Consider the following 112,717-nt stretch of genomic DNA (forward strand, 5'->3'; position numbering starts at 1 on the left):
GTGGGGTTCCGATTCGGCCCGCGCGCTGACAGGGCGGCGGCGCCGAAAGTGGTGAAGCAAGAAGGGTGCGCGGAGCGCGGTGCTCAGTGTGCCAAATGCGTGTGAAAGCCGCTCGATCGATGCAGATCACCCCTGATGGGGCTGCAGGACTTCCACCGGCACGCGCGGCGACAGGGCGCACATCAACTCGTAGCCGATCGTGCCGCAGTGCTGCGCCACCTCGTCGATCGACAGCAGGCTGTCGTGCGGACCGCGGCCCCACAGCGTGACTTCGGTGCCCAGGTGGGCCTGGGGCACGGCGCTCAGGTCCACGGCCAGCATGTCCATCGACACGCGGCCGATCAGCGGCACGCGCACGCCATCGACCAGCACGGGTGTGCCGGTGGGGGCGTGGCGGGGGTAGCCGTCGGCGTAGCCGCAGGCCACCACGCCGACGCGCATCTCGCGCTCGGCGGTGAAGGTGCTGCCGTATCCGACTGTGTCGCCCGCCTTGAGGTGTTGAACGCCGATGAGCTTGCTGTGCAGTGTCATCGCGGGCTGGAGGTTCCAGTGATGGGCGTCGTGTTCGGGGTAGTCGGGCGAGGCGCCATAGAGCATCACGCCAGGGCGAATCCAGTCGCCGCGGATGGCCGGGTCGTGCGCATGGCGCAGCGTGGCGGCGCTGTTGCACAGGCTGCGCTCGCCGCTCAGGTCGGCCGTGTGGGTGAGGAAGACCTCGGCCTGCTGCGCGATGCCCTTGGGGCTGTCGGCATCCGAGAAGTGGGTGATGAAGGACACCTCGTCGACCTGGGGTAGGGCGCTCAGGCGCAGCCAGGCGTTGCGGAAGGCCTGCGGCGTGAAGCCCAGGCGGTTCATGCCGGTGTTCATCTTCAGGAACACGCGGTGCGGCCATTCGCTCTTGTGCTGGGCCAGCCAGTTGATCTGCTCTTCGCAGTGCACCACATGCCACAGGCCCAGGCGCGAGCACCATTCCAGGTCGCGGGCGTCGAACACGCCTTCGATCAGCAAGATGGGGCCGCGCCAGTCGAGGTCGCGCAGGCGCTGGGCCTCGGCGATGTCGAGCAGGGCAAAGCCATCGGCGCTGCGCAGTCCTTCGAACACGCGCTGCAGGCCGTGTCCATATGCATGGGCCTTGACGACTGCCCAGACGCGGGCATCGGGGGCGCATTCGCGGGCTCGCTGCAAGTTGTGGTGAAGGGCGTCGAGGTGGATCAGGGCTTGGAGCGGGCGCGGCATGGATGTGATTTTGCCACCCTGGTGGCGGCGCGCCAGCGCCTCCCTTGTTCATGCGTCAGCTTGTCGGGCTCCGGCGTGCAGAATGGGAGGCCGTGCTATAACCGGCGGCCGTAGATGTGACCGGGGCTTCGTGGTGCCAGGACATGTTCGTCGGTCTGGCATGCAACTCACGAAAAACGATCTCTCACGACGCTCGCGCATGAAAAAAGGCTTTTACACCATCATGGCGGCGCAGTTCTTCAGCTCGCTGGCCGACAACGCGCTCTTCGTCGCTGCGGTGGAACTGCTCAGAACCGACGGCTCGCCAGAATGGCAGCGAGCGGCCCTGGTGCCAATGTTTGCGCTCTTTTACGTGATTTTGGCGCCTTTTGTGGGGGCTTTTGCGGATGCGTGGCCCAAAGGCAAGGTCATGTTCATCTCCAACGCCATCAAGGTGGTGGGGTGCCTGATGATGCTTTTCGGCTCTCACCCCCTGCTGGCCTACGCGGTGGTGGGGCTGGGTGCTGCGGCTTACTCGCCGGCCAAATACGGCATCCTCACCGAGCTGCTGCCGCCATCCCAATTGGTCAAGGCCAATGGCTGGATCGAAGGTCTGACCATCACCTCCATCATCCTGGGCGTGGTGCTGGGTGGGCAGCTGATGGGTCACACCATCGCGCCGTGGTTGCTGTCCATCGATCTGCCTTGGGTCGACACCGGGATCCACACCCCCGCCGAGGCCGCCATTGCCACCCTGATCATCCTCTACGTCATCGCCTCGCTGTTCAACCTGCGCATCCCGCGCACCGACACGCCGCTGCAGCCCTACGCCGCCAACCCGCTCTTCCTGGTGCGTGACTTCGCTTCGTGCAACTCGCGGCTGTGGCGCGACAAGCTGGGCCAGATCTCGCTGGCGACGACCACGCTGTTCTGGGGGGTGTCGGGGAACCTGCGCTACATCGTGCTGGCCTGGGCCGCCGTGGCCTTGAGCTACGACACCACGAAGGCCTCGGCCCTGGTGGGGGTGGTGGCCATTGGCACGGCCGTGGGTGCCGTGTGGGCCTCGGTCAAGATGCGCCTGGACCGGGCCACGCTGGTGATCCCTCTGGGTGTGGCGATGGGTTTGCTGGTGCTGGGCATGAACTTCCTGCGTGACATCACGGTCACTGTGCCGTTCATGATCATCCTCGGCGCCCTGGGTGGCTTTTTGGTGGTGCCCATGAATGCGCTGCTGCAGCACCGGGGGCACAACCTCATGGGGGCCGGGCGCTCGATTGCAGTACAGAACTTCAACGAGCAAGCCTGCATCCTGTTGCTGGGCCTGATGTACGCTGGCCTGACCCATTCCGGCTTGTCAGCGTACGGTGCGATCACGGCGTTTGGCCTGGTCGTGGCCAGCACCATGCTGCTGATCGGCCTGTGGCATCGCCGCAATGTGCGCCAGTACCCTGATGAGGTGGCCCGCCTGCTGGAGATCGCGCGCAGCGATGGGCATCACCACCCTCATTGAGCGGCCGTGGCGGTCCGGAAACAAGCCCTTACATCGCTTTACACGCCGTGTGTCTGCGGGGCCTGAGGGCAGCGCGTTGAAGTCTCAAAGGAGAACTTTCATGCGTACCTCATCAATGAAAACATGGCTGTCGCGTCTGACGGTGATGGCGGGTCTGGGTTTGGCCGCGGTGGCCGCGCAGGCCGCAGACAAGGTTTACTGGGCGGTCAATGTCGACGCGCCGGTGCAGGGCGTGGGTCGCGTGAGCACCGCCGTCTCCAACACCCGCGGCGGTGTGTACACCCAACCGGGCGTCGTGGTGTACGCGCCGCCACCCGTGGTAGTGCATCACCCGCGTCCGCCGGTGGTGGTCATGCCGGGCCATGGATACCGCCCGCTCCCTGTGGTGTACGCGCCGCCCACCCGCATGTACCGTGAAGACCGGGCTCGCTGGGGCCACGATCACCGTCGGCACCACCACCACCACCATCACCATCACCATGACGATCGTCGCGGTGGTCGCCACAACGAGCGTGACAACGACCGCGGCGGCTGGCAGCGCCGCTGAGCGCGGCGGGAGCCGGCAGATCGACAGCCAGGGCGCGGGGAGCGCCGTGTCAGCGGCGGCGACTGCCGCCCAGCAGCGAGCCCAGCACGCCGCGGATGATCTCGCGGCCCACGGTCGAGCCGATGGTGCGCGCGGCCGATTTGGCCACCGTCTCCAGCACCGAGTCCTTGCGGCCGCTGCCTTGCAGCAGGTCACCCAGCCAGCCGCCTCCTGATTCCGCGGGCGCGCTGCGGCCGGTCCGTGAAGGGGCAGGGCGGGGTGTCCGCACGGCATCCTCAGCCTCGTCGCGCAGGCTGCGGTTCTCGGCATCCTGCGGGGCCGTCGGCGCAGCGGCACCCGCGGCGCGGCCCTTGAGCTTCTCGTGGGCCGACTCTCTGTCCACCACCTGTTCGTACACGCCCGCCACCAGCGACTGGCTGATGAGGGCCTGACGCTGCGCCGGGGTGATCGGGCCGATCTGGCTGCCGGGGGGCACCACGAACACACGCTGGGTCACGCCGGGGCGGCCCTTTTCGTCGAGCAGGCTGATCAGGGCCTCGCCCACGGCCAGCTCGGTGATGGCCGTGGCGATGTCCAGGCCTGGGTTGGCGCGCATCGTGTCGGCCGCCGATTTGACGGCCTTCTGGTCACGTGGGGTGAAGGCGCGCAGCGCATGCTGAACGCGGTTGCCCAGTTGGCCCAGCACGGTGTCAGGGATGTCCAGCGGGTTCTGGGTTACAAAGTACACGCCCACGCCCTTGGAGCGCACCAGGCGCACGACCAGCTCGATGCGCTCGACCAGGGCGGCGGGCGCATCCTTGAACAGCAGGTGAGCCTCGTCAAAGAAGAACACCAGCTTGGGCTTGTCGAGGTCGCCCACCTCGGGCAGGCTTTCGAACAGCTCCGACAGCATCCACAGCAGGAAGGTGGCGTACAGGCGGGGCGAGTGCATCAGCTTGTCGGCCGCCAGGATGTTGACCACGCCCTTGCCATCGACCGTCTGCATGAAGTCGCTGATGTTGAGCATGGGCTCGCCAAAGAAGCGGTCGCCGCCTTGCTCTTCGATTTGCAGCAGGCCGCGCTGGATGGCGCCGATGCTCGCCGGGCTGATGTTGCCGTAGCTCGTGGTGAACTGGCTGGCGTTGTCGCCCACGTGCTGCAGCATGGCGCGCAGGTCCTTGAGGTCAAGCAGCAGCAGGCCGTTGTCGTCGGCCACCTTGAACACCAGTTGCAGCACGCCGGCCTGGGTGTCGTTCAGGTTGAGCATGCGGCCCAGCAGCAGCGGGCCCATGTCCGAGATGGTGGCGCGCACGGGGTGGCCTTGCTCGCCGAACACGTCCCACAGTGTGGTGGGGCAGGACTGAGGCGCTGGCGGTTCGATGCCGCGCTCGGCCAGCACCCCGGCCAGCTTGGGCGAGACGCTGCCCACCTGCGAGATGCCGGTCAGGTCGCCCTTGATGTCGGCCAGGAAGACGGGCACGCCCAGATTGGACAGGCCTTCCGCCAGGCCCTGCAGCGTGATGGTCTTGCCCGTGCCTGTGGCGCCGGTGATCAGGCCGTGGCGGTTGGCCAGGGCAGGCAGCAGGTGGCATTCGGTCTCACCGTGCCGGGCAATCAGGATGGGGTTGGCCATGATGCGGGGGCTCCACAACAGTCAAAAAAATCGGACTTCGGTCGGTCTGACGGGGCGTGCGTGCCGCATGATCCGGGTCAAGTCCACCGACAGGTAAAATCACAGTATCGCCCAGCTTGCGCTGCGGCCCTTTTCATGCGCGCGCCGGTGTTTCGCCGGGGCGCCGTCTGTCGTTCACATCGCACATTCTCATCCGGAGCAACACGCCATGGCCGGTCATTCCAAGTGGGCCAACATCCAACACCGCAAAGGTCGCCAAGACGAGAAGCGCGGCCGGGTGTGGACCCGCATCACCCGTGAAATCATCGTGGCGGCCCGTGCCGGGGGCGCCGACATCAACATGAACCCGCGCCTGCGCCTGGCCATTGAAAAGGCCAAGGCGGCCAACATGCCGGCCGACAACATCAAGCGCAACGTGGACAAGGCCACGGGCAACCTCGACGGGGTTACCTACGAAGAAATCCGCTACGAAGGCTACGGCATTGGCGGCGCGGCCATCATCGTCGACTGCATGACCGACAACCGGGTGCGCACGGTGGCCGAGGTGCGCCACGCCTTCAGCAAATACGGTGGCAACATGGGCACCGAAGGCTCGGTGGCCTTCCAGTTCAAGCACGTGGGCCAGTTCCTGTTTGCCCCGGGTGTGAGCGAAGACAAGGTGATGGAAGTGGCCCTGGAGGCCGGCGCCGAAGACGTGCTCACCCACGAAGACGGCTCCATTGAGGTGCTGAGCACCCCGGCCGACTTCGAGGCCGTGAAGACGGCGCTGGAAGGCGCCGGTCTGAATGCCGAAATGGCCGAGGTGACGATGCGTGCCGAGAACACCATCGAGCTGACGGGCGACGATGCGGCCCGCATGCAGAAGTTGCTGGATGTGCTGGAAGACCTGGACGATGTCCAGGAGGTCTATCACAACGCCGAATTGAATTGAGTGAATTGAGAGAGCAGGTCACTGTATGAACATCCTCGTCATTGGCTCTGGTGGCCGTGAACACGCCCTGGCCTGGAAGCTGGCGCAGTCGCCCAAAGCCTCCAAGGTGTATGTGGCCCCCGGCAACGGCGGCACGGCGCGTGATGCGCGCCTGGTCAATGTGCCCATCACCGACGTGAAGGCCCTGGCCGATTTTGCCCAGGCCAACAAGATCGTGCTGACCGTGGTGGGCCCCGAGGCCCCGCTGGCGGCGGGTGTCGTGGATGAGTTCCGCGCCCGTGGCCTGCGCATCTTCGGTCCCACGCAGAAGGCCGCACAGCTGGAAAGCTCCAAGGCCTTCGCCAAGGACTTCATGAAGCGCCATGGCATCCCCACGGCCTTCTACGAGACCTTCACCGACACGGAAGCGGCCCATGCCTATGTGGACAAGCACGGCGCGCCCATCGTCATCAAGGCCGATGGCCTGGCGGCGGGCAAGGGCGTGGTCGTGGCCATGACGCTGGAAGAAGCCCACCAGGCCGTGGACTGGATGCTGCTGGACAACAAGCTGGGCGTGCAGCACAACGCGGGCGGCGCCCGTGTGGTGATCGAAGAATTCCTGGCCGGTGAAGAGGCCAGCTTCATCGTCATGTCCGACGGCAAGAACGTGTCGGTGCTGGCCACCAGCCAGGACCACAAGCGCCTGCTCGACGGCGACGAAGGCCCCAACACCGGCGGCATGGGTGCGTACTCGCCCGCTCCGGTGGTCACGCCCAATGTGTACGCCAAGGCCATGCAGGACATCATCCAGCCCACGCTGGCGGGCATGGCCAAGGACGGCATCCCCTTCACCGGCTTCCTGTATGCCGGCCTGATGATCGACGCGCAGGGCAACCCCAAGACGCTGGAGTTCAACTGCCGCATGGGCGACCCGGAAACCCAGCCCATCATGATGCGCCTCAAGAGCGATCTGATCGACGTGTTCCTGCACGCCACCGACGGCACGCTGGACCAGGTCGAGCTGGAGTGGGACCGCCGCGTGGCCCTGGGCGTGGTGCTGGCCGCCGCCGACTACCCGCTCAACCCACGCAAGGGCGATGTCATCACCGGCTTGCCGGCCGATGCCGACGACGCCATGGTGTTTCACGCCGGCACCACCATGGGCGAAGACGGCCAGATCCGCACCAGCGGTGGCCGCGTCCTGTGCGTGACCGCCTTGGGCGACTCCGCCAAACTGGCCCAGCAGCGCGCCTACGACTACATGCGTGGCATCCAGTTCGACGGCATGCAGTTCCGCACCGACATCGGCTGGCGCGCCATCAAGGCCCGCTGACCCGGTGCCGGCCCCCGTTGACCTGACGCCCACCCCGACGCCCATGAGCACGCCCATGAACACCGACGCCGTTCGCACCTACCTGCTCGGTCTGCAGGACCGCATCGTGGCGGCCTTTGAGGCCGAAGACGGCACGCCCTTCCTGCGCGATGCCTGGACGCGGGCGCCTGGTGAACGCCTGCAGGGCGACGGTTGCTCTCGCCTGGTCGAAGAGGGCCAGGTGCTCGAGCGCGGTGGCTGCAACTTCTCGCATGTGAAGGGGCCGCAACTGCCGCCCTCGGCGACGCAGCACCGGCCCGAGCTGGCCGGTTGTCCCTTCGAGGCCATGGGTGTGTCGCTGGTGTTCCACCCGCGCAACCCCTATGCGCCCACCGTGCACATGAACGTGCGCATGCTGGCGGCCCACAAGCCCGATGGCAGCGTGGTGGCCTGGTTCGGGGGCGGCATGGACCTCACGCCCAGCTACGGCTTTGCCGAAGACGCCGTGCACTTCCATCAGGTGTGCAAGGACGCGCTCGCTCCGTTTGGCGACGACAAGTACCCGCGCTTCAAGACCTGGTGTGACGAGTACTTTTTCCTCAAGCACCGCAACGAAGCCCGCGGCATCGGCGGCATCTTCTTTGACGACTTTTCCGAGCTGGGCTTCGACGGTGGCTTTGCCATGATCCGCTCGGTGGGCGATGCCTTCACCGAGGCCTATCTGCCCATCCTGCAGCGCCGTCGCGACACACCCTACGGCGAGCGCGAGCGCGATTTCCAGGCTTATCGCCGGGGCCGCTATGTCGAGTTCAACCTCGTCTGGGACCGGGGCACCCTGTTCGGCCTGCAATCGGGCGGTCGCACCGAAAGCATCCTGATGTCGATGCCGCCCATCGTGAAGTGGCGCTACGACTGGCACCCCGAGCCGGGCACGCCCGAGGCCGCGCTGTACACCGATTTCCTGCCTGCGCGGGACTGGGTCTGAGCCTTTGACGAACGCTGCGCGTGTGACCGAGCCGGATGCCCCTGCAGACGTCCGCACTGCGGTGCGTCGCGTCGGGCTGATGGGCGGGAGTTTCGACCCCGTTCACGTCGCGCACGTCGCGCTGGCCGAGACCGCCCTGGCGCACCTGCAACTCGACGAGGTGCGCTGGATCCCGGTGGGGCAGGCCTGGCAAAAGCAACGCAACTTGGCCGATGGCGCTCACCGCATCGCCATGGTGCAGGCAGCCACCGCCCACGAGCCCCGGTTCGTGGTCGACCCGATCGAGGTGCAGCGTGCCGGCCCGTCTTACACGTTGGACACGGTGCGGGCGCTGCAAGCGGCGCAGGGAGCCGAGCCAGACATCGCCTGGTTCCTCATCATGGGGCAGGACCAGTACGCCAACCTGAGCACCTGGCGCGACTGGCCCGAGCTGCTGGGCCGTGTCACCGTGGCGGTCGCCTGTCGGGGCGACGAGCCCCCTCGGCCCTCGGCAGAGCTGGCGGCCCATCCCCACCGGGTGGTGACCCTGCCTCTGCCCGCGCTGCACGTTTCATCTACCGAAATCCGGACCCGTCTGGGTCGCGGAGACGATCCTTTCTCTCTCGTGCCCGCTCTGGTGTCCCTGCCAGTGGCGCGCTATATTGCCAACCATCAACTCTATGCCTCCGGGCGCACCCCACTGAATGGACATCCGTAAACTGCAACGCGCCATCGTCGATGGCCTGGAAGATGTCAAAGCCCAAGACATCGCCGTGTTCAACACCGAACACCTGTCGCCGCTTTTCGAGCGCGTGATCATCGCGACGGGCTCTTCCAACCGTCAGACCAAGTCGCTGGCCACCAGCGTGCGCACGTCGGTCAAGGATGCCGGTTTCCCGGTGCCCCGCGTCGAAGGCGAAGAAAACGGCGAGTGGATCATCGTGGACTGCGGTGCGGCCGTGGTGCACATCATGCAGCCCGCCATCCGCCAGTACTACCAGCTCGAAGAGATCTGGGGTGAGAAGCCCGTGGCGATCAAGACCAAGGCCAAGGCCGGTCTGGTGAAGGCCTCCGAGCCGATGGACGATGAAGCGCCGGCCAAGCCCAAGAAGGCCGCCGGCAAGACCACGTCCGCCCGCAAGGCCGCCACCACGGCACCGGCCGCCAAGAAGCCTGCGGCGAAGAAGGCCGCTGTGAAGACGGCTGCCGCCAAGCCCGTGGCCGCGAAGAAGGTGGCTGCCAAGAAGGCCGCTACCAAGACCGCGAGCAAAGCGGCTGTGAGCAAGACCACGGCAGCCAAGCCGGTCGCCGCCAAGAAGGTCGCCAGCAAGACGGTTGCAGTGAAGAAGGTGGCCGCCAAGAAGGCCGCGACCAAGACGGCCGCCACGGTGAAGAAGCTGGTCATCAACGCGCCTGAGAAGAAGCCGGCCGCCAAGAAGGCCCCGGCCCGCAAGGTCGCGGTCAAGAAGGTGGCAGCCAAGAAAGTCGCCGCCAAGCCGGTGGCCGTGAAGAAGGTGGCCGCCAACAAGGCGCCTGCCAAGAAGACCACAGCCAAGAAGACGGCCCGCTGATGAAGCTGACGGTGGTCACCATTGGCCACCGCCTGCCTGACTGGGCGAACGAAGCGTGCGAGGACTACCTCAAGCGCTTCCCGCCCGACTGGAAGGTGGAGGTCAAGGCCCTCAAGGCTGAACCCCGCGAAGGCAAGCCCGTCGCTGCCATCATGCAGGCCGAAGCCGCCCGCATGGAAGCGGCGATCGACCGGGGCGTGCGCCGCGTCATCCTCGATGAACGCGGCTCGCGCCTGACCAGCGTGCAGCTGGCCGAGCGCACCGAAGCCTGGCTGCACGATGGCCGCGATGTCGCCCTCATCATCGGTGGGGCTGACGGCATCGACCCGGCGTTCAAGCAAACCGCCGATGAGGCCATTCGCCTGTCGGACATGACCTTGCCGCACGCCCTGGCGCGTGTGCTGCTGCTCGAGCAGCTCTACCGCGCCTGGTCCTTGCGCAACAACCATCCCTATCACCGTGCCTGAGATGCCCGATCACGCCGCCCCTCCCTGGCTGTATCTGGCCTCGCAAAGCCCGCGTCGCCGCCAGCTGCTCGATCAGCTGGGGGTGAGCCATCGCCTGCTGCTGCCTGATGCGCACGAAGACGCTGAGGCGCTCGAAGCCGAGTGCGCCGGCGAGTCGCCCGAAGACTATGTGCAGCGCGTGACCTTCGCCAAGTGGGAGGCCGCGCGCGAGCGCTTGGTGCGCCGCCGTGCCGAGGTGGGGTACGACTGGTTGGAGGCGCCCATCTTGTGTGCCGACACCACCGTGGCCCTGGGCGACCAGATTCTCGCCAAGCCGGTCGACGATGCCGATGCGGCCCGCATGTTGGGCTTGCTGTCCGGGCGTACCCATCGCGTGTTGACGGCGGTGGTGGTGCATGGGCAACTGCGCTTGAGCACCTCGCACGTGACCTGGCGTCCGCTGGACGCCGACGAGATCCGTCGTTATGTGGCCAGCGGTGAGCCCATGGGCAAGGCCGGGGCCTACGCCATCCAGGGCCGCTCCGGCGCCTGGACGCAGCACATCGATGGCAGCTACAGTGGCATCATGGGCCTGCCCCTGTTCGAGACGGCCGAGTTGCTCAAGCCGCTGGGCTGGGTCTTCTAGTTCCTGCCACAAGGGGCTGCGTCATCGCCATGTCCGCGTCCGCTCCGTCCTCGTCTGAACGCCGCCGCGTGCTGGTGGCTGGTGCCACCGGCCTGGTCGGGCGTGAGCTCTTGCACCAGTTGTTGGTCGACCCGACGGTGGGCGAGGTGAGGGCGCTCACCCGGCGTCCCATGTCGCGCCGTGAGCTGCTCGGCCGCGCGGGCCACCCGGCGGGTGACGAGCGTCTGCAGGTCTGCGAAGTGGACTTCGACCGGCTCGATCGCCATGTGGCGCTGTTCGAGGTCGACTGGGTGTGCTGCGCCATGGGCACCACCATCCGCAAGGCCGGCTCGCAGGCCGCGTTTCGCCAGGTCGATTTCGACTACCCCTTCAAGCTGGCCCAACTGGCGCGCGCGCAAGGGGCACGTCAGCTCTTGCTGGTCAGTGCGCTGGGGGCCGATGCCGACTCCCGCTTGTTCTACAACCGCATCAAGGGTGAGCTGGAAGACGCGTTGGCCGAGCTGGAATACCGCAGTGTGTGCGTGGCCCAGCCTTCGCTGTTGGCGGGTGAGCGCGGTGAATTCCGCCTGGCCGAGCGCCTGGGCCTGGCTCTGGGCTGGCTGATGCCCGATCGCTACAAACCCGTACAGGCCGCGCAGGTCGCGGCGGGCCTCCTGTCTGCGGCACGCGACGAGCGGCCCGGCTGGCATGTGCTGAGCAACGTTCATCTGCGTGGCATGCGGTAAATTGCCGCTCATGCCCCAATCACAAGACATCCTCATCAACTGGACGCCCCAGGAAACCCGCGTCGCCATCATCGAGAGCGGGGCCGTGCAGGAGTTGCACGTCGAGCGCACGCTGGAGCGCGGTCTGGTCGGCAACGTTTACACCGGCAAGGTGGTGCGCGTGCTGCCTGGCATGCAGTCGGCCTTCATCGACATTGGCCTGGAGCGTGCGGCCTTCCTGCACGTGGCCGACCTGCACCGCGAGGACGGCGCGGCCCGCTCGCACCCGCGCTCGGCCGAGGTGCAGGTGCCGATCGAAAAGCGCGTGCACGAGGGCCAGACCCTGATGGTGCAGGTGATCAAGGATCCGATTGGCAGCAAGGGCGCGCGCCTGTCCACCCAGATCAGCGTGGCCGGTCGCCTGCTGGTGTTCCTGCCGCAAGACGACCATCTGGGCATCTCGCAAAAGATCGGCTCGCCCGAGCTGCGTGATCAGTTGCGTGAACGCATGCTGCGCCTGTTGGGCGAGGCCGACAGCCGTGAAGGCCGCACCCGCTCGGGCGGTTTCATCCTGCGCACCAATGCCGAAGACGCCAGCGACGACGAACTGGCCGTGGACATCGCTTACTTGCGCAAGACCTGGGCGACGATCCGCGAACACGGCATGAAAGCGCCACCGGGCACCTTGCTCTACCAGGAGCTGAATCTGGCCCAGCGCGTGCTGCGTGATCTGGTCAACGAGCAGGTGCAGAGCATCCGCATCGATTCATTGATCCAGTTCGATGCGCTCAAGACCTTTGGCGAGGAGTTCACCCCCACCTCGGTCGAGAAGCTGCAGCACTACAAGGGCGAGCGCCCCATCTTCGATCTGTACAACATCGACACCGAGATCGAGCGGGCGCTGGCGCGGCGCGTGGAGCTCAAGTCGGGTGGCTACCTGATCATTGACCAGACCGAGGCCCTGACCACGGTCGACGTCAACACGGGCGGCTATGTGGGCGCCCGCAACTTTGACGAAACCATCTTCAAGACCAATCTGGAGGCGGCGCAGGCGATTGCGCGCCAACTGCGCCTGCGCAACCTGGGTGGCATCATCATCGTCGACTTCATCGACATGCTGCGCGAAGACCACCGTGAGAACGTGCTGGCCGAGTTTCGCAAGCAACTGGCCCGCGACCGCACCAAGCTGACCGTCAGCGGCTTCTCGCCGCTGGGCCTGGTGGAGATGACGCGCAAGCGCACCCGCGAGTCCCTGGCCCACATGCTGTGCGAGCCCTGCCCGACCTGCGAGGGGCGCGGTCAGGTGAAAACCGCGCGCACCGTCTGCTACAACATCCTGCGCGAGATCCTGCGCGAGGCGCGCCAGTTCAGCCCCAAGGAGTTCCGCGTGGTGGCGAGCGCGGCCGTGGTCGAGATGCTGCTTGACGAGGAAAGCCAGCACCTGGCCGGCCTGAGCGACTTCATCGGCAAGCCTGTGTCGCTGCAGACCGAGCCGTCCATGTCACCCGAACAGTACGACATTGTGTTGCTGTGAGGGAACTTGGTGCCGTCCCGCGGCACAATGTCGGTCTGTCCTCATTTTTGTCAGGTAACGGACCCATGACGCAATCCCCCTCCCGCCGCGCTGCCGCCCAGCGCATGTTGGGTGGTCTGGCGCTGCTCACAGGCGGTGCCGTGTGGCCTTGGCAGGCGGCCCAGGCCCAGTTCCGTGTCGAGATCTCCGGTGTCGGGGCCACTCAGATTCCCATCGCCATCGGCGCCTTCCGTGACGAAGGGCGGGTGCCGCAACCCCTCTCGCGCATCATCAAGGCTGACCTCGAGCGCAGCGGCCTGTTTCGCATCCTCGACGCCTCGGCCGACCGGCTCGACGACACCAGCCGCCCCCCGCTGCCCGACTGGCGTAGCAAGGGCGCCGATGCGCTGCTGACCGGTTCGGCCACACCGCTGGTTGATGGTCGTTTCGACATCCGCTACCAGCTTTGGGATGTGCTCAAGGGCCAAGGCAGCGGCATCATCAGTCTGGTCGTGACGGCCGGCGACCTGCGTCAGGCCGCTCACCGCATTGCCGATGACATCTACCAGCGCCTGACGGGCGACATGGGCGTGTTCTCGACCCGCATCGCCTACGTCAGCAAGGCCGGCGCACGCCACACCCTGGTCGTGGCTGATGCCGACGGCGAGGGCGCGCAGGCTCCCTTGACGATCTCGCAACCCATCATCTCGCCCGCTTGGTCACCCGATGGCCAGCGTCTGGCCTATGTCTCCTTTGAGGGCGGCAAGCCGGTGGTCGTGGTGCAGGAGGTGAGCACGGGGCGCCGCCGCGTGGTCGCGGGCTTCAAGGGCTCGAACAGCGCGCCGGCCTGGTCTCCCGATGGGCGTCAGCTGGCCGTCACCCTCAGTCGCGACGGGGGCTCGCAGCTGTACCTGATCGGCGCCGACGGTCAGGGCCTGCAGCGCGTCACGCAAAGCGCTTCCATCGACACCGAGGCGGCCTGGTCGCCCGATGGCCGCACGCTGTACTTCGTCAGCGATCGCGGCGGCGCCCCCCAGATTTACACGGTGCCTGCTTCGGGCGGTCAGCCGCGTCGCGTCACCTTCCAGGGCGGCTACAACATCAGCCCCGCCATCAGCCCCGATGGCCGCCACATGGCCTACATCAGCCAGGTGGACGCCGGCTACCGCCTGCACCTGATGGAGCTGGCCTCCGGCAAGGTCACGCCGCTGACCGACACCCGCGACGATGAAAGCCCGAGCTTTGCGCCCAACAGCAAGCTCATCATTTACGCCACCCGCGCCCAAGGGCGCGACGTGCTGATGACGACCTCGCTCGATGGTCGCATCAAGGCGCGTCTGGCCACCACCCAGGCCGACGTGCGTGAGCCGGTGTGGGGTCCCCATGTGCTGCCCCCACGTCGCTGAATTTGTTCGCCGTTTTCCCTGTTGTCCCGATCACTCTCACTGGAGATCCACCATGAACTTCTCTCGCACCCTGTTCGTTTCGGCCGTGAGCGCCGCTGTCCTGACCCTGGCTGGCTGCGGCTCGGCCGTCAAGCTCGATGACCAAGCCGGTTCGGGCGCTGCCCCGATCACCTCGGCCACGCCCGGCGCCGATGCCAATGCCGCTTCGTCCAGCAACGTCGCGTCGGTCGTGGTGCCGGACCAGAACGCCGGCGCCGATGCCAGCGGCCTGACCCGCGTCATCTACTTCGACTTCGACAGCTTCGTCGTCAAGTCCGAGTTCACCGGTGCCGTCGACGGCCACGCCAAGCGTCTGAACGCCAACAAGGCCAAGAAGGTCATCATCGAAGGTCACACCGACGAGCGCGGTGGTCGTGAGTACAACCTGGCCCTGGGTCAAAAGCGTGCCGAAGCCGTGCAGAAGTCGCTGACGCTGTTGGGTGTGTCGGGCGAGCAGATCGAGGCCGTGAGCTTCGGTGAAGAGCGCCCTGCAGCCCAAGGTGCGGGCGAAGCCGTCTGGGCCCAGAACCGCCGCGCCGAGATCAAGGACCGCTGATCGCCCCCGACGCTCGTTTTGCCCGTTTCTTGAGGACAGCTCATGCCTGATGTTCAGCCTTTCCTGGTGCGCCTGCGTCCCTGGGTGTTCGTGATGACCGCGGCCCTCGGGTCGGTCAGTGCCCACGCGGCCCTGTTCGGGGATGACGAAGCCCGTCGCGCCATCCTGGACCTGCGTCAACTGCGTGCGCAAGATCAGGCGGCCCACGCCGCCTTGTCAGCCCAGGTGGACCAGCTCAAGCGCAGCCTGCTGGAGATGAACGGGCAGGTGGAGCAGCTGCGTGCCGATCTGGCACGCCAGCGCGGGCAGGAGGAGTTGCTGCTGCGTGATGTGGCCGAGCTGCAGCGTCGCCTCAAGGACGCGCAGACTGCTCAGGAAGAGCGGCTGCGCCAGCTCGAGCCGCAGACCGTGGCCGTGGATGGCAAGTCCTTCAAGGTGATGCCGGATGAGAAACGGGTGTTCGAGGAGGCCCTGGCCCACCTGCGGGCGGCCGACTTCGCGGCGGGCGCCGCAGGCTTGAACAAGCTGCTGCAGACCTATCCGCAAACCGGCTACCGTGAGTCGGCCTGGTACTGGCTGGGCAACGCGCACTACGGCTTGCGGGCCTACAAGCCGGCCATCCAGTCGTTCAAGAAACTGGTTGATCAGGCGCCTGACCACGCTCGGGCTCCCGAGGCCCTGCTATCGATTGGCAATTGCCACCTGGAGCTCAAGGACAACGCCAGCGCCCGCAAGGTGCTGGAGCAGTTGGTCAAGCAGTACCCGCAGACCGAGGCGGCCCAGGCGGCCCGTGACCGTCTGCTGACCATGCCCAAGGGCAAGTGACCCAGGCGACGTGGCCGTGCTGATTCCGGATGCCGAGCTGCTGGCCAAGGCCAGCACCCCTGACCCTGAGCGCCGTTTTGGTGGCCTGCGCCGCCTGCACGGGGTGAGTGCCTACGATGCCCTGCGTGCGGCCCGGGTGGCCGTGGTGGGGGTGGGGGGCGTGGGCTCGTGGACGGCCGAGGCCTTGGCGCGCAGTGGCGTGGCCCGCCTGGTGCTGATCGACCTGGACAACATCGCCGAGTCCAACATCAACCGGCAGGTGCATGCCCTGGAGAGCACGCTGGGGCAGGCCAAGGTGGTGGCGCTCAAGGAGCGCATCGCCCAGATTCATCCTGAGTGCGTGGTCGAAGCCATCGAAGAGTTCGTCGACGAGGCCAATGTGGCCGACTTGCTGGACGCACAGAGCCTGGACGGGGTCATCGACTGCTGTGATCAGGTGCGTGCCAAGGCCGCGCTGGCCGCCTGGGGTGTGGCCCATGGCAAGCCGGTGGTGAGCGTGGGCGCGGCCGGTGGCAAGACCCGGCCCCAACTGGTGGAGGTGGCCGACCTGTCGGAGGTGACGCACGACCCGCTGCTGGCCTCCTTGCGCCAGCGCTGGCGTCAGCGCCATGGCGGCGCGCGCCGCGGCAAGATGGGCCTGCGCTGTGTGTTTTCACGCGAAGCCGTGCTGCCGCCGCAAGACAGCTGCGAGGTGGGGCAGGGCGGTGACGGCTCGCTCAACTGCGCGGGATACGGCTCCAGCGTCACGGTGACGGCGACCTTCGGCATGGTGGCTGCGGCGCAACTGATCGAACAGTTGTTGTCTCCCGCCCGCAAATGAGCTGCTGAAAACACGCTATACTTGCGGGCTCGGCGGGGGTCGGTAGCTCAGTCGGTAGAGCAGCGGACTTTTAATCCGTTGGTCGAGGGTTCGAGTCCCTCCCGACCCACCAATGAAATCAATGACTTAGCCTCGGATGCCCTCCGGGGCTTTGTTGTTTTTGCGAACGATGTAAGGGCGGATGTAAGTCAATTTCCGGAATGCATCGCCAGCACCAGCAATGAAAAAGCCCCACGGCGGGGGCTTTGGTTGGTTCGTGTGGCGTTCACTCCATGTCGGGCAGGTAGTGCAGCAGCACCACGGCAGCACGGACACGAGCCCGCAGCGGCGCATGGTTTGCGTTCATTAGTGCTAGCAGCCACACCAGCGGGTCAGCGGTCACGGGCAGGCCTCCTATCAGCGTCGGCCTGTTGCGGCTCCCTGGGGGCCTTCCTGCCCCCTTCCCGCGCCCACCCCAGCCCCGATGCTGCATAGTTGATTTGTTGATTCTTTTTCCCATGGGTGGTTTTTTCTGCGCGTGCGGGGAGGCGGGGTTTACAGGGTCGAAAGGTTGCCAAGTCTTGACCCGCCCCTCCCACTGTCAGCGCATCCAAAAAAGCAGCCAATTTCGCGGATGTGCAAAAGGACGGGGGTAAGCGGTTTCCTGTTGCGAAGCGCCAGACATTGAACTGCCCCCCCGGCTTGCTGGCGCTGTCGGTCGCTCACACTGGCAGGGCCATTTGCCCGCCTGGGTTGGGCTTGGCGTCAGGGGTGGGCACAAGGTCAGGCGCTTGCAGGTCTTCCAGGTCTTTGAGCACCTCGGACAGATTCAGGGCGATGCACTCGCTTGCTTGCGCCTCGGGCGTCACGTCGAGGTCTTGAACGTGCAGCGCATGGTCTAGCAGCCCGGCCAGCTCCTTTGCCCGCGTGCTCAATGCCTGAACCCGGCCATGTATGCGCTCAATGGCGCGTCGTGTCTTGTCGGGCATGTCGAACCCCACCATTGATGCCAGCACCTGAACTTGGGCGGGGTGCAGTTCGATGATGTGCGGGCCATCAATGCCGGTCGGGTCTTCCAGTCTGAAAAGGCCGGTCGGCAATGCTTCGATGGTCACGGCGGGGAAGGTTTGAATGGTCGTCATGGTCTGGTCTTTCTGGTCAGTAGCCATTGCTGGCGCTGTCGTACTCATTCACCCATTCGTCAGATACAGGCGTCTCGCTCAAGACCTGTATTGAACTAGGCTGTACTGAACTAAGCTGTACTAAGGACTCGCGTCTTACTCGCGGGTCACCCGTCGAGTCACCCGGCCCGTCATTCGTCAGCGGCTTGGTGTGCTTGCTGTTGGTCTTTGCCGCACCTTGTCGGCCTCCTTGTGACTGGCGCTCTCGGATGCCCTCTAGGTGGGCGCGGTATGCGTCAAGCTCGGGGCAAACGATGCAGCCACCAGCCAGGGCAAAGTAAGGCATCACGGCAGGCAATGCCGCGCTAACCTCGTTCACCTCGTACCCCAGCATTCGCGCCAGGGTGCAGGGATCGGCGGGCACCTGCTTGTTCACCCAGCACTCATGCCGGAGCGTCAGCAGCAATCCGCGTTCGGCCAGCGACATGACGCGGTATTGAATGCGCGCCATGAAGTTAGCCGGGTACTCTTGATAGGCGGGGGCGTCTCTGCTCTGTGCCATGTGTCAGGCCCCCTCAAACAATGCGCCCTGCTCGGCGTCGTGACTGCGCTTTGCTGCGGCCCGGTTCATCAGGTCGGCTTGGCGCTTGGCCTTGGCTGCATTGGCGCGCAGCTTCAGCCGGGCGGCTCTGACCTTGGCGCACCATTGGGCGGCACCTCTTGCGGCAGCGTGAGCAATCACGGTGGGCGGCAGGAAGTATTCGGCCACATAGGTGACGCGGCCATCCGTGCAGCCAGCGGCCTTCTCGGTGCGCTCGATGCGCCAGCCGTAGCCGTCTTCGAGGTAGAAGACATGCGCAGAAAGGCGTGTTGTGCTGGCCTCGCCCACGGCGTCAAGGCTTGTCAGGCGCTCACCAGATAGCAGACGGCGCAAGACCTCGGCGCAAACGGTGTCCAGCTTGGCAGGGAAGCCGAAAGGCGAGACAATCGGGGCACCTTCCACGGTGGCGCTCGATTCAGTTTTGATGCTGGGTCGGGCGTCTTTCATTAAGCGGCCTCCCGTGCATCAGCCTTGGGCATGTTCGCAATGCCCACCTCCAGCACGTTGACGATGGCAACGGCAAAGCCAGCGGCGGCGCTGTCAGCGTCTTGCAGCTTGGACAGTTCGCTCAGCTTTTCACGCACGGCGCGCAGTGCTTCGGCCTGGGGGCGGTCACGCAGCGCCAGCAGCTCATCCAGCAGAGCGGCACCCATTGCAGCCCCGGCGCGCTCGTAGAGCTGTTTGCGCTTGTCGCCAGTGGCGCACCCACGCAGGGCAGCACACATTGCGGAAACGTAATGGGCGTAGGTGGCGGCGCTCATGCTGGCACCCCCAGCACGCGGCGCAGTTCAGAAACGGGCCAGCCCAAGCGGCCATTGATGCGAATGGGGCGAAGGGGGCCGTTCTCTTTGCAGGCCCAGATGCGCAGGGTCTGCGGGCAGCGCAGTAGGTAGTGCGCTGCCTGCTCGGTCGGCACCGTGGGGCGGTTGACCTGTTCCAGCGGGGGAAAGGATTCAGAGCGGCGCAGGGTAGTGCCGTTTTGTGTTTCTGTTTGCATACATCACCTCTTTCGTGGCACCCCAAGCAATGCGCCTGGGTTGTGATGTATGCAGTTTTGTTTTTTCGCGTTTATCGGTCACGCGTTTGCACAAACTTGGCCAAATGTCTGCAAAGTCAGATTTTTGACCAGTTCATGCGCAAGGCTTTGCGGTATGGCTTCTGCTCTGCTTCCAGGTTGTTGAATAGGTCTGTTGCTTTGCGCTGCGAGACGTGCAGGCCCAGTTCATCGATGGCTCGCCGGATGCAGGCGTCTTTGCTCAGTTTCGGGTGACGCTTGTGAATCTGCCGCACACACACTAATAGTCGGATGGCTTGCTCACGGTTGCGACGATGGATGGCCCCAGCCTTCCCGCCTTTGTGGCTTTCCTCGGTGCCGAAAACCTGACCCAGCGTTGTAGGTGTGCGCTCCAGTTCGTGAATGGCTTGTAAGTAGCCTGTCGCGCACCAGTAAGGCAGCGGCAGATTTTGCCGGGCGCACTCACGGATGGCCCAGAGAATCGCGGATTTGTCCCCTGCCTCGTACTTCAGTCGGTACACGTCCAGATACTCGTGAACCTCAAGCAAAGGCTGTGTGTGCAGAGTGTCAACATCGGGCTTCAGTGAGAATCTAAGGCCGGTTCTTAGGCCGTGCGCACAGTCCCCCCATGCCTGCTCCATGCTCGCTAGTTCTCGCTCGGTTTCGTTGGGGCGCTCTGCCAAAGGCAGGCCCTCGGCAATTTGTTTGATTATGTTCATGCCGCCCCACCTGCCACCACGCGCAGCTTTCCGGGCTCGGCTTGGGCGTTGAATTGCACCCCGGCCTGCTCCAGAATCCATGCCTCGATACGCTCATGGTGAACGCGTAGCAGGTCAAGCGGGCGCACGGTGTAATGCTTCTCGGCGGTGGCGCTGGGCTTGTGTCCCATGATTTGCGCCACCACGCCAGCGGGGCACTCCAGCCACTCGGTCAGGCTTTTGAACGAACGGCGTAGCCCGTGCAAGGTCAGCCCCTCGATGCCTGCCACCTTGCAGGCTTTTTCGTGTGGCTTGTGCGGCTTGCTGATTGGCTGGGGTGCCTTTTCGAGTGTTGTCCTGATTGGCTTGGCGGCCTTGGCGGGTGTCGTGCTGGCGCTGGCAAATACCCATTCACTGCGGCGGGGCAGGGCGGCCAGCATTTGCGACACGTAAGGCGTCAGCGGAATGACGCGCTCCCCCTCTACCTTGTCGCGGATGGTCAGGCCCTTCCATTGGGTGTTCAAGTCTTCCCAGCGCATATCCAGCACTTCGCCAGGACGGGCACCCGTCAGCAGCAGCGTTTGCAGATAGGCGGCCACGGTCGGGTTGCCGATGCTGCGCACGGCGGCAAACCACACGGGCAACTGCTCACGCAGCAAGGCGTCTTGCTTAACGCCAGCTTTCCCCAGCACCTCCCGCGCTTTCTTGGTCTTTGCTGGGTTCGTGCTGGGCAGCATGGGCGCATATTCCGGTTGTTCAGCGCACCAGCCTAGAAACGCCTTCAGCAGTCGCCATGCCAGCCGGGCGGCGGTCGGTCGTGTCTGTGCCTCGCGTGCGGCCCATGCATCGATAACTGGCGCGGTCAGGTCACGCAGTGCCAGCCCCAGCAGCGGATGCAATGGCCCGGCAATGGTCACGCCACGGCCACGGGTGCCACGCTTGGCAGGTTCCCCCCCGGCTTGGGATAGCTTCACATGGTCGGCATAGTGGCGGTCGCCCCAAAACGGGCGGCGTGCCTCTAGGTATAGCTTCCAGACCTCCCCCACGGTCAGGGCTTGGGCGGCAGCGGCGGCTTGCTTCTCCGCATGTGCGGCCAGGGCTTCACGCTTGAGGTCGCGGGGGTCTTTGCCTTCGTCAATCAGGCGTTGCAGTTCGCGTGCCTTTGCTTGCGCGTCAGAGATGCTCCAGGCGGTCGGGCTTCCGATGGTCAGGCGTATGTCTTTGCCCTGGTACACGGACTGGAACACATAGGACGGCTTCCCGGCAGGCGTCGCTCTCAGTCCCAGCCCCGGCGCTGTCGCATCCCACATGAAAGCCTGCCTCTTGTCGGGCGGGCACTTGAACCCGGCAACTCGTCCAGCAGTGAATGCAACCTTTGCCATGTAGACTCCTCGCCAGTCTTACATCGGGTTGGATGTAAGGGCGGATGTAAGACCATTTACCCAAAACTGGCGAACACGAATCAACGGTTGGTATGTTCAAACATACAGTTGTTTTGCGCTAACCTGTTGATTTGTGTAGAGTCTATCAACGGTGTTCAATGTTGGCAAATCTTTGGTGGAACGGACTTTTAATCCGTTGGTCGAGGGTTCGAGTCCCTCCCGACCCACCAACGATATCTGAGGCAACTCACGCAAACTAGCCAACCCGTCCGGTTGGCTTTTTTGTTTTTGGCCGCCCAGAATGCCACCGCAAAGACCACAGGAGCACCCATCGGATGTTCGTCTTGTCGAAGCTGCTGTCGGCCATCACCCAGCCGATGTTCTGGTTGGCTCTGTGGTGGGGCATCCTGACAGCTACGCAGCCCATGGCCAGGTGCCACTGGGCGAATCGGCCGAGCGGATGACTGTGCCGGTGGGCTTGCTGCGCCAGCACCCGAAACTCCAACTCGTGTTTTCTGGTGGGGAGGGGCGCTTGCTGACCACCGGGGTCACGGAAGCGGCCTTGGCGCGTGCCTTCTACCTGGAGCAAGGTGTGGACATGAGCCGGGTTCGGCTCGAAAGCGGCTCCCGCACCACCCGAGAAAATGCCCGGCAGGTGGCCCAACTCCTGGGGGCACGCTGCCAGGCGCCCTGGCTCCTGGTGACCTCGGCCTGGCACATGCCACGCGCGATGAGCGAGTTCGAGGCCGTGGGCTGCAACGTGACGCCGTATCCCGTCGATTTCCGCACGGGAGAATCCACATCCTGGACCGAGTATTCGCTGGCCCACAGCCTGCTGCGCTGGCAGACCGCGCTGCACGAGTGGCTGGGTTGGACGATGTACAGGCTCACCCGCTGAACCCGACAGCCAGGCACATGGCGCAGCCGCTCAGAACGATGGTCATCGACCGGCGCGTGCATTCCCGTTGGACAATCCAGGCATGACGTCATCCCGGATCCGTCTCTGGTTGGGTTTTTCGCTGCTGAGCCTGAGCCTGGTCGCGGGTGTCCTGGCCTCGGGCATCTGGGCCGCGCGGCGCGAAGCCGACCTGCAAGCCCAGGCCATTCGGCGCGTTATCGAGGTGCACAAGCTGGCGCTGAGGGGCAGCGTCGACCGATACAGCTACTTGCCTTTCACGGTGGCGCAGCACCCGCAGGTCATCGACGTGCTGCGCGCATCCCGTGCGAACCTGGCGCTGGCACGTGCGAATGCCTACTTGCAGGACATCAACCGTCATGCCGGTTCGCTGTCGCTGTACGTCATGGATGCCCAGGGGCAAACATTGGCGTCAAGCAACTGGGACAGTCGAGACAGTTTCGTGGGTGAGAACTACGCGAACCGCCCCTATTTCATTGACGCGCTGGCAGGACGGCAAGGGCGTTTCTATGGGGTGGGCAAGACCACCGGAGAGCCGGGACTCTTCATCTCCGCCCCTGTCAGGGATGCCGGGCAGGTGATCGGCGTCGTGACCGTCAAGATCAGCCTGCAGCAGATTCAGGATACCTGGGCACAGTCTGCAGACCCCGTCATGCTGTCCGACGCCCGAGGCGTCTTGTTCCTGGGCTCGGAGCCGAGCTGGCGCTACCGTGCCATCCGAGCGGTGTCCGACAAGGACCGCCATTGGCTGCGTGAGCACGATGTCTACGGGCGGGTGCGGGACTTTCCAGTGCTACCGTGGCGCGTTCAGCCCGCGGAGGACCACGAAGGCTACTTGCTGACCAGCCAGATCAATGGTCGATCGCGGGTCTTTCTGGCGCTCGATGAGCCCTTGCCCGAGTTGGGCTGGACCCTGACGGTGACCAAGGACTACGCCTCGGTCATGGCGGCGCGCAACCGTACCTGGGCGCTGGCCAGTCTGGGTGCAGCCTTGGTGGTGGTCATCGGCCTGAACTGGCGGCTTCAGGCGCGTCGCTTCAGCGAGCAGCGACAGGCTCGTCGGGAGCTGGAGTTGCGTGTGCAGGAGCGCACCCATGAACTGGCCGAGGCCAATGCCTTCCGACAGGCGATGGAAGACTCGCTGCCCGTGGGCATGCGGGCGCGCGACTTGGACGGGCGCATCATCTACGTCAACCCGGCCTTGTGCGAGCTCACCGGCTACAGCGCCCAAGAGTTGATCGGGCAGCTGCCTCCCTATCCTTACTGGCACCCCGACGAGATGGAAAAGCACTGGGCCGCGACCGAGGCCACCTTGTCGGGCCGGACGATGGCCAACGAGGTGGAGTTGCGCATCCGCCACCGCGACGGTCACGACGTCTACACCATGGTCTACACCGCCCCGCTGATCGACGCGAGCGGCCGGCACAGTGGCTGGATGAGTTCGATGGTGGACATCACCGACCAGCGCCTGGCGGAGGCGCGGCAGCGAGCGTACGACGAGCAGTTGCAGCACACCCAGCGACTGGCCAGCGTGGGTGAAATGGCCTCCACCCTGGCACACGAACTGAACCAGCCTCTGATGGCCTTGAGCAGCTTCGCGAGTGCGGCCAAGGCCTTTGCCACGCAGAACGAACACGGACTTCTCATCGACAGTCTGGATGAAATCGCTACACAGGCCCGTCGGGCCGGTGACATCGTGCACCGCCTTCGCAGTTTCGTGCGTCAGCGCACCGCCGGGACCGAGCGCTGTGACCTGAACGCCTGCATCGACAACGTACTGGTGCTGCTCAAGGCCGAGGTGCGGCACCATCGTGCCCAGATCCGTCTGCATCTGGCGCCCGACCTGCCCGAGGTGCAGGGTGACCGTGTGCTGCTGGAGCAGGTGCTGCTCAACCTCATCCTCAACAGCCTGCAGGCCATGGAGGGCTTGCCTCGTGCCCGCCGCGTGATCGACATCACCACGCGTCATCAGGCCGAAGGTATTCGGGTGTCGATCCGTGATCACGGACCTGGGATGGAGGCTCAGGCGGCACAGCGGGTGTTCGAGCCCTTCTTCACCACCAAGGCCGAGGGGCTGGGCTTGGGGCTGAACATCTGCCGTACCATCATCGAAAGCCACGGCGGACGTCTGGCGTTCGAGCCGGCGCCCGACGAGGGCATCACCTTTTATTTCGACCTGCCATTGCGGCCATGACACCGTTTCAGATGAACCTGTATGTCGTCGATGACGACGAGGCTGTGCGTCGCGCCATCGCGCTGTTGCTGATCTCGCGGGGGTTCAAGGTGCAGGCCTTTGCATCGGGCGATGCCTTTCTGGAGGGGGCGGTGCTGGACGCGCCGGGCTGCGTGATCCTGGACTTGCGCATGGACGGCCTCAGTGGCCTGCAGGTTTTCGAGCACTTGCGCACCAGTGCCAGCCCGCTCATGGTGATCTTCCTGTCTGGTCACGGTGACATCACGCTGGCGACCGAGGCCATGCGCAACGGCGCCAGCATCTGGCTGCCCAAGCCTTGCAGTGACGAGCGTTTGCTCGATGAGGTGCAGCGTGCGTTGGCTGCGTCGGCCGAGGTGGCCACCCGGCAGGCGGAACGCCGTCAGGCCGTGCAGGCCTGGGAAACCTTGACGCCACGCGAAAAGGCCGTGGCTCAGTTGCTGTCGCTGGACCTGCCCAACAAGGAAATTTCGCGCCGGCTCGTGCCGCCCTGTGATCCTCGCACGGTGGAGTCACATCGGGCACGCATCTACGACAAGCTGGGCACCACCAGCGTGACCGAAATTGCGCGCATTGCGACGCATGCCACGGCGGCTGAGCGGACCTGACCGGTTCGGATCTCACTGCGCTGCGTAAAACTACGCAGGTCGCCTTGCGCGTCTTACGGACGACACCTGACAGGGCAATGCGGACACTCGGGCCATCGGTTGAAATATGTCACGGGGGTGACATGTGGCCAGTCTTCTGGAGTGCTCGCAATGCAAGCTGCCCAAACCACGCTCGACGGTGCAACGGCACCGGCTCAGCTGCCCTACACCCTGGAGGAGAAGCGCAAGCGCATCTTCGCCATCATGGCGGCGTCCTCGGGCAACCTGGTCGAGTGGTTCGACTTCTACATCTACGCTTTCTGCGCGATTTACTTCGCCCCGTCCTTCTTCCCGAAGGCCGACCCCACGGTGCAACTGCTCAACACCGCGGGCGTGTTTGCCGCCGGTTTCCTGATGCGCCCGGTCGGTGGCTGGTTGTTCGGTCGCATCGCTGACCGCAAGGGCCGCAAGACCTCCATGGTGACCTCGGTGATCATGATGTGCGCCGGCTCGCTGATGATCGCCTGTCTTCCCACCTACGAAACCATTGGTGTGGCGGCACCTGCCTTGCTCTTGCTGGCCCGTTTGCTCCAGGGCTTGTCGGTCGGGGGTGAGTACGGCACCACGGCCACCTACATGAGCGAAGTGGCCATGCGCGGTCAGCGCGGCTTCTTCTCTTCCTTCCAGTACGTCACCCTCATCGGTGGCCAACTGCTGGCGGTGCTGGTGCTCATCGTGCTGCAACAGTTCCTCACCGATGCCGAACTCAAGGCCTGGGGCTGGCGCATTCCCTTCGTGGTCGGTGCCGCCGCGGCCATCGTGGCCTTGCTCCTGCGTCGCTCGCTCAAGGAAACCTCCAGCGCGGAGACCCGTCAGCACAAGGGTGCCGGCAGCGTGGGTGAGCTGTTCCGCCACCACAAGGCCGCCTTCTTCACCGTGCTGGGCTACACCGCCGGCGGCTCGCTGATCTTCTACACCTTCACCACCTACATGCAGAAGTACCTGGTGAACTCGGCCGGCATGTCCATCAAGACCGCCAGCTCGGTGATGACCCTGTGCCTGTTCGTCTACATGTGCCTGCAGCCGGTCTTCGGCGCACTGTCCGATCGCATTGGCCGTCGTAACAACATGCTCTGGTTTGGTGCCCTCGGCGCGTTGATGACGGTGCCCATCCTCACCGCCCTGCAATCGGTCAGCAGCCCGGTCGCGGCCTTCTTTCTGATCACCCTGGCCCTGGCTGTCATCAGCTTCTACACCTCGATCAGCGGCATCGTGAAGGCCGAGATGTTCCCGCCGGAGGTGCGTGCGCTGGGCGTGGGCCTGTCCTATGCCGTGGCCAATGCCATGTTCGGGGGCTCGGCCGAGTACGTGGCGCTGGGCCTGAAGTCCCTGCAGATGGAGTCGGCCTTCTACTGGTACGTCACCGGCATGATGGCGCTGGCTTTCCTGGTCAGCCTGCGCCTGCCCCGTGAGGCGACCTACCTCCGCCACGACCACTGAGCCCGCGCTCTTTGCTCACGCTGCCCACAAAGCCACCGTCAGGTGGCTTTGTTCGTTTCTGGGGTTCGAAGGGCGCCCCGAGCACAGGTCTCGCAGATGCAGTGCAGCTTGCGTTGCCCCTCCGGGACGCGAGCCAACAAGGCCGGGCTGAACGTGAGTTCGCTGCACCAGCAAGAGGGGCCACCGGCTGGGCCGTCGGCAACCCTGCCGCAGGCGTTGGGCTGGCCGCACAAAGGGCACAGATGGGGAGAAGGGCGGACGTCGTTCATGCCATCAGCCTAATCGATCTGGGTCCTTCCTGGTCAGTGGCTGCCTGGCGGCGCCTGCGCCGGGTGAAACATCACAGGCTGGCCGAGCGTGCGGATGTGCGCAATCCCCCTGCCCGAAGCGTACGGGAGGCCCGGCAACAGCGCTTAAACTCTCATGCATCCGGGCTGGGCGATGCCCCTCGTTCGCGCTGCCGTCGCCCCTGTTTGAGTCGTGATGATTGACAACGAAGAAGCTCGCTCACTGATCAGTCGACCGTCTGCCGCGCTGGTCACCGCAGACGGCGCGGCGCGTGGCATCCTGATGCGCATGACATCGGGCGTGCTGGCGGTGGCGCGCGCGCAGCAGACCCTGAGCGAGCAGCCCACCCATCAGGTCGGTGAACACCGTTTGCGCGAGGCCGATCACCGGCAGGTGCTGATGTGGGCGCAGGCCTTGGCCTTGTCACCCGAAGAGGTCTTGCAACGCCTGGCGCAGGCCCGCATCGACAACGCCCACGGCGAGACCTTGGCCTTTGCCATCGACAACGGCGCGCTGACCAGCCTGGTGTGGGACTTCGAGGCCTTGCCCCTGACCCGCTTCGAGTGGGTGGACGGTTTGCAGATCCGGCGCCTGGGCTTCAAGCAGGCCGGCACCCTCACGCCGCGCTCGCTGGCCATTCGCCTGCCGAGGCTGGACTTTCTGTGGTGCAACCGGGTGGGCCTGACCGAGCTGCAGTTGCAGACCGCCCCTGCGCTCACCCGCCTGTTTTGCGCCTACAACGAGCTCACGGCCCTGGATGTGCGTGCGGCCCCGGCGCTGACGACGCTGGCCTGCGACAACAACCAGCTGCGCACCTTGACCTTGAACGGGGTGTCGGCCCTGACGACGCTGTGGTGCCAGGAAAACCAGTTGGCCGAGCTGGACCTGACCGAGGTGTCGCAACTGAACCTGCTGGTGTGCGACTACAACCGCTTGCAGGCCCTGCAGCTGCCGGAGGCCTCGGCGCTGACCGAGTTGTGGTGTCGCGGCAACCAGCTCACGCGGCTGCCACTGGCCGCCATGCCCGGGCTGCGCGTGCTCAACTGCAACCACAACCACCTGCGCGAGTTGGACCTGGCCGCCACCCCGCGCCTGACCGAGCTGTGGTGCCGTCACAACCTGTTGACCCAGCTGGACTTTGCGTCCGTGCCTGCGCTGGTCTCGCTGGCCTGCGACCACAACCAGCTGACCCGGCTGGATCTGGCCGCGGTGCCGCAACTGACCATGCTCAGCTGCAACCACAACGACCTGGCGCAGCTGGACTTGGCGGCCGTGCCGCAGCTGCGCGAGCTTTGGTGCCGCGAGAACCAGCTCACCGTGCTGGCGCTCTGGGCCGTGCCCCACCTGAGTTTGCTCGACTGCAGCAGCAACCGGCTGACCACGCTGGCGGCGGTCGCCGTGCCGGCGCTGACCAAGCTCTGGTGTGCCGACAACCAGATCTCCCGCCTGGATGTGTCGGCCTTGCCGGCCTTGAGCCTGCTGGTGTGCGACAACAACCAGCTCACCGAGCTGAAGCTGGGCGACCTGCCCGAGCTCAAGGAGCTGTGGTGCCGCCATAACCAGCTGACGCAGCTCGATCTGTCGCGGGTGCCGGCGCTCACGGCCCTGGCCTGCGACCACAACGCCTTGCCCGCGCTCGATCTGTCGGCCGTGCCGGAACTGAGCCTGCTGGGCTGCGCCCACAACCAGCTGCGCCAGCTGGCGCTGGCGGGGGTGCCGCGCCTGTCCAAACTGTGGTGCCGTGCGAACCAGTTGATGGCCTTGAACCTGCCCGCCGTGCCGCAGCTGAGTTTGCTGGACTGCGGCGGCAACCGCCTGACCCTGCTGGACATCCGCACGCTGTCGCAATTGAGCGTGTTCGCCGCCGACCCCACTGTGGGCTTGCTGGGCACACCGCCCAGCCGGCGTCGTTGAAGGCGCGGCATGGACGATCGCGACTGGGTGCTCATTGACGTCGAGACCGCGGGCTTGAGCTCGCCCGTGGTTGTGGAGCTGGCCGCGCAGCGCATGCGGGGCTGGGTGCCGCAAGGTCCGGCCTGGCGTCGCCTGCTCAACCACGGCCCGGACATGAACCAGGACCGCTCGCGCGTGCATGGGCTCAGCCGGGCGCTCATCGAGCGCGATGGCGAGGCGCCAGCCCAGGTCTACCGCGAGTGGGCCGATTACGTCGACGGGCTGCCTCTGGTCGCGTTTGACCTGCCGCAGGCCCTGCACCGCGCCCTGCAGCCCGAATGGGTACGGCTGGGCATCGCGCCCATCGGCACGGAAGGCTTCTGCGCCCTGCGCCTGGCGCAACGCCTGCTTGACCCGGTGCCCGTGGTCAGCGGCAAGTTGCAGACCTTGAGGCAGTACTACCGCTTGCCCGAGCGCACGCCCGCGTCGGCCCTGGGCGAAGTCGAAACCGGGGTGGACCTGCTGGGCACGGTGCTGCAACCGCTGGCGATGCGCCGCGGGCTGCACAGCTGGCAGGCGGTGTGCGAGCATGCGCAGGCCCCCTGGTACCCGTCGCGCCTGGCCTTTGGCGAGTTCAAAGGGCGCCATTTCCGAGAGGCCTTGAGTGATCCGGCCTTGCATGCGTGGCTGGCGTGGCTGGCGGGATCGTCCAGCCCCCGTTCGGCCAGCATGGGGCGCTGGTACCTGGCTCAACTGGCCGAGCCGGCCCCCGAGGCGGACGAGGCGCTGGCGCAGGTCGAAACCCCTGCTGTGCGAGGCGCACAAGGTGAGCCGGTCGCGGCCGAGCCGGCTCAGGCGGGCGTGCTGGTGTTCGTCAAACCCGAGGTTGATGAACTCAAGGCCCTGATCGCCTCGGCACGGGTGCGTCTGGCCGATCTGGAGGCGCGCTACACCCAGGAGCGTCACGATATCGATGTCACGCAGGCACGCCTGTTCGGTCTGCTGCGCCCGCACTACCAGCAGCGTGATCGTCTGCGCCTGCTGGTGAGCTATCGCCGCCAGTACCTGGACGCCCTGGTGTATGACGGCGAAGAGGCCGCCGAAGCCGTGGCCCAGCAGTGTGAAGAAGCCTGGCAACAGTCGGATGCCGAGTACGAGCAGGTGGCCTTCGAGGCGGCCGAGCAGAAGGCCTTGCCCGAGGACGAAGCCCGCGAGCTCAAGAGCCTGTGGCGAAAGCTGGTGCGGCTGTTCCATCCGGACCGCTTCGCGCACGACGCTGGCAAGCTCGCGATCTTTCAGCAACTGACCAGCGAGATCAACCGCGCCCGGGACAGCGGCGATGTGCAGCGCCTGCGCGAGATCGCGCAGGACCCGAATGCCTTCTTGCTCAAGCAGGGATGGGGGCATCTGGACTTCAGCGATTCGATCGAGGCCGCCAGCCTGCGCAAGCTGTTCGAGACCCTGCAGCTGCAGATCGTGCTGGTGCTGGACGCTCTCAATGAACTGCGGCGCGATGCCCGCTACGAACTGCACAAGCTCAGTCAGGAGCGTGTGGGCTACCTCGAAGAGGTGGCACGCACCCATGCACAGGCGCTGGACGAGGAGATCACGGCGCTGGCCGCCGAGTCGGGCGCGCTGAGCGACGAGATCGAGATGCTGACCGGGCGCCCCGCACCCGGCGCCTTGTTGTGAGCGCGCCATGCGCGCAGCCAGGGGCGATTTTGTGTGTATACTTGCGGTCTTCGTTGAGCAGACGTCGCAACGGATCTTCGAATCCAGTCAGACCAAGCCGATGAAAATTTTGAAAAAGACTTGAATCTTCGCAAAGTTTGTGTATATAATTCAAGTCTTCGCTAGATAACCAGTTCTAGCGATCTTCGCAAGAAGATACCAGGTGCGGGCTCTTAGCTCAGTTGGTAGAGCAGCGGACTCTTAATCCGTTGGTCGAGTGTTCGAGTCACTCAGGGCCCACCAAATTTTCAAAAGGTCTGAATCGCAAGGTTCAGACCTTTTTGTTTTGCGCGCTCGGGTTTGGCAGTGCGCTCAGCGTGTGAGCCAGGCTTGCGGTAGTGTTGATGTTTTGCACCTCCTGGCTTTCATGATGTCTGTTTCTTCTCTGTTGAGTGCCCGCTACGGTCAGCAGGCCCCCGCCGTGCCTGAGGCCTGGTCTCCCTTGCTGGATCAGTTGTTGACCCACCGCTCGGTGCGTCACCACCTGCCTGATCCGGTCAGCGATGCGCAACTGACCGCCATCGTGGCCGCGGCCCAGTCGGCGGCTTCCTCGTCCAACCTGCAACCCTGGAGCGTGATCGCGGTGCACGACCCGGCCACCCGCGCGCGCCTGGCCGAACTCGCAGGCGATCAGGCGCATGTGGCGCAGGCGCCACTGGTGCTGGTCTGGCTGGCTGATCTGGCCCGGCTGGAGGCGGTCGCGCAAACCGCGGGGCTCACCCACGATGCGCTCGACTATCTGGAAATGGGCCTGGTGGGCGTGATCGATGCCGCCCTGGCCGCCCAGAACGCGATGGCCGCGGCCGAGTCGCTGGGTTTGTCGGGTTGCTATATCGGTGGCATGCGCAACCATCCGGAAGCGGTGGCCGAATTGCTGGGTCTGCCGCCGCGGGTGTTTGCCGTGTTTGGCATGACGCTGGGCAAGGAAGACCCCGCGCAGCCTGCCTCGGTCAAGCCGCGCTTGCCGCAAGCGGCCGTGCTGCACCACGAGCGTTATCGCCCGGTGGCCGAGCAGCAAGCCGAGATCGCGTCGTACAACGAGGCCATGGCCGCGTTCTACGCGCAGCAGCAGATGAAGGTGCGAGGCACCTGGACGGTGCATTCCGGCAAGCGGGTGGCGACGCCGGAGGCCCTGACAGGCCGTGACCGCCTCAAGGCGGCGCTGCAGGCACTGGGATTTCCCTTGAAATAGGCGTGTTTGCGACGGATCCGCGTCAACACCAGTGTTCATCGGCCTTTCCTCAAGGCACAATCGTGTTGCCCGAGATTTGCGGGTGCTTTCAGAACATCATTCATGAACAAGACTGATCTCATCCAGCGCCTTGCTGACCAGCACCAACTGTCCAAGGCTGAGGCTGGCCGCATCCTCGACACGCTGCTCGACACCGTGGTGGCGGCCGTCAAGAAGGGCGATGCCGTGACCATCCCCGGTTTCGGTTCGTTCAAGCAACACGCCCGCGCAGCCCGCAATGGCGTGAACCCCAGCACCGGCGACAAGATCAAGATCCCCGCCGCCAAGCTGCCCAAGTTCACCCCGGGTGCCACCTTCAAGGCAGCGGTTGACCCGAAGGCTGCTGCACGCAAGGCTGCCAAGGCCCCTGCTGCACCCGCCAAGAAGGCTGCCAAGCCTGCAGCCAAGAAGGCTGCTGCCAAGAAGAAGTGATTGCTGTATGGGGCCCGCCTGGGCTCCGCAGCGTAAAAAACCGGTGTCGCCCGCCAGGGCTGCACCGGTTTTCTTTTGGGCGTTCGGTCTGCTCCGCCGTCAGAGGAAGCGTTCCAGCAGTTTGCGCGAGTGCTTGTCCAGACACGTGCGGTCGGCAATGCCGAAGTTCAGGCCCTGTGCACTGTGAATCAGCAGGCGGCCATCGCCGAGGCGGCGGATGTCGTCTTCGGACTTCAACACGAAGCTGGTGCGGCCACGGTCGGTGTCCACCGTCCAGGTGCTCGGCGTCGAGAAACTCGACACCTCGAGCAGGGCGGTGACCTGAGGGGTGAGTTCGCGCACCGCCAGTTCGGCCTCCAGCAGCTGGCGCCACGCCGTCGGCAGGGCGCTCAGGCGGTCAATCCAGAGCACCTCGTGGCCGTCTGTGTTCATCAGCGACAGGCCTTCGTCGGGGGCGCTCAAGGGGTAGGCTCGCACGGGCACGATGCCCACATGGGTGCTGCCGTCGTCCAGCGTCAGGGTCAACTGGCCCAGGTCGTTGCGGGTAAGGTCGCGCATCGTGTCAGTCCTTGTTGGCGGCATCGGCGGGGGCATCGTCGATCAGGGCGTCTTGTTCGGCCTTGCGGGCCTGGGCCTGGTACAGACGCCAGTACGCGCCTTCGCGGGCCATCAACTCGTCGTGCGGGCCCACCTCCACGATGCGGCCCTTGTCCATCACGACCAAGCGGTCGGCTTTGCGCAGGGTGGACAGGCGGTGCGCAATCGCGATGGTGGTGCGGCCCTTGACCAGGTTGTCCAGCGCCTTCTGGATTTCCTTTTCGGTTTCGGTGTCCACGGCCGAGGTGGCTTCGTCCATGATCAGGATGCGTGGGTTGATCAGCAGCGCGCGGGCGATGCTGATGCGCTGGCGCTCGCCGCCGGACAGGCCCTGGCCGCGTTCACCGACCAGGGAGTCGTAGCCCTGCGGCAGGCGCAGGATGAACTCGTGCGCGTGGGCGGCGCGGGCGGCGGCGATGATCTCCTCGCGGCTGGCGTCGGGTTTGCCGTAGGCGATGTTCTCGGCGATGGTGCCAAAGAACAGGAAAGGCTCTTGCAGCACCAGGCCGATGTGGCGTCGGAAGTCGGCCACGGCAATGCGGCGTACGTCCACGCCATCGACGCGGATGCCGCCATCGCTGACGTCGTAGAAGCGGCAGATCAGGTTGACCAGGGTGCTCTTGCCAGAGCCGCTGTGGCCGACCAGGCCGATCATCTCCCCGGGTTGAATGTCCAGGCTCACGTCGCGGATGACGGCGCGACTGCCGTAGCGGAAGCCGATACGGTCCAGCTCCAGCCGGCCTTGCAGCGCGGGCAGCTTGACCGGGTTGACCGGGTCGGGCACGTTGGAGACGTGGTCGAGGATGTCGAAGATGCGCTTGGCGCCGGCGGCGGCCTTTTGCGTGACCGAGACGATGCGGCTCATCGAGTCCAGGCGGCCGTAGAAGCGGCCGATGTAGGCGATGAAGGCGGTGAGCACGCCGACCGTGATGTCCTGCTCGTGCACCAGCCAGATGCCGAAGGCCCACACCACCAGCAGCCCGATTTCGGTCAGCAGTGAGACGGTGGGGGTGAACAGCGACCAGGTCTTGTTGAGCTTGTCATTGGCCTGCAGGTTGTACTGGTTGGCGGCGCGGAAACGGTCGGCTTCACGCTGCTCCTGGGCAAAGGCCTTGACCACGCGGATGCCGGGGATGGTGTCGGCCAGCACGTTGGTGACTTCGCCCCAGACGCGGTCGATTTTTTCAAAGCCGGTGCGCAGGCGGTCGCGCACCAGGTGGATCAGCCAGGCGATGAAGGGCAGGGGCACCAGGGTGACCAGGGCCAGCCAGGGGTTGATGGAGATGAGGATGGCCGCCGTCATGGCGATCATCAACACATCGGTGGCGAAATCGAGGGCATGGAGCGACAGAAAGACGTTGATGCGATCGGTTTCGGAGCCGATGCGGGCCATCAGGTCGCCGGTGCGCTTGCTGCCGAAGTAGTCCAGCGACAGGCGCAGCAGGTGCTCGAAGGTGGCGGTGCGCAGGTCGGCGCCGATGCGCTCGGACACCAGGGCGAGCACATAGGTGCGGGCCCAGCCCAGCAGCCAGGCGGCCAGTGCCGAGGCCAGCAGGCCGCCCAGCAGCAGCATCACATGGCCGGTGTCGATGGCCTGCCCGTTCTGGAACGGGATCAGGATCTCGTCCATCAGCGGCATGGTGAGGTAGGGCGGCACCAGGGTGGCGGCGGTGCCGGCCAGGGTCAGCAGAAAACCAGCGAGCAGCATGCCCTGGTAGGGGCGGGCAAAGCGCCACAGGCGCAGCAGCACCCAGGTGGAAGGCGGCGCCTGCTTGTCGCGGTGGCAGACCGCGCACTCGTCGCTGTCGGGGGGCAGGGGGGCGTGACAGACCGGGCATTCGGCACGGTCTTCGTCCTCCGGGCTGTGGCCGGTGGCGCGGATCTGTTGCTGCCGCTCGAACTGGTCCAGCAGGCTTTGCAGGGGGGCTTGCTGCGCCAGGGTGAGGTGCCAGGTGGCGAGTTGGCGCGTGGGGGTGTGCAGGCTCAGGGTCGCCACACCGGCGTGATCGTGTTGCAAAAGCGACAGGTCCGGGCTCAGGGGCCAGGTTTGCCAAGCGGCTTGCGCATCGGCTCGCGCATGCAGATGATGCTCGGTGAGGACGATCACCCCGTCGGCAAAATGAAGTTGTGCGTTCAGGTCAACCGTCAGCCGGGTGAGAACGTTGTCTCCGGATGCCAGCGGCGGGTGTACGCTGGCGAGGTCCTGATGGGGCGCATGCCCTGGGGTGGCAAGGGAATGACGAGATTGCATGGTGAGAGCCGGACCGGTAAGCGCTGCAGAGGCAAGTCTGCCTGCGGCGTGGCGGCAATTCTGACCGAAGCCGCGTCTCCCATGTTGACTTTCGTGACCCCGTGACGCACCGTGGATTGAACTGAACGCAGTCAGACAGGCTGGACATGAGCAAGAAGAACGACATCACGTTGCTGCGGGTCAACTACCTGCGCGGCCCGAATATCTGGACCTACCGCCAGGTGCTGGAGGTCTGGCTGGACCTGGGTGAGCTGGAAGACTGGCCCTCCCACAAGCTGCCGGGTTTCAACGCCCGCCTGACGGCCTTGCTGCCAGCCTTGGTCGAGCACCACTGCGGGGTGGGGGAGCGGGGCGGCTTCGTCCAGCGCCTGGAAGAGGGCACCTGGGCCGGGCACATCCTGGAACACGTGATCATCGAGTTGCTGAACCTGTCGGGCATGCCCACCGGTTTCGGTCAGACCCGCAGCACCTCTCAGCGGGGGGTGTACCGCATGGTGTTCCGCGCCCGCGACGAGCAGGTCGCCCGCCTGGCCCTGGCCGAGGGGCACGCCTTGCTGATGGCCGCGATCAACGACGAGCCCTTCGATGTGCCGGCGGCCGTCGAGCGCCTGCGCAACCAGATCGACGACTGCTACTTGGGCCCCAGCACGGCGGCCATCGTGGGCGCCGCCACCGACCGGGGTATTCCGCACATCCGCCTGAACGACGGTAACCTCGTCCAACTGGGCCATGGGCGTGCGCAGCGCCGCATCTGGACGGCCGAAACCGACCGCACCAGCGCGATCGCCGAGGCGATTGCCGGTGACAAGGATCTGACCAAGACCCTGCTGAAGTCCTGCGGGGTGCCGGTGCCCGAGGGCGAGGTGGTGGACAGCCCCGAGGCGGCCTGGGAGGCGGCGCAAGACATCGGCCTGCCGGTGGTGGTCAAGCCGCTCGACGGCAACCATGGCCGGGGCGTGTCGCTGGAGTTGACCGAGCGCGCCGACATCGAAGCAGCTTTCAAGATTGCCGAGGCCGAGGGCAGCGAGGTGATTGTCGAGCGTTATGTGCGTGGCGATGAACACCGTCTGCTCATTGTGGGCGGCAAGATGGTGGCCGCCGCCAAGGGTGAGAGCCTGTGGATCACCGGCAATGGCCGTGACACCGTGCTGCGCCTGATCGAAGACCAGCTCAACAGCGACCCGCGCCGCGGCGATGCCGAGGAGTTCCCGCTCGAGACCATCGTGCTGGAGCGCGAGCCGGCCATGCGCCTGCTGCTGGAGCGCCAGGGCCTGAACGCCGAGGCCGTGCCCAAGGCCGGTCAGAAGGTGCTGGTGCAGCGCAATGGCAATGTGGCCATCGACTGCACCGACGATGTGCACCCCGACATCGCCTACCTGGCCTCGCTGGCCGCGCGCGTGGTGGGCCTGGACATTGCCGGCATCGACCTGGTGGTCGAAGACATTGCCAAGCCGCTGGCGCTGCAGCGCGGTGCCGTGGTCGAGGTCAATGCCGGCCCTGGTTTGCTGATGCACCTCAAGCCCGCCGAGGGATTGCCGCGCCCGGTGGGGCAGGCGATTGTCGACAACCTGTTTGACGAAGACGAGACGGGGCGCGTGCCCATCATCGGGGTCGCGGGCTCGCAGGGGGTGGGCCACATCGCCCGCCTGACGGCGTGGTTCCTGCACCTGAGCGGCAAGGTCGTGGGCCTGGCCTGCAGCGAGGGGCTGTTCCTGGGCTCGCGCTGCGTCGAGTCTGGCAACCGTGCCAACTTTGCGGCGGCCGAGCGCCTCTTGATGAACCGCGAGGTCAATGCCATCGTGGTGGAAAACGGCCCCGTGTCCATCCTCGACGACGGCCTGGCTTATGACCGCTGCCAAGTGGGTCTGGTGACGGATCTGCGTGGCGCCGAGGCGCCGGTGGAGCCGGCGCTGGCCGCCCACGACATTCACGAGCCCGAGCAGATGTTCAAGGTGCTGCGCACGCAGGTGGACGTGGTGCTGCCCGAGGGCGTGGCCGTGTTGCATGCGGCCGATGCGCGCCTGGTCGAGATGGCCGAGTTGTGCGACGGCGAGGTCATCTTCTACGACGTGGACCAGCACAGCCCGGTGATGGTGGCGCACCGCGCCAAGGGCGGTCGCACCGTGTCGGTGGCCGACAACCATGTGCTGCTGACCCACAACGGGTATGCGCCGGTGCGCTGCATCGACCTGGACAGTGCCTCGGCGCGCCGGGTGATGGGCGGCTTGACCAAGCACCCGCTGCCCGGCGCCGGTGTGCAGGCCTTGCTGGCTGCCGTGGCGGTGGCCTGGGCCCTGGACATTTCGCCGGAGCTGATGGCAGCCGGCATGGAAACTTTCGACCCGACCGCGCAGGCCGTGCGCTGAGCCCGGCCCGATCTCACGACGCGAACATTCGACGCGAACACCAAGAGACAAAGAGATGGACGTTTCTCGCATCCGGGCCCTGCGTGGCCCCAATCTCTGGAGCCGCCAGACGGCCATCGAGGCCGTCGTGGCCTGTGCGCCGGACGAGCGCACGCTCGACACCATGCCCGGGTTCGAGGAGCGCCTGCGCAAGCTGTTCCCCAGCCTGGGGGCACTGCGCCCGGCGGGGCGGCCCGATCACATCTCCCTGGCCCATGTGCTGGAGGCGGCCACGCTGGCGCTGCAGGCGCAGGCCGGCTGCCTTGTCACTTTCAGCCGCACGGCGGCCACCCTGGAAGATGGCATCTACCAGGTGGTGGTCGAGTACAGCGAAGAGGCCGTGGGCAAGCTGGCGCTCAAGCACGCCCAGGCCCTGATCGTGGCCGCACAGCAGGACAGCGCTTTTGACCTGCCGGCCGCGCTCGCTGAACTGCGCGAACTGGATGAAGACGTCCGACTGGGGCCGAGCACCGGGGCCATCGTGGCCGCGGCTGCGGCGCGTGGCATTCCCTGGCGCCGTCTGACCCAGGGCAGCCTGGTGCAGTTTGGTTGGGGCGCTCAGCAGCGCCGCATCTGGGCCGCCGAGGTCGATTCGACCAGCGCGGTGTCGGAGTCCATCGCCCAGGACAAGGACCTGACCAAGCGCCTGCTGGCCGCCGCTGGGGTGCCGGTGCCCATCGGTCGCCCGGTGCGCGATGTGGACGACGCCTGGGCCGTGGCCCTGGAGATCGGCCTGCCGGTGGTGGTCAAGCCGCAGGATGGCAACCAGGGCAAGGGCGTGACGGTCAACATCGTCACCCGCGATCACCTCGAAATTGCCTACAAGGCGGCGGCCGAGATCGGCACCGTCATGGTCGAGAAGTACCTGCCGGGTCACGATTTCCGCCTGCTGGTGGTGGGCGACAAATTGGTCGCGGCTGCACGCCGCGAGCCGGCGCACGTGATCGGCGATGGCATCCACACGGTGCGCGAACTGGTCGACGAAGTCAACAAGGACCCGCGCCGTGGTGATGGCCACGCCACCGCGCTGACCAAGATGCGTTTGGACGACATCGCTGTGGCCCGCCTGGGCATCCAGGGCCTGACACCGGAGTCCATTCCGGAAGAAGGCCGGCGCGTCATCCTGCGCAACAACGCCAACCTGTCCACCGGGGGCACCGCCACCGACGTGACCGACACCGTGCACCCCGCTGTGGCGGCGCGCGCCATCGCGGCGGCGCAGACCATCGGCCTGGACATCTGCGGGGTGGACGTGCTGGCCGAAGGCATGCACCAGCCTCTGGAAGCCCAGAATGGCGGCATCGTCGAAGTCAACGCCGCGCCGGGCTTGCGCATGCACCTGTCGCCGTCGTTCGGCAAGGCTCGCAATGTGGGCGAGGCCATGGTGGCACACCTGTTCAAACCGGGCGAGGACGGCCGCATTCCCGTGGTGGCAGTGACCGGCACCAACGGCAAGACCACCACCGCGCGCCTGACCGCGCACCTGCTGGCCACCAGTGGCCTGCGCGTGGGCATGACCAACACCGATGGTGTCTATGTGAACGGCCGCCAGATCGACAGCGGTGACTGCTCCGGCCCCAAGAGCGCCCGCAACGTGCTCATGCACCCGGATGTGGACGCGGCGGTGTTCGAAACCGCACGCGGCGGCATCCTGCGTGAGGGCCTGGGCTACGACCGCTGCCAGACGGCGGTCGTGACCAACATCGGCGCGGGCGATCACCTGGGCCTGAACTACATCACCACGGTCGAAGACCTGGCGGTGCTCAAGCGCGTCATCGTCATGAACGTGGCCGAGGACGGCTATGCCGTGCTCAACGCGGGTGACCCCATGGTGGTGGCGATGGCGGCCAAGTGCCCGGGCGGCGTCATCTACTTCTCGGCCGAGCCGCACAACCCCGTGCTGACCGCGCACCGCGCCCAGGGCAAGCGCAGCATCTGCATCGACGGCGACGCCATCGTCGTGGCCGAAGGCAGCTGGCGCGAACTGCTGCCGCTGCGCGACATCCCCATCACCCGCAACGGCACCATCGGCTTCCAGATCGAGAACGTGATGGCGGCGGTGGGGGCGGCCTGGAGCAGCGGCCTGGATTGGGATTTGATCCGCCGCGGCCTGGCCAGCTTCGTCAACGACGCCGACAACGCGCCGGGCCGTTTCAATGTGATGGACTTCAAGGGCGCCACCGTGATCGCCGACTACGGCCACAACCCGGACGCCATGCGCGCTCTCGTGTCGGCCGTGAACGCCTTGCCGGCGCAGCGCCGCTCGGTGGTGATCAGCGGGGCTGGTGACCGGCGCGACGAGGACATCCGCGAGCAGACCACCATCCTGGGCCAGGCCTTTGACGAAGTCATCCTGTTTCAGGATGCCTGCCAGCGTGGCCGTGCCGATGGCGAGGTCTTGAAGCTGCTGCGTGAAGGCCTGGCGAACGCGCCGCGCGTGAAGCATGTGGACGAGATCCGTGGCGAGTTCCTGGCCATCGACACCGCCTTGAACCGCTTGCAGCCGGGCGATCTGTGCCTGGTGCTCGTGGACCAGGTAGAAGAAGCCTTGGCCCATTTGAGTGCGCGCTGCGCCGCTGCTGCTCAGCCCTGATCTGACAGGTCGCCGGCCAAGTCGGCTGCGGCGTTGTTGAATAACACCGCAATCGAAAGGGCCGTGCGCGACCGGCCTTCGTGCGCCGACGATACTTCGATGATCTGGTGCAGGGTGCCGGTGGGGCCTGGGTGCCCATCCACACACAGCAAGTCGGCGTTGTCGGAGATGGCCAGTGGCCACCAGCGTTCGTTCCACCAGTCCATGCGCACGTGGGCGTTGGGGGCGCCGCAGGATTCATGGGTGTGGCGCATCTCGGCCATGTCGGGCCTTGCCATGGTGTCTTGCCAGACCTGCCATTCTTGCAAGGCTTCTTGCACGCTCAGCCAGCGGTAATCGTCCTGAAACAAAGGTCTGCCCTTGGGGGTTTGGCCATTGTGGTGACGGTAGGCGTCCAGCAAGGCATCGGGCCAGACATGGCCGAAGGTGTTTTGAGCGGATTGCAGGGTGGCCTCCGCCACCGGGGAGCGCAGGGCCACCTGGGGTGCTTGTTGCAAAGTACGCCAAGCCAAGGGAGCGATGTAGTGTGGGGTGTTCATGCGCATGCCTACGTGGTCAATCCAGCAAGAAGTAATGCACCACCATACCTTCGGGGAAGTCACCTTCGCCCGAGTCGATCATGCAGATGGCCTGGGCCTGATTCAGTCGGGCTACTTCGAACTCTTCGGTGGGCAGCACGCGCAAGCCGGTACGCCCGTCGGGCAGTGGGTGCAGGGTGGCCAGTTGTAGCCAGTGGCGATCGGGGTCGCGGGGCGCCGGATGGATGAGCACGCCGGTGAACCACAGGGGCAGATGGCGGCGCCAATGGTCTTCCGAGGCGCCACGGGCAAAGTGTTTGACGGCCTCTGGGGGGGGCGGCAGATCAAGGTAGATGGCTTTGTTCTTTTCGACGATGTAGACACGCCCGTCTGGTTCAGCCGAATAACGGGGTGGCAAAGGGGCCTGTGGTGGGATGGCCTCAGAGCCACTGCAGATACCTTGAGTCTTGGGTTCATTGATGACCGGGAAAGCGCCGACGCCACACAAGGCTTTGAGCACGGGGCGTACATGCAGGTACATGCCGAGCAGGACAGCCAGTGGCGAGGCCGTTCCTGTGAAGTAGGTCAGCCAGTGAGGTGCGATGTCGGGGCCGGGCTCGTAGGGTGACAGGGGGACGCGAAGACGCGAACTCATGTTTTCAAGGGATCTTGTGCGGCCTGCATACAAGTAGTAGTAATTGCTTTCCACCGCGCCGTCTGCATCCACTTCATTGTCTGGCAGAGAGATGCAGTAGCCGCCCATTCCGCCTAAGTATCGTCCTTGGTAAGGCTTGCGGGGACTTCTTTCGCTCTCAATGTCACGTTCTCCGCCGCTGTAGATCAGCGTGTAGTCAAAGCGATTGGTGAATTCCGTGATGTGTTGTGCGTAGCTCTCATCCGCGCCCTGGGTGTCTTCCAGAGGCAGGATGCACACGTCTTCGGGTGCGTGACCCCATTGCGTGAGGAGGCCGACGATGAGCGGGGTCATGCAATCAGGCAACCAGCCGGTAGGGGCCTCGTGATCGGGGTGGCGCAAGGCCTGGTGCATGATCAGCACACCCACGCGAGGCTTATTGAACACCTTGACCTGACGGTAGCCTGCGGCGGCCAACATGGCCAACTCTTTGGCTCCCAGAGGTTGACCTCGCTTGAGCAAAGGCGCGCCAGCAGGCAGGTGGGCTCCACGCCCCAGTACGTCATGTCCAGCCGGTGGCGGGGCGATGACCCGCTCGGAGCGTTTTTCTTTGAATGTGGTTCCCCGAAAGAACGGAGACATGGCATGCAGCACCGCGTCGGTTTCGAAAGGCATAGGACGCAGCGCTTCCACCTTGAAGGCCATGCGCTTGGGGTTGCCTGGGATAGGTGAAAGCCACTGGGGCAGGCCAAAGCCGGTGTATGACCAGTGGTGGCCGGGCGAATGAATGGGCGTCTCAGCCAGCTTGAGGGCCTTGCCGTCGTTGGCCTGTTGCCACTGTGCTGAACAGATGGCGTAGCCTGTCACCTTGGCCAGGGGCCAGTTGGGCATGGGGAGGCGTGTGCAGACATCCTCGGCCAGGACATGACCGAGAGCCTGCCTCAACTCCAACACTGATTCGCCAGGCACCCGTCCTGCGTGTACTGGCCGATCAGTTAATTTAACTGGGCAGCAATCGGTGGTCGATTGTGCAAGCAATTCGGCATCTCCGGCGTACAACTGACGGCGATGGAAGGTGCTCACACCAAGTCCGCAAATGCCCAGTTGGTTGGGGTCCCAGAGGTTGATAGGTGTGTGATTCATGGACACAGAAGCTCAGTAGGCGATCCAGTAGCGATCCTCGAAGTCGGATGAATACAGACCATCAAGGTCGTTGACAATCGTTGCATTCAGTGTTTTTGCGTCGATTGACCACGCCTTGTCCGGTTCAAAAATGGGGTCTTTCTGCTGAGCTCTTGGCCGCATACGCTTGTGATCAAACGGATCAATCAACCGCTCCTTGCGAAGAAAAGCACCAAGTCTGGAGCCGGCACTGCGGTTGTCGCTGCGCGAGATGTAGCGCACGCTTGCGTCGCCATAGGTGCGAGGCATCGCGGCTCCTTCGCGGGTTGAGGCAAACGGGTATTCGTCGCAGTCGCAGGGAGTGAGTGCCTCGATGCTGTCCGGGTCAGAGAAATCTGGACAACTGCCGCTGGTCGCAGGCGGGGTGGGCAGGGCATCGCACAGTGCCTTGGACTTGGTCCGATTGGCCTTGATCAGGTTGGTGACACGCAAACGCTGAAGGCCTGTGGTGGGATCGTTATGGCGTAGCGCGATGGCGCGGGTTCCTTCGCGCAGCCCGGTGTACTGGCCAGGCAGCGATGCATTTCCCGCGATGGCTTCGCGGATGTGTGCAAGGCTTTGCGGATTGTCGGTCAGCGCCAGCACGGCGGAGGCCTGCGGAAAGACGCAGCCCGACTCCTGGCCCCATACCTGCCCGATGTCGCAGCGCAGGACGACGTACTCCAACTGATTCGAGATGACCTGCCCCTCGTAGGTGGGTGTTGTGCCATCGGCGCTGTAGTACAACTTCAGATCAAACGTGAACTCGGCGATTTTCTTGCTGCTCTCAGTCCAGTTGATCGGGATGTCGAATTCCTTGATCACGTCTTTGGCGCCATCGTTCAAAGTGAACTCCTGGGTGGTGCCACAGTTCACGCTGGCGGGGTTGTGTTCGTTGGAGGTGGGGCGGCAGCTCAGCACAGCGCGCACATTCAATGTGGGAACGGACACTTCGTCGAGAGAGGGGCTCAGGGCTTTGATATAGGCGTAGCTGAGCTTCAGGTGCATGCGCTTGCCCAGCCGGTTTGATGGACCGTGGATGGACCACTTGGCATTCAGGTCGACGTAGCCGTAGCGCTGGTTCTGGTTTTTATCCAGAACGATCGTCGGCTGCTGTGTCTCACCGAATTCCGAACATGCCACGTGCCGGCTATGCAACTGGGTTTCGTAGGACGGGGATACACTATGATCCAATGGGCGGTAGTCGGCATCGCTGCTGCATGCGTTGTCGCGCATGCCGGGCAGTCCACTCCACTTCGTACTCGTGCTGATGGGGGCGATCAGGCCAGTCAGTGCTTGGGCATCAATGGCCCCCAGCATCAGGGCACCAGTTTGACTCAGGGAGAGGTTGACTTTGCCGCCTTTGAGCGCCTCGGACGGTACGCTCATCAATCGGCTGCCCATGCTCGTGGTAGACACGAGCCATCATGGCAGGGCCAACTAATGTCATCGGAGTGCTTGTTTGGCTCGGGACCTCAAAAACGGCAAGAACTTTGCCTTCAGGCACCTCTGGAACTGCGGGCATGCTCACGTTGAACGAGCCGTTCAGGGGGGTGCCTCCGGTGCTGATGACGAGTGCTTCGCCCAGCGGCAGAAACCCCTCCGGAAGAGCGAACTCTCGAGGTGATTGGTGGGTAAGTTGCACCACTGTGTCCCCACTCAGTGCTCCAGCCGGAAATTCGACGATGGCGCCCGTGGGTGTTTGCACTTCACCCCCTTGTGTTGCGTTGATGGCAGCGCTGGTTTGAGCTGGGTGAATGGTGATGGTGGTCACCGTTTCATAGGCTTGATTCCATTGGCGGCTGAAGTCATCCGTGACTTTGAGCACCACCTTGTATTCGCCAGGCTCGGCATAGGTGTGGGTAGCTTGGGTGCCGGCAGCGGTGTGCCCATCACCAAAATCCCAGGTGTACTCAGGGTTCGTAAGTTGGTCCGGGGCGTATTCGGGCAGAAGGTCGGCTCGGAAGCTGACTTCGGCTCCTACTGTGGCATGGTCAGGCGCCACGATGTTGGCAGCAGGGTCGCAGGCGCTGAGCATGAACGCGAACAGCATCGCGCACAGCCAGGCCCAAAGTGGGCGGCGTGGTTTCAAAAGGGGGCTCCGTGAATGCTTTTATGAATAAGTTGCGCTGTGGGTGCGCAACTCTCGCCTGACCGGTTGTGCGGTCACGCAGGGCGCGAGTCTAGATTTACTTCGACTGCGCCAAGCCCCCTCGTAAGGGGGCGTCGATTTCGCGACAAGCGGGTTCAGTAATTCACGCTGAAGCGCTGTCCCTGGAAGCGGAATACAGCCGACTTCAGGCGGATTTCTTCCAACACCAAGCCGGCGACCGGTTGGTCTCCCTCGTGGAACACGCGGTTGTTGATCAACAGCATGCGGTTGGCGGGCTGGTCGGAATACATGGCGCCCGACACCGTCAGGGCGGGCAGGCTGCGTCGCACGTCATCCGGCAACTCGGCCAGGCTCGGCACCTGTGCGGGGGCGGCCCTCGTCGCGGCTGGATCCACATGGATCGGTGCACGTGCGGGCGGCTTGGCGGCGGCAACTGCCGGAACAGGGGCGTCTGTCCGGGGCGGCGTTACCACCGGTGGGCGAACCTCAGCCTGGAGGGCTGGCGCGACCACTTGTGCCCTGGCGGGCGGTGGTGTCATCGGGGAGGCGCTCACAGGTGGCGCGCTGAGACGTGTCGGCGTGGCCACCACCGATGGGGGCAGGGCCTGTGTCGGAACGGGCTCGGCGGGCGTGACCGATGGCGTTGCCGTGGGCGCGAGCGGGGGCTGCGCCGTCTGGAGGGCCTGGGCCTGCACGGGCTGCGGATCCGACTGAAGAGGCCCCAACGTGGGGGTGGCCGTCGCGACGGGCCGCGTCCACAACCAGGCCGAGCCCAGCGCAGCCAGCACCAACACGGCGCCCAAGCCCATCACCCAAGCCGGTGGGCGTCCTCTCAGCGGGGGCAGGTCAACCTCCAGATTCGCCGTGGGCGTGTGCAAGCCGGGCACCCGCCCTTGTTCGCGTTCGGCATCGGCCTTCTTCAGGGCATCAAGGATGTAGGACATGAGCGGGCTGGCTGGCAGATGGGGAAGACTGGAGCGAAGCGGGTGAGGCAGGCGGTGTGTGCAGGCTCGGTTCCGGCACCCCCGCCGCCCGGTTGAGTTGCATCAGCGTCGTGGCGCCCACGACCCCGTCGGGCGCCAGGCCCTGGGCCAGCTGGAAGGCCTGCACGCGGGCTTCCAGGGCGGCGTCGAAGGTCGTGACGGCATCGGCGGGCAGGGTGTGGCCATCGAGTCGAGCCAACTGGGCGGCCACCCAGCCGACGGTGGCGCTGCGCTGGCCCTGCAGCAACTTGGCGCGGTAGCCCGGCGGGGTGCGCCACAGCGTCACGAAGTCGCCGCGCCACAAGGTGGCGAGCGTGCCCAAAGGCATGGCCACGGTCTGATCGCCGTTTTGTAGATAGGCGTACCGGGTGTCCAGGCCGGTCAACAGCGCATGGCCACGTTGCCCGCTTGCCTGCAAGCGCAGCACCACCGGTCGTTCCAGTTGCCGAACCTGCGGCAGACCGCCGCTGTGCAGGTGGCACATCAAGCCCTGGCGCCAGGCGTTCGCACACACGTCACCGCCTACCCCTGGCACCTGCCACAGCGTCATCAGCTGTCGCAGCGCCGCGTTCTCGTCGGGCAGCGCTGCTTGCATCAACGCTTCTGCGCTGATCACGTCGGCGCGCATGGCAGGCGTTGTGTCTCGCACCGTATCTGCGCTGGCGCTGACCGCGGAGGCGGCCGTGGCGCCGGAAGCTGTGGCTGCCTGGGAGGTCATGGCCACCGGACGCTGCGCTCGTGCATCTCCCGCCTGATGCTGCAGCCACAGGGCGGCCCCCATGCCCGCCATCCCCACCAAGGCCAGGCTCGCCAGCACCACCTGGGTGCGTCGGCCGGGCGTGGCGCGTGTCGGCGGGGGGCTGGCTGCTGCCTTCGCCCGCTGGCGTGCCAGACGCGGAAACACTTCGCTGGCGGCCTTGTCCACAATCGCCACTGTCACCTGCGCCTGGTTTTCAGCATAGGCGCCCAACAGCGCCCGATCGCACAGCAGGTTGATGCGACGCGGCACCCCCCGCGTCCAGCGGTGGATGCGCAGCATGGCCTCCTTGTCGAACAGGCGTCCGCGTGCGAGGCCTGCCACCTTCAGTCGGTGCTGGATGTACTGGGCCGTTTCCGGGGCCGACAGCGCATCCAGGTGGTAGCGCGCAATCACCCGCTGCGCCAGTTGCTCCATGTCCGGGCGTTCGAGCATGTCGCGCAACTCCGGTTGCCCAATCAGGATGATCTGCAACAGCTTGCGCTCGTTCGTCTCCAGGTTCGTCAGCAGCCGCAACTGCTCGAGCACTTCCAGCGACAGGTTCTGCGCCTCGTCGATGATGAGCACATTGTTGTGTCCCTCGGCGTGGCTGCGCAGCAGGTGGGCGTTGAGCCGGTCGATGTTCTCTTTCACCCCACCGGCCTGCGCCGTGCTGGCGCTGTCGGGCAGATGGAATTCTTCGCAGATGGTCTGCAGCAACTCCGGCACCGTCAGCTTCGGGTTGAAGATGTAGGCCACATGGCAGCGGGGCGGCACCTGCTCGAGAAAACAGCGGCACACCGTCGTCTTGCCAGCCCCGATCTCGCCCGTCAACAGCACGAAGCCTCCGCCGCCTTCCACGCCATACAGCAGGTGCGCCAGGGCCTCGCGGTGCCGCTCGCTCATGAACAGATAGCGAGGGTCGGGCGCAATCGAAAAGGGCGGCTGAGTCAGTCCAAAAAATGACGCGTACATCCGCACAGGATAACGGTGTCCGTGCCGCGGGCATGCCCCGCCAAGGTGCACAATGACTGGATGATGCCGCCGCTGACCATTCCCTCCGCCAGCCTGACCCCCGCGACCTATGTGGTCGACACCAATGTCATTCTGGTGGCCAACGGCCAGCACCCGGATGTGAGCCCGGCCTGCGTGGCCACCTGCCAGGACTGGTTGCAGCGCCTGATGGCCGCAGGTCGCGTGGCGCTCGACGACGCCTACGCCATCGTGGGTGAGTACCAGCACAAGACCCACGCCAGCGATGGCCAGGGCGTGGGCGATGCCTTCGTGCGCTGGGTGCTGCAGCACCACGACGACGCTGCCCGCTGCGACCTGATCCACCTCGACGTCGATGCCCAGCGCGGCTTCCTCAGCTTTCCGGTCGATGCCGACCTGACCCACTTTGACGACTCTGACCGCAAGTTCGTCGCTGTGGCGCACGCCCATCCCGAGCGCCCGCCCATCTTGCAGGCGGCCGACTCCAAGTGGCTGGACTGGGCGCCCCACCTGAACGATCACGGCGTGCAGATCCGCTTCCTGTGCTGTGACGACGTGCAGGAGTTCCACGTCCACAAGTTCGGCCACTGAACCTCCGTCCAGCGATTGATCCCATGTCGCACACCCACGATTTCTTCCGCTTTCCGCATACTCCCCACATCGCCTGGCTGTCCAGCGGCACGCCGCGTGACGACAAGGTGCTGTCGCCCGAAGAGGCCCAGGCCTTGTTGCAACACCCCGTCGTCGTCGAAGAAAAGCTCGACGGCGCCAACATGGGCATCTCGTTTTCGAACGAAGCCGTGCTGCACGTGCAAAACCGTGGCCAATACCTCAACAAGCCCTACGGCGGTCAGTTCTCCCGGCTCGACGAGTGGCTGGCCATCCGCGAGGGCGACCTGTTCGATGCCCTGGGTGACCGCCTGATCCTGTTCGGAGAATGGTGCGCCGCCCAGCACTCGCTGGACTACGAAACCCTGCCCGACTGGTTCCTCGCCTTCGACGTGTACGACCGCGACGAGCAGCGTTTCTGGAGCACCCGCCGCCGCCATGAACTGGTGCGGAGATTGGGCCTGCGCGAGGTGCCGCGCGTCAGCGCGGGGGAAACCAGCCTGCCCGTGTTGACTGAGTGGGTGAACACCCACCGCAGCCACTACCGGCTCGGCTCGCTCGAAGGCGTCGTCATCCGTCAGGAAGACGAGGACTGGCTGCTGGGGCGCGCCAAGCTGGTTCGGCCCGACTTCGTGCAGAGCATCGAAGAGCACTGGCGCAGTCGCGCCATCCAGTGGAACCGCGTGGCCTGGACGGACGAGGGCTGAGCATGGCAGAGCAACACGGCATGCCTTTCTTGCGCGAGACCCTGGAGTTTCTCGTGCTGGCGGGGGTCCTCATTCCCTTGCTGCAGCGCTTCAAGGTCAACCAGGTGCTGGGTTTCCTGGCGGCTGGCTTGATCATGGGACCCTACGGGCTGGGACTGTGGATCGACACCTGGCCCTGGCTTGCGCAGTTCACCTTTCCGCAGCGGGCGGGCGTCACGGTGCTCGCCGAAATGGGCGTGTTGTTCCTGATGTTCATGATCGGCCTGGAGTTGTCCGCCGAGCGCCTGTGGGCCATGCGGCGCTGGGTCTTTGGCGCCGGCGCCTTGCAGGTACTCCTGTCTTCGGTCGCCATCGGGGCGCTGGCCATGGCTTTTGGCAACGCCTGGCAGTCCTCGCTGGTGCTGGGCATGGTCCTGTCGCTGTCGTCCACGGCCGTGATCGTGCAGCTGTTGTCCCAGCGTGAGGCCCTGGCCACCCCCATGGGCCAGTCCATCTTCGCCGTGCTGATGTTCCAGGATCTGGCTGTCGTGCCGATCCTCATCCTCATCGACCTGCTCGGCCGCGGCAGCAGCCCCGACATGTGGTCGGTCACCGGCCTGACCCTGCTCAAGTCCGTGGTCGCCGTCGTGCTCATCTTCGTGGTGGGGCGCAAGGTCATTCGCCCGCTGTTCCGCAATTTCGCGCGCCAGCGCCAGGCCGATGTCTTCATGGCCCTGACGCTGCTGGCCACCCTCAGCATCGCAGGCCTCACGGCGGCGGCCGGCTTGTCGATGGCGCTGGGTGCCTTGCTCGCAGGCCTCCTGCTGGCCGAGACCGAATACCGTCACGAGGTCGAGGTCACCATCGAGCCCTTCAAGGGCCTGCTGATGGGTTTGTTCTTCATGACCGTGGGCATGGGCATCGACGCCCGCGAGATCCTGGCCAACCCGCTGTGGGTGCCGCTGTCGGTCATCGGCCTCATCCTGATCAAGGCGACGGTCGTCACCGTCATCTTCCGCGTCGGGGGCCTCAGCTGGGGGCGCTCGGTGGAGTCCGGCTTGCTGCTGGGGCAGGGCGGTGAATTTGCCTTCATCGTGGTCGGGGTGGCAGCGGCCAGCCAGCTCCTGTCGCCCGAGATGGCGCAGTTCGTCCTGCTGGTGGTGGGCCTGACCCTGTTTGTCACGCCGATGGTGGCGCAGTGGGGCCAGTGGCTGGGCACGCGTCTGGATGCCAAACACCCGCCCGCCAGCCCGCTCAGCATGCTGGAAACCGTGCCGTCCCTGGGCGCCGGGCAGGTGGTGGTCGCCGGATACGGTCGCGTGGGGCAGTTGATCGGTGAGCTGCTGCTCGACCAGGGCGTCTCGTTCGTCGCCGTCGAGCAAGACGCCAACCTCGTCGCGCAGCTGCGCAACAAGGGCAAGCCGGTGTTTTACGGCAATGCCGCGCGGCCCGATTTCCTGCAACGTCTGCACGTTGGCCAGGCTGCAGCGGTGGTTGTGACCATGGACCAGCCGGCGGCCGCGCTGGCCACCGTGCGTGCCGTGCGGGGCGAGTACCCGCAACTGCAGATCTTTGCCCGCTCCCGCGACACCAAACACGCCCGCGACTTGCTGGCCGCTGGCGCCAACATGGTGATCCCGGAAACGGTCGAAGCCGGCCTGCAGCTGTCGGCCTTCGTGCTGGAGGCACTGGGCGTGCCCGAGACCACCGTGGGCCATGTGCTCGACCGCGAGCGCACGCGCCGCGTGGCCGACCTCAACAACGGTGCCGTGACCTGAGGCCGCGGCGCGGCCTGCTGCGACTCAAGGCTGGGCCAGCCAACGCTGCGCCAGCTTCACCCACAGGGTGCCGCCCAGCGGAATCAGCTCGTCATTGAAGTCGTAGCTGGGGTTGTGCAGCGTGCACGGACCCAGGCCATGGCCGCCTTCGCGGTGCGTGCCGTCGCCGTTGCCGATCACGAAATACGCGCCCGGCTTGTGCTGCAGGAAGAAGCTGAAGTCTTCGGCGCCCATCGTGGCCTCGAACTCCTGCACCCGCTCCGCCCCCACCGTCTCGGCCATGACCTGTCGCGCAAACGCGGTCTCAATGCTGTGGTTGATGGTGGGCGGGTAGTTGCGCTGGAACGCGAACTCGGCCGTGGCGCCAAAAGCCGCGCTCAACTGGTGGCTCAGCTCCCGCATCCGCTCTTCGATCAGGTCCAGCGTCTCGTCGGTGAAGGTGCGCACCGTGCCCTGCAAGGTCACCGAATCGGGCACGACGTTGGTGGCTTCGCCGGCCTGGATCATCGTCACCGAGATCACCCCGGCTTCCGAGGGGCGCATGTTGCGGCTGATGATGGTCTGGAAAGCGAGCACCAGTTGGCAGGCCACGGGCACAGGGTCAATGCCCAGATGCGGCTGGGCCCCATGGCAGCCCTTGCCACGGATCGTGATGTGAAATTCGTTGCTCGACGCAAAGCAGGGGCCATCCTTGATGGCGAAGGTGCCGGCCGGCATCCCGGGCCAGTTGTGCATCCCGAAAATCGCATCCATCGGAAAGCGCTCGAAAAGCCCATCCTTGATCATCTCGCGGGCGCCGCCGCCACCTTCTTCCGCGGGCTGGAACACCAGAATCACCCGGCCATCGAAGTCACGGGTGGCTGCCAGATGCTGCGCCGCCGACAACAACATCGCCGTGTGTCCATCGTGGCCACAGGCGTGCATCCGGCCGTGATGGCGGCTGGCGTGTGCAAACTGGTTGTGCTCGGTCATGGGCAGGGCGTCGATGTCGGCGCGCAAACCGATGGCGCGCGGCCCCGGGCGCCCCTGGATCACCCCCACTACGCCGGTCGTGCCCAGGCCGCGGTGCACCTCGATGCCCCAGGCGGCCAGCGTGTGGGCTATGACCTCGGAGGTGCGCTCCTCCTGAAAGCACAACTCCGGGTGGGCGTGCAGGTCGCGGCGCAGCACGCGCATGGCATCGCTTTGTGCCAGCAGTTCAGGCAAGACGAGCGAGGGCGGGACGACTGGGAGTTGGGACATCGGAATCTCACCGCAAAAATGGCGTCGAGCCCATCTTACCCGCCCGGAAAGCCCCCTCATCAAGGGGGAAGATTGTCTGCCAAAGGGTCAACTCTTGATGCCGGGGCTTGACGTGGGGAGCGAGCTATTTATAGTTCGCGCCTTTGATACCTTTTCCAACATTTGAGGACGCTCATGAGCGACGTGCAGTTTCAGCAAGCCCACAACCTCGGTCTGCCCAAGGCCCGCGAACTGGCCCAGCGTTGGGCCGACGGCGCCGCAGCCAAGATGGGTTTGACCTGCAAGCACCAGCAAGGTGCCGAGCAGGACGTCATCGCCTTTGAGCGCTCGGGGGTCAACGGCACCATGACTGTCACCGCCAACAGCTTCGAGGTGAACATCAAGCTCGGTCTGATGATGAAGGCCTTCAAGCCCATGATCGAAGCCGAACTGGCCAAAAACGTCAGCCGCATGGTGGAAAAGGGCTCGGCCTCCCAGGCCTGAGTCGGGGAATGGCCGGGGCGCCGAGCAAGCTGGGCCGTGCCGGCCTAGAATCGCCCCCTTCATGAGCGCCGTATCCTTTCAGCACGTCTCCAAGACCTTCGACTCCGGCGGGCGCACCGTGCGCGCCCTGCAAGATGTCAGCTTTGACATCGAAGAAGGCGAGTTTTTTGGTTTGCTGGGCCCCAATGGGGCCGGCAAGACCACCCTCATCAGCATCCTCGCAGGGCTGAGCCGCGCTTCGGCCGGCCGTGTCACCGTGCAAGGGCACGATGTGGTGAGCGATTTCGCTGCCTCGCGCCGCGCCCTGGGCGTGGTGCCCCAGGAACTGGTCTTTGACCCGTTCTTTTCAGTGCGTGAAACGCTGCGCAACCAGAGTGCTTACTTTGGCCTCAAGCGCAACGACGACTGGATCGACGAGTTGCTCGCCCACCTGGGCCTGAGCGACAAGGCCGAGGCCAATATGCGCCAGCTCTCGGGCGGCATGAAGCGCCGCGTTCTGGTGGCCCAGGCCCTGGTGCACCGCCCACCCGTCATCGTGCTCGACGAGCCCACCGCCGGGGTTGACGTGGAACTGCGTCAGACCCTGTGGCATTTCATCGCCCGCCTCAACAAGGAAGGGCACACCGTGCTGCTGACCACCCATTACCTGGAAGAGGCCGAGGCCCTGTGCCACCGCATCGGGATGCTCAAAAAGGGCGAGCTGGTCGCGCTCGATCGCACTTCGGCCCTGCTGGCCGGCACCGCCTCCACGATGCTGCGCTTCAAAACCGACGCTACCTTGCCGCCTGACTTGGCTGCGCAGGCCCGCATCACGGGTCGCATCGTGCAGTTGCCAGCACGTGACGCTGCCGAGGTTGAAACCCTGTTGACGCGTCTGCGCGAGGCCGGGTGCGGGATCGAAGACCTGGAATTGGGCCGTGCCGACCTGGAGGACGTCTTCCTGGCCATCATGCAAGGTCAGCAAGGAGGCCGGGCATGAATTGGCGCCAGTCTTTCGAGGGCGCTCGCCCTCTGTTCATCAAGGAAGTGATGCGGTTCTGGAAGGTGGCCTTCCAGACCGTGGGCGCGCCCGTGCTCACCGGCATGCTCTACCTGCTCATTTTCGGCCATGTGCTCGAAGAGCATGTCGAGATCTTCCCGGGCGTGCGTTACACCAGCTTCCTCATCCCCGGCCTGGTGATGATGAGCCTGTTGCAGAACGCCTTCGCCAACGCCTCCTCCTCGCTCATCCAGAGCAAGATCACGGGCAATCTGGTCTTCATCTTGCTGACGCCCTTGTCGCACCGGGCGTGGTTCCTTGCCTATGTGGGCGCGGCCTTGGTGCGTGGCCTGGTGGTGGGCCTGGGCGTGTTCGTCGTCGCGGCCTGGTTTGCCTGGCCGGGGCTGGCCGAGCCGTGGTGGATGCTGACGTTTGCCGTGCTCGGCGGCACCTTGCTGGGTTCGCTCGGCCTGATCGCCGGCCTGTGGGCCGAGAAGTTCGACCAACTGGCGGCCTTCCAGAACTTCGTCATCGTGCCCATGACCTTCCTGTCAGGCGTGTTCTACTCGGTGCACTCACTGCCGCCGTTCTGGCACAGCGTCTCCCACCTCAATCCCTTCTTTTACCTGATCGACGGCTTCCGTCGGGGCTTCTTTGGCGTCAGCGACGCCAACCCCTGGCTGAGCCTCGCAGTCGTGGGCACTGCCACGACGCTGGTCGCCTTGCTGGCCCTGCGCCTGCTCAAGACCGGCTACAAAATCCGTCACTGATTGCCTGAAAGACGCGCCATGGCCAACCCCACCCCCGACGAAGTCCAGCACTACATTGCCGCCGGCCTGCCTTGCACCCATCTGTCTGTCGATGGTGACGGTCAGCATTTCTTTGCCACCATCGTCTCCAGCGAGTTCGAAGGCAAGACCCGGATCGCGCGTCACCAGCGCGTTTACCAGGCCCTCGGCGATAGAATGCGGGAGCAGATCCATGCGCTGTCGATGAAGACCCTGACGCCCGCCGAGTGGGCCGCGCAGGCCTGAGTCGGCCGCACACGGTTTTTTCACGGTCACCCTTCATTCAGGCGCGACTCCCACCGTGGTGGGGGCATCGCGCCCTCTGTGTTTCATGGACAAACTCCTGATCCGTGGCGGTCGTCGCCTCCAAGGCGAAGTGACGATCTCCGGCGCCAAGAACGCCGCCTTGCCCGACCTGTGCGCCACGCTGTTGAGCGCCGAGCCGGTGACCCTGGCCAACGTGCCGCAGTTGCAGGACGTGTCCACCACGTTCAAGCTGCTGGCCAACATGGGCGTGGTCGCCCGTCGTCACGACGACAACCCCGACCTGGTCACGCTCGACGCCGGTGGGGTCGCCAATCCCGAAGCACCGTACGAGCTGGTCAAGACCATGCGCGCCTCCATCCTGGTGCTGGGTCCCCTGCTGGCGCGCTTCGGTCGTGCCCGCGTGTCGCTGCCCGGTGGTTGCGCCATCGGCTCTCGCCCGGTTGACCAGCACATCAAGGGTCTGCAGGCCATGGGCGCGCAGATCACGGTGGCACACGGCTACATCGAAGCCAGCACCCCGCTGGACGCGAACGGCCAGCCCACCCGTCTGAAGGGCGCCAGCATCACCACCGACATGGTGACGGTGACCGGCACCGAGAACTTCCTGATGGCTGCAGCCCTGGCCGAGGGCGAAACCATCCTTGAGAACGCCGCGCAAGAGCCCGAAATTTCCGACCTGGTCGACCTGTTGGTGGCCATGGGCGCCCAGATCGAAGGCCGGGGCACCAGCCGCATCCGCATCCAGGGTGTCGAGCGTTTGCACGGCCTCACGCCTGCGCAGGCCCATCAGATCATCCCCGACCGCATCGAGGCTGGCACCTTCCTGTGCGCCGTCGGTGCCGCTGGGGGGGACGTCACCCTGCGCCGTGCCAAGGCCGAACACCTGGGCGCGGTCATCGACAAGCTGCGTGAAGCCGGTGTCGGCATCGAAACCGGTGCCGACTGGATCCGTGTGACCGCCAACAGCCGCCCGAAGGCCGTGGGCTTCCGCACCCGTGAATACCCCGCCTTCCCGACCGACATGCAAGCCCAGTTCATGGCGCTCGACTGCGTGGCCGAAGGCAGCGCGGTGATCCACGAGACCATCTTTGAAAACCGTTTCATGCACGTCAACGAACTGATCCGCCTGGGCGCCAACATCACGGTGGACGGTCGCAGTGCGGTCGTCACCGGTGTGCCCAAGCTGTCGGGCGCCACCGTCATGGCCACCGACCTGCGCGCCTCGGCCAGCCTCGTGATCGCCGGCCTGGTGGCCGTGGGCGAAACCCTGGTCGACCGCATCTACCACCTTGACCGTGGCTACGACCGCATGGAAGCCAAGCTGCGCGGCATCGGTGCCGACATCGAACGTGTCAAGGGAGCCGCCTGATCATGATCACCCTCGCCCTGTCCAAAGGCCGCATCTTCGAAGAAACCTTGCCCCTGCTGGCCGCTGCCGGCATCGAGGTGACCGAAGACCCGGAAAAGACCCGCAAGCTCATCCTCAACACCAACCGCCCTGACGTGCGCGTGGTGCTGGTGCGCGCCACCGACGTGCCCACCTACGTGGCCTATGGTGGTGCCGACATCGGTGTGGCCGGCAAGGACATCCTCATCGAGCACGCCGGCAGCGCCGGTGGCAACGATGGCCTGTACCAGCCGCTCGACCTCAACATCGCCAAGTGCCACATGAGCGTGGCCGTGCGTGCCGACTTCGACTACGCCGCCGCCGTCAAACAGGGTTCGCGCATCCGCGTGGCCACCAAGTACACCACCATCGCCCGCGAGCACTTTGCCAACAAGGGCGTGCACGTGGACCTGATCAAGCTGTACGGCTCGATGGAGCTGGCCCCCTTGACCGGTCTGGCCGACGCCATCGTCGACCTGGTGTCCACCGGCAACACCCTCAAGGCCAACAAGCTGGTTGAGGTCGAGCACATCATGGACATCAGCTCGCGCCTCGTGGTCAACCAGGCCGCCCTCAAGCTCAAGCGCGATGCCATCCGTTCGCTGATCCAGGCGTTCGAATCGGCCATCCCGGCCTGATTTACCTGCCCAGCGCGTTGCCTGCGCTATGACGCTGATCGCGAGAACCCATCGCCTTGGCGTCGCTCTTGCCCCTGATTTCTGAGATCCTTGGCACCATGACAGTCCAGATTCGCCACCTCGCCACCTCCCAGTCCGACTTCGAAGCCGCCTTCCAGAAAGTGCTGCATTGGTCGGCCGAGACCGACACGGCCATCGAAGACCGCGTGGCTGCCATCCTGGCCGATGTGCGCGCCCGCGGCGATGCCGCCGTGCTGGAGTACACCGCCCGTTTCGACGCGCTCGACGTGGCGAGCATGGCCGACCTCGAACTGGGCCAGGCCGAACTGAAGGTCGCCTTCGACAGCCTGCCTGCTGAGCAGCGCACGGCGCTGGAAGCCGCCGCCGCCCGCGTGCGCAGCTACCACGAGCGCCAGAAGCAGGCCTGCGGCCTGAGCTGGTCCTACCGTGACGAAGACGGCACCCTGCTGGGCCAGAAGGTCACGGCGCTCGACCGCGTGGGCATCTACGTGCCCGGCGGCAAGGCCGCCTATCCCTCGTCCGTGCTGATGAATGCCATTCCCGCCCACGTGGCTGGCGTGGCCGAGATCATCATGGTCGTGCCCACACCCCGCGGAGAAAAGAACCCGCTGGTGCTGGCCGCCGCCTATGTGGCTGGCGTCAGCCGTGCCTTCACCATCGGTGGTGCGCAGGCCGTGGCCGCCCTGGCCTATGGCACTGCGACCGTGCCGAAGGTCGACAAGATCACCGGCCCCGGCAACGCCTACGTGGCCAGTGCCAAGAAGCACGTTTTCGGCCAGGTCGGCATCGACATGATCGCCGGTCCCAGCGAAATCCTCGTACTGGCCGACGGCACCACGCCGCCCGACTGGGTGGCCATGGACCTGTTCAGCCAAGCCGAGCACGACGAGCTGGCGCAAAGCATCCTGCTGTGCCCGGACGCTGGCTACATCGCCAAGGTTCAAGCTGAAATCGACCGCCTGCTGCCCACCATGCCGCGCGCCGACATCATCCGCGCCTCCCTGGAAGGGCGGGGCGCCTTGATCCTCACGCGCAGCATGGAAGAGGCCTGCGAGATCAGCAACCGCATCGCGCCGGAACACCTGGAAGTCAGCAGCAACGCCCCCCACACCTGGGAGCCACTGCTGCGTCACGCAGGCGCCATCTTCCTGGGGGCCTACACGTCCGAGTCGCTGGGCGACTACTGCGCCGGCCCCAACCATGTGCTGCCGACCTCCGGCACCGCGCGTTTCAGCTCGCCCCTGGGGGTCTATGACTTCCAAAAGCGCAGCAGCCTGATCGAGGTCAGCGAAGCCGGTGCCCAGGTGCTGGGTAAAACGGCGGCCGTGCTGGCCTATGGCGAAGGCCTGCAGGCCCATGCCCAGGCGGCCGAGTTCCGCCTGCGCGTCAAGACCCCGAGCTGATACCGCCCCCCGGTACCTGGGGACGGGGCTGTTCAGCGATCAGACTTGGCGTTAGCATCAGCGGGAAACGGCGATTGTTCTGATTTCTGATCAGATGTGGCAAGGCGTCGAACCGCTGGGAGTGCGTGTGCTGAGTGCCGTTGGGCTGATCGTCGTCAGTTTGTGTGCGGGTGGTTGTGCCGGTGCCTGGCATGACCGGTGAAGGTGTGTCTGTGCCCACCTGGGGCCTGCTGCTCCTCGTGCTGGCAATGGCCCTGGCCTTCCTGATGAGCCTGCGCACCCATCCTGACCCAAGGCGTGGCGCGCGCGCGGGCCTGGGCAATGCCCTGTTGTCATCTGACCCCTTGCAGCGGGCACGCATCTGGCGCTTCCTGTTCGGCGCCAGCAACCATGCATTTGGCCTGCTGGCCTTGAATTACGGCGCGCAGCGTGGGGTGCTCAATGCCCCATCAGCCCACCTGTTGACTGCCGTGGCGGCGCTGGCCATCGGTGGCATTTACCTCGTGCTGCGAACAGGCTGGAACCGGCGCTTCGCCGATCCGGCGCTGACCGAAGCCCAGATGTGGGTGGGCATTGTCTTGCTGGGCTGGGGCTACCTGATCGGTGGGCCGGGCCGGCCCGTGGCCCTGATCCTGCTCTTCGTCATCCTGATGTTCGCCTTGCTCACGGTCACGTTCCGGCAGATGACGCGCGCGAGCGCGCTGGCGGTGCTGGTGTTTGGCGCGGCTTCGCTGGGGGTGGTCGGGCGGGAGGGCGCGCTGCCGCTCACCGTCGACTTGCAGGTGCTGTACTTCTGCGTCCTGCTGATCATCCTGAGCTGCGCCTGTGTGCTGGTTCGACAGCTCGCACTCTTGCGCGAACGGGCCGCGCACGCCCGCCACGATTTGGCCGAGGCCATGGCCAAGCTCCACGGGCAGGTCATCCGGGACGAGTTGACCGGGCTGTTCAACCGTCGCCACATGCACAAGCTCCTGCGCATCGAACAGAGTCGGGCCGACCGCTCCGGTTTCCCCTGGTGTGTGGCCATGATCGACCTGGACCTGTTCAAGAAGGTGAATGACGAGCACGGTCACCCTGTCGGCGACGAGGTGCTGCGCTCGACCGCCCAGGTGCTCAGTGGTGGGCTGCGTGGGGCCGATCAGGTGGCCCGCTGGGGTGGGGAGGAATTCCTTGTCATGTTCCCGGACACCGACAGCGACGATGCTTGTCAGGTGCTCGAGCGCATCGGGCAGGCCCTGTCGCGCACCCAGGTGAGCCCGACCGTGCCGGATCTGAGGGTCACGTTCTCGGCCGGCGTCACGCGCCATTTGGCCGACGAGCCTTTGGCACGCACCATCGACCGCGCCGACCATGCCCTCTACCGCGCCAAAGCCGCGGGACGCAACCGCACGGAGTGCCTGTTCGGGCCGACGTGACGGCCTGGATGACACCCTCGTGAGATAATCGATCGGGCTAACCGCGCTGCTTCAGCCTTGGCCTCATGAGCACCTCCGATACCCTGTTGAACACCTTCCGCGCCGATGTGCGCGCCATGCACGCCTACCACGTGCAGGATGCCGCCGGCTACATCAAGCTCGACGCGATGGAGAACCCCTTCACCCTGCCGCCCGCGCTGCAGGATGAGCTGGGCCAGCGTCTGGGCCAGGTGGCCCTGAACCGCTACCCGGGCGCACGCCAGCAAGACCTGCACGCCGCCTTGCGCCGCCATGCGCACGTGCCTGCAGATTGCGGGCTGGTGCTGGGCAATGGCTCGGACGAACTGATCTCGCTGTTGTCGGTGGCCTGTGCACAACCTGGCGCCGTGGCCCTGGCACCGTTGCCGGGCTTTGTGATGTACGAGGCCTTCGCCAAGCAAAATGGCATGCTCTTTGTGGGCGTGCCGCTGACGGCCGATTTCGAGCTCGACACGCCCGCCATGCTGGCGGCGATCCGCGAACATCGCCCGGCCCTGACCTACATCGCCTACCCGAACAACCCGACCGCCAACCTGTGGAACGACGACGCCATCGAGCAGATCGTGCAGGCCGTGGGCGCCAATGGGGTCGGACTGGTCGTGATCGACGAGGCCTACCAGCCTTTCGCCAGCAAGAGCTACCTCGATCGCCTGGCGCGCCACCCCCATGTGCTGCTGATGCGCACGCTCTCCAAGTTTGGTCTGGCCGGCGTTCGCCTGGGTTACATGATGGGCCGCGCCGACCTGATCGAGCAGGTCGAGAAGGTGCGCCCGCCTTACAACATCAGCGTGCTCAACACCGAAGCTGCGCTGTTCGCGCTGGAGCACGCCGACGAGTTCGCCCGTCAGGCCGAGGTCATCAAGGCCGAGCGCGAGCGCCTGCTGGCCTTCCTGGCCACCTTGCCCGGTGCCCATGCCTATCCCAGCCAGGCCAACATGATCCTGGTGCGCGTCAACGACGCGGCGGCCACCTTTGCGGCCCTCAAGTCCCGAGGGATACTCATCAAGAATGTGTCCGGCCTGCACCAATTGCTGGCAAACTGTGTCCGATTGACCGTGGGCTTGCCCTCGGAAAATGATGCCTTGATGACGGCTTTGGCCGAGATCTTGCGTGAACCCCTGACAACTCCTTCTGCATGAACGCTCCTCAACAGGTGTCGGCCCCTGACTGCGCCGACCGCGTGGCCGAGGTCACCCGCCATACCGCCGAAACCCAGATCACCGCGCGCGTCAACCTCGACGGCACGGGGGCTGCCAAGCTGCACACCGGCATCGGGTTCTTCGACCACATGCTCGATCAGATTGCCCGTCACGGCCTGATCGACCTGGACATCCATGCGGTGGGCGACCTGCACATTGACGGCCACCACACGGTCGAAGACGTGGGCATCACCCTGGGTCAGGCCTTTGCCAAGGCCGTGGGCGACAAGAAGGGCATCCGCCGCTACGGCCATGCCTATGTGCCGTTGGACGAAGCGCTGTCGCGCGTCGTCATCGACTTCTCGGGCCGTCCGGGCCTGCACATCGACATCCCCTTCACCTCGGGCAGCATCGGTGGCTTCGACACGCAGCTGACCTACGAGTTCTTCCAGGGCTTCGTCAACCACGCGGGCGTCACGCTGCACATCGACAACCTCAAGGGTGTCAATGCGCACCACCAGTGCGAAACCGTGTTCAAGGCCTTTGCCCGCGCCCTGCGCGGCGCGCTGGAACGCGATCCCCGCATGGCCGGGGTGATCCCCTCGACCAAGGGCTCCCTGTGAGCCTCGCCCCTCTGTTGCCATCTTTGTGACTCTCATGAGCCAGACCTCGACAGTGGCCGTCATCGACTACGGCATGGGCAATCTGCGATCGGTATCGCAAGCGGTGGAACACGCGGCCAAGGACCTGAACCTGAACGTGGTGGTCACCAACGACCCCGCCGTGGTGCGCGCCGCCCAGCGCGTCGTGTTGCCGGGGCAGGGCGCCATGCGTGACTGCATGGCCGAATTGCGTGGCGCCCATGGCGGCGACCTGCTCGGTGCAGTGCTGGACGCGGCCGCGAACAAGCCCCTGATGGGCGTGTGCGTGGGCATGCAGATGCTGCTCGACCACTCCGAAGAGCAAGACACGCCCGGCCTGGGCCTGATCCCGGGCAAGGTGGTGCGTTTCCGTCTCGATGGCCTCACCCAGCCCGACGGCAGCCGCTACAAGGTGCCGCAGATGGGCTGGAACACCGTGCACCAGACTCGCCACGAAGGCGTCTGGGGCGGCCAGCCGCACCCGGTGTGGGCCGGCATCCCGGACAACAGCTACTTTTACTTCGTTCACAGCTACCATGCCGTCGTGGACGACCCCCGGCACAGCGCAGGCGAGACCGAATACGGTGTGCGCTTTACGTGCGCCGTTGCCAGGGATAATATTTTCGCGACGCAGTTCCACCCCGAAAAGAGTGCGGAGCATGGCTTGGCCCTGTATCGCAATTTCCTGCTCTGGCAGCCCTGATGTCGGGCCCGGGCTTTTCAACGACTTCCTCACTGACGCACCACAGCCATGCTGCTGATCCCTGCGATTGACCTGAAAGACGGCAAGTGTGTTCGCCTCAAGCAAGGCGACATGAACGATTCCACCACCTTTGGCGAAGACCCGGCCGCGATGGCCCGGCGCTGGCTGGATGCCGGCGCGCGTCGCCTGCACCTGGTGGACCTCAATGGCGCTTTTGCCGGCCAGCCTGTCAACCAGGCGGCCATCAAGGCCATCCTCAAAGAGGTCGGCGAAGAGATCCCCGTGCAACTGGGCGGCGGCATCCGTGACCTCGACACCATCGAGCGCTACCTCGACGGCGGCCTGAGCTACGTCATCATCGGCACCGCAGCGGTCAAGAACCCCGGTTTCCTGCGCGACGCCTGCACCGCCTTTGGCGGTCACATCATCGTCGGCCTCGACGCCAAGGACGGCAAGGTCGCCACCGATGGCTGGAGCAAGCTCTCCGGTCACGAAGTCGTGGACCTGGCCAAGAAGTTCGAAGACTATGGCGTCGAAGGCGTCATCTACACCGACATCGGCCGTGACGGCATGCTCTCGGGCGTGAACATCGAAGCGACCGTCAAGCTGGCCCAGGCGCTGAGCATCCCCGTGATCGCCTCGGGCGGCCTGTCCAACATCCAGGACATCGAACGCCTGTGCGCGGTCGAATCCGAGGGCGTCGAAGGCGTGATCTGTGGCCGCGCCATCTACACTGGTGACCTCGATTTCGCCGCCGGCCAAAAGCGCGCCGACGAACTCAACGGCGGCGTCTGACGTGCTGGCCAAACGCATCATTCCCTGCCTGGACGTGACCGGTGGTCGCGTCGTCAAGGGCGTCAACTTCGTCGAGTTGCGTGACGCCGGCGACCCGGTCGAGATCGCTGCGCGCTACAACGACCAGGGCGCCGACGAGCTGACCTTCCTGGACATCACCGCCACCAGCGATGGTCGCGACGTGATCTTGCACATCATCGAAGCCGTGGCCTCGCAGGTCTTCATTCCGCTGACGGTGGGTGGGGGCGTGCGCACGGTCGAAGACGTGCGCCGCCTGCTCAATGCCGGCGCCGACAAGGTCAGCTTCAACTCGGCTGCGCTGGCCAACCCGCCGGTCATCCGCGAAGCGTCCGAGCGTTACGGCTCGCAGTGCATTGTGGTGGCCATCGACGCGAAGAAGCGCCAGGGCGACGATCTGGTGGCACGCGGACCGGGCTGGGACGTGTACAGCCACGGGGGCCGCAAGAACGTGGGCCTCGATGCCGTGGCCTGGGCCAAGCAGATGGCCGAACACGGTGCCGGCGAGATCCTGCTGACCAGCATGGACCGTGACGGCACGAAGTCCGGTTTCGATCTGGAGCTGACCCGGGCCGTGAGCGACGCGGTTGGCGTGCCCGTGATCGCTTCGGGCGGCGTGGGCAACCTCGACCACCTGGCCGATGGCGTGCAGCAGGGCGGGGCCGATGCGGTGCTGGCCGCCAGCATCTTCCACTACGGTGAGTACACTGTGGCGCAGGCCAAGGCCTTGATGGCACAGCGCGGCATCCCGGTGCGGCTCTGATTGCGTGGCAGGGGCAGAGGATCCTGCCCAGGCCCCCTGCAAAAAGGCCGCGTTCATCGCGGCCTTTTCTTTGTGCATGGTGACGTGCGGCCGAGGCCGTTGGTGCCGCTCCGCCCGTCGCCGTGCGGTGTTCCGATCACGCCGGGTTGTCGATCTCGATGAAGGTGTGCTGCACGCCCATCTGCGCCGCCAGGTGTTGGCCCAGCGCCTGCACCCCATAGCGCTCGCTGGCGTGGTGACCGCAGGCCAGGAAGGCCACACCGGTTTCACGCGCATAGTGCGCTTGCGGTTCGGAGATCTCACCGGTGAGGAACACGTCGGCGCCGGCCGCAATGGCGCCTTCGAAGTAGCTCTGCGCGCCACCGCTGCACCAGGCCACGCGTCGCAGCGGGCGACCATCGCCGGCCAAGCCGATAGGCTCGCGCCCCATTACCTCGCGAACGCGCGCCTGCAGCGTGCTCCAATCCAAGCCCGCTGGCGCCGACCCGATGAAACCCAGGTCTTGCTCGCCAAAGCGCGCATCGGCCTGCAGCCCCAATTTCTCGCCCCACTGCGCGTTGTTGCCCAGGCTGGCATGGGCGTCCAGTGGCAGGTGATAGGCCAGCAGGTTGATGTCATGGGCGAGCAGGCGCTGCAGGCGCTGTTTCATCCAGCCGGTCACGCGGCCGTCCTGCCCCTTCCAGAACAGGCCGTGGTGCACCAGGATGGCATCGGCGCCGGCCTCGATGGCCGCTTCGATCAGCGCCAGGCTGGCCGTCACCCCGGTCACCACCTTGCGAATGACCTGCTTGCCCTCCACCTGCAGACCGTTCGGCCCATAATCCCGAAAGCGTTCGGCTTCCAGCAGTTGGTGGAGGTGGGAATGCAGGGTGTCTCTATCGATCACGGCGGGCCCTTTCTGGCTTGTGATGTTCATGCGCAAAACCTGGTTGATTTTCTCGCAGACGGTGACCGTTGCCGTCGGTGTGCTCTTTGTTGTGGCGACCTTCCGTCCGCAGTGGCTGTCGGCCTGGACGTCCCGACAGGGCCTGCCCGCGCCCACGGTGCTCGTGGCCCCGTCGCCGGCCGCCAGTGCCGCCAGCGCTGAGCGCCAAGCCCTCACCAGTTTCCGTGATGCTGCTCGCAAGGCCGCGCCCACGGTGGTCAGCGTGAGTGCCAGCAACACGGCGGCCCGCCAGAACCGCCGCAGCGATCCGTGGTTCCGTTATTTCTTCGGTGACCAGGAGTCGCAGCCACAGTCCGGCGTGGGCTCGGGGGTGATTGTCTCGCCGGAAGGCTATGTGCTCACCAACAACCATGTGGTCGACCGCATGGACGACATCCAGATCATGCTCACCGACGGCCGCAAAGCGTCGGCCAAGGTCATCGGCACCGATCCGGACACCGATCTGGCCGTGCTCAAGGTCGAACTCGATCGCCTACCCGCCATCACCTTTGGCAGCTCCGACGCCTTGCAGGTGGGTGACGCTGTGCTGGCCATCGGCAACCCCTTCGGCGTGGGCCAGACCGTCACCTCGGGCATCGTCAGTGCCCTGGGGCGCAACCAACTGGGCATCAACACCTTCGAGAATTTCATCCAGACCGACGCGGCCATCAACCCTGGTAACTCGGGCGGCGCGCTGGTGGACATCGAAGGCAACCTGGTGGGCATCAACAGCGCGATCTACTCCCGCTCGGGCGGCAGCATGGGCATCGGATTCGCGATTCCCGTGTCCACGGCCCGTCAGGTGATGGAGAGCCTGATCCGCGACGGTCAGGTCACCCGGGGCTGGATCGGCGTTGAGCCGCGCGACCTGACGCCCGAGATTGCCGAAACCTTCAACCTGCCGCTCAAGGAAGGCGTGCTGATCACCGGCGTGCTACACAACGGCCCGGCGGCCTTGGGTGGCGTGCGCCCAGGCGATGTGGTGGTGGAAGTGGCCTCGCAGAAGGTCGCGAACACGGCCCAGTTGCTCAATGCCGTGGCCGCGCTCAAACCCGGTGAGGCGGCTCAGTTGCGCCTGCTGCGCGGCGGCCAGAGCCTGACCGCCATGGTCACGGTGGCCAAGCGCCCGCGGATGGCCATGCCAGCGCAGCCCCAGCAGGACGACAGCGAAGAGTGAGCCCCAAGCCCGCCGATGCGGGCTTTGTTTTTGGATCGTGGAAGTGGGCTGCGACGAGGTGTTGGTTTTTTTGACACGCGCCTGCGGCCATGAACTTGGTGGTGCGTGAATGCCCTTTTTTTTCAAGAACTTAGCGCGCAGGTGGTGTTCTGGCACGGTCTATGCGTTGTGGTGAGTGCGGGGGCAGTTTTCAGCCCGTCAACAAGGCGCATCAACCAACGATGCGAGTTCATCATCATTCAGATGGGGTTCAAAATGAAACACTTGACGTCAACCATGATTGCCGCCGCAGCTTTGCTGGTGGGTACCCAGGCCAGTGCTGCGATGGTCGAAACTTGGAGCATCGACATTTCAGGCACCTGGACAGCTTATGCACCAGGCACCGTCATCCGGGATCAGGGGAACACTCGCTTGCGCTGGGGGGACGTCCCGGAGAACGAACAGAGCTCCCTGAGTGTCTCCAACCCGCTGGTCGATCCTACAGTGAACACCTATGTGGGGGGGGGTATCCCACCCGCGGCCAATGCGGCCCCGACCCTGACCCTGACGCACATCAACAACGTGATCCCGGCCGGGCAATCCCTCGGATCTGCGACGCTCACGGTGGCCTTGTCACTCACGCCGACGGTACCGGTGGGGCCGACACAAGCCTTGGTTCCGCTCAACTACCAGATCCAGTTTCTGGAAACGTCCAACGATGGCAGTTGCGAGGTGAACAGCCCCGTTCCTTGCAACGACATCTTCGTGTTGACCAGTGGTTTGTTGGATGAAGCATTCGTTTATGACGGGTTTACGTACTACGTGAATGCCTTCCCCATCGGCGGTACGGGCACCTTGGAGCCGCAGGGCGCAGGTGCTTGCGGTGCCGTCGGCCTGCCCGCTGGCTGCATTGGCTTCACGACGATTGAGAATCAGTCCAACAATGTGTTGTTCGGTCTGACCATCTCTACCCAGCCCATTCCTGAGCCTGCTGGCTTGGCCTTGGTGGGCTTGGCGCTGGCGGGTGCTGGCGTGGCGCGTCGCCGTGTGAACAAGGCTGCGTGATCTCCGAGCAGGGGCGCCGCTCTCTCAGTTGCCCCTGCCGGAAACACAAAGGCCCGCCATTGGCGGGCCTTTTCTTTTGCTTGGTGCAGGCGTTCAGCAAACGCTCAGCTCAGGTGGCTGCTGCATCGTCGCTGTCCGGCGCCTTGGTGTGCTTGACGAACAACTGCGCCGCCCAGATGCCCACCTCGTACAACAGGCACATCGGGATGGCCAGCGCCAGTTGCGAGACCACATCCGGCGGGGTGACCACGGCGGCAATCACGAAAGCGATCACGATGAAGTAGCTGCGGAAGTCCTTGAGCTTTTGCACCGACACCATGCCCATGCGCGCCAGGATCACCAGCACCACCGGCACTTCGAAGGCAGCCCCAAAGGCCAGGAACATGTTGAGCACGAAGCTCAGGTAGGCCTCGATGTCAGGGGCCGCCGTGATGCTCTTGGGTGCGAAGCTCTGGATGAAGGTAAAGACCTTGCCAAACACGAAGAAGTAGCAAAACGCCACGCCCGCGAAGAAGAGCAGGGTGCTGGAGACGATCAGCGGCAGCACCAGCTTCTTTTCATGGGTGTACAGGCCCGGCGCCACAAAGGCCCAGATCTGATAGAGCACCACCGGCAGGGCCAGCATGAAGGCCGCCAGCATGGTCACCTTCACCGGCACCATGAAAGGCGAGATCGGGTTGGTGGCGATCAGCGTGGCGCCCTTGGGAAGGTGTTCGACCAAGGGCAAGGCCAGGAAGTCATACAGCCCCGACGGTGAAGGGTAGATGGCCAGCACCGCAAACGCCACCGCGATGGCGATCACCGCGCGGATCAAGCGGTCGCGCAGTTCGACCAGATGCGACACAAAGGGCTGCTCGGAGCCATCCAGCTCGTCTGGATTCTTGTTGGGATCGCTCACAGGGATGTGGTTCAGGGTTGGCGTGGCTTCGCGGCCACGGGGGGGCGGAAACGGGCCACACGGGCCGCGCCGGACTGCGCATGGCGCCGGATGCCGTGCTGTTGCTTGTACCAAAGCGGCATCGCGCCCCGCTTGAGACGCCAGTTTTTGCGAACCGGCTTGCCGCTGCCGTAGTAGGGCAGGTCCTCGTAAAAGCTGGCCGCCGTCGCTTGATCCTGCTCGCTCAGCGCCGCGCCCGCTTCTTCCAGGCTGGCCGACACGCTCTGGCCGATGTCGCGGGCGGCTTCTTCCAGCCCTTCCTTGGCCTTCTTGAGCTCTTCCAGTTCGATCGAGCGGTTGACCTCGCTCTTGACATCGGACAGGTAGCGCTGCGCCTTGCCCAGCAGCAAGCCCACCGTACGGGCCACCTTCGGCAACTTTTCCGGGCCGATCACGATCAAGGCAACCGCCCCGATCAAGGCCAGTTTGTCGATACCAAAATCAATCATGGATCAGGCCACTCCCGGCCGGCGGCAGGCCGCACCCATCAGGACTTGGTCTTGGTTTCGACGTCGACGGTGTTGACGTCGTCGCGGGTGGCGTTGGCGACCTTCTGCGGGTCGCTCGGCTCGCTGGTCGTGCCGTCACGCATCCCGTCCTTGAAGCCCTTGACGGCCGACCCAAGGTCGCCGCCGATGTTCTTGAGTTTCTTGGTGCCAAACACCAGGACGACGATGGCCAGCACGATCAACCAGTGCCAGATGCTGAAAGAACCCATGATGTACTCCGATAAAGGGGTGTGTCCCCACAATGAAACGTAATTCAGGCGCCTTGCGGGCCTGCGGCTGGCTTGCTGCGAGCGGCGAACTCTTCCAGACCTGACAGGCCTTCACGGCGCGCCAGTTCCCCCACCACATCCCGAGGGTTCACCCCCAGGTGGGCCATGGCCACCATCGAATGAAACCACAGATCTGCAAACTCTCCCACCAGAGCCTGGCGATGGGCCTCGCTGGGCTCGGCCGCCATGTCCTTGCCGGCCATCACCGTCTCGGTGGCTTCCTCGCCGACCTTCTTGAGGACGGTGTCGGTGCCCTTGTAGAACAGTCGGGCCACATAGCTCTTGTCAGGGTCACCACCTTTGCGTGACTCAATGACGCTGGCCAAGCGGCTCAACACGTCCAGGGTGTCCAGGGAATCGCTCATTTGTAGATGTGTTCGGGGTCTTTGAGAACCGGGTCGGCAGCAACCCACTCGCCATTCTCATATTTTTGAAAGAAGCAACTGTGACGGCCGGTGTGACAGGCGATGCCCGGTTCGTGACCGAGTTGTGTAACGCGCAACAGCACCACATCGTTGTCACAATCGAGGCGTATGGCGTGCACTTTCTGGATGTGGCCAGACTCCTCGCCCTTGTGCCACAAGCGCTTGCGCGAGCGACTCCAGTACACCGCCTCGCCCTTGTCGGCCGTCAAGGCGAGCGCCTCCCGGTTCATCCAGGCAAACATCAGCACATCACCGGTGCTGTCCTCCTGGGCAATGACCGGTACCAGACCGTTGTCATCCCAGCGAATCTCATCAAGCCACGTCATGGTGGGAGTGTAGCAATCGGCAAGCCAACCTGACCTTGCCCCTATAGCTGAGGTCACAATATGTTCATGTCAAGACCGCATGAAGAAAATTCCGCCGAACTGCTGGCCGTCACGATGGGCGATGCCTGTGGCATTGGCCCGGAGATCATTGCCCAGTGGTGGCCGGGTGGGCGTGAGGCCGTGGTGGTTGGCTGCCCTCAGGTGATGGCGAGGGCCGTGGGCTGGCTGCCCGCTGGGCGGCGTCCACGGGTGCGCGCACTCGCGGCGCTGAGCGAGGTGGCGACCCTGGCGGCCGACGAGATGGGGGTCTGGGCGCCCCCGGGCCTGCCCGAGGATCTGCTCGATGCCCCCGTGGGGCAGGTCGATGTGCGCGCTGGCCGGGCAGCCGCCGCGTCCATCCGCGAGGCCGTGCGACTGGCGCAGGCGGGGGAGGTGGCTGGCATCGTGACCGCCCCCCTGCACAAGGAGGCGCTGGCGCTGGCTGGGGAACCTTATCCCGGGCACACTGAATTGCTGCAGGCCGAAGGCAGTCCGCCCGGACAGCCGCCGGCGCCCGTGCGCATGATGCTGGCCAACGACCAGCTCAAAACCGTGCTGGTAACCATCCACGTGTCCCTGCGCCAAGCCATCGAGCAGGTGACGTTTGACAGCGTGCTCGAAACCTTGCGCATCACCCACCGCAGCGCCGCGTTGTGGGGGCAAAGCCAGCCGCGCATTGCGGTGGCCGGCCTCAATCCGCACGCCGGGGAGGGGGGGCTGTTTGGCGATGAAGAGCTGCGCATCATCGGTCCGGCCATCGAGGCGGCCCGATCCGAGGGCATCCACGCCATCGGCCCCATCGCGCCCGATACCGTCTTCATGCGTGCTCGCCATGCGCAGCCCGCCCACCCCGGGGAGTTCGACGTGGTCGTGGCGATGTACCACGACCAGGGTCTGATCCCCGTCAAATACCTTGGCCTGGAGCAAGGGGTCAATGTGACCTTGGGCTTGCCGTTCGTGCGCACCAGCCCGGATCACGGCACGGCGTTTGACCTGGCGGGGACCGGGCGGGCCGATGCAGCCAGCCTGGCCGCGGCCGCACGGATGGCGCGTGCGCTGGTGGCGGGTCGGCGTCGCTGAGCGCTGCGAGCGGGAACAGGCCTCAGTGCTGGGTGCCGGCGCTCAAGGCGGCCAGTTGCTTGCGCGCACGCACGGTCGCGCGCTCGATCAGCTCGGCCTGCTCAAAGGCCTTGAAACGACCTGTTTCACACATGCGGGCCAGGGTACGACCGGTCAGTGAAATGGTCTGCTTGTGCAGGTGGCCGGCGTTGAAGATGAAGAAGGTCCGGCCCTCGCTGATCCAGGTCAGGCGCACCTTTTGCCACTTGCCCTGCATGACCATGTGGTAGGGCGTGCCCTTCTGGATGTGATGCACCAGTTGCAGCCCGGCCGCAGGCGGCGGCGGGGTGTCGAGGTTGATGTCGAGATCGCCCAGGGTGGGGTCGATGTCAATGTCTGCGGCCCCTAGGTCGAGGTTGATGTCCAGACTGCCGCTGTCGAGTGCCGCCTCGGGGATGAAGCCCGACTGCTTGATCTCCTCGGCGGTGAAGGCCGAGGTGCTCATCAGGCTGTGGTCGGTGTGCAGGCTGTCCAACGGCGTGGGCATCGAGTCACCGGCGGTCTCCTCCCGCGTCGGGATGGCGATGCTCTCGACCTGCTTGAGGCGCTGCTCCAGCAGTCTTTGCGTCAGGTCGTGCGTGGGCGGTGCTTTCAGGCAGGCTGCATGGGCGGGCAGCAGCTCGGCAAAAAATGCCTGCTTGGCCGCCTCCGGATGCTGGATCAGGGCCAGGCCTTCGTTGATGTCCTTCATCAAGGACGGCAACTTCAGCAGGAAGGCCTGACGCAGTTTGGGGTGCCCCTTGGGCTGAACGCTCAAGGCCAGCTCGCGGCCGGCGGTCTTCATGCGCTGGGCCAGGGCCGAGTCGGCCCCATCACGGGTGGCGGCCACCACCTGTACCCGACTCCAGACCTGGGCGAGGAAGTCGCGCAGGAAGTCGGGCAACTCGACATCGAGCAGCTCGCGCTGCAGTATCTGCATGTAGCGCTGCTGCACGCGCAGATCGGCTTCCTTGGTGCTGAGCAAGGCAGCGATGTCGGCGCTGTCGGCGGCGTCTTGCGCCGTTTCGGCTTCGATGAAGGCTTCGAGCTCGCGCAGCTTGGTCTCATAGAGATCCATGCGGTCGAAGTCACCGTCGACGATGTCATTGACCAGGCTGGTGATGCGCGCCAGGCAATCGGCGCCCGGTCCCTGGCCGTAGTCGTCAAAGGCTGCCGACAGCGAGGCGACGCGGTTCACGAAGCGCCGCACCGGGTGCTTGCGTGAATTGAAGAAGTTCATGTCGCCCAGGGCCACGCGCAGCACCGGCATCTGCAGGCGGGCGATCTGGCGGGCCATCTCGGGCGAGACTTTGGGGTCGGAGAGCACCTGGTCGAACAAGGCGGCCACGATGTCGATGACCATCTTGTCGAGCGCTGCCCCACCGCTGGCACGCACCAGTTCGTCGCGGTTGGCGCGAATCTGGTTGACGGCCATCAGCGGTCCGGCAAAACCGGGCATCTGGAGGCCGACGTCGAGGTGGCCACCCTGCGAACTCAGGCCGGCCGCCGCCATGGCCTCCTGGCCGATTTCGCCTGCTTGCCGGCTGATCTGCCGCAGCAGGTTCTGAAAGTCGGCACTCAAGGGGGCGCCTGAGGTCATGCTGCCGCCTGTGCCACCACTGCCGCCCGTGCCACCGGGGTAGCTGGGTTCCGGCATGGTGACGCCGAACATCTCACCCAGGGCATGCGCCGCCCGTGCGTGCAGGGCGGAGGGGCGCGTTGGGATGGCCGCCTCCGCAGCTTGGGGGGCGGGCTCGGTGCGCCGGGCATCGGCCCCCAAAGGCATGGCGCCAGAGCTGCGCGCCTTTTGCACGGCCATGCCCTGCGCCTGCAGGCCCGCGCCCCGCATGTCGTGGGCGACCTGCTCGTAGCACGTGGCCAAGGCCGGTCCCAGCAGGGGGGGCAATTGCGCAGCGATGGCCTGGGTCACATCCTCGGGGATGTCGACCTGGATCAGGCTGTCGAGCAGGGCCTTGGCGACCAGCTTGGGGCGCAAGGGGTTGCGCTCCGGGCTGGCGTCGTCCAGCAGGCCGGCGATGTAGCCGCTAACGGTCTCCAGTGGGCGTTCGCACGCGTGCGTGACCGTCAGCGCGAGTCGGTCGGCCTGGACATCGCGCTCGACCTGGGCGTTGTCCACCAGAGACAAGGAGGCCCAGTCCGTGTTGGCCAGGCTGTTGGGGCTGGTGTCCGGGTTACTTTGCAGGCACCCGTCCACCAGCGCGTTGAGTTCGCGCTCGAAACAAGGCTTGAGACGGCCAGCCTTGAGTCGCAACTCTCGGTCGGCGGTCATCAGCAATTGTCTTTGCTGATTGCTGGTGCTGGCGGCCGCCTGGGCGGCCAGTTGCACGATGGCCTGATCCAGCACGGCTGACACCGCGCCTCGGATGCGTCCGAGAGCGGGTTGCAGCACGGCGTCAAGGCGTGGGTCGGTCACGTAGCAATCCAATCAGAAGTCATGCGGTCCATCTGTGCAGCGTCAGATGCTCGATTCTGTCCCGAAACAGGGGGTGGCATGCTCATGAGGAGGGGCCGTGACCGTGCAGATCTGCATGAGCTCCTTACTTTTTCAAACTGTCACGAATTTCACGAAGCAAAACAATGTCTTCGGGCGTGACAGCCGGGGCTGACGGCGCGGCCGGTGCTTCCTTCTTCAGGCGGTTGATCTGCTTGATCATCAGGAAAATGATGAAAGCCAGGATGACGAAATTCAGCGCCACGGTCAGGAAGTTGCCGTATGCGAACACGGCGCCGATCTTCTTGGCTTCGAGCAAGGGCAGGGACGGGTCCTGTCCCGCCAGTGCGATGTAGTAGTTGCTGAAATCCAGTCCGCCGACGACCTTGCCGACCAGCGGCATGATGAGGTCATTGACGACGGAGTCGACGATCTTGCCGAATGCGGCGCCAATGATGACGCCGACGGCCAGATCCATCACATTGCCCTTGACGGCAAACTCTTTGAACTCACTGAAAAAACCCATGGCTGGCTCCTGTCTTTGGGGGAAGGTCGGCGGCGGCGTGCTGCCGTGATGTGGTGCACTGTATCAATGACGCGGGGGAGGCCCGCAAATGAACCGCACGGTGCCAGTGTCTCCTGGGGATGTTGCAAAAATGTAGCAGGATCGCGCGGCCAACGCTTGAGCAAGCTGCTGAGAATCGAGCGGGATGCGCCTTTGACCTCCGTTAGAATATGCGGTTGACCCCATATCTCTGTCATCGTCCTATCAGTCCCTAAGGATACCCATGAGCAATCAGCCAGTGGACCAAAGCCGTCGGACCTGGGTGACCATGGCCTGCGCCGCCGGTGGCGTGGGCGGCGTGGCCACCGCCATCCCCTTCGTTTCGACCTTCCAACCGTCCGAGCGCGCGAAAGCCGCCGGTGCCGCCGTCGAGGCGGACATCAGCGCCCTCAAGCCGGGCGAGATGATGACGGTCGAATGGCGCGGCAAGCCCGTGTGGATCCTCAAGCGCACGCCCGAGCAGGTCGCGGCCCTCAAGAGCATCGACCCGCAACTCGCTGACCCGAATTCCGAGCGCAAGCTCGAGATGACGCCGGAGTACGCTCGCAACACCCACCGCTCCATCAAGGAAGACGTGATGGTGGCTGTGGGCATCTGTACCCACCTGGGTTGCTCGCCTTCGTCGAAGTTCCAGGCTGGCCCGCAAGCTTCGCTGCCGGACGACTGGCCGGGCGGGTTCCTGTGCCCTTGCCATGGCTCCACCTTTGACCTGGCAGGTCGCGTGTTCAAGAACAAGCCGGCTCCGGACAACCTGGAGATTCCGCCCCACATGTACCTGTCTGACACCAAGCTGCTGATTGGTGAAGACAAGAAGGCCTGACAGGAGACACGCACATGGCTGAAATGAAGCAGGCGCCCGCGGGCGCTTCGGCTGGCGAGAAGTTCATGACCTGGGTGGACAACCGGTTTCCGGCCACCAAGCTCTGGAACGATCACGTCGGCGACTACTACGCACCGAAGAACTTCAACTTCTGGTATTTCTTCGGCTCGCTGGCAATGTTGGTGCTGGTGATCCAGATCGTGACCGGGATCTTCCTGGTCATGAACTACAAGCCCGACGCCAACCTGGCGTTTGCCTCGGTGGAATACATCATGCGTGATGTGCCCTGGGGCTGGCTGATTCGCTACATGCACTCCACGGGTGCCTCGGCGTTCTTCGTCGTGGTGTACCTGCACATGTACCGTGGCCTGATTTACGGTTCCTACCGCACGCCGCGTGAACTGGTCTGGATCTTCGGTTGCCTGATCTTCCTGGCGCTGATGGCTGAAGCCTTCATGGGCTACCTGCTGCCCTGGGGCCAGATGTCCTTCTGGGGCGCTCAGGTCATCATCAACCTGTTCGCTGCCGTGCCCTTCATCGGCCCGGACCTGGCCATCCTGATCCGCGGTGACTTCGTGGTCGGTGACGCCACGCTGAACCGCTTCTTCTCGCTGCACGTGATCGCCGTGCCCCTGGTCCTGCTGGGCCTGGTGGTCGCGCACATCATCGCGCTGCACGAAGTGGGCTCGAACAACCCGGACGGCGTCGAGATCAAGCAAGGCCCGAAGGACGCCCGAGGCAAGCCGCTCGATGGCATCCCCTTCCATCCTTACTACTCGGTGCACGACCTGCTGGGCGTGGTGGGCTTCCTGATCGTCTTCTCGGCCGTGATCTTCTTCGCGCCCGAGTTCGGCGGTTACTTCCTGGAGCGCCCGAACTTCATCCCGGCTGACCCCTTCCAGACGCCTGCGCACATCGCGCCGGTCTGGTACTTCACCCCGTTCTACTCGATGCTGCGTGCCACGACCGACCTGATGGTCAACGTGCTGGCCATCATCATCGCCCTGGGTGCCGTGCTGAACCTGATCAAGGGTCAGGGCAAGTCCAAGGTGGTGGGCTTGGTCGTCGCTGCGGTCGTGATCGCACTGCTCAAGACCTTCGAAGCCAAGTTCTGGGGCGTGGCCGTGATGGGCGGCGCCGTGGTGATCCTGGTGGGTCTGCCCTGGTTGGACAAGAGCCCGGTCAAGTCGATCCGCTACCGTCCGAGCTGGCACAAGCTGGTGTATGGCGTGTTCGTGATCAACTTCGTGATCCTGGGTTACCTGGGCGTGCAACCGCCGTCGCCCACGGGTGAACTGGTCTCGCAAGTCGGCACCCTGATTTACTTCGGCTTCTTCGTGCTGATGCCGTGGTGGAGCCAGCTGGGTACCTTCAAGCCCGTGCCCGATCGCGTCACCTTCAAGCCCCACTGATCGCTGCAGGAAAAACAGACATGAAAAAGATTCTTGCTTCCCTGTTGGCCGCCTTTGCCCTGGTGACGGGTGCACAGGCTGCCGGTGGCGCCCTGGTGCTGGACAAGTTCCCCAAGGAACGTGTCTCTGACCTGGCTGCTCTGCAGAACGGTGCCAAGCTGTTCGTCAACTACTGCCTGAACTGTCACTCCGCTGCCTTCATGCGCTTCAACCGCTTGAAGGACATCGGCTTGACCGAGCAGCAGATCAAGGACAACCTGCTGTTCCCCACCGACAAGGTCGGTGAGGTGATGAAGGTGTCGCTGGATCCGAAGGACGCCAAGGCATGGTTCGGCGCTCTGCCTCCCGACCTGACCTTGGTGGCCCGTTCGCGCGCCAGCCATTCGGGCACCGGTGCCGACTACCTGTACACCTATCTGCGCACGTTCTACCGTGACGACACCCGTCCGACTGGCTGGAACAACCTGACCTTCCCGAACGTCGGCATGCCGCACGCTTTGTGGGAGTTGCAGGGCCAACGCACGGCCAAGTTCGTCGAGGTGGATGATCCCAAGGATCCGACCAAGAAGACACACGAGTTTGAAGGCTTCGAGCAGTTGACCCCCGGCACGATGTCGCCGCAGGAGTACGACAGCGCGATCGCCGACCTGGTGGCCTACCTGCAATGGATGGGCGAGCCCGTCCAGCAGCAACGTCAACGCATCGGCGTGGGTGTCCTGATTTTCCTGGCGATCTTCTTTGTCATCGCCTGGCGTCTGAATGCCGCGTTCTGGAAAGACGTGAAGTGATCCTGATGCATTCACTGAGCGATCGGTGAGTGCTGTGGTGGCGCAGTGGTCTGCTCTCAGCGACCACTGCGCTTCGTTGTTTTGAGATATTTAGGAGACCCACCCCCATGATGGTGCTTTATTCCGGGACGACCTGCCCTTACTCGCATCGTTGCCGTTTTGTGCTGTTCGAAAAGGGCATGGATTTCGAGATCCGTGATGTGGACGTCTTTGCCAAGCCCGAAGACATCGCCCTGATGAACCCGTACAACGAGGTGCCCATCCTCGTTGAGCGCGACCTCATCCTGTACGAATCGCACATCATCAACGAGTACATCGACGAGCGTTTCCCGCATCCCCAGTTGATGCCAGGCGATCCGGTGGCCCGTGCCCGCGTGCGCCTGTTCCTGCTCAATTTTGAGAAGGAGCTGTTCTCGCACGTGAACCTGCTCGAAGGCCGTGGCGGCGTGAAGGGGACCGACAAGCAGCTGGAGAAGGCCCGTTCGCAGATCCGCGATCGCCTGACGCAGCTGGCACCGATCTTCCTGAAGAACAAGTACATGCTGGGCGACGACTTCTCGATGCTCGACGTGGCCATCGCGCCGCTGCTGTGGCGCCTGGATTACTACGGCATCGAGCTGTCGAAAAATGCCTTGCCGCTGTTGAAGTATGCTGAGCGCATCTTCTCGCGTCCGGCCTACATCGAAGCGCTGACGCCGTCTGAAAAGGTGATGCGCAAGTGATCGTGCTGCGTGATCGTCAACCGGCCCCATGAGCATGTCCACTGAACAAGAAGCACAAGGGACGTCCACACGTCCTTACCTGATCCGCGCCTTGCATGACTGGTGCACCGACAACGGGTTCACGCCCTATGTGGCGGTGTACGTGGACCGCTCGGTTCAGGTGCCGCAGGAGTACGTCAAGAACAACGAGATTGTTCTGAACGTGAGCTTTGAGGCGACCAGCCAGCTGGTGCTGGGCAACGAGTTCGTGGAGTTCAAGGCGCGATTCGGCGGGCGGGTGCGCGACATCCTCGTGCCGGTCGATCACGTGGTGGCGATTTACGCGCGTGAAAACGGACAGGGGATGGCCTTCCCGGTGCCGACTTCTTTGGGTGGCGAAGGGGTGGATGCCCCGACCTCGTCGTCCGAGGAAGACGCCGCGGCAGAGCCCGACGCCGGGGACAAGGCCCCGGCCGAGGCGCGTTCGGTGGGCTTGCACCTGGCGCGCGCCCCGAAGCCGGCCAAGGACAAGGCCAGCTTGAAGTCCGTGGAGTCCGAGGCGCGACCCGGCGTTGCCGGGGGCAGCAGCGATGACAAGCCTGAGCCCCCCCCGTCTGGTGGCGGCCGCCCGACACTGCGCCGAATCAAGTGAAGAAGCTGTGTAGAATGTGAGGCAGTGCCGGCTTAGCTCAGTTGGTAGAGCAACCGCCTTGTAAGCGGTAGGTCGTCAGTTCGAATCCGACAGCCGGCACCATTCAGATTCAAAAGAAAGCCGCCAGGTCATGCGCCTTGCGGCTTTTTTGCGTCTGGGGCTTCCTCCTTTGGGGGGCCTGCAGTTGACCCTGAGCCGGATACCGGGGGCGCCCTGTTAAAGTCGTCCGATACGCCTTCCCTTAACGTATCGAGCAGGCACATCATGGGCAGCAAGACCGAACGGTTCTACAAGATCGAGTTGATGATCCGCCACCGCGGCCAGGTGAGCTTCGAGGAGATGCTCACGGAGCTGGAGGTGTCACGTGCCACGCTCAAGCGCGATCTGCAGTTCCTGCGCGACCGCATGGGTGCGCCCATCGTGTACGACCGTGCGGAGAACGTCTATCGCTTTGCCGACGAAGGCCACATGGGCGACAAGCATGAGCTGCCTGGCTTGTGGTTCGACCAGAAGGAGCTGTACGCGCTCTTGATGGCGCACCACCTGCTGTCGGACCTGGACCCGGAAGGCACGCTGAGCCGTCACCTGGGGCCTTTGCTGGACCGGGTGCACCAGCTGCTCGGCAGCACCGAGGTGGATGCGGCCGAGTTGATGCGCCGGGTTCGCATCGTGGGCTCGGCGCGGCGTGCCGTGGGCAGTCAGTGCTTTGAGGTGATTTGCGCGGCGCTGTTGCAGCGCCGCCGGGTTCAGTTGCAGTACTTCACCCGCTCACGCAAGGCGCGTTCGGTGCGCGAGGTGTCGCCACAGCGCCTGATCCATTACCGCAACACCTGGTACCTTGACGCCTGGTGCCATGAGAGCGACGCGCTGCGCCGCTTTGCACTGGACGCCGTGGAAGCGGCCCAGCCTCTGGAGCGCAAGGCACGCAATCTGTCGCTCAAGCGCGTGGAAGAGGAGATGGATGGCGGCTACGGCATCTTTGCCGGCAACAAGGTGAGCTGGGCGCAGTTGCACTTCGCGGCCGAGGCGGCGCCCTGGGTGTCGCAGGAGGCTTGGCATCCCCAGCAGGAGACCGAGGTGGAGGACACCGGTGCCTTGTTGATGAAGCTGCCGTATGTCGAGCCCACCGAGTTGATCATGGACATCCTGCGCTGGGGTCCGGATGTCGAGGTGCTGCGCCCGGCTGCCTTGAAGCAGGCGGTGGCGACGCGGCTGGCGCAGGCATGTGCGCGCTACAAGTGATCGTCATCCCCTCCCGCGCAGCGTCTGTGCGCGGTGAGACATGTTCTTGTCTTGTCAGAATGTAAGAATGTGTAGCGCGCTGCCTTGCCTGAGTGTCGAGGCGCGTGTTCTGCGGTCCAAACAATTCCAATATGAATCGACGTACCTGGCTGACGAGGAGCGGTGGCGTGCTGTGCGGCGCGCCGGTGTGGCCTTGGGTGTTGAGCGGATGCACCGCACCGCGTGAGCCGGTGCAGGTGGCGCTCAATGCCTGGGTGGGTTATGCCTTGCTGCATCTGGCGGCCGAGCTGGACTATCTCGGTGAGCGCGAGGTGCGGCTGCAGGAGTTTCCGTCCAACACGGCCAGCATGATGGCGCTGGTCAATGGACAGGTGCCTGCCGCAGCCCTGACGCTCGACGAGCTCCTCCTGGTGCGCGAAGGCGGGGTCGATGCGCGCGCTGTGCTGGTGTTTGGCGAGTCGCATGGGGCCGACGTGGTGCTGACGCATCCGTCCGTGACCCGGCTCAGCCAGCTGCGGGGGCGGCGTATCGGCGTGGAGGCCACCGCCTTGGGGGCGGTGGTGCTGGCCAAGTTGCTGGAGATGGCGGGACTCAACGCGGCCGATGTGATCAAGGTGCCGTTGACGGCCGACCAGCATGTGGCGGCGTATGCGCGCCGTGAAGTGGATGTGGTCATCACGTTCGAGCCCATGGCGTCGCAGCTGCGGACGCTCGGGGCGCACTTGCTGCTCGACAGCAGCCGTCTGCCGGGCCTGATCCTGGACGTGCTGGCGGTGCGCGCCGACGCCTTGCCTGGGCAGCATGACGCCTGGCGCCACCTGCTGCAGGCGTATTTTCGGGCCTTTGAGCACCGGCAGGCACAGCCCGAGGTGGCCGCGCGGCTGATGGCGCCCCACCAGCAGGTGTCGCCAGAAGAGGTGATGCGGGCGTTCGGGGGCATCGCCCTGTCCGACCTGGCAGCCAATCAGGGCTGGCTGGGTGGCACGCAGCCGCGCTTGCAGGCATCGGCCCAGATGGTGGGGCGGCTCATGCACAAGGCGCGTTTGCTGGATCGGGCGCCCGACCTGACGTCCTTGTGTGAGCCGACCTTCCTGCCGGAGGTGGCATGAACGAACGGTCTTTGCGTCTGTTTTTGCCGCTGGTCATGCTGGCCGTCATGTTGGTGTTCGGGGCGGCCTCCCTCGCGTATGCCTTGCATCAGAAGCAGCGCGACCTGACCGCGTCGGAACGACTCAACCTCTTGCGCGACGTGGCGCATCTGGTGCGGCTGTCCGATGGCTTGCCGCCCGGCACCTCGGACTTGCTGGCCGAAGAGGTGGCCCAGGTGGCGAGCCGTCCCCAGGTGCAGGTGGTGTTGCTGGTGACCGAGGCCGGTGAGGTCTTGAACGCCAGCCGCGCCGCCTGGCGTGGGCGAACGGTGCGTGAAGTCTGGCCGACCCTGGATCTGGGGCGTTTGCGTCAGGCGGCTCGGGGCCGCTTGCCGGACTGGCAGATGCATGCCGATGGCCAGCGCATGGACGCGGTGCAGTCCTTCACCTTGCCCAGCCGGGACGACGAGGTTCGCAGTTTGCGGCGCGCGGTGGTGTACGTGGCCTATGACCTGAGCACGCTGCGGGCGCAGGCGCAACATGCCGAGGTGATGGGTCGGGTGCCGGACATGCTGGGCTGGCTCGCGATGATGGGGCTGATGGTCTGGCTGTTGGGTCGCTACGTCACGCGTCCGCTGGCGCAACTGGACAAGGTGTCGCGCGCTTTGCGCCGTGGAGAGTGGGGCACGCCGGTGCCGCGGGGGGGCTTCATGGAGATTGATCACCTGGCGGGAGGGTTTGACGCCCTGCGTCAGGAGCTGGCTGCCACCTGGCAGGCCCTGCCCGATCTCTTGTTTGAGCTTGATGGCGAGGGGCGTTACCTGCGCGTGCTGAGCCCCAAGACTGAGTGGCTGTTGTTAGCGCCTGAGCGCTTGATAGGCAAGACCGTGCGGGAGGTCATGCCCCCCGCCGCGGCCGAGGTGGTGCACCAGGCGCTGCGCGATGCAGACAAGCTCGGGGCGGTCTGGGGGCGCGAGTTGGCGCTGGACGTACCCGCTGGCGCCAAATGGTTCGAGATTTCGGTGGCGCGCAAGGAGACACCCGATGGGGTCCGTCCCAGCTACATCCTGATTTCGCGCAATGTGACCCCGCGCAAGGAGGCCGAGGAGCGCCTCAAGCTGCTCAACGAGGAGCTGGAGATGCGCGTGGCGGCACGCACACTCGAGCTGACCACGGCCAAGGACGAGGCCGAGCGCGCCAACCACAGCAAGAGCGATTTCCTGTCGCGGATGAGCCATGAACTGCGCACCCCGCTCAACGCCATTCTGGGCTTCGGACAGTTGCTGGAGTTTTCGGCGCGGGAGCCCTTGCAGATCGCCCATGTGCGGCAGATCCTGCATGGCGGCAAGCACCTGCTGGCCTTGATCAACGAGGTGCTCGACCTGGCGCGGGTCGAGTCGGGTCAGATGACGGTCAGCCTGGAGCAGGTGGCGCTGCGGCCCTTGCTGGAAGAGTGCCTGACGCTGGTGCGGCCCCAAGCCCAGGCGCGCGACATCCGCTTGCTGGACGTGGCCTGCGGAGATGCCTGGCAGGTTCGTGCGGACCGCACCCGCCTCAAGCAGGTGTTCCTCAACCTGCTGTCCAACGCCATCAAGTACAACCAGACGGCTGGGGTGGTCAGTGTCGGCTGCGTCCTGGAGGATGAGGGCATCTGCATTCGCTTCAGTGACACGGGCGCGGGCCTGACGCCCGATCAGCAGGCGCGCCTGTTCGTGCCGTTTGAGCGCCTGGATGCCGGTGAGCATCACCATGTGGAGGGAACCGGGATCGGTCTGGCCTTGAGCAAGCGCCTGATGACCCTGATGGGCGGACAGATCGGGGTGGAGAGCCAGGTGGGCGAGGGCAGCACCTTCTGGGTGCGACTGCCGCGTGCCCAGGACGGCACTGGGCCGGGCGATGCCGCCGGGACGGTGCGCCAGGCGGCGCTCGCCACGTCGGGCGGCGGCGTGGCGGTCCGCACGGTGCTGTGCATCGAAGACAACCCGAACAACCTGCAGCTGATCGAGAGTGTGGTGGGCATGTTGCCCGGGGTGCGGTTGCTCAGCGCCATGGCCCCCGGCCTGGGGCTGGAGATGGCGCGCACCCACAAGCCGCATCTCATTTTGCTGGACATCAACCTGCCCGACATGGACGGCTACGCCGTGATGCAGTGCTTGCGTGAACACCCGGCCACCCGGGGCATCCCGGTGATCGCCGTCAGCGCGAACGCCATGCCGCGGGACCTGGAACGCAGCCGTGCGGCAGGCTTTGCCGCCTATGTGACCAAGCCCATCGACGTGGGGCAGTTGCTGCGCAAGGTCGATGAGCTGGCCTTGTCGCCCGAGCCAGACTGAATCCGGTCAGGTCGACGGGCCGGAGGGTCAGGGGGCGACCAGCTTGTTGAGTTCGGCCAGGTCGTCGGCGGTGAGGGTGCCGGCAGCCTGGCGCAGCTTGATGGCACCGATGATCACGTCGTAGCGGGCCTTGTAGAGGTCCTTCTGGGTGTTGGTCAGCTGGGTCTGCGCGTCCAGCACATCCTTGTTGATGCGCACGCCGACGCGGTAGCCAAGTTGAGTGGCTTCCAGGGCCAGCTTGGCCGACGATTCAGCGGCCTCGTAGGCCTTGACCTGGGCCAAGCCGGACTGCACGCCTGAGTAGGCCTGGCGCGTGCCGAGGTCGACGCTGCGGCGGGCGTTCTCCAGGTCACGTTCGGCCTTGTCTTGCAGGCTCAGGGTTTCGCGCACGCGGTTCTGGATGGCGTTGCCAGCATACAGCGGCATGTTGAACTCAAGGCCGATGGAGCCTGAGGTGCCGGCGCCGCTTTGCGCTTTGATCAGGTCGTTGCTCGAGCTGTTATGGGTGCGGGCGAGCTGGGCGACGGCGTCCAGCGTGGGCATGTGGCCGGCGCGGGCGTTGTCCACCTCGAGCTGCGCCACTTTCAGGCCGACTTCGGCCTTGCGCACCATGGGGGAGGTGACGGTGTTCTGCACCCAGGGGTCGATCTGGCCTGGGTCCAGGGACTCCAGGTTGACCGGGGTGCGCAGGGGGTTGGGCTTGACGTCTGCGCGGCCCACCAACTGGTCGAGGGCGATGCGTTTGACGCGCAGGTCGTTGGTGGCGGCCAGTTCCTGGGCGGTGGCAAGGTCGAAGCGGGCCTGGGCTTCACGCGTGTCGGTGATGGTGGAGTTGCCGACTTCGAAGCTGCGCTTGGCCGAGGCCAGTTGCTCGGCCAGGGCTTTCTTGTTGGCCTGGGCGGTGGCCAGCACGTCCTGCGCGGAGAGCACGTCGAAATAGGCCTGGGCCAGGCGGGCCACCAGATCGTCCTCGGCCATTTTGAGGTCGGCCTGGGCGGCGTTCAGCGACACCTCGGCCTGGGAGACCTTGGCGGAGTTGCTCTGGTTGAAGAGGGGCTGGCGTGCGGCCACAGCCAGTTGGCTGTTGGTGCTGCTGCCGTCGTAGCTGACGGGGCCTTCCACGGACGACTCCAGGCGGTTGCGCTTGACCGTGGCCTGCAGGTTGACCGACGGACGTTGCAGCGAACGGGCCTGGTCGGCCTTGAACTGGGCGGCATCGAACTGCGATTTGGCGGCCAGGTAGGCTGCGTCGTAGCCGCGTGCCGCCTGGTACAGATCGACCAGGTTCTCGGCCTGCGCACTGAGGGAGCCCGCCATGCCCAGCACGGCCAGGGCACACGCCCGGGCCAGCGGCCGCCACGCGTTGGGGGTGGCGGAAGAGGTCAGGTGCGAGGGCGAAACGTGCTGGAACATCGGGGGTTTCCTCAGTTGGGTGCAGAGCCGAGCGGGGCTCAGAACTTGAATTGGCTGGGTTCGGTGAAGCCGGTCAGGCGCGGCAGCACCGTGTCAAACAGCTGTTGGCTGCTGAACTGGGCCTGGCCTTCACGGGTGTAGCGGGTGGCGTACATCATGGGCAGCTGGCCGACGACGGCGACCAGGCGGCCGTTGGGCTTGAGCTGGTCGAGCAGGGCCTGGGGCACTTCGGCCACGGAGCCGGCCAGCAAGATGGCGTCATAAGGGGCCTTGCCGGGGTAGCCTTGGGTGCCGTCTGCCTGAGCCACTTCGACGTTGCTGATACCAGCCTTCTTCAGGTTGGCGCGCGCAGCGCCCACGAGGCCGGCGTCGGCGTCGATGGCGACCACACGTTGGGCCAGGTGGGCCATCAGGGCGGCCATGTAGCCGGTGGCGGCGCCGATCAGCAGGACCGTTTCATCCTTTTGCAGGCTGATGTCTTGCACCAGGCGGGCTTCGACGCGCGGGGCCAGCAGGGCACGGCCGTTGTCCAGCGGGATCTCCAGGTCCATCAGGGCCTGGCCGCGGTGGGCTTCCGGCACGAAATCTTCACGGTGAACGGACGACAGCAGCTCCAGCACCGTGGGGTCCAGGACATCCCAGGGGCGGATCTGTTGCTCGATCATGTTGAAGCGGGCTTGTTCGACGTTCATGCTGGGCATCCTACGGGAGACGGTATGGAAAGGAATCCGGGTAAAACGGGCATTTTAAGAAGAGCCGCCTGACTTGGGGGGAATCTGCTGCAAGTTCGTCGGATGCATTCGTCTTTTGAGCCACGCGGACACGTCGTCGAGGAAGGCGTAGACCACCGGCACCACCACCAGCGTGAGCAGGGAGGAGGCCAGCACGCCGCCGATGACGGCCTGGCCCATGGGAGCGCGCTGTTCGGAGCCTTCGGTGAGCGAAAAAGCCAGAGGCACCATGCCGAAGACCATGGCCAGGGTGGTCATGAGGATGGGGCGCAGGCGCACGCGGGCGGCCAGCAGCAGGGCTTCGCGGCGGGGCAGGGGGGCGGTTTCGTGGCCTTCGCCTGCATCGCCGGCCCGGGCGCGGTTGGCAAAGTCCACCAGCAAGATGGCGTTCTTGGTGACCAGGCCCATCAGCATGATGACGCCGATGATGGAGAACATGTTGACGGTGGAGCCGAATACCAGCAGCGTGAGGACCACGCCGATGAGGGTGAGCGGCAGGGAGCTCATCAGCGCGATGGGCTGCAGGAAGCTGCGGAACTGCGAGGCCAGGATCATGTAGATGAAGACGATGGCCAGGCCCAGCGCAGACAGGGCGTAGGCGAAGGACTCCTGCATGTCCTTGGTGGAGCCGCCGAAGCGGTAGTGGTAGCCGCTGGGCCAGGGCATGTCGTCGAGCACCTTGCGGATGTCGGCAGAGACTTCGCCCATGGAGCGGCCGGTGAAGTTGGCGGTGATCTCGACTTCGCGGTTGAGGTCGCGGCGGTTGATCTGGGTGGGGCCGAGGCTTTCGACCACGTCGGCGACCTGGCTCAGGCGGACCTGCCGGGGGCGGCCTTGGGCGTCGGTGCCCATGACCAGGGTGAGATTGCGCAGGTCGTCGGCGGTGCGGCGGGCGTCGGGGTGCAGGGAGACGCGGATGTCGTAGTTTTGCTCGTCTTCGGCGCGCCAGCTGCCCACCACTTTGCCTTCGACCAGCACGCTCAGGGCCTGGCTGACGGCGTTGACGTTGAGGCCGAGGTCGGCGGCGGCATCGCGGCGCACGCGGATGTCTAGCGTGGGCTTGTCGGCCTTGAGGCTGGTGTCGAGGTCGACCAGGCCGGGAATGTGGCGCAGGCGGGCCAGGGCTTCGGTGTTGAGGCGCTGCAGCTCTTTCATGTTGCTGCCCTGGATGGACAGCATGATGGGTTTGAGGCCGGCGACCGCATCGAGCAGGCCCACGTGGGTGACGGTGATGCCGGGCAGGGCGGACAGGGCTTCGCGCAGCGGTGCCGAGAGCTGATCGACGTTGCGCTGGCGGAGGTGACGGTCGGTCAGGCGCACGTAGACGGAAACCTGGTTGCGGCCCAGGGCCTGGCCGGTGTTGATGGTGGACAGGGTGTAGGCTACTTCCGGCATCTGGCGGATGAGCTGTTCGACTTCGCGGGTGCGCGCTTCAGTGGCTTCGAGCGAGGTGCCCGAGGGGGTGTAGAAGTTGACGAAGGTTTCGGAGTAGTCGGCCTTGGGCACGAATTCGGTGCCGACCAGGGGCATCAAGGCCACGCTGCCGACCAGGGTGGCCGTGGCGACGACCATGGTCCACCATGGGTGGTCGAGGGCGCGGGCGAGCAGGCGTTGGTAGCCCTCGCTGAGGGATTCGGACCAGCGGTCGATGGCGCCGGTGAGGCGACCGAAGGTGCGGTCGTACCAGCTGCGGGGCGCGCCGGCTGCGCCTCGGCCGTGGGCGGCGATGGCCGGGTCGTGCCAGACGCTCGACAGCATGGGGTCGAGCGTGAAGCTGACGAACATGGAGATGAGCACGGCCGCCACGATGGTGATGCCGAACTCGTGGAAGAACTTGCCGATGACGCCGCCCATGAAGCCGATGGGCAGGAAGACGGCGACGATGGACAGCGTGGTGGCCAGCACGGCCAGGCCGATTTCCTGCGTGCCGTCGATGGAGGCTTGCAGGGCGGACTTGCCCATTTGCAGGTGGCGCACGATGTTCTCGCGCACGACGATGGCGTCGTCGATCAGCAGGCCCACGCACAGGCTCAGCGCCATCAGCGTGACCATGTTGATCGAGAAGCCGAAGGCGTGCATGAACAGGAAGGTGCCGATGATGGAGATCGGCAGGGTCAGCCCGGTGATGACGGTGGAGCGCCAGGAGTTCAGGAACAGGAAGACGATGGCGACCGTGAGCACGGCACCTTCGATCAGGGTGGCGCGCACGGTCTGCACGCTGACGCTGATGGGGCGACTGCTGTCACGCACGATGTCGAGCTTCATGCCCGGGGGCAGGTTGGGCGTGATTTCCGTGATGGCGGCGCGCAGGCCTGTCACCACGTCCAGGGTGTTGTCGCCCTGAGACTTGAGCACTTCGAGCGCGAGGGTGCGTTGGCCGTTGAGCAGGGCCAGGGTGTCGAGCTCTTGCGGGCCGTCGACCACGTCCGCGACCTGGCTGAGGCGGATGGGCTGGTCGTTGCGGGTGGCGACCACCAGGCGGCGGAAGTCTTCGACGGTGCGCAGACGGGCGTCGATCTGCACGACGCGTTCGCGGTCGAGGGTGCGCACGCTGCCGGCGGGCTGATCCTGGTTTTCGGTGCGCACGGTGGCGGCGATCTGTTCGGCGCGCAGGCCGAAGGCATCCAAGGCTTGCGGGCGCAGGTACACGTTGATCTGGCGCTTGAGGCCGCCCACCAGGTTGACGCTGCCCACGCCTTCGACGTTCTCCAGGCGCTTGCGCAGGATCTGGTCGGCATAGGTGGTGAGCGCCTGCGGGCTCTGGCTGCCATCGGGGGAGGTGAGGGCGAGTGAGAAGATGGGGCGGTTGGCCGGGTCGAAGCGCAGCACGCGCGGGTCTTCGACCTCGTCACGCATCAGGGGGCGGATGGCGGAGAGCTTCTCGCGCACATCTTCGGCGGCGCGGCGTCCGTCCACGCTCATGTTGAACTGGATGATGACGACGGAGTTGCCCTCGTAGGAGCGAGAGTAGAGCTGGCTGATGCCGGCGACGGTGTTGACGGCTTCTTCGACCTTGCGGGTGACCTCGGTTTCGATGATCTCGGGCGAGGCGCCGGGGTAGGCCATCTGCACGACCAGGGTGGGCAGTTCGATGTCTGGGAACTGGTCAACCTTGAGGCGTTGGTAGGAGAACAGGCCGAGCACCACCAGGGCCATCATCATCATGGTGGCCAGGACGGGGTTGCCAATGGACAGGCGCGTGAACCACATGCTGCGGGCCTGCTTCAGCGTGAGGCTGCGGAGGGCGCGGCCGTTGAGGGGGGGGCCGACGGGGTCGTGGCGGCGCGCAGCGTCACCCGGGCGCCTTCGCGCACGGTGCCGCTGGCATCGGGCAGGATGCGGTCACCGGCTTTCAGCCCTGAGGTGATTTCCACGAAGGGCTGGGCGGCGTCGCCCCCGCGCGCGGCGCGCAGGCCCACTTGCACGGGCACGCGCACGATGCGGTCGCCGTCGATGCGCAGCACCGCGTCGCGGCCGCTGTCGCGGGAGACGGCACTGGCCGGGATGGCCAGGCCTTCACGGGTGTCCACGGTGATCTGCCCTTGCGCAAACAGGCCCTGGCGCAGGGCCGGGTGGCGGGGCAGGCTCAGGTAGACCATCACCGAGCGGGTGTCGGCGGTGGCGCTGGGGTTGATGCGGGCGATGCGGGCGGTCAAGGTCTCGCTCAGGCCGTCGATGCGAAGGGTGGCGGGCGCGTCGATGCGCACCTGGGCGACGTCCTGGGGGCTCAGGGGCACCTGCCACTCCAGGCTGTCAAGGTCGACGATCTCGACGATGCGGGCATCGACATTGAGGCGCTCGCCGGGCTGCACGAAGCGCTGCGAGATTTGGCCGGCCAGGGGCGCGAGGATGCGGGTGTCCTGCCAGGCCTTGTCGGCGAGGCGGGCGGCGGCCTGCGCGGCCTCATAGGTGGCGCGGGTGGAGGCCGCATTGGCCAGCGAGGTGTCGAGGGCTTGGCGCGAGATGAAGCCCTGTTGCACCAGGGCCTGGTTGTTGCGCAGCGTTTGCTCGGCATTGGTCCAGATGGCCTTGGCCGAGGCGGCCTGCTGCTGGGCCTGCTGGCGGCGCAAGCCGACTTCCTGCGTGTCGAGTTGTCCCAGCGACTGGCCCTGGCGCACCGTGTCCCCTTCGCGCACGTGCAGGGCTAGCAATTCGGCTGCCACCTTGGCCTTGACCACGGCCGAGCGTTGCGCGATGAGGCTGCCGGAGATGGGGATGGTCCCGTTCAGGGTGAGCGCCTGGACGGTGTGCACGTCGTGCGGCGCCAGTTGGATGGCGCGCGCTTGCGCGCTTTCGGTGCTTTGGGCCAGCGCGGCTTGCTGCGCTTTGCGGGTCACGATGGCACGGGCAATGCTGCCGCCCAGCACGAGCAGGGCCACACACACCAGCAGCCATTTTTTCCACGAAGACGGTGTTGTCATGAGGTCTTTTCAGAGGACGGCTGAGGGATGGCGAGCCCGTGCAGCAGGATGTCGATCTGGGTGCCCAGGAAACGTTCAGGCTCCAGGGGGACGGGGTTGGCTGCACACACCGAGGTGCAGCGCTTATAGAGGATCAGGAACTGAACCGGTGCGATCATGCCGTGCACGACCGAGGTGATGTCAAGGGCGCGGAATTCACCGCGCGCCATGCCGCGCTCCAGCACGCGGCGCAGCAGGTCGTGCGTGGGGGCCAGCACCTCGTCCATGTAGAACTGAGCGAGCTCGGGGAAGGTGGCCGCCTCGTTCATCAGCAGCACGACCAGGCCGGCCGCTTCGGACGAGCCCACCCTCAGCCACCAGGTGCTGGCCAACTGGTGCAGCAGCTCGGCGCTGGGGCCGTCGTGCACGTCGGCGAGGTTGCCGGCTTCGACGATGACCTCGGTCAGGTAGTGGCGCACCACGGCCTTGAAGAGTTCGTCCTTGCTGGGGTAGTAGAGGTAGAGCGTTCCTTTGGACACGCCTGCCTCCCGCGCCACATCTTCGATGCGGGTGGCCGCCAGGCCTTTGCGAAGGAACAGGCGCAGCCCGGCTTCCAGCAGTTCCTGGGGGCGGGCGGCCTTGCGCCGTTGGCGAGGTTTGGTCGAAGAGGACGGATCGGGCTCGCTCAAACGGATGGACCTTCAGTAACTGACCGGTGGGTCATTAATGTAGCGGGCGGTTTGGCGCCAGGTCAATCGGGCCGTGGCGAGGGTGGGATGCAGGCGAGGGAATGAATCATGAATAATGTTTCCCATGAGCAGCAGACCCCAACCCCAGAGCCGGGCGGCCTACGCCCATTTCAGTCCCATCACGACGCGCTGGATGGACAACGACATCTACGGCCACGTCAACAACGTGACCTACTACAGCTACTTCGACACGGCGGTGAACCGTTATCTGATCGAGGCCGGGGTGCTGGACATCCATGAAGGGGCGGTCATCGGCCTGGTGATCGAGACGCACTGCAACTACTTCGCCCCGCTGGCCTTCCCGCGCAATGTCGAGGCGGGCATCCGCGTGGCCCACATCGGCAAGAGCAGCGTGCGCTACGAGATCGGCCTGTTCGAGGAAGGCGAGGCGCAGTCGGCCGCCAGCGGCCACTTCGTGCATGTGTACGTGGACCGGGTCACGCGTCGGCCTACCGAGTTGCCTGAAGCTTTTGTGCAGGCTTTGAAGGCCTTGCAAGTGCCCGCCGCAGCATGAATCCGTTCGCATCTGTTTGATTGTCTGTTTCCCTTTTTGTTGTCAGGACCCGTCATGAGCAACCCCGCCTCGGTGCCCCGCGCCCCCGATGTCATCACCCCCGAAAGCACGGCCGCCGTGGACGCCGCCATCACTTCGCGCCGCTCCATTCGCCGTTTTCTGCCCACCGAGGTGCCGCGCAGCGTGATCGAGGACATCTTGCGGGTGGCCGCACGGGCCCCCTCGGGCACCAACACCCAGCCCTGGCGCGTGCATGTGCTGACGGGCGCCAGCCTGAAGGCCCTGGTGGACCGCATCATGGCCGCATACAACGACCCGGCTCAGGCGGGGCAGCATCAGGAAGAGTACGACTACTACCCCAAGGAGTGGGTCTCGCCCTTCATCGACCGGCGCCGCAAGGTAGGCTGGGACCTGTACAGCCTGTTGGGCATCACCAAGGGTGACAAGGCCCGCATGCACGAACAGAACGGCCGCAACTTCCGTTTCTTCGACGCGCCGGTGGGCATGATCTTCACCATCGACCGGGTCATGGGCAAGGGCAGCTTGCTGGACTACGGCATGTTCCTGGAGAACATCATGGTGGCGGCGCGTGCGCGCGGTCTCGACACCTGTCCGCAGGCGGCGTTCAATGCCTACCACGCGCTGATCTCGGACCATCTGGGTCTGGATGCCGAGCGCGAGATGGTGGTGGTGGGGATGGCGCTGGGTCATGCCGACCCGGACGCGATCGAGAACACCCTGTTGGCCGAGCGTGAAACGGTGTCCGATTTCGCCACTTTCTGGCCTTGATCTGACGCAGATTCGCCCATCTTTCAAGGGTCTTCACGGGGGTCTGAGGGCGCGGAGTGTCGGACAAAGGCGTCTATGATTTTGTGGATGTGGAAGACGGCATTGTCAAAATGACGCGCCGTCGTCAACCACCAATCTGCGTGTCTTTCCGGAGGACGACCTATGAGCCTGATGGGCCAAATGATGCAAATGCCCCTGTTGATTTCGTCGCTGCTGACCCATGCAGCGCGACACAACGGGGATATCGAGGTGGTGTCCCAGCGTGTCGAGGGCGACATCCACCGTACCAACTGGGCCGAGGTGGAGCTGCGCTCGCGCAAGCTGGCGCAGGCGCTGGCCCGTCTGGGCTGCGAAGCGGGTGACCGCATCGGTACCCTGGCGTGGAACGGCTATCGCCACCTGGAGATCTACTACGGCGTGTCGGGTTCGGAGCTGGTGTGCCACACCATCAACCCGCGTCTGTTCCCGCAGCAGGTCGCATGGATCATCAACGACGCGCAGGACAAGGTCGTCTTCGTGGACCTGAACATCCTGCCGCTGGTGGAAAAGCTGGTGCCCTCGCTGCCTTCGGTCAAGCACGTGGTGCTGATGTGCGACCGCGACAACATGCCGCGCGAACACACGCTGCCCAGCCTGCTGTGCTACGAGGATCTGATCGACGCCGAAGACGGCAACTACACCTGGCCCTCGTTCGACGAGAACGCCGCCGCCAGCATCTGCTACACCTCGGGCACGACCGGCAACCCCAAGGGCGCCGTGTACTCGCACCGCTCTTCGGTGCTTCACGCCTACGCCGTTGCCTTGCCTGACGCCATGTGCATCAAGGGCACGGACGTGGTCTTGCCGGTGGTGCCGATGTTCCACGTCAACGCCTGGGGCACGCCCTACGCCACCGCCCTGGTGGGCTGCAAGCTGGTGCTGCCGGGCCATCACCTCGATGGCGAGTCGCTCTACAAGCTGTTCGAAGCCGAGGGCGTGACGATGAGCGCTGGTGTGCCGACCATCTGGATGGGCCTGCTGAACTACGTCAAGGCCAACAACCTGAAGTTCAGCACCTTCAAGACCACGGTGATCGGTGGCGCTGCCTGCCCGCCGTCGATGATCCGCACCTTCGAGAACGACTACAACGTCGAGGTGGTGCACGCCTGGGGCATGACCGAGCTGTCGCCGGTGGGCACGCTGGGCCGCCTGAAGTCCAAGCACGCCAACCTGCCGCCGGAGGCCAAGCAGAAGATCCTGGAGAAGCAGGGCAAGTCGGTGTTCGGCGTGGACATGCGCATCGTGGACGCCGAGGGCAATGTGCAGCCCTGGAACGGCGTGGCGACGGGCGATCTGGAGGTGCGCGGTCACTGGGTGATCAACAGCTATTTCAACGTCGACAAGTCGCCGTTGCACGATGGCTGGTTCCCTACGGGCGACGTGGCGACCATCGACGCCGATGGCTACATGCAGATCACCGACCGCTCCAAGGACGTGATCAAGTCGGGTGGCGAGTGGATCAGCTCGATCGAGCTGGAGAATGTGCTGATGGCCCACCCGGCCGTGCACGAGGCCGCGGCCATTGCGGCGCATCATCCCAAGTGGGACGAGCGCCCCTTGATGGTGGTGGTCAAGAAGCCCGATGCCGAGGTCACGAAGGAAGAACTGTTGGCCTTCTTCAAGGGCAAGATTCCGAACTGGCAGACCCCGGACGACATCGTGTTCGTGGATGAACTGCCCCACACCGCCACAGGCAAGCTGTACAAGCTCAAGCTGCGCGAACAGTTCCGTGATCACAAGCTGCCAACGGCCTGAGCCGTCGTGTGACATTCCCTCTTCAAGGGTAAACAAGGGCACCTGCGGGTGCCTTTTTTCTTGCGCCAACTGCAAGGTGGAATGTGTGCCCGCACTTTACGGGAAAGCTCTGACTGACCCCCGTGAACATGGGGGATAGATTGGGAGCGTAAGGACTTTTGACCCCCCTCAAAAAGGAGCAAGCGATGCGATTCCCTGTACGAGCTATGAGCGTGATGGTGGCAGCCTCTCTGAGCGCTGGTGCGGTGTTTGCCCAGAAGGGCGAAACCGTGAAGGTGGCCTGGATTGATCCACTCTCGGGCCTGATGGCCAGCGTGGGTCAGAACCAGTTGAAGAGCTACCAGTTCGTCGCGGAAAAGCTCAATGCCAGCAACCCGGCTGGCGTGAAGTTCGAGATCATCAGCATCGACAACAAGCTGAGCCCCGCTGAAACGCTGAACGCGCTGAAGTCGGCCGCTGACCAGGGCGTGCGCTATGTGGTGCAGGGCCTGGGCTCGGGCGCAGCCACGGCGCTGATCGACGGCATCAACAAGCACAATCAGCGCAACCCCGGCAAGGAGATCGTCTTCCTGAATTACGCTGCGGTGGACCCTGATCTGACCAACAGCAAGTGCAGCTTCTGGCACTTCCGTCTGGATGCGGATACCTCGATGAAGATGGAAGCCATGACCACCTTCATCAAGGACCAGAAGGACGTCCAGAAGGTCTACCTGATCAACCAGAACTACGCACACGGTCACCAGGTCTCCAAGTTCGCCAAGGAAAACCTCAAGCGCAAGCGTCCGGACATCCAGGTGGTCGGCGACGACCTGCACCCGCTGGCCCAGGTGCGTGACTTCGCGCCTTATGTCGCCAAGATCAAGGCCTCGGGCGCCGACACGGTGATCACTGGCAACTGGGGTTCGGACCTGGCCTTGCTGGTGAAGGCCGCCAACGATGCCGGCTTGACTGCCAAGTTCTACACCTACTACGCCAACTTCGGCGGCACCCCCACCGCATTGGGCAAGGCGGCCAACGGTCGCGTCTACCAGATCGGCTATGGCCACTACAACCTCGGTGGCTTGAACGGACAGTTGGTGTCCGAGTTCAAGAAGCGTTTCAACGACGATTACTACTCTGCGGCGACCTACTCGGGCCTGCAGATGCTGACGATCGCGATGGCCAATGCCAAGTCGACTGACCCGGTCAAGGTGGCCTACGCGATGGAAGGTCTGAAGTTCAAGACCTTCAATGGCGAGGTCGAGATGCGCAAGACCGACCACCAGTTGCAGCAAACCCTGTACTTGGCCAAGTGGGCGCCCATGGATGCGAAGAACCCGTACAACGTGGAAGGCACCGGCATGACCTTTGTGCCGGTCAAGCAGTTCGACGCGTACGTGGCCAGCACGCCCACCTCTTGCCAGATGAAGCGCCCGTCCTGATGTGAGGCGCCTGAGGGCATGCGAGGGCGCTACGGCGCGTCGCATGCCCTTTTTTTGACCTGATCGTGGTGCCGGCTTGGCCGGTGAACGAACTCTGCGGGCCAGTCATGGAAACGTTTTTTGTCTTTGCCCTCAACGGGCTCAGCTACGGGCTGCTGCTGTTCATGCTCAGCTCCGGGCTGACGCTCATTTTCAGCATGATGGGCGTGCTGAACTTTGCGCACACCAGCTTCTACATGCTGGGTGCTTACTTTGCCTATGCGCTCACGGGCAGCATCGGCTTTTTCCCCGCCTTGATCGTGGCGCCGCTGCTGGTGGGCGCGCTGGGCGCGGCGTTCGAGCGCTATTCGGTGCGCAAGGTGCATCCTTATGGTCATGTGCCCGAACTGCTGGTGACCTTCGGCCTGTCGTATGTGGTGCTGGAAGTGGTGCGCCTGATCTGGGGCCCGGCCAACGTGGACTACCGCGTGCCCGAGGCGCTGGACGGGGCCTTGTTCACCCTGGCCAACATCCAGGGACAGGGCCTGAGCTGGTTTGCGGGCGCCGGTGATGCGGCGATCTGCGCCGCCGCAGGCAACTCGTGCACGCAGTTCCCGATGTACCGCGGCTTCATGGCCCTGGTGGCTCTGGCGATGCTGGTGGCCTTGTGGCTGCTGCTGACCCGCACCCGCATCGGTCTGATCATCCAGGCCGCGCTGACGCACCCCGAGATGACGCAATCGCTGGGCCACAACGTGCCGCGCGTGATGATGGGTGTTTTCGGAGGCGGTTGTGCACTGGCGGGCCTGGCCGGTGTCATTGGGGGCAACGCCTTCGTGACCGAGCCGAACATGGCGGCCTCGGTGGGCGCCATCATCTTCGTGGTGGTGGTCGTTGGCGGCATGGGCTCGCTGGCGGGGGCTTTCTTGGCCTCCATCCTGATTGGCCTGATCCAGACCTTCGCCGTCGTCATCGACGTGTCGGTGGTATCGGTGATGGCGCAACTGGGCAGCCCGGTCTCCTTTGAGCACTGGGCTTATCCCATCTTGAAGATCTCGGTGTCGCAGATGGCGCCGATCCTGCCCTACCTCCTGTTGGTGCTGATCCTGATCTTCCGACCCTAGGGCCTGCTGGGCACCCGCGAGGAGTAATGAGACCATGTCTGACAAGATGTACACATTCCGTCCCGTCAACGTGGGACGGATCGTGCGGTGGTCCCTGGTCGCCTTGGTGCTGCTGGTGGCGCCCAAGGTGTTCACCAGCAGCCTGTCGATGACCATGCTCACGCAGATGGGCATCGCCATCATCGCCTGCCTGTCCTACAACATGCTGTTGGGGCAGGGGGGCATGCTCAGCTTTGGTCATGCGGTGTATTCGGGCTTGGGCTCGTTCGCCGCCATCCATGTGCTCAACAAGGTCTCGGAGGGCGCCTGGAACGTGCCGGTCAGCTTGCTGCCCCTTGTCGGGGGCTTCGCAGGCTTGCTGGTGGCGGCGGTGCTGGGCTCGATCACGACCAAGAAGTCGGGCACCATCTTCGCGATGATCACGCTGGGGATTGGTGAGTTGGTGTTCTCGATGTCGCTGATGCTGCCGGAGTTCTTCGGCGGCGAAGGCGGCATCTCCAGCAACCGCATGGTGGGCGAGCCGTTCATGGGCATCACCTTCGGGCCCGAGATTCAGGTGTACTACCTGATCGCGGTCTACACCTTCGTGTGCACGGTGCTGATGTTCGCTTTCACGCAGACGCCGCTGGGCCGCATGCTCAACGCCGTGCGCGACAACCCCGAGCGGGTCGAGTTCATCGGCTATGACACGCAGCGCGTGCGCTACATCGCCTTCATGATCGCCGGCTTCTTTGCAGGCATTGCGGGCGGCCTGTACACCATCAACTTCGAGATCGTGACGGCCGAGGTGGTGGGCGCGCATCGCTCCGGGGCCTACCTGCTGTTCACCTTCCTTGGGGGCGCCTTGTTCTTCTTCGGGCCGATCATCGGTGCGGTGTTGATGGTGCTGGCCACGGTGCTGCTGTCGGAGATGACCAAGGCCTGGTTGCTCTACCTGGGCATCTTCTTCCTGGTGATGGTGATGTACGCACCGGGGGGCATCTCGGGCCTGATCATGATGAACCTGCGCCTGGCGGCCTATGGCATGTTGCGCCGGCTGTGGACGTCTTACCTGGCGCTGGGTGGGGCGCTGTTGGTGGTCTTGACCGCCGTGGCCGTGGTGGTGGAGATGGTCTATCACATCAAGCTCAACGAGGCCCTGGGGCCGGAGATGAGCTTCATGGGCGCGACGATCAACACCCAAGGGACCGATGCCTGGGTAGGCGCTGTGTTCCTGCTGATCACGGGCGTGGGCCTGTTCGAGTTGGTGCGGCGTCAGTTCGTGCACCAGTGGGAACAGATCCAGGAAGACATCGAGGCGGAGAACCTCCGTCGTCAAATGCATTGAGAGGCCAACCATGAGCGAGCACAAAGCATCTGCACAAGGTCTGGCACTGGAGTTGCGCAGCGTGCGCAAGTCTTTTGGCAAGACCGAGATCATCCGAGGGGCCGAGCTGGCGGTGAAAGCCGGCGAGCGCGTGGCCCTGATCGGCCCCAACGGCGCGGGCAAGTCCACGCTGTTCAACCTGATCAGCGGGCGACTGCCGATCACCAGTGGCGAGATCCTGCTCAATGGCGAGGCCATTCACGGGATGAAGCCCTATGAGATCAACCGCCGCGGCCTGGCCCGCAGCTTCCAGGTGTCCAACCTGTTCCCGCGCTTGAGCGTGTTCGAGAACATCCGCTGCGCGGTGCTGTGGTCGATGGGGGAGCGTTACGCCTTCTGGCGTTTCCTTTCCAAGCTGGATGCGGTCAACCAGCGCGCGGAAGAGGTGCTGGACATGATCCGCCTGCGTCGCAAGCGCGATGTGCATGTCACCTCGCTGACCTACGCCGAGCAGCGTGCGCTGGAAGTGGGTGTGACCATTGCCGGCGGTGGTGACGTGATCCTGCTGGACGAGCCGACGGCCGGCATGAGCAAGTCGGAGACCGCGAACTTCGTGCGCATGATCCGTGAAGTCACGGAAGGCAAGACCCTGCTGACCGTGGAGCACGACATGGGTGTGGTGTTCGGCCTGGCCGACCGCATTGCGGTGCTGGTGTACGGCGAGGTGATCGCCTTCGACACGCCCGAGAACGTGCGGGCGAACGACCGGGTCAAAGAGGCGTATCTGGGTTCGGTGCTGGCGCAGAACCAGGCCGCCGAGGCAGGAGTCTGAGCATGCTGAACATTCAAAACCTGCACGCGTTTTACGGCAAGAGCCACATCCTCCATGGCGTCGACATGGAGGTCAAACCCGGCGAGATCGTCAGTCTGCTGGGCCGCAACGGCTCGGGGCGTTCCACCACCATCAAGGCCATCATGGGCCTGGTGGATGCACAAGGCTCGGTCAAGTGGAATGACCAGGAACTGTTGGGCCACAAGACCTATGACATCGCGCGCCACGGCCTGGGCTATGTGCCCGAAAGCCGCGATGTGTTCCCCAAGCTGACCGTGGAGCAGAACCTGCTGCTGGGCCAGAAGGGGGGCAAGAAGCCTGGACGCTGGAGCCTGGACGACATGTACCAGATGTTCCCGCGCCTGAAGGAGCGCCAGCACACCGAGGCGGGCGTGATGTCGGGCGGTGAGCAGCAGATGCTCACCCTGTGCCGCACGCTGATGGGCGACCCGGACCTGATCATGATCGACGAGCCGACCGAAGGGCTGGCGCCGAAGATCGTGGAATTGGTGGGGGAGTACCTCAAGGAACTGCAAAAGCGCGGCCTGGCTGTGCTGCTGGTGGAGCAAAAGCTCACGATTGCCCTGGACATCTCGCAGCGCTGCTATGTGATGGGCCACGGTGAGGTGGTGTTCCACGGCACGCCCGATGAGCTGCGGGCCGACCAGTACGTCCGCAAGGAGTGGCTGGAGGTCTGATTTTTGGTCCGCATGGCGGAATTCGCGGACTTTGTGGCCTGGGACTTTCCCTGTGTTTGTGCAACACGGGGAGCAAGCTCTGCCACAATCTTCGGATATTCTTACAAGAACTCTTGTCAGAATGAGTTGTCTGGTCGCCAGGCAGAGCGTGGTCGCCGCGTGAGGTGGTGACGCGCGGCCTGGCATCCGTCTATCAACGTCCCGAGATCGCCATGAGCACCACCTACCAAGTCAACGGCGGCGTCGCCGTCATCACCCTGAACAACCCGCCCGTCAACGGCTTTGGTCACAGCACCCGTACCGGGGTGTTTGAGGGTCTGAAGCAGGCTGAGGCTGATGCCTGCGTGCAGGCGGTGGTGATCATCGGTGGCGGCAAGGTGTTCTGCGGTGGCGCTGACATCCGCGAATTCGGCACCCCGGCGGCTTTTGCCGAGCCCGGTCTGCACGCCGTCATCGCGGCCATCGAAGCCAGCAGCAAGCCGGTCGTTGCCGCCATCCATGGCGTGGTGATGGGCGGTGGCCTGGAGCTGGCGCTGGGTTGTCACTATCGCGTGATGGCCCCTGGCGTGCAGGTGGCCCTGCCGGAGGTGAACATCGGCCTGATCCCTGGCGGCGGCGGCACGCAACGTCTGCCCCGCGTCCTGCCGGTCGAGATGGCCTTGCAGATGGTGACGTCCGGTGCCTCGGTGCCCAGCGACAAGCTGGCCAAGGTCCCCGGTCAGCAGTTGATTGCCAAGCTGATCGAGGGTGATTTGCTCGCTGGCGCGCAGGCCTTCGCGCTGGAAGTGGCTGCGGTGCGCCCGATGCCACGCGTGCGTGACCTGCCTGCGCCGGTGGTGGCCGATGCCGGCCTGTTCGACAAGGCTCGCGCCGACATGGCCAAGGCCCGCCGCGGTCTGGTGTCGCCCCAGCGCTGCATCGACGCCATCGAGATCGCCACGAAGGACGACATCGACACCGGCATCCAGAAGGAACTGGAGATTTTCAAGGCCATCATGGTCGGCCCGCAGGCCAAGGCCATGCAGCACGCCTTCTTCGGTGAGCGCGCCGCCAGCAAGATCCCCGATGTGCCCGACAACACGCCCACCCGCGAGGTGAAGCAGGTCGCCGTGATTGGCGCCGGCACCATGGGCGGCGGCATCACCATGTGCTTCCTCAACGCCGGCATCCCGGTGAAGTTGCTGGAGATGAAGCAAGAGGCCATCGACCGTGGTGTGGGCGTGATCCGCAAGAACTACGAAGCCCAGGTGGCCAAGGGCAAGCTGGCGCAGGACAAGTACGAGCAGCGCATGAGCCTGCTCACCACCACCCTGAGCTACGACGACATCGCCCAGGCCGACATGGTGATCGAAGCCGTGTTCGAGAACATGGAGGTGAAGGCCCAGGTGTTCACGAAGCTCGATGCCGTGATGAAGCCCGGTGCCATCCTCGCGTCGAACACTTCGACGCTGGACGTGGACAAGATTGCCGAAGTGACCAAGCGCCCGCAGGACGTCGTGGGCCTGCACTTCTTCAGCCCGGCCAACGTGATGCGTCTGCTGGAAGTGGTGCGCAGCAAGCACACCGCCAAGGACGTGATGGCGACCGTGATGCAGGTGGCCAAGAAGATCAAGAAGGTCGCTGTGGTATCGGGCGTGTGCGATGGCTTCATCGGCAACCGCATGTTCGAACAGTACGTGCGTCAGAGCTTCCAGTTGGTGGAAGAGGGCGCCACGGTGCCGCAGGTGGACAAGGCCGCCGAGGCCTTTGGTTTTGCCATGGGTCCCTTCCGCGTGGGTGACCTGGCCGGTAACGACATCGGCTTTGCCATCCGCAAGCGCCGCCGTGTCGAGCAGCCCGATGTGGTCTACAGCCCCGTGGGCGACGCCATTTGCGAGCTGGGCCGCTTTGGCCAGAAGGTGGGCAAGGGCTGGTACGACTACGAAGCCGGCAAGCGCGACCCGATCCCCTCGGCCGAGGTGCAGGCTTGCATCGACAAGGTCCGTGCAGACAAAGGCATCACGCCGCGCGCCATCAGCGACGAGGAAATCGTCAACCGCCTGGTGCTGGCCATGGTCAACGAGGGCGCCCAGATCCTGAAAGAGGGCATTGCCTCCAAGGCGTCTGACATCGACATGGTCTACCTGACTGGCTACGGCTTCCCACTCGCCTGGGGTGGCCCGATGCTGTATGCCGACCTGCTGGGCCTGCCCAAGGTGGTCGAGCTGATGAAGGGCTTCCAGGCCCTGCCCGGCGCGGACCAGGCCTTCTGGACCCCGGCACCGCTGCTGGCCCGTCTGGTGGCCGAAGGCAAGACCTTCACCGGCAAGGCCTGAGCGGCCCATGCCATCCACAGCTCAGCTTGAGCAGCACTGAGCCCCACCGTGAGGGTCTGCAAGGCGATGGCCTGGCAGACCCTTTTTTGACCGCCCTTGAACAGAGGTGCCCGACATGTCTCACATCGAAACCCATCAGAACGGCCACATCCTGGAAATCAAGGTCAACCGGCCCGAGAAGCACAACGCGCTCTCGCCCGAGATGTACCGTGATCTGGCTCGTGCCTATGGCCAGCTCAGCCGCAACCCCGAGTTGCGCGTGGGCCTGCTCTACGGTGAAGGCGCGCACTTCACCTCCGGGGTGGAACTGGACAAGTGGGCGCCGATTTTCGGCAATGGCAAGGGCTTCGAAGTGGGTGAGGGCGAGATCGACCCCTTCGGCCTGCAGGCCCAGCGTCACACCAAGCCGGTGGTGATGGCCGTGCAGGGCAACTGCTTCACCTGGGGCGTGGAGATCATGCTCAACACCGAGATCCGCGTGGCGGCCTCGGACACCCGCTTTGCCATGCTGGAAGTCAAGCGCGGCATCTTCCCCTGTGGCGGGGCCACCTTGCGCCTGCCACGCCAGATGGGCTGGGGTGCGGCGCACCGCTACCTGCTGACAGGCGAATACTGGTACGCCGAAGAGGCTCTGCGCACGGGTCTGGTTCAGGAAGTGGTGGCCCCCGGTGAGCAAGTCACCAAGGCCCGCGAAATCGCCACGCAAATTGCCAAGGCGGCGCCGCTGGGCGTGCAAGGCGTGCTCAAGTCCACCCGCATGGCGTGGAACGAGGGCGAGGCCGAAGCCGCCCGTCACCTGTTTGTGGACATGGTGCCCGTGATGCAGAGCGAGGATGCCGCCGAGGGCGTGGCGTCCTTCCTGCAGCGTCGCGAAGCCGTTTTCAAGGGGCGTTGAGGCGCAAGCTGTGAGCTCGTGTCCCCTTGTGTGATTTGCCTTCGGGCCATATCGCCTGAACCCTAGGCCCGAACCCAACCCCTGTTCATCATGACCCAACGCGCCACCCTCGACTTTCTGCTCTACGACTGGCTCAAAGCCGATGCCCTGTGCGAACGCCCCCGCCATGCCGAGCACAGCCGCGACACCTTCGATGCCGTGCTGGACCTGGGCGAGAAGATCGCCGCCGAGCAGTTCGCCCCCTTCAACCGCCTGACCGACCTGCAGGAGCCCGAGTTCGACGGCGAGCGCGTGCACCTGCCGGCCGAGACCCCCAAGGCCCTGCAGGCCTTCATTGACTCCGGTCTGATGGCCGGTGCGCAGGACGCTGAAGTGGGCGGGATGCAACTGCCCACCGTGGTCGAGATGGCCGCGATGAGCTTTTTCTTCAAGGCCAGCGTCTCCCTGGCGGGCTACCCCATGCTCACGCGGGGCAACGCCAACACCATCCTGGCGCATGGCACTCCTCAGCAAATCGAGGTGTTCGCCAAGCCCAGCTTTGAAGGTCGCACCTTCGGCACCATGTGCCTGAGCGAGCCGCAAGCCGGCTCCAGCCTGTCGGACATCGCCACCAAGGCCGTGCCTGACACCGCCAGTGAAGCCCACGGTGCCATGCCCTGGCAGCAAGACTCGCTGGGCCCACGCTTCCGCCTCAAGGGCAACAAGATGTGGATCTCGGGCGGTGAGCATGAAATGGGCGAGAACATCGTCCACCTGGTGCTGGCCAAGATTCCCGGCGAAGACGGCAAGACCATCCCCGGTGTGAAGGGCATCTCGCTCTTCATCGTGCCGCGCAAGCTGGTGCAGGCCGACGGCACCATCACCGAGCAGCGCAACGATGTCTCACTGGCCGGCCTCAACCACAAGTGCGGCTACCGCGGCACCGTCAACACGCTGCTGAACTTTGGCGAAGGCAAGTTTCCCGTGCATGGCCAAGCTGGCGCTGTGGGCTACCTGATCGGCAAGCCCGGTGAAGGCCTCAAGTGCATGTTCACGCTGATGAACGAGGCCCGCATTGGTGTGGGCCTGGGCGCGACCATGCTGGGCTACGCCGGCTTTGAAGCTTCGCTGGCCTATGCCAAGGACCGCCCGCAAGGCCGCGCCATGACCGCAGCCGGCAAGGACGCCAGCAGCCCGCAGATCCCCATCATCCAGCACACCGACGTCAAGCGCATGCTGATGATGCAAAAAGCCGTGGCCGAAGGTGGGCTGGCGCTGGCGCTGCTGTGCGCCCAGCTGGTGGACGACGAGCAGACCGGCAGCGAGGCCGAGGCCGAGAAGGCCCGCCTGCTGCTGGAACTGCTGACCCCAATCGCCAAGAGCTGGCCCAGCGAATGGGCGCTGGAGGCCAACAGCCAGGCCATCCAGGTGCTCGGTGGTGCCGGCTACACCCGCGACTTCCCTGTCGAGCAGTACTGGCGCGACAACCGCCTCAACATGATCCACGAGGGCACACACGGTATCCAGGGCATGGACCTGCTGGGCCGCAAGGTGGTGATGAACGGCGGCAAGGCCCTGGCTGTGCTGGCCGAGCGCATCAGCGAAACCATCCAGAAGGCAGGGCACATCGAGGGCCTGGCGCTGCATGCCAATGCCCTGGCCGGCGCACTGCAAAAGGTGGGTGCCGCCACCAAGGCCGCGTGGAGCACGGGCCAGCCCGAAGAGGCGCTGGCCAACGCCACGCTGTACCTGCAGGCCTTCGGCCACACCGTGCTGGCCTGGATCTGGCTGGAACTCGCCATCGCGGCCCAGGCCGCACAGGCCAAGGGCACATGGGAGCAAGGGCCTCTGGGTGCCGGTTTTCTGCAAGGCAAGCGCGCTGCGGCAGACTACTTCTTTGCCTACGAGTTGCCCAAGATCGACGCCTGGCTGGGCGTGGTCTCGCGCCGTGACCTGACTTGCGCCCAAGCCCAGGCCGACTGGTTCTGAGCGCAGGGCTGAGCACCCACTCGGGGCATTCTTCACCACCGAAAGCATCTCGCCATGATCAAACACATCGTTCTGTTCACCCTCAAAGACCCGGCCAACGCGCCCAAGGTCAAGGCCTTGCTCGACAGCTGCAAGGACATCGTTCCCGGCATCCGCGAGTTCGAGGTGGGGATCAAGACCGAGGGCCTGGAAGCCACGTCCGACGTCGTGCTGGTCTCCAGCTTTGACGATGCAGCGGCCCTCGCTGCCTACCAGCAACACCCCCACCACCAGGGCGTCATCGCCCCGCTCCGCGAAATGGCATCGGGACGCCATGTGCTCGATTACGTCTGCTGATCCTGACGATTGCCCCCTTTTTCATTGAAAGACCACCGCATGAGCGAAGCTCGCACCATCCAGAACCTGTTCGACCTCACGGGCAAGAAGGCCCTCATCACCGGTGGCTCTCGGGGCCTGGGCCTGCAGATGGCGCAGGCCCTCGGCGAAGCCGGCGCCAAGGTCGTCATCAGCTCGCGCAAGGCTGCCGACCTGGAGCAGGCCGTCATGGCACTGCAAGACCGCGGCATCGATGCCCGCTGGATCGCCGCCGACGCTGGCAAGCCCGAGGACATCGAGCGCTTGGCTCAGGAAACCCTGGAGCGCGTGGGCGATGTGGACATCCTCGTCAACAACGCCGGGGCCACCTGGGGTGCACCGGCTCAGGACTATCCGTTGGAGGCCTGGGACAAGGTGATGAACCTCAACGTCCGCGGCTACTTCCTGCTGTCACAGGCCATCGCCAAGGCCAGCATGATCCCGCGCAAGCAGGGGCGCATCATCAACGTGGCGTCCATCGCCGGCCTGGGCGGCAACCCCGCCTTCATGCAGACCATCGCCTACAACACCAGCAAGGGCGCCGTGGTCAACTTCACCCGTGCCCTGGCGGCCGAATGGGGCCACCTGGGCATCCGCGTCAACGCGATCGCACCGGGCTTTTTCCCCAGTAAGATGACGGCCGGCACCCTGGCTGCCGTGGGTGAAGAACAGCTGGCCGCGCACTCGCCGCTGCTGCGCCTGGGCGATGACGAAGACCTCAAGGGCGCCACGGTGCTGTTCGCATCCGAAGCCGGCAAACACATCACCGGCCAGATTCTGGCAGTGGATGGCGGCGTCAGCGCCGTCACTGGCGGTTGAGGCAGCACGATGGCGATTCCCTTTGCTTTCCGCATCCCCTTCGTCGAAGGTCTGGGCTGCGAGCTGCAACGCTTCGAAGGCGGGCAGGCCGAGGTCTCCCTGGCGCTCGAAGAGAATCACACCAACTCTTTCGGCGTGGCCCACGGTGGCCTGATGATGACCTTGCTGGACGTGGCCATGGCGCACGCCGCCCGCAGCCTGCGCCTCGATGCCCAAGGGCAGAGCCCCGGGGCGGTCACCATCGAGATGAAGACCAGCTTCACCCGGCCTGGCGTCGGTCGCATCCGGGCGGTGGGCAGTGTGCTGCACAGCACCGCGACCCTGGTCTTTTGCGAAGGCAAGATCTTCGACGAACAAGACCGGCTGTGTGCCCACGCCACCGGCACCTTCAAGTACCTGAGAGACATCCCCAAGGGGCGTCCCACGTCGGGCTCAGCTGCTGAGCCCCATCTGGCCGGCCCGGGTTCCGATTGATCCGTCCCACACCTGAAAGGTCCATGTCATGAGCCTCGTCAACGAACAGATCCTGCTGGTGTCGCGCCCGCAGGGAGAAGCCACGGTCGACAACTTCAAGCTGGTGAGCACACCGCTGCCCACCGCCGACCAGTTGGCGGACGGCCAGGTGCTGGTGCGCCATCACTACCTCTCGCTGGACCCCTATATGCGCGGCCGCATGAACGACAGCAAGAGCTACGCCGAACCCCAGCCGCTGAACACGGTGATGCTGGGTGGCACGGTGGGCGAGGTGCTGCTCAGCAAGCACCCCAAGTTCGCCGCGGGCGACAAGGTGCTGGGCATGGGCGGTTGGCAAACCCACAGCGTGATCGATGCCAACCAGCGTGGCGCGCTTACCAAAGTGGACACCACCCACATCCCCTTGTCGGCCTACCTGGGCTCGGTCGGCATGCCGGGTGTGACCGGATGGTACGGTCTGGTCAAGATCATCGCCCCCAAGGCTGGTGAAACCGTGGTGGTGAGCGCCGCCAGTGGCGCGGTGGGCAGCGTGGTCGGCCAGTTGGCCAAGGCCCGTGGCTGCCGCGTGGTGGGCGTGGCCGGTGGCGCCGACAAGTGCGACTACGTGGTCAATGAGCTGGGCTTTGACGCCTGCGTGGACTACAAGGCCAACCCCGACCCTAAGAGCTTCTACAAGGCCCTGAAAGATGCCACGCCCAACGGCATCGACGGCTACTTCGAAAACGTGGGCGGCATGATTTTGGACGCCGTGCTGCTGCGCATGAACGCCTTCGGCCGCATCGCCATGTGCGGGATGATCGCCGGCTACAACGGCGAGCCCACCCCGATGCAGAACCCGGCCCTGATCTTGGTCAATCGCCTCAAAGTCGAGGGCTTTATTGTGAGCGAACACCCCGAAGTGTGGCCCGATGCCGTCAAGGAATTGGGCACCATGGTGGCCACAGGCCAGATGAAGTTCCGCGAGTCGGTGGCGCAAGGCATTGCCAGTGCGCCCGATGCCTTCCTGGGTCTGCTCAAGGGCAAGAACTTCGGCAAGCAACTGGTCAAGCTGATCTGATCCCTAAAACAGGAAACAACACAACATGTCGCAACTGAAACTGCAAGCAGGCCAGACGGCCGTCATCACCGGTGCCGCCAGTGGCTTTGGGCTGGAACTGGCTCGCCTGGGCGCCCAGAAGGGCCTGAACCTCGTGCTGACCGACGTGCAACAAGAAGCCCTGGACAAGGTGGTGGCCGAGCTGACCGAAGCCGGTGCCAAGGTGGCGGCCCTGCGCGGTGACGTCTCACGTGGCGAAGACATCCAGGCCCTGGCCGACCTGTGCCTGGAGCGCTTTGGCGTGCCCCACATCGTCATCAACAATGCCGGTGTGGCCTATGGTGGCCTGATCTGGGAAGCCGGCCCGCGTGACTGGGAATGGGTGCTGGGCGTCAACCTGTGGGGCGTCATCCACGGTGTGCGCATCTTCACCCCGCTGATGCTGGCCGAGGCTCGCAAGAACCCCGCCTACCAGGGGCACATCGTCAACGTGGCCTCGATGGCCGGCATGCTGAACTCGCCCAACCTCGGCGTCTACAACGTCAGCAAGCACGCGGTGGTCAGCCTGTCCGAGACCCTGTATCAGGACCTGGCCCTGGTGACCGAGCAGGTGCACGCTTCGGTGCTGTGTCCGTACTTCGTGCCCACCGGCATCCACCAGTCGCACCGCAACCGCCCTGCCGAGTTGCGCACCGATGCCAAGCCCACGGCCAGCCAGCTGATCGGACAGGCCATGAGCGCCAAGGCCGTGACCTCGGGCAAGGTGACGGCCACCGACACCGCTGCGCTGGTGTACGACGCCATTGAAACGGGCAAGTTCTACATCTACACCCACCCCAAGGCCATTGGCATGGTGCAGGTGCGTCTGGAAGACGTGATGCAGGCCCGCAACCCGACCGACCCGTTCGCGGGCAAGCCGGAAATCGGCGATCAGCTCAAGACCGCCCTGCGCGAAGCTCTTGCCAAAGAGGACTGAGGCACGTGACGACCTTGTCGGCCGATGTGGTCGATCAGGTCAATCAGATCCATCAGGCGCTGCGGGCGTCCTGTTCCCGGTGACGTGACAGAACGACACCTTTGCCCGCGAAGCGCTTGACCAGCTGCTCCACGCAGTACACCGAGCGGTGTTGACCGCCGGTGCAGCCCATGGCCACGGTCACATAGCTGCGCTGATCGCTCTCCAGCGTGGGCAGCCAGCGCAGCAAGAAGGCCTCGATCTGCGCCAGTAGTTCGGCCGATTCGGGTTGTGCGTCCAGATAGTCGATCACGGGCTGATCGCGCCCGGTCAACGGCTTGAGCTCCTTCAGATAGAAAGGGTTGGGCAGCATGCGCACGTCAAAGACGAAGTCGGCGTCCATCGGCACGCCGTGCTTGTAGGCGAACGATTCGAACACCAAGGTCAGGCCCGCGGGCTCGGCGCCCACGATGTGACGCACCCAGGTGCGCAACTGTGCCGGTCGCAGCAGGCTGGTGTCGATCACCGTCGACACCTCGCGCAGCGGGCCCAGTAGCTCGCGCTCCATGCTGATCGTGTCGATCAGGGCATGGGTGGCGGCATCGGGGTTGGCGGCCTCATGGTCACTGGCGCGTCGGCGCGGAGCGTCGGCCGGCGGTTGAGGCCGCAACTTCAAGAGCGGGTGAGGGCGTCGCGTCTCGGAGAAGCGGCGCACCAGCGTATCGGTGCTGGCGTCCAGAAACACCGAGCGCACCTTCAGACCCTCTTGCCTCAGGGTGTCGAGCACGGGTTTGAGGTGAGGCAGCGAGTCCACGCTGCGTGCGTCCATGGCCACCGCGATGCGGCGCTTGAGTTCGTTGGGACGCTGCACTTCCAGGTCGACCAGGCCGCGCAGCAATTCGGGGGGCAGGTTGTCCACGCAGAAGTAGCCCGCATCTTCCAGCGCATTGAGCGCCACGGATTTGCCCGAGCCCGAGATCCCGGTCAACAACACGATGTCGAGCTGGCTCATGCGGCCTCCTTGCGCTTGCGGGTGGCTTTGCCGGCGGTCGGCGCGGCCTCGGCATCCTGCATGTCTTGGGCGTGTGCGGTGGCGAGCATGGCCTGCGCGTGCGCGCGGCTGGTGTCGGTGATCTGTCCACCCAGCATGCGGGCGACCTCGGTGGTGCGCTCGTCGTCGCGCACTTCACCGATGTCGCTGGTGGTCTGCCCGTCGTGCACCGCTTTGGCCACCACCAGATGCTGGTGCGCACAGGCGGCGACCTGGGCCAGGTGGGTCACGGCCAACACCTGACGGTCACGACCCAGGCGCTGCATCAGGCGGCCCACGGTGTCGGCCACGGCACCGCCCACCCCAGAGTCGATCTCGTCAAAGATCAGGGTGCCGACCTGGCTGCGCTCGTCGCTGCATTGCGAGGTGGTGACGGCAATCGCCAGCGCCAGACGTGACAGTTCGCCACCTGAGGCCACCTTGCCCAGCGGGCGAGGCGTGCTGCCCGCATGGCCGGCCACCAGGAATTCGATGTTCTCCAGCCCATAGGCCTGCGGCTCGGTTTGCGCGGTCAGGGCCACCTCGAAGCGGCCGCCCTTCATGCCCAGCTCCTGCATGGCCTCGGTCACAGCATGCGAGAGCGAGGGGGCTGCGGCACTGCGCTGGCGGCTCACGGTGTGCGCCACCTTCTGCCAGGCCTGGTGGGCGACCTCGGCATCGCGCTCCAGCTTCTCCAGATCGGTGGCGGCGTCCAGCTTGGCCAGCTCGTCGCGCCAGCTCTGCAGCAGCTCGGGCAGCTCGGGAGCCGGGCGGCGGTAGCGGCGCGCCAGGCTCATCCACATCGACATGTGGTTGTCGAGTTCGGCCAGGCGATCCGGGTCCAGTTCGGTGTGGTGCAGGGCACTGTTGAGGCTGCGTGCGGCATCCTGCAGTTGGGCCTGCGCCTCGCGCAGCACCTCCAGAGCGTTACCCAGATGGGGCTCCACCGAGGCCACGTCTTCCAGCGCGTCGATGGCGCGGGCGGTCAGACTCTCGGCGCTTTCATCGGCCTCCGACAAGGCATCCAGAGCCAGACGGGCGGCATCCAGGATGGCCTGGCCATGGCTCAGGCGGCCGTGCTCGGTGTTCAGCGTCTCCCACTCATCGGCCTGCGGGCTGAGCTTGTCGAGTTCGCCAATCTGCCATTGCAGGCGCTCGCGCTCCCGTTCGAGGTCGGCCTGCTGGCTGCGGGCTTCGTCCAGTCGGCGGGCCGCCTCGCGGCGCGCCACCCAGGCAGCTTGCAGTGCCTCGTTGTCCACGCCGGCTTGTGCATCGACCAGGGCACGCACGGCGTCGGCGCGGGTCAGGCTTTGCCAGGCGTGCTGGCCGTGGATGTCGACCAGGTGCTCGCCCAACTCGCGCAGTTGCGTGGCCGTGGCGGGGGAGCCATTGATCCACGCACGGCTCTTGCCCTGGGCGTCCACCACGCGGCGCAGCAACAGCGGCGCGCCAGGCTCCAGATTGTCGAAGCCCGCTTCTTCCAGCCAGGGCGTCAGCAGGGCGGTGAGTTGCGCCGAGGGCTCGAATTCGGCGGTGATGTCGGCACGTGCCGCGCCCTCGCGCACCACGCCAGCGTCACCCCGGCTGCCCAAGGCGAGTTGCAAGGCGTCGATCAGGATGGACTTGCCCGCACCGGTCTCGCCTGTCAGCGCGGTGAAGCCGCCGCTCAGGTCCACTTCCAGACTGGTCACGATGACGAAGTCACGCAGGGTCAGGCGACGCAGCATGGTGTCAACTCACTCCTTCATTCCAGCGCAGTTTGCGGCGCAAGGTTGCGTAGTAGCTCCAGCCCTTGGGGTGCAGGAAGCGCACGTGGTGGTCCGAGCGGCGCACGATCACGCGGTCGCCGTGCAGCAGGCTGGCCAGGCTTTGCATGTCGAAGTTCATGCCCGCGTCTTTGCCGGCCACGATCTCGATGGTGATGGTCACGTCGTCCGACACCACCAGCGGGCGGTTGGACAAGGTGTGCGAGGCAATCGGCACGATCACCCAGCCACCCACACCGGGGTGCATGATGGGCCCGCCCGCCGACATCGCATACGCGGTCGAACCCGTGGGCGAGGACACCAGCAGGCCGTCGGCGCGGTAGTTGGCGACGAACTGTCCGTCGATCTCGGCGCGCAGCTCGACCATGCTGGCGGTGGCGCCGCGGCTCACCAGCACTTCGTTGATGGCAAAGCCTTCGTAGATGGTCTCGAAGCCGTCGCCGCGGATGGGGCGCAGCACGGCCCCGGCCAGCATGGCGCGGCTTTCTTCTTCATACTCGCCGCGCAGCATCAGCGGCAGGGTGGTGCCCACGTCTTTCAGCGGCAGGTCGGTGATGAAGCCCAGGCGGCCGTGGTTGATGCCGATCAGCGGGATGTTGAAGGGCGCCAGCTCACGGGCGATGGCCAGCATCGTGCCGTCGCCGCCGAGCACCACGGCCACATCGCACTGCTGACCGATCTCCTTGATCGTCAGGGCCGGGTATTCCGTCATGCCGGTGTTGAAAGCGGTTTCGCTTTCCAGGGACACGTCCACCCCTGCGCGGGCCAACAAATGTGCGACATCCTCCAGGATCGGGCGGATGCCGCGGGCCTGGTATTTGCCCACCAGGGCAGCGTGACGGAAACGGCAGGAAGACGGACTCGACATGCGAGGAATTACACCACAGCGAATGTGTCAAATTAGGTCATTCCCCCGGCAGGTTGGCGGCAAAAACGCGGCCCAGAAACTAGAATGAAGGACCCATGCTGGATGACCGTGCCAAGATCCTGTTGAAAGCGCTGGTCGAGCGCTACATTGCCGATGGCCAACCTGTTGGCTCTCGCACGCTGTCGCGCGCGTCGGGGCTCGATTTGTCGGCCGCGACCATCCGCAACGTGATGGCCGACCTCGAAGACCTGGGCCTGATCGTCAGCCCCCACACTTCGGCCGGCCGGGTGCCCACGCCCAAGGGCTACCGCCTGTTCGTCGACACCATGCTGACCGCCCGCCCGCAGAGTCTGGCCGAACTGGCCAGCGAAGCCCGTGGGCAACTGCAGCCCGACCAGCCGCAGCGCGTCATTGCCAACGCGGCCAACATCCTGTCCAGCCTCTCGCAGTTTGTGGGCGTGGTCACGGCGCCGCGCAAGGCTTCGGTGTTCCGCCACATCGAGTTTTTGCGCCTGGGTGAAAAGCGCGTGCTGGTCATCCTGGTCTCGCCCGATGGGGATGTGCAGAACCGCGTCATCTTCACCGCCGAAGACTTCAGCCAGTCGCAACTGGTGGAGGCCAGCAACATCCTCACCAGCCATTATTCGGGCTTGACGATCGACGAAATGCGCGAGCGCTTGCGCAGCGAGGTCGATCAGTTGCGCGGCGACATTGCCACGCTGATGCAGGCGGCGGTGCAGGCCGGCGGCGAGGCCCTGGCCGAGAGCAGCGATCAGCTGGTGCTGTCCGGCGAGCGCAACCTGCTGACGGTCGAAGACTTCTCGCACGACCTGGGCTCGCTGCGCCGCATGTTCGACCTGTTCGAGCAGAAGACGCAACTGATGCGCCTGCTCGACGGCTCCAGCCGTGCCGATGGCGTGCGCATCTACATCGGCGGCGAGAGCCAGGTGGTGCCCTTCGAGGAGCTGTCGGTGGTGTCGGCACCGTACGAGATCAATGGCCAGGTGGTCGGCACGCTGGGCGTGATCGGCCCCACCCGCATGGCCTACGACCGCATGATCGAGATCGTGGACATCACCTCGCGCCTGGTCAGCAACGCGCTGAGCCAGAAGTGAGCGGGGCGCCGCTTCAGACCGCTCAAGGCGCCGGGTTGGGGTAGCGCTGGTGGATGGTCTCGATGCCGTCCAGCATTTCGGGTGGCAAGACCACGTTCAGGCTGTCGATGTTGGCCTGCAGTTGCGCCAGTGTGGTCGCCCCGATGATGTTGCTGGTGACAAACGCACGGCTGTTGACGAAGGCCAGCGCCCCCTGTGCCGGGTCGATGCCGTGGCGGCGGAACAGGCTCACGTACTCGTAGGTGGCACGCTCGGCGTTGTCGTTGCTGTAGCGGCTGAAGCGCTCGAACAGGCTGAGGCGGCCGCCCTCGGGGCGCTGACCGGCCAGGTACTTGCCACTCAAGACACCGAAGCCCAGCGGGGAGTAGGCCAGCAGCCCCACGTCCTCCCGCAGGGACATCTCGGCCAGACCGATTTCGAAGCTGCGGTTGAGCAGGCTGTAGGGGTTCTGGATGCTGGCCACGCGGGGCAGGGCGCGCGTTTCGGACAGGTGCAGGAAGCGGCTCAGGCCCCAGGGCGTTTCGTTGGAGACGGCCACATGCCGGATCTTGCCGGCCTGCACCAGCTCTTGCAGCGCGGCCAGCGTTTCCTCGATGGGCGTGGTGACCTCGTCCTTCACCTGCGTGAAGCCCAGTTGGCCGAAGGTGTTGGTCGAGCGGTCGGGCCAGTGCAGCTGGTACAGGTCGATGTGGTCGGTTTGCAGGCGCTGCAGGCTCAGGTTCACGGCCTCGAACAGGTTCTCGCGGGTGTGCAGCAGGCGGCCGCCGCGCACATGGCTGGGGCGCGCGGCCTGGCGGGCCGGGCCGGTGGCCTTGGTGGCCAGGATGATGTCGTGGCGTCGGCCCGTCTTGCGCAGCCAGGTGCCGATGTACTGCTCGGTGCGGCCCTGGGTCTCGGGGCGCGGCGGCACGGGGTACATCTCGGCGGTGTCGATCAGGTTGATGCCGGCGTCCAGGGCCAGGTCGAGCTGCGCATGCGCGTCGGTCTCGGTGTTCTGCTCACCCCAGGTCATGGTGCCCAAGGCGATGGCACTCACGTTGAGGCCGGTACGGCCAAGGGGGCGGTATTGCATGAGGACTCCTGGGGATGGGGCAATGGCAAGCTTTCATCCTAGGCCATGCGGCAAATCCGAGGCGAGGGCGCTGGTTTCGAGGGGATGTGGGGTCACGCGGGGCGCCTGGGCGCCGCTACAATCGCGGCTTCCTTGTTGTGCAAGGCAGGGGGCCGTTAGCTCAGTTGGTCAGAGCAGAGGACTCATAATCCTGTGGCTTTGTGAGACTCTGAAAAGCACGGATCCCAGTATTCATCGAGGTTGGCGAGCGATTGGTGTGTCATCATAAGCTGCCGAAAAGTACCCAAAGGTACAAATTCGGTACAGTGCCCAAAGACGACCCATCAGGAGTCTCGAATGCCGACCATCGTCAAGACACCATCAGGGACCTGGAAAGCCGTCATCCGCAAGACGGGCTTCCCCACCACCAGCAAGACTTTCCGCCTCAAGCGTGACGCCGAGGATTGGGCGCGCTCCACCGAGGACGAGATGGTGCGCGGGATGTACGTTAAGCGCAGCCAGGCCGAGAAGATGCTCTTCTCTGACGCCATGGACCGCT

At 65.1% G+C, this 112,717-nt stretch carries 105 protein-coding genes, 3 tRNA genes and 1 pseudogene (1 of these 109 cut by a window edge); 73 read left to right on the forward strand and 36 right to left on the reverse strand.

Translation table 11 applies throughout. The features are described 5' to 3' along the window. Nucleotides 1–126 precede the first annotated feature (126 nt). The gene (gene alr / locus RBT42_RS08215) at nt 127–1,236 is read right to left on the reverse strand and encodes an alanine racemase (RefSeq protein WP_320363984.1); all 1,110 of its coding nucleotides are present in this window, start codon (nt 1,234–1,236) and stop codon (nt 127–129) included. A 199-nt stretch (nt 1,237–1,435) separates the two neighbouring features. Here alr and lplT point away from each other — a divergent pair, with 199 nt between their 5' ends. Continuing rightward, nucleotides 1,436–2,725: a lysophospholipid transporter LplT gene (lplT, locus tag RBT42_RS08220; RefSeq protein ID WP_320363986.1), complete on the forward strand. Its 1,290-nt coding sequence runs from the start codon at nt 1,436–1,438 to the stop codon at nt 2,723–2,725. Between the two features lie 100 nt (nt 2,726–2,825). Beyond that, nucleotides 2,826–3,272 carry a hypothetical protein gene (locus RBT42_RS08225; RefSeq protein WP_320363988.1) on the forward strand — a complete coding sequence of 149 codons (447 nt, stop codon included), beginning with the start codon at nt 2,826–2,828 and terminating at the stop codon, nt 3,270–3,272. A 49-nt stretch (nt 3,273–3,321) separates the two neighbouring features. Here RBT42_RS08225 and RBT42_RS08230 read toward each other — a convergent pair whose 3' ends face one another. Then, complete coding sequence (locus tag RBT42_RS08230) at nt 3,322–4,884, reverse strand: helicase HerA-like domain-containing protein (protein ID WP_320363990.1); 1,563 nt, start codon at nt 4,882–4,884, stop codon at nt 3,322–3,324. Nucleotides 4,885–5,092: 208 nt separating this feature from the next. Here RBT42_RS08230 and RBT42_RS08235 point away from each other — a divergent pair, with 208 nt between their 5' ends. From RBT42_RS08235 to RBT42_RS08300, 14 genes are all read left to right on the forward strand, one after another. Then, nucleotides 5,093–5,815 carry a YebC/PmpR family DNA-binding transcriptional regulator gene (locus tag RBT42_RS08235; protein WP_320363992.1) on the forward strand — a complete coding sequence of 241 codons (723 nt, stop codon included), beginning with the start codon at nt 5,093–5,095 and terminating at the stop codon, nt 5,813–5,815. Between the two features lie 25 nt (nt 5,816–5,840). Then, entirely contained in the window at nt 5,841–7,127 is a 1,287-nt protein-coding gene (gene purD, locus RBT42_RS08240; protein ID WP_320363994.1) for a phosphoribosylamine--glycine ligase, read from the forward strand. A 55-nt stretch (nt 7,128–7,182) separates the two neighbouring features. Then, a complete protein-coding gene (hemF, locus tag RBT42_RS08245) occupies nt 7,183–8,091 on the forward strand; it encodes an oxygen-dependent coproporphyrinogen oxidase (protein ID WP_413785873.1) in 909 nt (302 codons plus the stop codon). A 22-nt stretch (nt 8,092–8,113) separates the two neighbouring features. Beyond that, nucleotides 8,114–8,788 carry a nicotinate-nucleotide adenylyltransferase gene (nadD, locus tag RBT42_RS08250; protein WP_320363999.1) on the forward strand — a complete coding sequence of 225 codons (675 nt, stop codon included), beginning with the start codon at nt 8,114–8,116 and terminating at the stop codon, nt 8,786–8,788. Further along, nucleotides 8,775–9,641 carry a ribosome silencing factor gene (rsfS, locus tag RBT42_RS08255; protein WP_320364001.1) on the forward strand — a complete coding sequence of 289 codons (867 nt, stop codon included), beginning with the start codon at nt 8,775–8,777 and terminating at the stop codon, nt 9,639–9,641. The genes nadD and rsfS overlap by 14 nt, the downstream gene beginning before the upstream one ends. After that, entirely contained in the window at nt 9,641–10,108 is a 468-nt protein-coding gene (gene rlmH / locus RBT42_RS08260; RefSeq protein WP_320364003.1) for a 23S rRNA (pseudouridine(1915)-N(3))-methyltransferase RlmH, read from the forward strand. The genes rsfS and rlmH overlap by 1 nt, the downstream gene beginning before the upstream one ends. Before the next feature lies 1 nt (nt 10,109). Next, complete coding sequence (locus RBT42_RS08265; protein WP_320364005.1) at nt 10,110–10,733, forward strand: Maf family protein; 624 nt, start codon at nt 10,110–10,112, stop codon at nt 10,731–10,733. Nucleotides 10,734–10,762: 29 nt separating this feature from the next. Continuing rightward, nucleotides 10,763–11,458 (forward strand): NAD(P)H-binding protein, encoded by a 696-nt coding sequence (locus RBT42_RS08270; protein WP_320364007.1) that lies wholly within the window; start codon nt 10,763–10,765, stop codon nt 11,456–11,458. A gap of 10 nt (nt 11,459–11,468) precedes the next feature. After that, nucleotides 11,469–12,971, forward strand: coding sequence for a ribonuclease G (rng, locus tag RBT42_RS08275; protein WP_320364009.1), 1,503 nt, complete (start codon nt 11,469–11,471; stop codon nt 12,969–12,971). Nucleotides 12,972–13,036: 65 nt separating this feature from the next. Then, a complete protein-coding gene (gene tolB / locus RBT42_RS08280; RefSeq protein ID WP_413785870.1) occupies nt 13,037–14,356 on the forward strand; it encodes a Tol-Pal system beta propeller repeat protein TolB in 1,320 nt (439 codons plus the stop codon). Between the two features lie 52 nt (nt 14,357–14,408). Continuing rightward, nucleotides 14,409–14,951, forward strand: coding sequence for a peptidoglycan-associated lipoprotein Pal (gene pal, locus RBT42_RS08285; RefSeq protein ID WP_320364012.1), 543 nt, complete (start codon nt 14,409–14,411; stop codon nt 14,949–14,951). Nucleotides 14,952–14,993: 42 nt separating this feature from the next. After that, on the forward strand, nt 14,994–15,776 hold the full coding sequence (gene ybgF / locus RBT42_RS08290; protein WP_320364014.1) for a tol-pal system protein YbgF: 783 nt from the start codon (nt 14,994–14,996) through the stop codon (nt 15,774–15,776). 10 nt (nt 15,777–15,786) lie between these two features. Beyond that, entirely contained in the window at nt 15,787–16,596 is an 810-nt protein-coding gene (locus RBT42_RS08295; RefSeq protein WP_320364016.1) for a tRNA threonylcarbamoyladenosine dehydratase, read from the forward strand. A gap of 36 nt (nt 16,597–16,632) precedes the next feature. Continuing rightward, nucleotides 16,633–16,708, forward strand: a tRNA-Lys gene (locus RBT42_RS08300). Nucleotides 16,709–17,297: 589 nt separating this feature from the next. Here RBT42_RS08300 and RBT42_RS08305 read toward each other — a convergent pair. From RBT42_RS08305 to RBT42_RS08335, 7 genes are all read right to left on the reverse strand, one after another. Beyond that, on the reverse strand, nt 17,298–17,717 hold the full coding sequence (locus tag RBT42_RS08305) for a hypothetical protein (RefSeq protein WP_320364018.1): 420 nt from the start codon (nt 17,715–17,717) through the stop codon (nt 17,298–17,300). 16 nt (nt 17,718–17,733) lie between these two features. After that, complete coding sequence (locus RBT42_RS08310) at nt 17,734–18,258, reverse strand: hypothetical protein (RefSeq protein ID WP_320364020.1); 525 nt, start codon at nt 18,256–18,258, stop codon at nt 17,734–17,736. A 3-nt stretch (nt 18,259–18,261) separates the two neighbouring features. Further along, nucleotides 18,262–18,699 carry a helix-turn-helix domain-containing protein gene (locus RBT42_RS08315; protein WP_320364024.1) on the reverse strand — a complete coding sequence of 146 codons (438 nt, stop codon included), beginning with the start codon at nt 18,697–18,699 and terminating at the stop codon, nt 18,262–18,264. Between the two features lie 44 nt (nt 18,700–18,743). Continuing rightward, nucleotides 18,744–19,058, reverse strand: a complete 315-nt coding sequence (locus RBT42_RS08320) for a hypothetical protein (RefSeq protein WP_320364026.1) — start codon at nt 19,056–19,058, stop codon at nt 18,744–18,746. Beyond that, complete coding sequence (locus RBT42_RS08325; RefSeq protein ID WP_320364029.1) at nt 19,055–19,294, reverse strand: hypothetical protein; 240 nt, start codon at nt 19,292–19,294, stop codon at nt 19,055–19,057. The genes RBT42_RS08320 and RBT42_RS08325 overlap by 4 nt, the downstream gene beginning before the upstream one ends. A 116-nt stretch (nt 19,295–19,410) precedes the next feature. Continuing rightward, nucleotides 19,411–20,031, reverse strand: a complete 621-nt coding sequence (locus RBT42_RS08330; RefSeq protein WP_320364031.1) for a hypothetical protein — start codon at nt 20,029–20,031, stop codon at nt 19,411–19,413. Continuing rightward, nucleotides 20,028–21,392, reverse strand: a complete 1,365-nt coding sequence (locus RBT42_RS08335) for an integrase family protein (protein WP_320364033.1) — start codon at nt 21,390–21,392, stop codon at nt 20,028–20,030. Before RBT42_RS08335 ends, RBT42_RS08330 begins: the two co-directional genes overlap by 4 nt. 397 nt (nt 21,393–21,789) lie before the next feature. On the opposite strand from RBT42_RS08335, the gene RBT42_RS08340 reads away from it, so the two are divergent. The 4 genes from RBT42_RS08340 to RBT42_RS08355 all read left to right on the forward strand — a co-directional run bounded on the left by RBT42_RS08340 (nt 21,790) and on the right by RBT42_RS08355 (nt 26,607). Further along, a complete protein-coding gene (locus RBT42_RS08340; protein WP_320364036.1) occupies nt 21,790–22,290 on the forward strand; it encodes a YdcF family protein in 501 nt (166 codons plus the stop codon). A gap of 82 nt (nt 22,291–22,372) precedes the next feature. After that, entirely contained in the window at nt 22,373–24,502 is a 2,130-nt protein-coding gene (locus RBT42_RS08345) for a PAS domain S-box protein (RefSeq protein WP_320364038.1), read from the forward strand. Beyond that, nucleotides 24,499–25,128 (forward strand): response regulator transcription factor, encoded by a 630-nt coding sequence (locus RBT42_RS08350; RefSeq protein WP_320364040.1) that lies wholly within the window; start codon nt 24,499–24,501, stop codon nt 25,126–25,128. Before RBT42_RS08345 ends, RBT42_RS08350 begins: the two co-directional genes overlap by 4 nt. A gap of 150 nt (nt 25,129–25,278) precedes the next feature. Beyond that, nucleotides 25,279–26,607, forward strand: a complete 1,329-nt coding sequence (locus tag RBT42_RS08355; RefSeq protein ID WP_320364042.1) for an MFS family transporter — start codon at nt 25,279–25,281, stop codon at nt 26,605–26,607. 38 nt (nt 26,608–26,645) lie between these two features. On the opposite strand, the gene RBT42_RS16500 is transcribed toward RBT42_RS08355, so the two are convergent. Next, nucleotides 26,646–26,876, reverse strand: a complete 231-nt coding sequence (locus RBT42_RS16500) for a cysteine-rich CWC family protein (RefSeq protein ID WP_413785871.1) — start codon at nt 26,874–26,876, stop codon at nt 26,646–26,648. Nucleotides 26,877–27,090: 214 nt separating this feature from the next. On the opposite strand from RBT42_RS16500, the gene RBT42_RS08360 reads away from it, so the two are divergent. The 5 genes from RBT42_RS08360 (at nt 27,091) to RBT42_RS08380 (ending at nt 32,182) form a co-directional block, all read left to right on the forward strand. Next, complete coding sequence (locus RBT42_RS08360) at nt 27,091–28,809, forward strand: leucine-rich repeat domain-containing protein (protein WP_320364044.1); 1,719 nt, start codon at nt 27,091–27,093, stop codon at nt 28,807–28,809. A gap of 9 nt (nt 28,810–28,818) precedes the next feature. Then, nucleotides 28,819–30,480: an exonuclease gene (locus RBT42_RS08365; protein WP_320364046.1), complete on the forward strand. Its 1,662-nt coding sequence runs from the start codon at nt 28,819–28,821 to the stop codon at nt 30,478–30,480. Between the two features lie 206 nt (nt 30,481–30,686). Next, nucleotides 30,687–30,762 (forward strand) — tRNA-Lys (locus RBT42_RS08370). Nucleotides 30,763–30,889: 127 nt separating this feature from the next. After that, nucleotides 30,890–31,711 carry an NADPH-dependent oxidoreductase gene (locus tag RBT42_RS08375; protein WP_320364048.1) on the forward strand — a complete coding sequence of 274 codons (822 nt, stop codon included), beginning with the start codon at nt 30,890–30,892 and terminating at the stop codon, nt 31,709–31,711. Nucleotides 31,712–31,813: 102 nt separating this feature from the next. Continuing rightward, nucleotides 31,814–32,182: an HU family DNA-binding protein gene (locus RBT42_RS08380; protein WP_320364050.1), complete on the forward strand. Its 369-nt coding sequence runs from the start codon at nt 31,814–31,816 to the stop codon at nt 32,180–32,182. 99 nt (nt 32,183–32,281) lie between these two features. Here RBT42_RS08380 and RBT42_RS08385 read toward each other — a convergent pair whose 3' ends face one another. Both RBT42_RS08385 and RBT42_RS08390 read right to left on the reverse strand, forming a co-directional pair. Beyond that, on the reverse strand, nt 32,282–32,740 hold the full coding sequence (locus RBT42_RS08385; RefSeq protein WP_320364052.1) for a DUF1854 domain-containing protein: 459 nt from the start codon (nt 32,738–32,740) through the stop codon (nt 32,282–32,284). A 4-nt stretch (nt 32,741–32,744) separates the two neighbouring features. After that, nucleotides 32,745–35,030, reverse strand: a complete 2,286-nt coding sequence (locus tag RBT42_RS08390) for an ABC transporter ATP-binding protein (protein WP_320364054.1) — start codon at nt 35,028–35,030, stop codon at nt 32,745–32,747. A gap of 146 nt (nt 35,031–35,176) precedes the next feature. Between RBT42_RS08390 and cphA (RBT42_RS08395) the strand changes: the two genes are divergently transcribed. After that, the gene (gene cphA, locus RBT42_RS08395) at nt 35,177–37,396 is read left to right on the forward strand and encodes a cyanophycin synthetase (RefSeq protein ID WP_320364056.1); all 2,220 of its coding nucleotides are present in this window, start codon (nt 35,177–35,179) and stop codon (nt 37,394–37,396) included. 55 nt (nt 37,397–37,451) lie between these two features. Continuing rightward, entirely contained in the window at nt 37,452–40,028 is a 2,577-nt protein-coding gene (cphA, locus tag RBT42_RS08400; RefSeq protein WP_320364057.1) for a cyanophycin synthetase, read from the forward strand. Here cphA (RBT42_RS08400) and RBT42_RS08405 read toward each other — a convergent pair. The 6 genes from RBT42_RS08405 to RBT42_RS08430 all read right to left on the reverse strand — a co-directional run bounded on the left by RBT42_RS08405 (nt 40,019) and on the right by RBT42_RS08430 (nt 47,079). Then, complete coding sequence (locus RBT42_RS08405) at nt 40,019–40,567, reverse strand: SMI1/KNR4 family protein (protein ID WP_320364059.1); 549 nt, start codon at nt 40,565–40,567, stop codon at nt 40,019–40,021. The genes cphA (RBT42_RS08400) and RBT42_RS08405 overlap by 10 nt on opposite strands. Nucleotides 40,568–40,583: 16 nt before the next feature. Next, nucleotides 40,584–42,323 (reverse strand): hypothetical protein, encoded by a 1,740-nt coding sequence (locus tag RBT42_RS08410; protein ID WP_320364061.1) that lies wholly within the window; start codon nt 42,321–42,323, stop codon nt 40,584–40,586. Between the two features lie 12 nt (nt 42,324–42,335). Next, nucleotides 42,336–43,730 carry a NucA/NucB deoxyribonuclease domain-containing protein gene (locus RBT42_RS08415; protein ID WP_320364063.1) on the reverse strand — a complete coding sequence of 465 codons (1,395 nt, stop codon included), beginning with the start codon at nt 43,728–43,730 and terminating at the stop codon, nt 42,336–42,338. Continuing rightward, nucleotides 43,645–44,394: a PKD domain-containing protein gene (locus tag RBT42_RS08420; RefSeq protein ID WP_320364065.1), complete on the reverse strand. Its 750-nt coding sequence runs from the start codon at nt 44,392–44,394 to the stop codon at nt 43,645–43,647. The genes RBT42_RS08415 and RBT42_RS08420 overlap by 86 nt, the downstream gene beginning before the upstream one ends. A 194-nt stretch (nt 44,395–44,588) precedes the next feature. Then, nucleotides 44,589–45,398: a general secretion pathway protein GspB gene (locus tag RBT42_RS08425; RefSeq protein ID WP_320364067.1), complete on the reverse strand. Its 810-nt coding sequence runs from the start codon at nt 45,396–45,398 to the stop codon at nt 44,589–44,591. Next, complete coding sequence (locus RBT42_RS08430) at nt 45,382–47,079, reverse strand: ExeA family protein (RefSeq protein ID WP_320364069.1); 1,698 nt, start codon at nt 47,077–47,079, stop codon at nt 45,382–45,384. Before RBT42_RS08430 ends, RBT42_RS08425 begins: the two co-directional genes overlap by 17 nt. 132 nt (nt 47,080–47,211) lie before the next feature. Here RBT42_RS08430 and RBT42_RS08435 point away from each other — a divergent pair, with 132 nt between their 5' ends. Genes RBT42_RS08435 through RBT42_RS08445 form a run of 3 tightly spaced genes read left to right on the forward strand, consistent with a single transcriptional unit; the run spans nt 47,212 to nt 50,239 of the window. Continuing rightward, nucleotides 47,212–47,757: a hypothetical protein gene (locus tag RBT42_RS08435; protein ID WP_320364071.1), complete on the forward strand. Its 546-nt coding sequence runs from the start codon at nt 47,212–47,214 to the stop codon at nt 47,755–47,757. A 23-nt stretch (nt 47,758–47,780) separates the two neighbouring features. Then, on the forward strand, nt 47,781–48,482 hold the full coding sequence (locus RBT42_RS08440; RefSeq protein WP_320364073.1) for an RNA ligase family protein: 702 nt from the start codon (nt 47,781–47,783) through the stop codon (nt 48,480–48,482). A 2-nt stretch (nt 48,483–48,484) separates the two neighbouring features. Then, on the forward strand, nt 48,485–50,239 hold the full coding sequence (locus RBT42_RS08445; RefSeq protein ID WP_320364075.1) for a cation:proton antiporter: 1,755 nt from the start codon (nt 48,485–48,487) through the stop codon (nt 50,237–50,239). A gap of 24 nt (nt 50,240–50,263) precedes the next feature. Here RBT42_RS08445 and RBT42_RS08450 read toward each other — a convergent pair whose 3' ends face one another. Next, a complete protein-coding gene (locus RBT42_RS08450; protein WP_413785874.1) occupies nt 50,264–51,415 on the reverse strand; it encodes a M20 aminoacylase family protein in 1,152 nt (383 codons plus the stop codon). Nucleotides 51,416–51,655: 240 nt separating this feature from the next. On the opposite strand from RBT42_RS08450, the gene RBT42_RS08455 reads away from it, so the two are divergent. From RBT42_RS08455 to hisF, 13 genes are all read left to right on the forward strand, one after another. Further along, a complete protein-coding gene (locus RBT42_RS08455) occupies nt 51,656–51,964 on the forward strand; it encodes a polyhydroxyalkanoic acid system family protein (RefSeq protein WP_320364078.1) in 309 nt (102 codons plus the stop codon). A 61-nt stretch (nt 51,965–52,025) separates the two neighbouring features. Then, nucleotides 52,026–52,943, forward strand: coding sequence for an ABC transporter ATP-binding protein (locus RBT42_RS08460; protein WP_320364080.1), 918 nt, complete (start codon nt 52,026–52,028; stop codon nt 52,941–52,943). Further along, a complete protein-coding gene (locus RBT42_RS08465; protein ID WP_320364082.1) occupies nt 52,940–53,713 on the forward strand; it encodes an ABC transporter permease in 774 nt (257 codons plus the stop codon). The genes RBT42_RS08460 and RBT42_RS08465 overlap by 4 nt, the downstream gene beginning before the upstream one ends. 18 nt (nt 53,714–53,731) lie before the next feature. Next, nucleotides 53,732–53,977: a BolA family protein gene (locus RBT42_RS08470; protein WP_320364084.1), complete on the forward strand. Its 246-nt coding sequence runs from the start codon at nt 53,732–53,734 to the stop codon at nt 53,975–53,977. A gap of 85 nt (nt 53,978–54,062) precedes the next feature. Continuing rightward, nucleotides 54,063–55,367, forward strand: coding sequence for a UDP-N-acetylglucosamine 1-carboxyvinyltransferase (gene murA, locus RBT42_RS08475; protein WP_320364086.1), 1,305 nt, complete (start codon nt 54,063–54,065; stop codon nt 55,365–55,367). A gap of 2 nt (nt 55,368–55,369) precedes the next feature. Then, nucleotides 55,370–56,023: an ATP phosphoribosyltransferase gene (hisG, locus tag RBT42_RS08480; protein WP_320364088.1), complete on the forward strand. Its 654-nt coding sequence runs from the start codon at nt 55,370–55,372 to the stop codon at nt 56,021–56,023. Nucleotides 56,024–56,121: 98 nt separating this feature from the next. Next, complete coding sequence (hisD, locus tag RBT42_RS08485; protein ID WP_320364090.1) at nt 56,122–57,447, forward strand: histidinol dehydrogenase; 1,326 nt, start codon at nt 56,122–56,124, stop codon at nt 57,445–57,447. A 191-nt stretch (nt 57,448–57,638) separates the two neighbouring features. Further along, the gene (locus RBT42_RS08490) at nt 57,639–58,862 is read left to right on the forward strand and encodes a diguanylate cyclase (RefSeq protein WP_320364092.1); all 1,224 of its coding nucleotides are present in this window, start codon (nt 57,639–57,641) and stop codon (nt 58,860–58,862) included. A 65-nt stretch (nt 58,863–58,927) separates the two neighbouring features. Further along, nucleotides 58,928–60,040, forward strand: a complete 1,113-nt coding sequence (hisC, locus tag RBT42_RS08495) for a histidinol-phosphate transaminase (protein ID WP_320364094.1) — start codon at nt 58,928–58,930, stop codon at nt 60,038–60,040. Beyond that, nucleotides 60,037–60,663: an imidazoleglycerol-phosphate dehydratase HisB gene (gene hisB, locus RBT42_RS08500; protein WP_320364096.1), complete on the forward strand. Its 627-nt coding sequence runs from the start codon at nt 60,037–60,039 to the stop codon at nt 60,661–60,663. Before hisC ends, hisB begins: the two co-directional genes overlap by 4 nt. 34 nt (nt 60,664–60,697) lie before the next feature. Next, nucleotides 60,698–61,384 (forward strand): imidazole glycerol phosphate synthase subunit HisH, encoded by a 687-nt coding sequence (hisH, locus tag RBT42_RS08505; protein ID WP_320364098.1) that lies wholly within the window; start codon nt 60,698–60,700, stop codon nt 61,382–61,384. A 48-nt stretch (nt 61,385–61,432) separates the two neighbouring features. Beyond that, entirely contained in the window at nt 61,433–62,179 is a 747-nt protein-coding gene (gene hisA, locus RBT42_RS08510; RefSeq protein WP_320364101.1) for a 1-(5-phosphoribosyl)-5-[(5-phosphoribosylamino)methylideneamino]imidazole-4-carboxamide isomerase, read from the forward strand. Between the two features lies 1 nt (nt 62,180). After that, nucleotides 62,181–62,960 (forward strand): imidazole glycerol phosphate synthase subunit HisF, encoded by a 780-nt coding sequence (gene hisF, locus RBT42_RS08515; protein ID WP_320364103.1) that lies wholly within the window; start codon nt 62,181–62,183, stop codon nt 62,958–62,960. A 136-nt stretch (nt 62,961–63,096) separates the two neighbouring features. On the opposite strand, the gene RBT42_RS08520 is transcribed toward hisF, so the two are convergent. Next, complete coding sequence (locus tag RBT42_RS08520; RefSeq protein WP_320364105.1) at nt 63,097–63,876, reverse strand: Nif3-like dinuclear metal center hexameric protein; 780 nt, start codon at nt 63,874–63,876, stop codon at nt 63,097–63,099. Between RBT42_RS08520 and RBT42_RS08525 the strand changes: the two genes are divergently transcribed. Both RBT42_RS08525 and RBT42_RS08530 read left to right on the forward strand, forming a co-directional pair. Next, entirely contained in the window at nt 63,875–65,062 is a 1,188-nt protein-coding gene (locus tag RBT42_RS08525) for a Do family serine endopeptidase (protein WP_320364107.1), read from the forward strand. The two genes, RBT42_RS08520 and RBT42_RS08525, sit on opposite strands and share 2 nt — an antisense overlap. A 255-nt stretch (nt 65,063–65,317) precedes the next feature. Beyond that, nucleotides 65,318–66,106 carry a THxN family PEP-CTERM protein gene (locus tag RBT42_RS08530; RefSeq protein WP_413785875.1) on the forward strand — a complete coding sequence of 263 codons (789 nt, stop codon included), beginning with the start codon at nt 65,318–65,320 and terminating at the stop codon, nt 66,104–66,106. A 109-nt stretch (nt 66,107–66,215) separates the two neighbouring features. Here RBT42_RS08530 and tatC read toward each other — a convergent pair whose 3' ends face one another. The 5 genes from tatC to hisI are packed head-to-tail and all read right to left on the reverse strand — an operon-like array spanning nt 66,216 to nt 68,572. Next, nucleotides 66,216–67,004, reverse strand: a complete 789-nt coding sequence (tatC, locus tag RBT42_RS08535) for a twin-arginine translocase subunit TatC (protein ID WP_320364111.1) — start codon at nt 67,002–67,004, stop codon at nt 66,216–66,218. A gap of 11 nt (nt 67,005–67,015) precedes the next feature. Continuing rightward, nucleotides 67,016–67,492: a Sec-independent protein translocase protein TatB gene (gene tatB / locus RBT42_RS08540; protein WP_320364113.1), complete on the reverse strand. Its 477-nt coding sequence runs from the start codon at nt 67,490–67,492 to the stop codon at nt 67,016–67,018. Between the two features lie 38 nt (nt 67,493–67,530). Further along, entirely contained in the window at nt 67,531–67,761 is a 231-nt protein-coding gene (gene tatA / locus RBT42_RS08545) for a Sec-independent protein translocase subunit TatA (protein ID WP_320364115.1), read from the reverse strand. 44 nt (nt 67,762–67,805) lie between these two features. Then, on the reverse strand, nt 67,806–68,186 hold the full coding sequence (locus RBT42_RS08550) for a phosphoribosyl-ATP diphosphatase (RefSeq protein WP_320364117.1): 381 nt from the start codon (nt 68,184–68,186) through the stop codon (nt 67,806–67,808). Continuing rightward, entirely contained in the window at nt 68,183–68,572 is a 390-nt protein-coding gene (hisI, locus tag RBT42_RS08555) for a phosphoribosyl-AMP cyclohydrolase (protein WP_320364119.1), read from the reverse strand. Before hisI ends, RBT42_RS08550 begins: the two co-directional genes overlap by 4 nt. A gap of 66 nt (nt 68,573–68,638) precedes the next feature. On the opposite strand from hisI, the gene pdxA reads away from it, so the two are divergent. Continuing rightward, nucleotides 68,639–69,691, forward strand: coding sequence for a 4-hydroxythreonine-4-phosphate dehydrogenase PdxA (pdxA, locus tag RBT42_RS08560; RefSeq protein ID WP_320364121.1), 1,053 nt, complete (start codon nt 68,639–68,641; stop codon nt 69,689–69,691). Nucleotides 69,692–69,713: 22 nt separating this feature from the next. On the opposite strand, the gene RBT42_RS08565 is transcribed toward pdxA, so the two are convergent. Both RBT42_RS08565 and mscL read right to left on the reverse strand, forming a co-directional pair. Continuing rightward, complete coding sequence (locus RBT42_RS08565; RefSeq protein WP_320364123.1) at nt 69,714–72,143, reverse strand: DUF1631 family protein; 2,430 nt, start codon at nt 72,141–72,143, stop codon at nt 69,714–69,716. 124 nt (nt 72,144–72,267) lie between these two features. Further along, nucleotides 72,268–72,687, reverse strand: a complete 420-nt coding sequence (gene mscL, locus RBT42_RS08570) for a large conductance mechanosensitive channel protein MscL (protein ID WP_320364125.1) — start codon at nt 72,685–72,687, stop codon at nt 72,268–72,270. Between the two features lie 262 nt (nt 72,688–72,949). On the opposite strand from mscL, the gene petA reads away from it, so the two are divergent. The 9 genes from petA (at nt 72,950) to RBT42_RS08615 (ending at nt 81,762) form a co-directional block, all read left to right on the forward strand. Next, nucleotides 72,950–73,546: a ubiquinol-cytochrome c reductase iron-sulfur subunit gene (gene petA / locus RBT42_RS08575; RefSeq protein ID WP_320364127.1), complete on the forward strand. Its 597-nt coding sequence runs from the start codon at nt 72,950–72,952 to the stop codon at nt 73,544–73,546. A gap of 14 nt (nt 73,547–73,560) precedes the next feature. Then, nucleotides 73,561–74,958 carry a cytochrome bc complex cytochrome b subunit gene (locus RBT42_RS08580; protein WP_320364129.1) on the forward strand — a complete coding sequence of 466 codons (1,398 nt, stop codon included), beginning with the start codon at nt 73,561–73,563 and terminating at the stop codon, nt 74,956–74,958. Between the two features lie 20 nt (nt 74,959–74,978). Next, nucleotides 74,979–75,746 carry a cytochrome c1 gene (locus tag RBT42_RS08585; protein WP_320364131.1) on the forward strand — a complete coding sequence of 256 codons (768 nt, stop codon included), beginning with the start codon at nt 74,979–74,981 and terminating at the stop codon, nt 75,744–75,746. Between the two features lie 107 nt (nt 75,747–75,853). Further along, entirely contained in the window at nt 75,854–76,468 is a 615-nt protein-coding gene (locus tag RBT42_RS08590) for a glutathione S-transferase N-terminal domain-containing protein (RefSeq protein WP_290763543.1), read from the forward strand. A 28-nt stretch (nt 76,469–76,496) separates the two neighbouring features. Next, on the forward strand, nt 76,497–77,099 hold the full coding sequence (locus RBT42_RS08595) for a ClpXP protease specificity-enhancing factor (protein WP_413785872.1): 603 nt from the start codon (nt 76,497–76,499) through the stop codon (nt 77,097–77,099). 26 nt (nt 77,100–77,125) lie between these two features. Further along, nucleotides 77,126–77,201: transfer RNA gene (locus RBT42_RS08600), tRNA-Thr, on the forward strand. A 162-nt stretch (nt 77,202–77,363) separates the two neighbouring features. Continuing rightward, a complete protein-coding gene (locus tag RBT42_RS08605; RefSeq protein WP_320364138.1) occupies nt 77,364–78,341 on the forward strand; it encodes a transcriptional regulator in 978 nt (325 codons plus the stop codon). Between the two features lie 131 nt (nt 78,342–78,472). Next, nucleotides 78,473–79,450, forward strand: coding sequence for an ABC transporter substrate-binding protein (locus RBT42_RS08610; RefSeq protein WP_320364140.1), 978 nt, complete (start codon nt 78,473–78,475; stop codon nt 79,448–79,450). Continuing rightward, entirely contained in the window at nt 79,447–81,762 is a 2,316-nt protein-coding gene (locus RBT42_RS08615) for an ATP-binding protein (RefSeq protein WP_320364142.1), read from the forward strand. The genes RBT42_RS08610 and RBT42_RS08615 overlap by 4 nt, the downstream gene beginning before the upstream one ends. A 27-nt stretch (nt 81,763–81,789) precedes the next feature. Here the strand turns inward: RBT42_RS08615 and RBT42_RS08620 are convergent, their stop codons facing one another. Genes RBT42_RS08620 through RBT42_RS08640 form a run of 5 tightly spaced genes read right to left on the reverse strand, consistent with a single transcriptional unit; the run spans nt 81,790 to nt 88,995 of the window. Then, nucleotides 81,790–83,175, reverse strand: coding sequence for a TolC family outer membrane protein (locus RBT42_RS08620; RefSeq protein ID WP_320364144.1), 1,386 nt, complete (start codon nt 83,173–83,175; stop codon nt 81,790–81,792). 38 nt (nt 83,176–83,213) lie between these two features. Further along, nucleotides 83,214–83,867: a protein-L-isoaspartate O-methyltransferase gene (locus RBT42_RS08625; RefSeq protein ID WP_320364146.1), complete on the reverse strand. Its 654-nt coding sequence runs from the start codon at nt 83,865–83,867 to the stop codon at nt 83,214–83,216. 54 nt (nt 83,868–83,921) lie between these two features. Continuing rightward, the gene (locus RBT42_RS08630; protein ID WP_320364148.1) at nt 83,922–87,116 is read right to left on the reverse strand and encodes an efflux RND transporter permease subunit; all 3,195 of its coding nucleotides are present in this window, start codon (nt 87,114–87,116) and stop codon (nt 83,922–83,924) included. Between the two features lie 14 nt (nt 87,117–87,130). Further along, the gene (locus tag RBT42_RS08635) at nt 87,131–88,327 is read right to left on the reverse strand and encodes an efflux RND transporter periplasmic adaptor subunit (protein ID WP_320364150.1); all 1,197 of its coding nucleotides are present in this window, start codon (nt 88,325–88,327) and stop codon (nt 87,131–87,133) included. Continuing rightward, a complete protein-coding gene (locus RBT42_RS08640) occupies nt 88,324–88,995 on the reverse strand; it encodes a TetR/AcrR family transcriptional regulator (protein ID WP_320364152.1) in 672 nt (223 codons plus the stop codon). Before RBT42_RS08640 ends, RBT42_RS08635 begins: the two co-directional genes overlap by 4 nt. A 124-nt stretch (nt 88,996–89,119) precedes the next feature. Here RBT42_RS08640 and RBT42_RS08645 point away from each other — a divergent pair, with 124 nt between their 5' ends. From RBT42_RS08645 to RBT42_RS08720, 16 genes are all read left to right on the forward strand, one after another. After that, complete coding sequence (locus RBT42_RS08645) at nt 89,120–89,569, forward strand: thioesterase family protein (RefSeq protein WP_320364154.1); 450 nt, start codon at nt 89,120–89,122, stop codon at nt 89,567–89,569. Nucleotides 89,570–89,623: 54 nt separating this feature from the next. Then, nucleotides 89,624–90,358 (forward strand): nitroreductase, encoded by a 735-nt coding sequence (locus RBT42_RS08650; RefSeq protein ID WP_320364156.1) that lies wholly within the window; start codon nt 89,624–89,626, stop codon nt 90,356–90,358. Between the two features lie 162 nt (nt 90,359–90,520). Next, nucleotides 90,521–92,152 (forward strand): 3-(methylthio)propionyl-CoA ligase, encoded by a 1,632-nt coding sequence (locus RBT42_RS08655; protein WP_320364158.1) that lies wholly within the window; start codon nt 90,521–90,523, stop codon nt 92,150–92,152. A 185-nt stretch (nt 92,153–92,337) separates the two neighbouring features. Further along, entirely contained in the window at nt 92,338–93,573 is a 1,236-nt protein-coding gene (locus RBT42_RS08660) for a branched-chain amino acid ABC transporter substrate-binding protein (RefSeq protein WP_320364160.1), read from the forward strand. A 107-nt stretch (nt 93,574–93,680) separates the two neighbouring features. Beyond that, a complete protein-coding gene (locus RBT42_RS08665; RefSeq protein ID WP_320364161.1) occupies nt 93,681–94,676 on the forward strand; it encodes a branched-chain amino acid ABC transporter permease in 996 nt (331 codons plus the stop codon). A gap of 34 nt (nt 94,677–94,710) precedes the next feature. Next, nucleotides 94,711–96,003, forward strand: coding sequence for a branched-chain amino acid ABC transporter permease (locus RBT42_RS08670; RefSeq protein WP_320364163.1), 1,293 nt, complete (start codon nt 94,711–94,713; stop codon nt 96,001–96,003). Between the two features lie 10 nt (nt 96,004–96,013). Beyond that, complete coding sequence (locus RBT42_RS08675; protein ID WP_320364165.1) at nt 96,014–96,814, forward strand: ABC transporter ATP-binding protein; 801 nt, start codon at nt 96,014–96,016, stop codon at nt 96,812–96,814. A 2-nt stretch (nt 96,815–96,816) separates the two neighbouring features. Beyond that, nucleotides 96,817–97,512 (forward strand): ABC transporter ATP-binding protein, encoded by a 696-nt coding sequence (locus tag RBT42_RS08680; protein WP_320364167.1) that lies wholly within the window; start codon nt 96,817–96,819, stop codon nt 97,510–97,512. 212 nt (nt 97,513–97,724) lie between these two features. Next, nucleotides 97,725–99,827 (forward strand): 3-hydroxyacyl-CoA dehydrogenase NAD-binding domain-containing protein, encoded by a 2,103-nt coding sequence (locus RBT42_RS08685; RefSeq protein WP_320364168.1) that lies wholly within the window; start codon nt 97,725–97,727, stop codon nt 99,825–99,827. Between the two features lie 115 nt (nt 99,828–99,942). Further along, a complete protein-coding gene (locus RBT42_RS08690; RefSeq protein WP_320364170.1) occupies nt 99,943–100,722 on the forward strand; it encodes a crotonase/enoyl-CoA hydratase family protein in 780 nt (259 codons plus the stop codon). 90 nt (nt 100,723–100,812) lie between these two features. Beyond that, nucleotides 100,813–102,690, forward strand: a complete 1,878-nt coding sequence (locus RBT42_RS08695) for an acyl-CoA dehydrogenase (protein WP_320364172.1) — start codon at nt 100,813–100,815, stop codon at nt 102,688–102,690. Nucleotides 102,691–102,744: 54 nt separating this feature from the next. Next, nucleotides 102,745–103,026, forward strand: coding sequence for a Dabb family protein (locus tag RBT42_RS08700; RefSeq protein ID WP_320364174.1), 282 nt, complete (start codon nt 102,745–102,747; stop codon nt 103,024–103,026). A 39-nt stretch (nt 103,027–103,065) separates the two neighbouring features. After that, nucleotides 103,066–103,863, forward strand: coding sequence for an SDR family oxidoreductase (locus tag RBT42_RS08705; RefSeq protein ID WP_320364175.1), 798 nt, complete (start codon nt 103,066–103,068; stop codon nt 103,861–103,863). A 9-nt stretch (nt 103,864–103,872) separates the two neighbouring features. Then, nucleotides 103,873–104,337 (forward strand): PaaI family thioesterase, encoded by a 465-nt coding sequence (locus RBT42_RS08710; protein WP_320364177.1) that lies wholly within the window; start codon nt 103,873–103,875, stop codon nt 104,335–104,337. A gap of 28 nt (nt 104,338–104,365) precedes the next feature. Then, nucleotides 104,366–105,394 carry an NADP-dependent oxidoreductase gene (locus RBT42_RS08715; RefSeq protein WP_320364178.1) on the forward strand — a complete coding sequence of 343 codons (1,029 nt, stop codon included), beginning with the start codon at nt 104,366–104,368 and terminating at the stop codon, nt 105,392–105,394. 25 nt (nt 105,395–105,419) lie between these two features. Next, nucleotides 105,420–106,349, forward strand: a complete 930-nt coding sequence (locus tag RBT42_RS08720) for an SDR family oxidoreductase (protein ID WP_320364181.1) — start codon at nt 105,420–105,422, stop codon at nt 106,347–106,349. A 52-nt stretch (nt 106,350–106,401) separates the two neighbouring features. On the opposite strand, the gene rapZ is transcribed toward RBT42_RS08720, so the two are convergent. The 3 genes from rapZ to RBT42_RS08735 are packed head-to-tail and all read right to left on the reverse strand — an operon-like array spanning nt 106,402 to nt 109,992. Next, on the reverse strand, nt 106,402–107,340 hold the full coding sequence (gene rapZ / locus RBT42_RS08725; RefSeq protein ID WP_320364183.1) for an RNase adapter RapZ: 939 nt from the start codon (nt 107,338–107,340) through the stop codon (nt 106,402–106,404). Continuing rightward, nucleotides 107,337–109,085, reverse strand: coding sequence for a DNA repair protein RecN (recN, locus tag RBT42_RS08730; protein WP_320364186.1), 1,749 nt, complete (start codon nt 109,083–109,085; stop codon nt 107,337–107,339). The genes rapZ and recN overlap by 4 nt, the downstream gene beginning before the upstream one ends. Before the next feature lie 4 nt (nt 109,086–109,089). Beyond that, nucleotides 109,090–109,992, reverse strand: a complete 903-nt coding sequence (locus RBT42_RS08735) for an NAD kinase (protein WP_320364188.1) — start codon at nt 109,990–109,992, stop codon at nt 109,090–109,092. Nucleotides 109,993–110,087: 95 nt separating this feature from the next. Between RBT42_RS08735 and hrcA the strand changes: the two genes are divergently transcribed. Continuing rightward, nucleotides 110,088–111,107 carry a heat-inducible transcriptional repressor HrcA gene (hrcA, locus tag RBT42_RS08740; RefSeq protein ID WP_320364190.1) on the forward strand — a complete coding sequence of 340 codons (1,020 nt, stop codon included), beginning with the start codon at nt 110,088–110,090 and terminating at the stop codon, nt 111,105–111,107. Between the two features lie 22 nt (nt 111,108–111,129). Here hrcA and RBT42_RS08745 read toward each other — a convergent pair whose 3' ends face one another. Beyond that, nucleotides 111,130–112,179, reverse strand: a complete 1,050-nt coding sequence (locus RBT42_RS08745; protein ID WP_320364192.1) for an NADP(H)-dependent aldo-keto reductase — start codon at nt 112,177–112,179, stop codon at nt 111,130–111,132. 336 nt (nt 112,180–112,515) lie between these two features. Between RBT42_RS08745 and RBT42_RS08750 the strand changes: the two are divergent. Then, nucleotides 112,516–112,717, forward strand: a pseudogene (locus tag RBT42_RS08750) (tyrosine-type recombinase/integrase) (its annotated part continues 653 nt past the right edge of the window); the annotation flags it as partial.

It is taken from the genome of Aquabacterium sp., from assembly GCF_034003525.1.
Taxonomy (GTDB): domain Bacteria; phylum Pseudomonadota; class Gammaproteobacteria; order Burkholderiales; family Burkholderiaceae_C; genus Aquabacterium.

Bases quoted from the DNA above. Each gene is read 5' to 3' on its own strand.
- alr (WP_320363984.1), bottom strand. From the start codon at position 1,236: ATGCCGCGCCCGCTCCAAGCCCTGATCCACCTCGACGCCCTTCACCAC.
- lplT (WP_320363986.1), top strand. From the start codon at position 1,436: ATGAAAAAAGGCTTTTACACCATCATGGCGGCGCAGTTCTTCAGCTCG.
- RBT42_RS08225 (WP_320363988.1), top strand. From the start codon at position 2,826: ATGCGTACCTCATCAATGAAAACATGGCTGTCGCGTCTGACGGTGATG.
- RBT42_RS08230 (WP_320363990.1), bottom strand. From the start codon at position 4,884: ATGGCCAACCCCATCCTGATTGCCCGGCACGGTGAGACCGAATGCCAC.
- RBT42_RS08235 (WP_320363992.1), top strand. From the start codon at position 5,093: ATGGCCGGTCATTCCAAGTGGGCCAACATCCAACACCGCAAAGGTCGC.
- purD (WP_320363994.1), top strand. From the start codon at position 5,841: ATGAACATCCTCGTCATTGGCTCTGGTGGCCGTGAACACGCCCTGGCC.
- hemF (WP_413785873.1), top strand. From the start codon at position 7,183: ATGAACACCGACGCCGTTCGCACCTACCTGCTCGGTCTGCAGGACCGC.
- rsfS (WP_320364001.1), top strand. From the start codon at position 8,775: ATGGACATCCGTAAACTGCAACGCGCCATCGTCGATGGCCTGGAAGAT.
- rlmH (WP_320364003.1), top strand. From the start codon at position 9,641: ATGAAGCTGACGGTGGTCACCATTGGCCACCGCCTGCCTGACTGGGCG.
- RBT42_RS08265 (WP_320364005.1), top strand. From the start codon at position 10,110: ATGCCCGATCACGCCGCCCCTCCCTGGCTGTATCTGGCCTCGCAAAGC.
- RBT42_RS08270 (WP_320364007.1), top strand. From the start codon at position 10,763: ATGTCCGCGTCCGCTCCGTCCTCGTCTGAACGCCGCCGCGTGCTGGTG.
- rng (WP_320364009.1), top strand. From the start codon at position 11,469: ATGCCCCAATCACAAGACATCCTCATCAACTGGACGCCCCAGGAAACC.
- tolB (WP_413785870.1), top strand. From the start codon at position 13,037: ATGACGCAATCCCCCTCCCGCCGCGCTGCCGCCCAGCGCATGTTGGGT.
- pal (WP_320364012.1), top strand. From the start codon at position 14,409: ATGAACTTCTCTCGCACCCTGTTCGTTTCGGCCGTGAGCGCCGCTGTC.
- ybgF (WP_320364014.1), top strand. From the start codon at position 14,994: ATGCCTGATGTTCAGCCTTTCCTGGTGCGCCTGCGTCCCTGGGTGTTC.
- RBT42_RS08305 (WP_320364018.1), bottom strand. From the start codon at position 17,717: ATGACGACCATTCAAACCTTCCCCGCCGTGACCATCGAAGCATTGCCG.
- RBT42_RS08310 (WP_320364020.1), bottom strand. From the start codon at position 18,258: ATGGCACAGAGCAGAGACGCCCCCGCCTATCAAGAGTACCCGGCTAAC.
- RBT42_RS08320 (WP_320364026.1), bottom strand. From the start codon at position 19,058: ATGAGCGCCGCCACCTACGCCCATTACGTTTCCGCAATGTGTGCTGCC.
- RBT42_RS08325 (WP_320364029.1), bottom strand. From the start codon at position 19,294: ATGCAAACAGAAACACAAAACGGCACTACCCTGCGCCGCTCTGAATCC.
- RBT42_RS08330 (WP_320364031.1), bottom strand. From the start codon at position 20,031: ATGAACATAATCAAACAAATTGCCGAGGGCCTGCCTTTGGCAGAGCGC.
- RBT42_RS08335 (WP_320364033.1), bottom strand. From the start codon at position 21,392: ATGGCAAAGGTTGCATTCACTGCTGGACGAGTTGCCGGGTTCAAGTGC.
- RBT42_RS08345 (WP_320364038.1), top strand. From the start codon at position 22,373: ATGACGTCATCCCGGATCCGTCTCTGGTTGGGTTTTTCGCTGCTGAGC.
- RBT42_RS08350 (WP_320364040.1), top strand. From the start codon at position 24,499: ATGACACCGTTTCAGATGAACCTGTATGTCGTCGATGACGACGAGGCT.
- RBT42_RS08355 (WP_320364042.1), top strand. From the start codon at position 25,279: ATGCAAGCTGCCCAAACCACGCTCGACGGTGCAACGGCACCGGCTCAG.
- RBT42_RS16500 (WP_413785871.1), bottom strand. From the start codon at position 26,876: ATGAACGACGTCCGCCCTTCTCCCCATCTGTGCCCTTTGTGCGGCCAG.
- RBT42_RS08360 (WP_320364044.1), top strand. From the start codon at position 27,091: ATGATTGACAACGAAGAAGCTCGCTCACTGATCAGTCGACCGTCTGCC.
- RBT42_RS08365 (WP_320364046.1), top strand. From the start codon at position 28,819: ATGGACGATCGCGACTGGGTGCTCATTGACGTCGAGACCGCGGGCTTG.
- RBT42_RS08375 (WP_320364048.1), top strand. From the start codon at position 30,890: ATGTCTGTTTCTTCTCTGTTGAGTGCCCGCTACGGTCAGCAGGCCCCC.
- RBT42_RS08380 (WP_320364050.1), top strand. From the start codon at position 31,814: ATGAACAAGACTGATCTCATCCAGCGCCTTGCTGACCAGCACCAACTG.
- RBT42_RS08385 (WP_320364052.1), bottom strand. From the start codon at position 32,740: ATGCGCGACCTTACCCGCAACGACCTGGGCCAGTTGACCCTGACGCTG.
- RBT42_RS08390 (WP_320364054.1), bottom strand. From the start codon at position 35,030: ATGCAATCTCGTCATTCCCTTGCCACCCCAGGGCATGCGCCCCATCAG.
- cphA (WP_320364056.1), top strand. From the start codon at position 35,177: ATGAGCAAGAAGAACGACATCACGTTGCTGCGGGTCAACTACCTGCGC.
- cphA (WP_320364057.1), top strand. From the start codon at position 37,452: ATGGACGTTTCTCGCATCCGGGCCCTGCGTGGCCCCAATCTCTGGAGC.
- RBT42_RS08405 (WP_320364059.1), bottom strand. From the start codon at position 40,567: ATGAACACCCCACACTACATCGCTCCCTTGGCTTGGCGTACTTTGCAA.
- RBT42_RS08410 (WP_320364061.1), bottom strand. From the start codon at position 42,323: ATGAATCACACACCTATCAACCTCTGGGACCCCAACCAACTGGGCATT.
- RBT42_RS08415 (WP_320364063.1), bottom strand. From the start codon at position 43,730: ATGAGCGTACCGTCCGAGGCGCTCAAAGGCGGCAAAGTCAACCTCTCC.
- RBT42_RS08420 (WP_320364065.1), bottom strand. From the start codon at position 44,394: ATGCTGTTCGCGTTCATGCTCAGCGCCTGCGACCCTGCTGCCAACATC.
- RBT42_RS08425 (WP_320364067.1), bottom strand. From the start codon at position 45,398: ATGTCCTACATCCTTGATGCCCTGAAGAAGGCCGATGCCGAACGCGAA.
- RBT42_RS08430 (WP_320364069.1), bottom strand. From the start codon at position 47,079: ATGAGCGAGCGGCACCGCGAGGCCCTGGCGCACCTGCTGTATGGCGTG.
- RBT42_RS08435 (WP_320364071.1), top strand. From the start codon at position 47,212: ATGCCGCCGCTGACCATTCCCTCCGCCAGCCTGACCCCCGCGACCTAT.
- RBT42_RS08440 (WP_320364073.1), top strand. From the start codon at position 47,781: ATGTCGCACACCCACGATTTCTTCCGCTTTCCGCATACTCCCCACATC.
- RBT42_RS08445 (WP_320364075.1), top strand. From the start codon at position 48,485: ATGGCAGAGCAACACGGCATGCCTTTCTTGCGCGAGACCCTGGAGTTT.
- RBT42_RS08450 (WP_413785874.1), bottom strand. From the start codon at position 51,415: ATGCGCGTGCTGCGCCGCGACCTGCACGCCCACCCGGAGTTGTGCTTT.
- RBT42_RS08455 (WP_320364078.1), top strand. From the start codon at position 51,656: ATGAGCGACGTGCAGTTTCAGCAAGCCCACAACCTCGGTCTGCCCAAG.
- RBT42_RS08460 (WP_320364080.1), top strand. From the start codon at position 52,026: ATGAGCGCCGTATCCTTTCAGCACGTCTCCAAGACCTTCGACTCCGGC.
- RBT42_RS08465 (WP_320364082.1), top strand. From the start codon at position 52,940: ATGAATTGGCGCCAGTCTTTCGAGGGCGCTCGCCCTCTGTTCATCAAG.
- RBT42_RS08470 (WP_320364084.1), top strand. From the start codon at position 53,732: ATGGCCAACCCCACCCCCGACGAAGTCCAGCACTACATTGCCGCCGGC.
- murA (WP_320364086.1), top strand. From the start codon at position 54,063: ATGGACAAACTCCTGATCCGTGGCGGTCGTCGCCTCCAAGGCGAAGTG.
- hisG (WP_320364088.1), top strand. From the start codon at position 55,370: ATGATCACCCTCGCCCTGTCCAAAGGCCGCATCTTCGAAGAAACCTTG.
- hisD (WP_320364090.1), top strand. From the start codon at position 56,122: ATGACAGTCCAGATTCGCCACCTCGCCACCTCCCAGTCCGACTTCGAA.
- RBT42_RS08490 (WP_320364092.1), top strand. From the start codon at position 57,639: ATGACCGGTGAAGGTGTGTCTGTGCCCACCTGGGGCCTGCTGCTCCTC.
- hisC (WP_320364094.1), top strand. From the start codon at position 58,928: ATGAGCACCTCCGATACCCTGTTGAACACCTTCCGCGCCGATGTGCGC.
- hisB (WP_320364096.1), top strand. From the start codon at position 60,037: ATGAACGCTCCTCAACAGGTGTCGGCCCCTGACTGCGCCGACCGCGTG.
- hisH (WP_320364098.1), top strand. From the start codon at position 60,698: ATGAGCCAGACCTCGACAGTGGCCGTCATCGACTACGGCATGGGCAAT.
- hisA (WP_320364101.1), top strand. From the start codon at position 61,433: ATGCTGCTGATCCCTGCGATTGACCTGAAAGACGGCAAGTGTGTTCGC.
- RBT42_RS08525 (WP_320364107.1), top strand. From the start codon at position 63,875: ATGCGCAAAACCTGGTTGATTTTCTCGCAGACGGTGACCGTTGCCGTC.
- RBT42_RS08520 (WP_320364105.1), bottom strand. From the start codon at position 63,876: ATGAACATCACAAGCCAGAAAGGGCCCGCCGTGATCGATAGAGACACC.
- RBT42_RS08530 (WP_413785875.1), top strand. From the start codon at position 65,318: ATGAAACACTTGACGTCAACCATGATTGCCGCCGCAGCTTTGCTGGTG.
- tatB (WP_320364113.1), bottom strand. From the start codon at position 67,492: ATGATTGATTTTGGTATCGACAAACTGGCCTTGATCGGGGCGGTTGCC.
- tatA (WP_320364115.1), bottom strand. From the start codon at position 67,761: ATGGGTTCTTTCAGCATCTGGCACTGGTTGATCGTGCTGGCCATCGTC.
- RBT42_RS08550 (WP_320364117.1), bottom strand. From the start codon at position 68,186: ATGAGCGATTCCCTGGACACCCTGGACGTGTTGAGCCGCTTGGCCAGC.
- hisI (WP_320364119.1), bottom strand. From the start codon at position 68,572: ATGACGTGGCTTGATGAGATTCGCTGGGATGACAACGGTCTGGTACCG.
- pdxA (WP_320364121.1), top strand. From the start codon at position 68,639: ATGTCAAGACCGCATGAAGAAAATTCCGCCGAACTGCTGGCCGTCACG.
- mscL (WP_320364125.1), bottom strand. From the start codon at position 72,687: ATGGGTTTTTTCAGTGAGTTCAAAGAGTTTGCCGTCAAGGGCAATGTG.
- petA (WP_320364127.1), top strand. From the start codon at position 72,950: ATGAGCAATCAGCCAGTGGACCAAAGCCGTCGGACCTGGGTGACCATG.
- RBT42_RS08580 (WP_320364129.1), top strand. From the start codon at position 73,561: ATGGCTGAAATGAAGCAGGCGCCCGCGGGCGCTTCGGCTGGCGAGAAG.
- RBT42_RS08585 (WP_320364131.1), top strand. From the start codon at position 74,979: ATGAAAAAGATTCTTGCTTCCCTGTTGGCCGCCTTTGCCCTGGTGACG.
- RBT42_RS08590 (WP_290763543.1), top strand. From the start codon at position 75,854: ATGATGGTGCTTTATTCCGGGACGACCTGCCCTTACTCGCATCGTTGC.
- RBT42_RS08595 (WP_413785872.1), top strand. From the start codon at position 76,497: ATGAGCATGTCCACTGAACAAGAAGCACAAGGGACGTCCACACGTCCT.
- RBT42_RS08605 (WP_320364138.1), top strand. From the start codon at position 77,364: ATGGGCAGCAAGACCGAACGGTTCTACAAGATCGAGTTGATGATCCGC.
- RBT42_RS08610 (WP_320364140.1), top strand. From the start codon at position 78,473: ATGAATCGACGTACCTGGCTGACGAGGAGCGGTGGCGTGCTGTGCGGC.
- RBT42_RS08615 (WP_320364142.1), top strand. From the start codon at position 79,447: ATGAACGAACGGTCTTTGCGTCTGTTTTTGCCGCTGGTCATGCTGGCC.
- RBT42_RS08620 (WP_320364144.1), bottom strand. From the start codon at position 83,175: ATGTTCCAGCACGTTTCGCCCTCGCACCTGACCTCTTCCGCCACCCCC.
- RBT42_RS08625 (WP_320364146.1), bottom strand. From the start codon at position 83,867: ATGAACGTCGAACAAGCCCGCTTCAACATGATCGAGCAACAGATCCGC.
- RBT42_RS08630 (WP_320364148.1), bottom strand. From the start codon at position 87,116: ATGTGGTTCACGCGCCTGTCCATTGGCAACCCCGTCCTGGCCACCATG.
- RBT42_RS08635 (WP_320364150.1), bottom strand. From the start codon at position 88,327: ATGACAACACCGTCTTCGTGGAAAAAATGGCTGCTGGTGTGTGTGGCC.
- RBT42_RS08645 (WP_320364154.1), top strand. From the start codon at position 89,120: ATGAGCAGCAGACCCCAACCCCAGAGCCGGGCGGCCTACGCCCATTTC.
- RBT42_RS08650 (WP_320364156.1), top strand. From the start codon at position 89,624: ATGAGCAACCCCGCCTCGGTGCCCCGCGCCCCCGATGTCATCACCCCC.
- RBT42_RS08655 (WP_320364158.1), top strand. From the start codon at position 90,521: ATGAGCCTGATGGGCCAAATGATGCAAATGCCCCTGTTGATTTCGTCG.
- RBT42_RS08660 (WP_320364160.1), top strand. From the start codon at position 92,338: ATGCGATTCCCTGTACGAGCTATGAGCGTGATGGTGGCAGCCTCTCTG.
- RBT42_RS08665 (WP_320364161.1), top strand. From the start codon at position 93,681: ATGGAAACGTTTTTTGTCTTTGCCCTCAACGGGCTCAGCTACGGGCTG.
- RBT42_RS08670 (WP_320364163.1), top strand. From the start codon at position 94,711: ATGTCTGACAAGATGTACACATTCCGTCCCGTCAACGTGGGACGGATC.
- RBT42_RS08675 (WP_320364165.1), top strand. From the start codon at position 96,014: ATGAGCGAGCACAAAGCATCTGCACAAGGTCTGGCACTGGAGTTGCGC.
- RBT42_RS08680 (WP_320364167.1), top strand. From the start codon at position 96,817: ATGCTGAACATTCAAAACCTGCACGCGTTTTACGGCAAGAGCCACATC.
- RBT42_RS08685 (WP_320364168.1), top strand. From the start codon at position 97,725: ATGAGCACCACCTACCAAGTCAACGGCGGCGTCGCCGTCATCACCCTG.
- RBT42_RS08690 (WP_320364170.1), top strand. From the start codon at position 99,943: ATGTCTCACATCGAAACCCATCAGAACGGCCACATCCTGGAAATCAAG.
- RBT42_RS08695 (WP_320364172.1), top strand. From the start codon at position 100,813: ATGACCCAACGCGCCACCCTCGACTTTCTGCTCTACGACTGGCTCAAA.
- RBT42_RS08700 (WP_320364174.1), top strand. From the start codon at position 102,745: ATGATCAAACACATCGTTCTGTTCACCCTCAAAGACCCGGCCAACGCG.
- RBT42_RS08705 (WP_320364175.1), top strand. From the start codon at position 103,066: ATGAGCGAAGCTCGCACCATCCAGAACCTGTTCGACCTCACGGGCAAG.
- RBT42_RS08710 (WP_320364177.1), top strand. From the start codon at position 103,873: ATGGCGATTCCCTTTGCTTTCCGCATCCCCTTCGTCGAAGGTCTGGGC.
- RBT42_RS08715 (WP_320364178.1), top strand. From the start codon at position 104,366: ATGAGCCTCGTCAACGAACAGATCCTGCTGGTGTCGCGCCCGCAGGGA.
- RBT42_RS08720 (WP_320364181.1), top strand. From the start codon at position 105,420: ATGTCGCAACTGAAACTGCAAGCAGGCCAGACGGCCGTCATCACCGGT.
- rapZ (WP_320364183.1), bottom strand. From the start codon at position 107,340: ATGAGCCAGCTCGACATCGTGTTGTTGACCGGGATCTCGGGCTCGGGC.
- recN (WP_320364186.1), bottom strand. From the start codon at position 109,085: ATGCTGCGTCGCCTGACCCTGCGTGACTTCGTCATCGTGACCAGTCTG.
- RBT42_RS08735 (WP_320364188.1), bottom strand. From the start codon at position 109,992: ATGTCGAGTCCGTCTTCCTGCCGTTTCCGTCACGCTGCCCTGGTGGGC.
- hrcA (WP_320364190.1), top strand. From the start codon at position 110,088: ATGCTGGATGACCGTGCCAAGATCCTGTTGAAAGCGCTGGTCGAGCGC.
- RBT42_RS08745 (WP_320364192.1), bottom strand. From the start codon at position 112,179: ATGCAATACCGCCCCCTTGGCCGTACCGGCCTCAACGTGAGTGCCATC.